Here is a 115,343-nt window from a genome sequence, read left to right on the forward strand (position 1 = left end):
ATTTATCACACTTAACATCACTAACTTTATCTTCTATTACAACCTTTGATATTTCTTTTTCGGCTTTTTCTATTGCTACCTTTAGAGGTGTGAAGAATTCTTCTACTATTTTAGTCCAACTTTCACTTCCTTCTTCAACATTATCAAGCTTTTTCTCCATATCAGCTGTAAAATCTGCATCCACTATTTGAGTAAAGTATTCACTAACTATATTGTTTACTATAAATCCTAGTTCTGTTGGAATTAAGTTTTTCTTTTCACGAATAACATATGACCTGCCAACTAATGTAGATATTGTTGGTACATACGTACTAGGTCTTCCTATTCCTTTTTCTTCTAGCAATTTAACAAAAGATGCTTCTGTATATCTTGGTTGAGGCTGTGTAAAATGTTGTTTTTCATCTATAGATACAACTTTTAATTCTTCCCCTTCTTCTAAAACAGGTAATGTAACAGACTTTTCATCATCTTCATTTAAATACTCGTATATTTTCATGAATCCATCAAAATTTATTGTTGATCCTGATGCTTTAAATTTATATTCTCCATTTAGTATATCTATAGAATTTGTATTAAGTACACATGATGACATTTGACTTGCTACAAATCTATTCCAAATTAATGAATATAGTTTATATTGTTCTGAAGTTAAATTTTCTTTTGCTACTTCTGGTGTAATTTCTACGTATGTAGGTCTAATAGCTTCATGCGCATCTTGAATATTTTTCTTTCCTTTATATATTCTAGGAGCACTTGGCAAATACTCTTTACCATAAGTATTTTCAATAAATGTTTTTGCATTTTCTTGAGCTTCTTGAGATATTCTCATAGAATCTGTTCTCATATAAGTAATTAAACCAACAGTTCCATATCCCTTAATTTCTATACCTTCATAAAGAGCCTGTGCAATTGACATAGTTCTCTTAGTCATAAAATTCAACTTTTTGCTAGCATCTTGTTGAAGTGTACTTGTTGTAAATGGTGGTAATGGATTTTTAACCTTATTACCTTTTTTTATAGCCTTTATAATAAACTTATCATTTTCAAGTTCTTGTTTTATTTTATTAGCTTCTTCTTCTGTGTTAACTTCAATTTTTTTACTCTTATAAGTTGAAAGTCTTATTGGGAATTTCTTTCTATCTTTTCTTAATACACAATCAACAGACCAATATTCTTTAGGTATGAATGCTTTTATTTCTTCTTCTCTATCACAAATTAATTTTAATGCTGCTGATTGAACTCTACCTGCACTAAGACCCCATTTTACATTTTTCCATAAAATTGGGCTTATCTCATATCCAACAAGTCTATCTAATATTCTTCTAGCCTGCTGAGCATCAACTAAATCTAAATCTATACTTCTAGCTTGTTTTATAGCACCCTTTACTGCAGTTTTAGTAATTTCATTAAAAACTATTCTGCATTTTTCATTTTCAGGTATCTTTAAAATATTAGCTAAATGCCATGATATAGCTTCTCCCTCACGGTCGGGGTCAGTTGCCAAATATATTTTATCAGATTTTTTAGCTGCTTTTTTTAACTTATCTAATAATTCACCCTTACCTCTGATTGTTATATACTTGGGTGTATAATTATTCTCTATATCAACACCTAATTTGCTTTTAGGTAAATCTCTTACATGACCCATAGAAGCTTCTACAATGTAATTTTTCCCTAAATATTTACCAATTGTTTTTGCTTTTGCTGGCGACTCAACGATTACAAGTTTTTGACCCATATTTATAACTTCATAAAAAATTTTATGAAGTACTCACCCCCTAAATTTGTTTTAAATTATTTTTATATAGTAATTACCAGGAAGGCAAATTATCTCATTCTTTATTTGCATTTCAAATAATAACGCATATAAAGCCCCTCTGTCAACACAACTATTCTTAAATATGTCATCTATATGAATTGGTGCATCTGTAATCATATCTAATATTTCTCTTTTTTCTGGTCTAATTTTCATCGTTTCAATATTTATGTGATTTGTATTAAAGAATTTATTTAAATCCTCTTTACTACTTAAAACATCACATCCATCTTTGATCAACATATTAGAACCTTTTGCTCCTTCATATAAAATAGAACCAGGCACAACCAATACATCTTTGTTTTGTTCTTGAGCTATTCTAGCAGTTATTAATGATCCACTTTTTTCACTTGCTTCTGCAACTATAACAACATCACTTAAACCACTTATTATTCTATTTCTTAATGGAAAATTATGCTTTAGAGGTTTAGTTCCTAATGGAAATTCTGAAATAATCAACCCATCTTCAATGGCTTTTGAAAATAGACCTTTATTTTCTGATGGATATACAACATCTATACCACATCCTAAAACTATAATAGTTTTTCCTCCATTTTCTAAAGCACATTTATGAGCTATGGAATCCACACCTCTTGCACCACCACTTATAAGCGTTATATTATTAGTAATAATCTCCTTTGTCAAGAGCTTTGTTACTGCTAATGCATAATTTGAACATTTTCTTGCTCCTACAATAGCTATAGATTTACCATTTATCAAATCAATATTTCCTTTATAAAATAAATAACATGGTGCTGGTGAAAGTTGCTTCAATCTCTCTTTGTATAAAGGATTAGAGTATGTTATATATCCTATACCTTCTTTATTTAATTTATTGTTTACAGATATAATTTCATAAACCAAATCATTCTTTTCAAAATTTCCAAGTTTTTTTTGTAATTTTTTATTTCTTTTTAATATATTTTCAAAATTGTTATATATATTTTCTTCTGTTTCATACTCATCTATCAAATTCATTTTTTCCTTATTGCTTATATCTAATAATATAAACCATAATTCATAGTTTAACATTTAGATTCTCCTTATATTTACTATATAATCTCTCCATCTATATTTCTTCTATAATTAAACGCTTCAATTATATGTTGCTCTAAAATTTCCTTACTGCAATCTATATCTGCTATTGTTTGTGCTAATTTAATAACTTTACTATATCCTCTCATTGATACACTAGATGTATTATAATAATGCTTTAAAATATCACTACATCCTTTACTCATCTTGCATATGTCAAATATATCTTTTCCTTTTATATCTGAATTATATTTATATCTTGTATTTTTAAATCTTTCTTCTTGAATCTCTCTAGCTTTAAGAACTTTTTCTTTCATAACTTTAGAATTGTATGAATCCTTTCTCTTTTCAATATCATCATATTTAAGTCTTGGAACAAAATTTAAGATATCCATTCTATCTAATAAAGCAGTAGAAAATTTTCTGAAATATTTTTTTGCATTATACCTAGAATATAAACCACCTTCTAATATGCTTTCATCTTTTTCTTCAATAGGATTAAATGCTCCAATAAGTAAAAAGTTGGCTGGCATTGTATAGTTCCCACTGATTCTGTCTATATTTATTTCTTTTTCTTCTAATGGCTCTCTTAATGATTCTAAAGCATCCTTTTTGAACTCTAATACCTCATCAAGAAAAAGCACTCCATTATGCGCTAAAGTTACTTCTCCAGCCTTTACTTCTTTTCCTCCTCCAATCAAAGCACTTTTAGTTGTAGTATGATGTGGAGATCTAAAAGGACGATTTATTAAAGTATTTTTTTCCATAAGACCAGATGCACTATATATTTTAGCTATTTCTAATAATTCCTTTTTAGATAGTGGTGGTAATATTGATGTTATAGCTTTAGCAAGCATTGTTTTACCACATCCTGGTTCTCCATATAATAAAATATTATGTTTCCCTGCCGCTGAAATCTCCAGGGCTCTCTTTGATGAGTATTGTCCTATTATTTCACCAAAATCCAAACTCTCTAAAATATCTTTTCTTTCAATATCACTTTTAGAAATTCTGCACGGTAATAAGTCTTTGTATGTGACATATGATATTACTTCTTTCAAATTTCTAAATGGATAATATTCGCCTTCATCGAAATAATAACTCTCTTCTAAATTTTCATAAGGAAATATAAATTTATTTTTTCTTTCTTTTATTCCTTCAATTATTATAGGTATACTTCCCTTTACTGCTTTTAATTCTCCTGATAACGATAATTCTCCAAAAATTATATAATCGTTTACTTTATTGCATTCTATTTGATTAGATGCCATAAGTATTCCTAATGCTATAGGCAAATCTAAAAGAGATCCTATCTTTCTTGTATCTGCTGGTGCTAGATTAATAGTTATTCTTCCTAGCGGAAAATCATATCCGCTATTTAAAATTGCTGATCTCACACGCTCTTTAGATTCTTTAACAGAAGTATCTGCAAGACCAACAATCGAAAATGATGGTAAGCCTTTTGATATATCAACTTCTACTTCTATTAATAACCCTTCTAAACCATTTTGTGTGGCACTTATTATTTTTATAGACATATTAAATCACCCATTAACATTATAGACATATAAACTTTTATTAATCCTTTTAATAAAAATGATTTATTTTTTTAATTCATGTCAATAATCTTTACTATATTTTGTATATTATTATTCTTAACATAATTTTTATATTACATTTAATAAAAATTTATATATTTAAGGAGCTTATATTAATGAAAAAATTTAATAAAGACATCGGAACTTATTGTGAAAAATTATCATGTAATTACCTAATAAAGAATAATTTTAAAATACTTGAATGTAACTTTAAAAATTTTCTAGGAGAAATAGATATTATATGCATAAAAAATTCTATATTAATAATAATAGAAGTTAAAGGTAGATATAATTATGAATTTGGAGTTCCAAGAGAATCCGTATCTATAAACAAACAAAAAAACATTATAAAAGTTACAAAATCCTATATAAATTATAAAAAACTTTACAATTTTAATGTACGTTTTGATGTTATAGAAGTATATCTTAATAAACTTGATTCATCTTATAAGATTAATCATATAAAAGATGCTTTTAGAACTTAAAAATACCTTGTAAAATAATTGCCCCATTATTTTACAAGGTATTTGTCATAATATATTATTTAAAAAACTATTTCTATGTATTTCACATTTTCCATATTTTTTTAATCCATTTATATGTTTTTGAGTTCCATAACCCATATTATTTTCAAAATCATAATGTGGATATTTAATTGAATATTCCTTCATCATATTATCTCTGTATACTTTTGCCAATATAGATGCAGCTGCAATACTTGCACTTTTAGTATCGCCCTTTATTACAAATTTATTAGCTATAGCTATATTCTTTACTAAGTATCCATCTGATAATACTAATTCTGGTCTTACGCTTAAATTATTGCACGAATCTAAAAAAACATTATTATTAGCAAATGCTATTCCTCTTTCATCTATTTCTTTGTTTGATGAAAGAGATATATGATATGCCAATGCTTTTTCTTTAATTATTTCTGATAATTCTTCTCTTTTTGTATAATTTAATTTTTTAGAATCATTTAAATATAATATTAAATCTTCATCAATAACATTTAGATCTAAAATCACTGCACACGCTACAATAGGTCCTGCTAATGGTCCTCTTCCAACTTCATCAACACCTGCTATATATTTGAACTTTCCAAAAGATTTATCAAAGTCATACATAGATTTTACTCTATACATTTCTTTTATATATGAATCCAAGTGTTTTTGCATGCTCTTTCCTAAAGATGATACATTTTTTCTTTTATCATCTAATAATTTATTAATTATCATCTTTAATTCTTCAGACTTATAGCTATCTGAAATTGATATTTCTGAAGTTTTTTCTTTTATAATTTTATATGATAATTTATCTATTTCTAAATCAAGTAAACTATTCATTTATTTTACCTGGACGTTCTAATGAAATTTTTCCTATTCTTCCAGCTCTAAATTCATCTAATAGTATAACAGCTATTCTATTGTAATTAATTTCTCCTCCTGAAACTAATGTACCTCTTTTTTTAGCTATTGCATTTAAAGTTTCTAATGGATCTTCAGAAACTTCATCTATTTTATATCTTTCCTTTAAATTATCTTTATAAAAGCTTTGTAATCTTTCAACAAGCTTATATGAAAGTTCTTCTATATCCATTATTTCATCTTTTATAGCACCTGTAAAAGCTAAATTTAATGCTGTTTCTTCATCTTCAAATCTAGGCCATAATACACCTGGTGTATCTAAAAGTTCTATGCCTATTGATGTTTTTATCCATTGCTTGCTTTTAGTAACTCCTGGTTTATCTCCTGTTTTAGCAATACTATTTCTAGCCATTTTATTTATAAATGTAGACTTACCAACATTAGGAATTCCAACAACCATAACTCTAGTTGTTATATTTACCATGCCCTTTGCTCTTAATCTATCATGTTTTTCTTTAAGTAAAGATAATAGCATTGGTTTTATTGCTTTTAATCCGTCTCCTTTTAAACAATTCACCTCTAATACTTTAACATCATCTTTAGTTAAATGTTTAATCCATTCTTTTGTTACTTTGCCTTCTGTTAAATCACTTTTATTTAAAAGTATTATTCTTGGCTTACCTTGTAATAAACTATCTATATCCGGATTAGCAGAACTTCTTGGTATTCTAGCATCTCTTATTTCAATAACCGCATCTACTAATTTTAAATTTTCTTTTATTTCTCTTTGAGTTTTTTTCATATGTCCTGGAAACCAGTTAATTGCCATTTCATTTCCTCCTTATGCTTATTTTTTTCTATATTAAAAGAAAAGAAGCTTAAGCTTCTAATTAATTTATTATAGAAAAAAAGAGGACTGAATCAGTCCACCTTTTAATCTAATTATCTAGTTAATAATTCTTTAACCTTTGCAGCCTTACCAACTCTATCTCTTAAGTAGTAAAGTTTAGCTCTTCTTACTTTACCTCTTCTTGAGATTTCAATCTTTTCGATTATTGGTGCATGCATTGGGAATGTTCTTTCAACACCGCATCCATAAGCAACTCTTCTTACAGTGAAAGTTTCTCTTAATCCACCGTTTTGTTTCTTAATTACAGTACCTTCAAACATTTGTACTCTTTCTCTTGTACCTTCTGTAACCTTAACATAAACTTTTACATTGTCACCAATTTTAAAGTTTGGTAGGTCAGTTCTTAATTGTTCAGCTTCAATAGCTCTTATTATTTCGTTCATTGTGCATTCCCTCCTTAAAGATAATTTGACGTTCTTAACAAAATATATATGCATGACAGAGGAACGCCCGTACTAGCACGTTTTTAATCATAACATATTTTTTTATTTGTTTCAATAAATTTTATTTGTTTTTTCTTCCCAAAAGTTTTTTATCTTCTTTTGTTAAAATAACATTTTTATATAAATCAGGTCTTCTCTTTTTAGTTAGGTCCAAAGATTGTAGTCTTCTCCATTTTCTTATGTTCTCATGATGGCCTGATAAAAGTATTTCTGGAACATGCTCCCCCTCAAACTCATATGGCCTAGTATATTGAGGATATTCTAATAAATCATCAGAAAAAGATTCATCCATAAAACTTTCTTCTTTTCCCAGTACCCCTGGTATCAATCGTAAAATAGCATCTATCACTGGAATTGCCGCCATTTCTCCTCCTGTAAGAATAAAATCACCTAATGATACTTCCATATCAATATGCTTATATACACGTTCATCTATTCCTTCATAATGCCCGCATAAAAATATCAAATTTTCTTCTTTTGAAAGATTCATTGCCATTTTTTGATTAAATGTTTTCCCTCTAGGTCCTAAGAAAACTACTTTACCATTATTACTTTCCTTAGCTTTTCTTATAGTATCTATAATTGGTTGAGGTGCCATGACCATTCCAGCGCCTCCACCATAAGGATAATCATCTACCTTTTTATGTTTATCTAACGTATAATCACGTATATTAAATAATTCTAATTCTACTATATTATTTTCCTGAGCTCTACCAATTATACTATGATTAAAAATTGAAAACATTTCCGGAAAAAGAGTAAGTATACTAATCTTCATCTTGCCACTGCCTAACTGGTTTTATTACTATTTTTTTATTATCTATATCAATATTTAAAACAATATCTTTTAAAACAGGAATTAATAATTCTTTAGGTTCCTTTATCCAATATACATCATTGCTTGGCGTACTAATAACATCAAATATTTTTCCAAGTTCCATATTATCAGTGTCATATACCATACAACCTACTAAATCAACAACATAATGAGTGTCTGCCTCTAATGCAGGAGCACTGCTTCTAAATATCTCAATATATTTTTGTTTATAAGTTTCAGCATCATTCATAGTGTCTATTCCTTCTATTTTTAAAATAACTCTATCTTTTTGGAATTTAACACTTTGTATATTTCTTTCTTTTCCATCAATTAAAACGTTTTTTAATTTTTTAAACTTATTAACATCCTCAGTTAATGGATATACTTTTACTTCACCTTTAATTCCATGAGTATTTATGATCTGCCCTACTTTAAATATCTCTTCCAAAAAATTCACATCCTTTACATAATATTTTATTTTAAATATTTAAAAAGAGTTAGGTGTAACCCTAACTCTTTTTTTTTAAATGATTTCTACTATAACTCGTTTATTTTGTTTAATGGCTACGGCTTTTACAACAGTTCTAATTGCTTTGGCTATTCTCCCTTGTTTGCCGATAACTCTACCCATATCTTCAGGAGCTACTTTTAGCTCTAAGATTATTGATTGTTCCCCAATTATCTCATTGATACTAACGGCTTCTGGATTATCAACTAGAGATTTAGCTATAAACTCAACTAATTCTTTCATAAACCTCTATAATTAATATGTACTAATTATAGAACTCACCTCCACAAAATTACTTGCTAAGACCTGCTTGAGTGAAAAGCTTCTTAACTACATCTGTTGGTTGTGCACCATCTTGTAACCATTTATTAGCTTTTTCTTCATTGATTTTAACTTCAGCTGGTTCAGTTATTGGATTGTAGTAACCAATTTCTTCGATGAATCTACCATCTCTTGGGCTTCTTGAATCAGCAACAACTATTCTATAGAAAGGTGCTTTTTTAGCTCCCATTCTTCTTAATCTAATTTTAACTGCCATTTTAATTTCACCTCCTTCAAAAGATATTATTTATTTAAAAAGGTAGTTTTCCAAACAAACCTTTTTTAGACTGCTTTTGAAGCGACTTCATTTGCTTCATATTTTTCTTCATCATATCATAACTTTTTACAAGTTTATTAACTTCTTGTATTGTTGTACCTGCTCCTCTTGCAATTCTTTTTTTTCTTGAGCTTGCAGTATTACCTGATGTAAGTAAATGAGGATTATTTCTTTCTTTTTCTGTCATAGAATGAATAACAGATTTTGTTTTGTTAATTGCATCTTCACCTTTAGATAAATCTACATTTTGAAATTCTTTAGAATTCATTCCTGGAATCATTTCTAAAATTTTATTTAGAGGTCCAAGTTTTTTCATTTGCTCTATAGCTGTTAAATAATCATTAAAATTAAATTCTTGATTTAACATTCTTTTACCTAAATCAGCTGCTTCTTTTTCATCAATAGCTGATTGAGCTTTTTCTATAAGAGACAATACATCTCCCATACCAAGAATTCTTGATGACATTCTATCAGGATGGAATACTTCAAAATCACTTAGTTTTTCGCCAGTACCTATATACTTTATTGGCTTTTCAGTGATGCTTCTTATTGAAAGAGCTGCTCCACCTCTTGTATCACCATCTAGTTTGGTAAGTATTACACCTGTTACATCTAAGTCCTTATTAAAACTTTCTGCAACATTTACTGCATCTTGACCTGTCATTGAGTCAACAACTAAAAGTATTTCAGATGGATTAACATTTTCTTTTATATCTTGAAGTTCTTGCATTAAAGCTTCATCAATATGAAGTCTTCCTGCTGTATCTATTATTATAATATTATTCCCATTATCTTTTCCATGAGCTATTCCAGCCTTTGCAATATCAACAGGATTAACTTTATCTCCCATTGAAAATACCGGAATTTCAATTTGCTTTCCAACAATCTCTAATTGTTTTATAGCTGCTGGTCTGTAAACATCACATGCAACTAATAATGGTTTCTTATTGTTTTTCCTAAGTTCAAGTGCAAGTTTACCACACATTGTAGTTTTACCGGCTCCTTGCAGACCTACTAACATAATTACTGTTGTTCCTGAGCTAGAGTAATTTATTTTACTCTCACTTCCACCCATAAGATTAGTAAGTTCTTCGTTAACTATTTTTATAACTTGTTGTCCTGGCGTTAAGCTTTCAAGAACTTCATTCCCAACACATTTTGAACTAACAGTTGAGATAAATCCTTTAACAACTTTATAGTTAACATCTGCTTCTAATAAGGCAAGCTTTACTTCTCTCATGGCTTCCTTTATATCTTTTTCAGTTAACTTTCCTTTACCTTTTAACTTTCTGAAAGTCTCCTGTAATTTTTCGCCTAAACCTTCAAAAGCCATGTTTAATTACCTCCCTATAAACTTTCTAGTTTTTCTTTAAACATTAAGTAATCTTTATCACTAACAGAATACTTCTCTTTTAGTTCTTCTAAAAAATTCATAATATATTTTTCTCTTCTCATACTCTTTTGAAGTAAGTTAAGCTTACTTTCATATGATAGAAGCTGTTTATCGCATCTTTTTATTAAATCATGAATTGCTTGACGACTTGTTTTGTTTAATTCTGCTATTTCAGCTAATGACAAATCATCATCATAATATAATGCCATAACGCTACGTTGTTTCTCTGTTAATAATGAACTGTATAAATCCATTAACATTGAAATTTCAACTCGGTCTTCCATAAGATCACCTTACCCACAAAAGAGATTTTAACAGGATTTTATATAGCTGTCAAGTATTTTTACTTAACAGTCATATTTTTTTTATTTTATTATTAAATTATTGCCTCTGCAAAACTTTCAGCATCAAATTCTTGAAGATCATCAATACCTTCTCCAACACCTATATATCTAACAGGTATATTTAAACTTTGTTTTATTGAAATTACAACTCCCCCCTTTGCAGTACCATCTAATTTAGTTAGGATTATTCCATCAATAGGACATACCTCCATAAATTGCTTTGCTTGTATTACTGCATTTTGACCTGTTGTAGCATCTAATACTAATAAAGTTTCTTTTTTAACTCCATCTAACTCTCTGTCAATAATTCTATTAATTTTTTCTAATTCATTCATTAAATTTTTCTTATTATGAAGTCTTCCTGCTGTATCACATATTAATAAGTCAGTATTTCTTGCCTTAGATGCTTCTATAGCATCAAATACAACCGCTGCGGGATCTGATCCTTCTTGATGTTTTATCAAATCAACCTCTGCTCTTCTACTCCACACTTCTAATTGATCTATTGCTGCTGCTCTAAATGTATCTGCAGCAATAAGTAATACTTTTTTGCCATCTCTCTTATTTTTTGCTGCAAGCTTACCAATAGATGTAGTTTTTCCAACTCCATTAACTCCAATTACAAGCATTACTTTCTTTTCATCATCATTATCTTCATAATTGCCTTCTAATAATATTTCTTTTATGACTTCTTTTAATGCAGGTTTCACTTCTTGAGGATCATTAATCTTTTCTTTACGAATTTTTTTTCTTAATCTCTCAATAATATCCATTGTAGTATCCATACCTATATCAGATGTTATTAATATTTCTTCTAATTCCTCATATAAATCTTCATCTATTGTTATAGCTATTTTTAAAGCTTCATTTATTTTATCAGTTAGTCCATCTCTTGTCTTAGTTAATCCATCTTTTAGTTTATTAAATAAATTTCCAAACAAATTTAATTCCTCCTAAAATTTTAAGTTTATATATTTCTATTATCTAATAACATCTGTAACATTTCCACCCTTATAATTATAAATTAATCACTTCTTAAGTATATAATAATGATTTAAATTTATAAATAATAAGTTTAAAGTTTTATATAAAAACATTCTTTTAAGCAAAAACACTATCTTTTATTAAGCGACCTTAGCTGGCAGTTAAATCTACTGATACAACTTTAGATACACCTTTTTCCTCCATAGTAACACCATAAATTACATCACTTACTTCCATGGTACCCTTTCTATGAGTTATAACTATGAATTGAGTGTTTTTAGAAAATTTAGTTAAGAATTCTGCATATCTATATACATTTGCATCATCTAATGCAGCTTCTATTTCATCTAATATACAAAATGGTGTTGGCTTCATCTTTAATATTGAGAATAGTAATGCTATAGCAGATAAAACTTTTTCTCCTCCTGATAGCAAGTTTATGTTTTGAAGCTTTTTACCTGGTGGTTCAACATTTATATCAATATTAGCAGTTAATTCATCACCATCACACAAAATCAATTCAGCACTACCACCCTTAAATAACTCTCTAAAAGTTTCATTAAAAGTTACATTTAACATTTTAAAATTTTCTTTAAATAGATCTTTTATTTTAATAGTCATTTCGTAAATTACAGAATTTAATTCTTCTTTAGCACATTCTAAATCTTTTTCTTGAGAAGACATAAAATCAAATTTTTCTTTAACTTCTTCATATTCTTGAATAGATGCTAAATTTACTGTCCCAAGTGCTGTTATTTGCATCTTTAATTTCTTAGTTAATTCTTTAATTTTTTCTTCATTTTCAATTTCTTCTGCTATATCTAAAGCTTCTACATATGTCAATTCTAATTCTTCATTTAATTTTTTATAATAATTATCTTTTTCAATCTCTTTTTTAGCTTTAATAACTTCTTGTTTATTTATATCTCGTTCCTTTAAATTTATCATCTCAAACATATTAGTTATTAAGTTATCTTGTTTTAAAGAACTTTCTTTTAATTTTTCTTTTTCTAATTCCTTATATTTTAACTGTTTTTCTAGCGCCTCTATTTTAACATTATTTTCATTAGTAGCAGTCAATTTACTTTTTATATCATTTTCTAAATTTATAAGATTTTCATTACTATTATTATTTTCAATTAAAAGCGCTTTTTCTTTCACTCTTAATTCATTTAATTCTTTTTCTAATCTAATAAATTGATTTTTTTCATTTTGAATAGTTTCATCTAATGTTGCCTTATTAATTTTTATTTCCGTAATCTTATTTGTATTCTCATCTATCTCGTTATTCTTTTCTTTAATAGATTTTTCTAATTTTAAATATCTATCTTTATTGAATGTATTTTTATCTTCGATAACTTTAATTTCAGACTTTTTGTTTTCAAGATCAGAATTTAATTTATCTATATCTTTTTCAACTCTTTGGAATTCGTTTTTAGTTATCTCTAGATTATCTTTAAATTTATTAGTATCATTTTTTAATCTCTCAGCTTCACCTTGTTTTTTAGTTATTTCAATATTTTTATAGTGAACCTCATCTCTTTTATTTAATATTTCCTCATCTAATTTTTTTACGTCTTCTCTTACTTTTAAAATTTCTTTTTCTACAATAACACAACTTTTTTTAGTTGTATCAATTTTTAATAATATCTCTTCAATTTCCCTTTTTCTTCCTAATACATTACTGTGTTTAGTATATATACTTCCTCCAGTAAGTGCACCTCCAGGGCTTATAACTTCTCCCTCTAATGTAACTATTTTATACCTGTAATTCCCATTTTTAGCTATCTGCAATGCTGAATTCATATCTTTTGCTATTATTGTTCTACCTAGTACATGATCCAATATATTTGTATATGTTGATTCATAAGAAACAATTTCACTAGCAATACCAAGATATCCTTCAATTTTAGTAATACTATTATCTAAAATCAGCTTTTTACCTTTTATTATATTTAAAGGTAAAAATGTTGCTCTACCTAAATGATGTTCTTTTAAATATTTTATTAATTTTTTAGCATTTTCTTCATTTTCAGTAATAATATTAGAAATTATTGAACCTAACGATATCTCTATTGCTATCTCGTATTTCTTATCAACTTTAAAAACTTCACCAAGAATTTTAGTATTTTTAACACTATTAATTAATCCTTTATTAATAGCTTCCATTAAATACTTAACAGATTTATTATAACCCTCATATTGTTTTTCTAAATTTTCTAATATGTTTTTATTAGCCTCTAACTTAGTTACCAAATTATTCAAATTAGTTAATTCTTTTTGCTTATTAGTTAATTTAGTCATCAATGAAGTCATAGAACTTTTATCTTTACTTATTTCTTCTTCTAATAAACCTATCTCTTTTTTATCATTAATTATCTTATTTAATAAGTTTTGATAAGTAACTCCATTTATAGCTACGTTATGCTTTATAAATTCATATGATTTTTCTAATTCAGATTTTTTCTCTTCTTTTAATAAAATTTCTTTATTTATTAAAGTTATAGAGTTCTTTGTTTCAGAATTACTTCTTAATAATTCAAATTCATCTTCTTTAAGTTTAGAAAGCTCTTTTTCCATATCATCTTGTTTTTTTGAAAGAGTTAATTTTATTTTTTCTAGACTAATAATAGCTTCATTTTTTTCCTTTTGATCTTTTAAATAATTTTCCAAATAACTATTTAAATTAGTTTTAGCTTCTTCTAATTCTTTAATCTTTAATATTACAATTTCTATTTCTTCATCGTTCTTTGAAATTTTTTCTTTCAAATTTTTAATTCTTTCCTTATTTAATTCTATATCCTTAGAATTTTCACTAATTAATTCTTTTAATTTATAATAAGCAGTTTTATCTTGTTCTGTTTCTTTTTCTAATAAATTAATGTTCTCTTCTAAAAATTTCAATTCTTCCTTAAGTAAATTTAATTCTCTTTTTTTTTCATTAATAAACGTAGTCTTATTTTCTAATTCATTATCAAATTCTTTTAACTCTTCTTCTTTTATTTTTATATACTTAACTAATAATGAAACTTCGTTCTTCCTTAAATCTTCAGAAATTAAATTAAATTTCAAAGCCTTTTCTCTATCTATTCTCAATGGTTCTATACGATCACTATATGTAGATATTATGTCTCGTATTCTAACCAAATTACTATCTGTATTAGCTAACTTTTTTTCTGCCTCTTCTTTTCTACTTTTAAATTTAACTATACCTGCTGCTTCTTCTAAGAGTGCTCTTCTCTCTTCTGGTCTTCCACTTAATATAGATTCTATCTTTCCTTGTCCTATTAATGAGTATCCTTCTTTACCTATGCCTGTATCCATGAAAAGATTTATCACATCTTTAAGCCTACATTTTTTGTTATTTATTAAATACTCAGATTCCCCAGATCTAAATATTCTCCTTGACACAGTGACCTCATTATACTCTGTTGACAATTTTTCATCACTATTATCTAAAGTTAAAGACACTTGAGCTAATCCTACAGGCTTTCTATATTGAGTTCCTGCAAAGATTACATCCTCCATTTTTCCGCCCCTAAGAGTTTTAACGCTTTGTTCGCCTAAAACCCATCTAACAGCATCAGAAATGTTACTTTTCCCACTACCATTTGGGCCTACTACTGCAGTTACTCCATCGTTGAATTTTAATTCTGTCTTATCTGCAAAGGACTTAAATCCTCTTATATCTAGGGATTTTAAAAACAAGTACACCACTCCTTATAAAAATACTGCTGGTAATAATCCTATAATAAAAATTAAAATAATAAAAATAGCCATAAAAATTTTTAGCTTTTCTCTAGTTTTCTTCTTCATAAACAACACTCCTTATTTGTAATAATTTTATCTTAAAGACACGTAAATATCAATGTAATAAAATTTTAAATAAATATCAATTAAAAGGCTTTTTTATTCTTATATATTATAAACTTTTTAAAATTAAGAAATTTCATCATTTCTCATAAAAGGCTCACAGAATAAAAAGCGAGAGTTTCCTCTCGCTAATATGCAATGTTAATATTTTCTTCTTTAGTTATTAATTTTAAATTTCCTCTTGAAACTTCAAAATCTTGCTTAACTATAATATTCTTGTTTTTTATGCTATTGAAATATTTTTTCTTATTAGCATATAGTTTACTTATATCTCTAGGATTTATTCTTAATTCAACTCTTTCTTTATCTTTCACATTAGAATTAATTAAGTTTGCTATTAAGCTGCTCTCAACTAGTTCTCTAAAAGCTGGATGGAACGGGCCACTTACTATATCTGCGCCTTCATTTATGCTTTCAGTTGGTTGTAGTCCTATTCTAATTACTTGAATATTATTTTTAGTATACAATTGATACATAGATTTACTTATATCAACTGCTTCGTCTAAAGTATATGGTATATATGAACCTAATTTATACATTTTTTCCATAGGTGTATCTTTTATTACTAATGCAGGATATATTCTACAAATATCTGGTTTCATTTTTATAGATAACTTTGTTGTTAAAATATCTTTTTCAAAAGTATCACCTGGTAACCCTGGCATTATTTGATGCCCTAAAACAAAACCATATTGTTTTATTAGAGATGATGCTTTTTCTACATCTGAAACATAATGACCTCTACCTGATTTTTTTAATATTTCATCATCTAAAGATTGTACCCCAAGTTCTATTATATCAACTTTGTATTCCTTTAAATAAGTAAGTATATAGTCATCAATTGCATCAGGTCTTGTAGAAAGTCTTATTTTATCAATTAAGCCTTTATCTTTATAACCTTTGGCTATTTCTAAAAAAGCTCTTTGCTTTTCTTCTTTTACTGCTGTAAAGGTGCCACCAAAGAATGAAACTTCTATAATAGCATCTTTATTTGTTATTGTTTCTAAATAGTCATCTATTGTTTTTATTACTATATCAGTAGTTACTATATCTTTAAGTCCTGTTATTCTGTCTTGATTACAAAATACACATTTATGTGGACATCCTTCCTGCGGTACAAATATAGGGATAATATAATAATTTTTACTCATACTTTTTTTCTAACCTCTTTAAAGCTTCTCTTGCTGCATTTTGTTCAGCTTCTTTTTTGCTATATCCTTCTCCTATCCCCATAACCTTTTCATTTATAATTACATTAGTGAAAAATTTTCTTCTATGAGGCGGACCTTCATACTTTACTAAATCATATTGAATTAAAATTTCTCCATCCTTTTGTAACAACTCTTGTAATTTAGTTTTAAAATCTAATACTATTTCATTATTTATTGCTTTATTTATTATTTCTTCAAAATGAAGTAATATAAAGTCATTTACAAAACCTATTCCCTTGTCTAAATATACTGCTGCAATTACTGCTTCAACAGCATCTGCTTGTATAGACATTCTTTCTCTTCCACCAGTAAGTTCTTCACCCTTACTCATTCTTATATATTCTCCAAGACTTAACTTCTTTGCTATTTCGTAAAGTGAATTTTCGCAAACTATTAAACTTCTAATTTTAGTTAATTCACCTTCTGATTTATCTTTAAATTTATTAAAAAGATACTCTGTAATACAAAGCTGTAATACAGAATCTCCTAAAAATTCTAATCTCTCATTATATTTAGCATCTTTGAATTGATTACCAAATGAACTATGTGTTAATGCAGTCTTAATTAATGAAGGATTATTAAAATAAACTCCTAAGCGGTTTTCTATATCATTAAATTTATATCTATTCATTTATATCCACTCCTTGAAGTTTATTCTTCAACTTGCTAAAAATAAAATTTAATAAAAACATAACAAATTCAAGAATAAACTAGTTATAAAGAAAATCCCGCTAACTTGCGGGATTATGTTATTCATCGTAATGAGCTTTTACGTAATTAACAACGTCGCCAACTGTCTTAAAGTTTTCAACATCTTCATCTGGTATTTCCATATCTAATTCATCTTCTAAGGCCATTATAAGTTCCACTATATCTAATGAATCCGCATTTAAATCTTCAATAAATGATGATTCCATAGTAATACTTCCTAAATCAATACTTAATTTATCTGCTACAATATTTTGAATTTTTTCAAACATTTATTTCACCTCCCAAACTCTACAGTTAGATAATAGTATATATTTTTTCCATAGTCAATATTAATTTAAATAACTTTATAAATAAGATTTAATTTTTATTTTCAAACTCTTTTTTTATCTCATCTAAAACATTATTTTCATAAAAAATCTTTGTTTGTCTAATTGCATTTTTAAAAGCCTTCCCATCAGAGCTACCATGTGCTTTTATACAAATACCGTTTACTCCTAAAAAAGGTGCTCCACCGTATTCCTTGTAGTCAAATTTCTTCATAATTTTCTTTAAGAAAGGTTTTAGCAATACTACACCTATTTTACTTTTTAAATCAGCTTTTAATACTTCATCTTTTATCATACCTAAAATATTAGTAGCTGATCCTTCGTACATTTTTAAAGCTGTATTTCCTGCAAAACCATCACTTACTATAATATTAGTATCTCCAGTTGGAATATATCTTGGTTCTATATTGCCTACAAAATTTATAGAATTTTCTTCTTTTAATAACTTATAAGTTGCTTTTGTAAGATCATTTCCTTTTTCTTCTTCTGATCCAATATTTAATAATCCTACACTTGGATTATCAACATTAAATACATTTTTATAATATATACTTCCCATTTTACCAAATTGAACTAAGTATTCAGGTTTACTATCTACATTAGCACCTGCATCAACAATCATAAAGTTTCCTCTTCTGCCAGGCATTATAGGACCTAATGATGGACGTTCTACGCCTTTAATCCTTCCTACAATCAATGTACACCCAGCTAAAAAGGCCCCAGTACTTCCTGCTGAAATTATACCATCACAAGTTCCATCTTTAACTAAATTTAAAGCTTTAACAATACTAGAATCCTTTTTTCTTCTCAATGCCATAACGGGATGTTCATTTGTTGATATTACTTCTTTTGCGTCTATTATTATAATTTTTTCCTTTGGGTAGTCGTATTTTGAAAGTTCTAATGATATTTTATCTTCTGGTCCTGTAATATAAAAAGTTATTTCATTATATTCTTTTAATGCTGATACTATACCTTCTAAAACTGCGCTAGGTGCATTATCTCCACCCATTCCATCAATCGCTATTTTCATAAACATAACCCCTCTTTTTCTATAAATGATAAAAAAATAGATTAATTAAAAATATTAATCCTAATAAATTTAATTAATCTTAAAGTATTTTTAATTAAATTACATTCATATATCAAAATATTTTACTTAATAATATTCTAATATAAAAATAAAAGAAAGTCTAAAGACTTTCTTTTATTTTTCTGAAGATACAACTTCTCTATTCTTGTAGAATCCACAGTTTTTACATACTCTATGAGCAAGCTTCATTTCATGACATTGAGGACACTCAACTATGCCAGGTAAGCTAGCTTTAAATGTTTGAGCTCTTCTTGAATCTCTTCTTGCGCTACAACACTTTCTTGCAGGATTTCCCATAACTACACCTCCTTATTGTCAAAAAAACCTTTTAGAACATCAAATCTAATATCTACATCTTGTTTATTACAAGAGCATGGCTGCTTATTAAGGTTTGAACCACATTCTTGACAAAGTCCTTTGCAATCATTCTTGCAAAGTCTTTGAATTGGTAAACTTGATATTATATTGCATTCAGCTATTTGACTGATGTCTAAAATGTCATCAAGCACAATAACAACCTCTTCTTCTTGAAGATCATTATTATTGGCAAACCTCTCTTCTATATCAATATCTATTGGATAGATAAAGGTATCTAAACATCTTGCACAATTCATTTCTAAAGTAACTTTTACTTTAGCTTTCATTATTACAATATCTTTATCAGATGTTATTACTCCTGATACTTCGCACTTACTTACCGGAGTGATTACATCTCCTTCAAATTCAAATTTAGGTATTTCAAATTTGTAGTCAATTTTTTTACTTCTTTCTTTTCTTGAAATAAGATCTGAAACTCGTACTTTCATAATCAGTAGAACTCATTTATTTACAATAAGTCCTTTCTCACTCCTTAAACATATTATATTTGTTAAGCAAACACAATTTATTATATAAAGTGTGTCGATAAAAGTCAAGAAATTTATTATTAAATTGCTTTTACACTAATGCTAAAGTTTCTTTTGCTATCATCAATTCCTCATTAGTAGGAATAACATAAATTTTTACTTTAGAACTTTCCTTTGAAATTAAAATACCTTCACCTATATCATGGCTGTTATTCTTTTCTTCGTCAAGTTCTATTCCTATAAATTCAAGACCCTTTAACGCTCTTATTCTAACTTCTGGAGCATGTTCTCCTATCCCTGCTGTAAATACTATTGTATCAATTCCACCCATTATAGCTGCATATGCGCCTATTTGTTTCTTTATTTGATAGCCAAAAATATCTGTTGCAAGAATTGCTCTTTTGTTATTATCTCCTATAGCACTTCTTATATCTCTAAAATCAGTTCCTACTCCTGAAACTCCTAATATACCTGATTTTTTATTTAATATATCATTTACTTCATCAGCTGAGTAACCTTTTTCTTTAATTAAATACGTAACTATTGCTGGATCTATATCTCCACATCTTGAACCCATTATTGTACCTGCAAGTGGAGTAAATCCCATTGTAGTATCAATTGATTTTCCACCATCTACTGCTGTAATACTAACTCCATTTCCTAAATGACAAGTTACTGTTTTTAATTCACTTGAATCTTTTTTCATAAATTCTGCAACTTTATTAGCTACATACTTGTGAGATGTTCCATGGAAACCATATTTTCTTATATGATCTTCAGTATAATATTCATATGGTAATGGATACATATATGCTTTTTCTGGCATAGTTTGATGGAATGCAGTATCAAATACACATACCATAGGAGTATTTGGCATAAGTTCTTCACAAGCCTTTATTCCTATTATATTTGGTGGATTATGAAGTGGTGCTAATTTAATACATTCTTCAATGTTTTTCATAACTTCATCATTTACCAATACTGATTTTGAATACTTTTCTCCACCATGAACTACTCTATGCCCAACTGCACTTATTTCATCCATTGATTTTATAACACCATGATTTTCATCAATTAAACTCTTTAATACTAATTCAATTGCATCTTGGTGATCTTTTAAAGGTTGTTCTACTATATACTTTTCTCTACCTTTAACTTTTTGAGTTAAGATTGACCCATTAATTCCAATTCTTTCTACAAGTCCTTCTGCTAAAGCGTCTTCTGTTGTCATATCAATTAGTTGATATTTTAAAGATGAACTTCCACAATTAATTACTAATACTTTCATTTTTTTCCTCTCCTCTTTCAGCTAATTAAACTTCTTGTGCTTGAACTGCTGTTAACGCTACAACATTAACTATATCATCAGCACTACACCCTCTTGATAAATCATTTATTGGTTTTGCAAATCCTTGACAAACAGGTCCAATTGCATCTGCATTGGCAAATCTTTGTACTAATTTATATCCTATGTTTCCTGCTTGTAAATCTGGGAAAACTAACACATTTGCTTTTCCTGCAACTTTGCTATTTGGAGCTTTTTGAGCAGCTACTTTTTCAATTATAGCAGCATCTAATTGTAATTCTCCATCTATCATTAGATCTGGTCTTAAGGCATTGGCTTTAGCAGTAGCATTTCTTACTTTATCTACAAGTTCATTATCAGCACTTCCCATTGTTGAAAATGATAGCATAGCTACTCTTGGTTCCATTTTACAAAGCTTCTTTGCTGTTTCTGCTGTTGCAATAGCTATAGCTGCTAATTCATCTTCATTTGGATTAGGATTAACTGCACAGTCTGCAAATATTAAAGTTCCATCAGTACCAAATTCTTTGCCTGGTACATTCATAATAAAGAAACTCGATACTATTGACACTCCTGGCATTGTCTTTATAATTTGTAATCCTGGTCTTAATAAATCTCCTGTAGTATGAATTGCTCCTGAAACCATTCCATCTGCATCATCTAATTTTACCATCATAGTTGCAAAATAAAGAGGGTCTCTTACTATCTTTTCTGCCTTGACCATAGTCATTCCTTTATTTTTTCTAAGTTCATAGAAATTTTTTGTATAATTTTCTAGTTTGTCCGAATCATTAGGATCTATTATTTCTACATTTTCTAGGTTTATATTTATTTCATCTGCTTTTTTTAACACTTCTTCTCTATTCCCAATTAAAATTGGATGTGCTAATCCATTATCTACTATTTTTCTGGCAGCAGTTATATTTCTTTCTTCATTTCCTTCTGGTAATACTATTTTCTTTTTATCAGATTTGGCTCTAAGCCACATTTTTTCCATAAGTTGCATAAGTGATTCTCCCTTCAATTGACTTCCTATATTTTATAATATACTCCTATACATATGATCTTTTCAACCAATTTTATCAATAAAATAGAAGTCTTTAGATTTGCAATAATCTGAATAATCTGATAACACTTTTTTATCTTTTACTCATATTTTTATATTAATATTATTAATTTGTATTTTTTAGTGTATTTTTTTTGCAATATTGATAATTGTTTAACAAACAATTCTTATGGATTCAATTGTGTTATAATAACATAACAAATTCATTTATAAGGAGTGTTTTTATTATTATGGTGACAGGAATAATTGCTGAATATAATCCATTTCACAAAGGACATCAATATCATTTAAGTCAAGCTAAAATAAATGCTAATGCCGATAGTATAGTTTGTGTTATGAGCGGAAATTTTATGCAACGTGGTATCCCAGCTATGGTAGACAAATGGACTCGTACTGAAATAGCTCTTAAAAATGGAGTTGATTTAGTAATAGAATTGCCTTTAGTATATTCTTTATCTTCTGCAGAACATTTTGCTTTTGGATCAGTTTCTTTGCTTAATTCTTTAAACATTGTAGATAATTTATATTTTGGAAGTGAAGAAGGTAGCACAAAAATTCTCGAAGATATAACAGATGTATTAGTAAAAGAGCCTGAAAATTACAAAATTGTGTTAAAAAATTATTTAAATTTAGGTCTTCCATTTCACCTAAGTAGAGCTAATGCATTAAGCGATTTTTTTAAATCAAATCATATTTTGGACTGTATTTCAAATTCAAATAATATTTTAGGTATAGAATATATTAAAGCTTTAAATTTACTAAATAGTAAAATAATACCTTTAACTTTAAAAAGAGAAGGTTCAAAATATAATGATGACTCCCTAAATACTACTTTTTCTTCAGCAACATCTATAAGAAATCATTTGAAAAATAAAAATTTAGAACATTTAAAAGACTTTTTACCCCAAGAAAGTTACAATATATTGAATAAATTATCCTTCGAAAATTATCCTTTTATATTCGAAGAAGATATATTTAAATATGTTAAATATAAACTTATAACTGACGGTAGTTTACTAAAAAATCTTCCTGATATATCAGAAGGATTAGATAATAAGATATTAAAAGAAGTGTTAAAATCAAATTCTTTAGATGAATTAATACTAAACTCTAAAAGTAAAAGATATACCTATACTAGATTAAATAGAATCTTAACTCAGTTTTTTATAGGTCTTGAAAAATATAATTTGTTAAAATTATCCAAAGAACCTTGTCCTTATTGTAGGATTCTAGGTTTCAATTCAAAAGGAAAAGAACTTTTAAAGAATATAAAAAAGAATAGTACTGTTAATTTAATAACTAAAATTCCAAAAAATAATATTAATGAATGTTTAGAAATAGATCTTCTTGGAACAAAAGCTTATTCTATTTTAAATCCTAAAATAAATCCTATGCAAGATTATTTAACTAGCCCAATCATATTATAAATACATTTAACATAATCATAAGAATATAAATAAATATAATATACAACTTTATTTCTATTCTAAGATTTACAAAGAGTATATTTTTACGCTCTTATAAATCTTTAAAATTGGAGTGATTTAATGAGTTATACTATTGTTTTCTTATGGTTATTAATAATATTACTAACTATCATTTTAATAAAATCATTAAATATAAAAAGTAATATTTTATTTTGTATAATATGTTCTATATTTATAGTATTATTTATATTAAATATAAAGCAGTGTACAATTGCAGCTATTGACGGATGTAAATTATGGTACAGCGCTGTTTTACCTGTAACATTTCCTTTTTTGGTTATTTGTAATTTATTAATATCTTATGATGGAATCTCACTGTATTCTAAGATATTAGGTCCATTAATTTGTAAGCCTCTAGGCTTATCTAAAAACTGCTCATTTCCTATAGTAGCTAGTTTTTTATGTGGATATCCTTTAGGAGCAAAATACTCCATTGATTTATGGTCTCTAGGAAGTATAGATGATAAAGAATGTCAAAGGCTTTTAAATATAGCTTCAAATGTAGGGCCTTTATTTTTAATTGGCTCTGTAGGAACAGCACTTTTAAATAATACTACATTAGGCTATATACTACTTATAGCTAATTATCTTTCTGTTATATTTATTGGTATAATTACAAAAAAAAATAGAACCTTAAGAAAACCGATTTCTAAAAGTTCTATAAATGAAAAAAAATTAAATTTTGGTCAAGCAATAAAAAATGCCGTTGGAAATGGTGTAAACACAATATTATCAATTTGTGGATTCATCGTTATATTTTCCGTAATAATATCTCTTATAAAAAATAGTGCTTATATAAATAATATATTTGATTTTTTAGAAAATTTATTTCATATACAAAGTGGTACCTTGTTCTCTATATTCTTAGGAAGTATAGAAATGACAAATGGTTGTAATTTAATTTCAAACTTAAATATTTCACTTTCATTAAAATTAGGAATTATAAGTTTTTTGTGTTCTTTTTCTGGCTTATCCGTAATAGCACAAATAAGTTCATTTATGAATGACTTTAACATTTCCTATTTTAAATATATATCTTTAAAGTTAGTTCAAGGAATATTCAGTTTTGTAATAACATATTCATTAGTAAAAATTATACCTACAAGCATTGTTACATCTAATTTCCCAACAGCTTGTACTATAAATTCCTTTATGTATTTATTACCAATGTTTTTACTTTTAATTTTAACAATAATACTTAAAATAATATATAAATTATTTTTTCATTCCTCTTAACTCTTTTATATTTTCTCTTATGGTTAGGCAGGCAGTACTTAAATTATCATCTATATCTTTAGCTACTATTTCAAAACTATTTTGAAGACCCTTAATTAAAGCTTCTTTTTTAGCTTCTAGCTCTCTATCAAGTTGTGATAAAATTTCATCTGAATAATCCCTAGAACCTAATCTTATAGCTTTAGCATCTCTTTGTGCTGAAGCTATAATTTCTTGTGCTCTTAACTTAGCTTCTTTCACTATATCATGACTCTCAACATTTTGTCTCATAATCATCATAGTTTCTTTTTTCACTGTATCGTATTCTTTTTTAGCTTCTCCAAGTATTCTTTCTCTTTCATTCATAACCCATTGAGCTTTTTTAAATTGATCGGGTAAATAATTTATAATTTGATCTACCACTTCAAGAACTTCTTTTTTATCAACTACAACCTTACCACTTATAGGAACTTTAGGTGAATTATCTACCAAATCTTGCAGATACTCTAACAATTCCATTATATTCACATCCATCTTTTCCATAATACCACTCCTTAAATTTTACTCCTTCTAATAACATCAGATATAATTTCTTTTGGTACAAGTCCTTCAATGCATCCTCCAAACTTAGCAACTTGCTTTACTGAAGATGAACTTAAGTATGAATATTGTGCAGAAGTCATCATAAATACTGTCTCAATATTAGGATCTAATTTATTATTCATAAGTGCCATTTTAAATTCATATTCAAAGTCTGATACCGCTCTAAGTCCTTTTAAAATAACATTAGCATTATTTGCTTTCAAAAAGTCTATTAATAACCCATTAAAACTCAGAACTTCAACATTTTTTATATGCTTTGTAACCTTTTTTATAAGCTCAACTCTTTCTTCAATTTCAAAAAGCCCTTTTTTATCAACATTAACCAAAACGCCTATGATTAGTTTATCAAAAACCTTTGATCCTCTTTCAATTATGTCCAAATGACCATTTGTTATAGGATCAAAGCTTCCTGGGTAAACAGCTACCTTCATAGTTAGTCCTCCTTATACGCATAAAAACACACTGTAGTGTTACCATATTTTCTACTTCTTGTTAAAATTATATCTTCATATCCATCATAAATCTCTTCTATAGTATCAATTTTAGTTACAATTATTCCATTTTCATTTAAAACATTATTTTCTTTTATAATTTTAATAGCTTCTGGAATCATTTCTTTACAATATGGTGGATCTATAAAAATCAAGTCAAAAACTTTTCCTTGATTTGATAACTTTCTTAATGCTTCATATGAATCCATGTTCAAGGCAAAACAAAAATCATCAAATTTTAAATTTTTTATATTTTCTTTTAATAACGGAAAGGTTTCAGAACTTTTATCTATCAAATAAACTTCTTTAGCACCTCTACTAGCTGCTTCTAGTCCAAGGCTTCCTGTTCCAGCAAAAACATCTATAACATTAGAATCTGGTATATATCCTTGTATCATGCTAAACATAGCCTCTTTAACTCTATCTAACGTTGGCCTTGTTTCCATACTTGCAGGAGGTATTAATTTACGTCCTCTTGCTTTTCCTGATATTATTCTCAAAATTCTTCCTCCTTAATGGCATATATTAAGTATATTAACATATTTGTATATAATAATTCAAATTAATTAAAACAAATGTATTTACTATTGTTTTCTAAACTTTTTTTCATTTCACTTATAAGCTTAATATTTTCTTTATAATTGTTATGCAGTATATCAATTGCTTCATGTTTAGCAGCCTTTAATATACTAATGTCATCATATAGATCTGCTAAAATAAACCCTGCATCTCCACTTTGTTTTCTACCAAACATCTCACCTGATCCTCTTAGTTTCAAATCCTCTTCCGAAATAAAAAATCCATCATTTGATTCTGTCATAATCATCATTCTTTTTTTAGTTACATTGCTCTTTGCTTTAGCAATCAAAATGCAATATGATGCATACTCTCCTCTTCCAACACGCCCTCTTAATTGATGTAGTTGTGCTAATCCAAACCTCTCAGCATTTTCTATAATCATAACTGATGCATTAGGTACATTAACCCCTACCTCTATAACTGTTGTAGATATTAATACTTTAAATTCATTATTTTTAAATCTACTTATTATATCTTGTTTTTCAATTGCCTTCATTTTACCATGAAGTATTTCAACTCCTATATTTTTAAATATACCATTTTTCAACTTAGCATATAAAGTTTCTACAGAATTTAATTCTTCTTTTTCATCTTCATCAATAAGTGGACAGACTATATATACTTGCCTTCCCTTATTTATTTCTTCCAAAGCCAATTCATATCCAATACCTCTATTATTTTCTTGATAAAATCTAGTATCTATTCTCTTTCTTCCTGGAGGTAATTCATCAATTATTGAAACATCTAAATCTGAATATAAATAAAGAGCCAAAGTTCTAGGTATAGGTGTTGCTGTCATCACTAGACAATCTGCTTTCTTACCTTTATTAATAAGCTTACTTCTTTGTTCAACGCCAAATCTATGCTGCTCATCAGTTATTATAAGTCCTAATTTATTAAAAATAACATCATCTTGAAATAATGTATGAGTACCTATAAGCAACATTGGATTTTCCTGTTTTATTTTTTCTTTTATTCTTCTTTTTTCTTTTAGCGAAGTACTTCCAGTTAATATCTCAATATCTATATCAAAATTTTTGAATAATTTTTTAGATTCTTCATAATGCTGATTAGCAAGTATTTCTGTTGGTGCCATAAAAGCACATTGATATCCATTCTTTATTACATTAAATATAGAAATTAATGCAACTATAGTCTTTCCACTCCCAACATCCCCTTGAACTAATCTATTCATAGGTTTTTGAGATTTTTGATCTCTTAAAATTTCTCTAACAACTTTTGTTTGAGCATTTGTTAAAAAATACGGTATGCTATCTTTTAATGTCTTAAGTTCATCATCCCATTCAAAACATATTCCATCTTTATTCTTATTAAGTTTATGTTTTACTAATAATAATTTTAATGAATAAGTAAACAATTCTTGAAATTTTAATCTAACAATAGCTTTTTCTAATAAATCTTTATTCTCTGGAAAATGAATTGACCTTATTGCATCATTTAAAGATATAAGATTATATTTATTTAACATATCTAAAGGAAGATTTTCTTTTATACTTATTGAAGAAATAACAAGATTAATTAACTTTTCTATAATCTTATTACTTATATCTCCTTTTAGAGGATATTTAGGTAAAATGCTATTATCTAATGCTTCTTCACATACAACTGTAGGATTAGTTACTTCAAGGGTCTTACCTATTCTTTTAAATTTGCCCATTAAATTATATGTTTTGTTAATATAAAAGGTATTTTTTATATATTTTTGATTAAACCATTTTCCATAAGCTTTACATCCTTTATAGTCAAATTCTATTGTTGTTAATATTCTTCCAGTTTTGGTTTTTATATCACTTTTTATTCTTATAACTTTACATCTTAAAATTTGTTTTTCTTCACCACTTATTTCTTCCAATAATATATTAGAGTTAACAAATTCATAATCTCTTGGAAAGTATAATAAAAGATCTAAAATATTAAATATACCACATTTATTTAATTTCTCTGTTAATTTAGGACCTACACCCTTCAATGAAGAAATATCACTATATATATCCATTAAATTTTTCCTCCAAAAAAAGCACCAATTAAGGTGCTTTTCAATTATATAATATTAGTAAATTTTATTATTCTACTGACATTAAGAAGTAGTACAAAGGTTGATTTCCTTTATATGCTTGAATATCTAAATCTTCAAATTCAGTCTCTAATTCTTCTACAAATTCATTAACTTTGTCTTCTTCGATTTCTTCTCCATAATAAATAGTTATTAGTTCGCTATCATCGTCTAACATATCTTTAAGAACTTGTTTAGCAACGGAAATTTTATCTTCCCCTACTTCTTTAATTTTTCCTTCTACTAATCCTAATATATTACCTTGTTTTATTTCTTTTCCATCAATTTCAGTATCTCTAACAGCATAAGTTATTGATCCTGTCTTTACTGAATTTATAACATCATTTAACTCTTCAACATTTTCTTCTGCTTCACATTCAGGATTAAACATAGTTATACAAGCTATTCCTTGTGGAATAGTTGTTGTAGGAATTACAATTATATGCTTATCTGATATTTCTGCTGCTTGATTGGCAGCCATAATTATATTTTTATTATTTGGCATAACAAAAATATGATCTGCATTTAATTTATCTATACAATCTAATATGTCTTGAGTAGATGGGTTCATTGTTTGACCACCTTCAATAACATAATCAACACCTGAATCTTTAAATATTTTTACGATTCCATCCCCCATAGCAACTGTTATAAATGCATATTTTTTATGATCTGCTTCATCAGTTGATACCTCATCCATTGGTATATTTTCATTTGATTGTAATTCTGTTAATAACTCTCTATGTTCTTCTCTCATATTATCAATTTTAATTTTTGATAATTCTCCTATTTTTACGGCATGAGATAGGACTAAACCTGGATCATTTGTATGAATATGAACTTTAATGACATCTTCATATCCAACAACAATCATAGAATCGCCAAGTGGTTCTATTGTATTTTGAAATTCCTTTGCTTTTTTTGCATCACCAAGAATAATAAATTCAGTACAGTATCCAAATTTAATATCAATATCTTCAGTAGATTGTGCTCCTACCTTAGCTTCTGGTGAGCTTATCTTTATTTCTTGAATTTTAGCTTGTATTCCTTCTTTTAATGCTTCAAGCATACCTTGAAGTATAATATAAAGTCCCATACCACCTGAATCAACTACTTTTGCTTTCTTTAACGCTGGTAATAGCTCAGGAGTTTTATCAAGCATTATTTTAGAAGCTTTATTAACTTCCTCTAATAATGTTATTACATCTTTTGTTTCACACTCTACTGCGCATTCTGACGCTGCTCTTATTACAGAAAGTATTGTACCCTCTGTCGGTCTCATAACAGCCTTATAAGCTGCATTAGAACCCTCAAAGAACGCTACTGAAAGTTCAGTTCCGTCAACTTCTTCTTTTCCTTCTAAGCCTTTAGAAAATCCTCTAAGTATTTGTGATAAAATTACTCCAGAATTTCCTCTGGCCCCCATTAAAGCACCTTTTGCTAATTTTTTAGATATTTCTCCTATTGAATTAGAATTTATATTTTCTATTTCTTTAACTGCAGCCTTAAATGTCATTGACATATTAGTTCCAGTGTCACCATCTGGAACAGGAAATACATTCAAAGAATTTACAAATTCACTTTGTTCCAATAATCTATTACTAGCATTTACAACCATGTTATAAAAATCATGGCCATTTATTTTTTTAAATTCCATCTAATTTTAACCTCCTAGACTCTTACCGCTTGAACATTTACAGTTATTGATGAAACTTTTAATCCTGTGTAATTTTCAACGCTATAACGAACTTTTTGAATTATGTTGTTAGCTATAACCGATATTTTAGTTCCATATTCAACCATAACAAATAATTCGATTTGTAATCTATCTGTTTCTATAAGTTTTAGTTTTACACCTTTACTTAAATTTTCTACACGCATAAGTTCCCAAAAACCATCAGTAGCATTTTTAGAAACCATGCCAACAACTCCATAACATTCCATTGTTGATAACCCAACAATCTTAGCTAAGACTTCTTCAGAATAATTTATATTACCATTTTCATTTGAAAATCCAACCATAGCTATTCCTCCTAAAATACATTCCTTATTGTATATTCTATATTAGAAAGATATTTTATTCAAGAAATATATGTATAATAATCTTAATAATATCTTTTCTTTTATAAAATTAGCTTGCATATATAATATATTCTGTGTTATAATTCAATCTGTCCTATTGAAGATAATTATCTTTAGAATATAAGGAGGTGTTTTCTAGTGGCAAGAAGATGCGAAATTTGTGATAAAGGCGTTGTAGCAGGTGTACAATTCAGCCATTCACATCGTCAATCAAAGAGAACTTGGGCTCCTAACATAAAGAAAATAAAGGCTTTAGTTAATGGAACACCAAAAACTGTTCGTGTATGTACAAGATGCCTTAGATCTGGTAAGGTTCAAAGAGCAATATAGTTCAAATAAAAAATGCAATTATGATATGAATTGCATTTTTTATTTTTTTACCTTTTATTTTAGAGTTGTATGTATCACTCTATTATTTTTTTCTAAAAAATTTTATTATACTAGAAAAAAACTTCGGTAACTTAATTGCTATTATTTTCATTAATAACCCTCCTGAAAATTAATATACAAAAATTTTAGATTACTATATTAGTATTCAAGAGTACTAGAAAACGTTCCTATTTTTTATATTTTATTTCAAAATTACTTTATTAATCAACAGAATGTAATATTAATACCTCACCTTTATCATATTCTATATTTATACATGTATCTAAAAATTCATTACATATTGCCCTTGGATCTAATAAATTTATATTCTTTCCATTTGGTATATTATATTTAGCCCCTGTAATTTTAAAATTTTTAACAACATCAGATAATGCGTGAAAAGAAATATTTTCACCTCTTTCACCATTTAAAACCATTTTATTTTTAGCTAAATATACTTTATTATTATTGTCTATTATTTCTAAATCTATTCCTTTTTTCTTATAGGATAAAAGTAAACCTATATTTCCTAACGTATGATCCATTCTAGTACCAGTAGCACCAAACAAATAGATTTTTTCCCCGCCTTTTTTTACAGCTTCCATTAAAGCCATCTCTGTATCTGTATAATCTTTTTCTGGCGGGAATTTTAATACCTCTTTTACTACCTTCTTTAATTCATTTAAGCTTTCTTTGCTCATTGAATCAAAATCTCCAATGAGCAAATTAGGAATAATATTATATTTAAGAAGATATTCTCCACCTTTATCAGCTGCAATTATAAAGTCAACTTTTTTAATATATTGATTTATTAAGCTTTCTGATGGTGGATTTCCCCCACTTACAATCATTACTTTCATTTTATACTTATCTCCTTAAAGCTTTTATGTTTTCTTCTATATTTCCTCCTTTAAATACTGCTGATCCAGCAACTATTACATTAGCACCTGCTTCTACAACATCACTAATATTGCTTGAATCAACTCCTCCATCTACTTGTATTAATAATGATGAATTTGAATCTTTACTCATTTCCTTCACTTCTCTAATTTTTTCTAATGAATACGGTATAAATTTTTGTCCTCCAAATCCAGGATTAACAGACATTATTAAAACCATATCTAATTGAGCTATTAAATCTTTTAAAACCATAGTTGGAGTACCTGGATTTAAAGCAATTGCCGCTTTTTTACCTTTTGATTTAATATATTGAATTGTTCTATCTATATGTCTATCTGCTTCATAGTGAACAGTTATTAAATCAGCTCCTGCTTCTATAAAGTCATCTATATATTTTGATGGATTTTCTATCATTAAATGAACATCAAAAACTTTGTCAGTTTTATTTCTTATTGATTTCATGATTGGAAATCCAAATGATATGTTAGGTACAAAAGATCCATCCATAACATCTATATGAATAAACTCTGCTCCTGCTTTATCTACTCTTTCTACGTCCTCTCCTAATTTTGAAAAATCTGCTGATAATATTGATGGTGCTATTTTTACCATTTATTTTTTTCCCCCTCTATTATTTCTTCTAATGTTTTTATATAAAATTGATATCTATACTTATTAATTTTACCATCTTCAACGTCCTCTTTTATAGCACATTTTGGTTCTTTATTGTGTAAACAGCCTCTATATTTGCAACTTTCATTATGCTCTTCAAATTCTGGAAAACAATATTTAAGATCTTCTTTATTCATAAGATCTTTTATTTCTAGGGTTGAAAATCCAGGAGTATCAACTATATATCCATTTGAAACTTCTATAAGTTCACTATGTCTTGTAGTATGTTTACCTCTTCCTATTTTCTCACTTACAATTCCAGTAAGCATATGTTCTTTATCTGTAAGCTTATTTATCAATGTAGATTTACCTGCTCCAGACGGGCCGCATAGTACTGTTATATTGCCATTAATTTTTTCTTTAAGTATATCTGTTCCTAATCCTTCTTTTGCATTTATGTACAAAACTTCATATCCTATATCGTTAATTCTTTTTTTAACATTTTCTCTTTCTTCTTCTGAAACTAAATCTACTTTATTTAAACAAACAATTGCCTCTATATGATTATACTCACATAACACTAAAAATTTATTTAATAAATCAAAATTTATATCAGGACTTTTAATTGCAAATACCACAAAAGCTAATGAAATATTAGCTACAGCTGGTCTAAGTAATTCAGAACTTCTTTTTTCTATAGATTCAATAACGCCCTTACCATTTTCAACCTGTATTACTACATTGTCTCCAACCATCGGTTTAACATCTTTGTGTCTAAACTTTCCTCGAGCTTTACATTCTATTAAATTTTCTTCCACTTTTACATAATAAAATCCAGCTATACCTTTTATTATTTTTCCTTTCATACATTCCTCCATAATTAAATTTCCTATCTAATATAATAAACAAAATCATATTAAAAATGCAACTTATTTTTTAAATAAATAAACTATAAAAAACCATCTTAAAAAGTAAATTGAATTACTTTTTAAGACAGTCTCTTAATTATTCTACCTTTGGCGCTTTTGCACTTGGATGTTTTGCAGTTGCATCAACATTGCCTCCACCCTCATCAACAGGTGGTTTGGTAGGTGTTTCTGTGTCTCCAGGATTTGTAGGTACTTGATTGTTATTGTTATTGTTATTTTCATTATTGTTATTATTTCCATTATTGTTGTTATTGTTATCCCCTGGATTTGGAGTAGGTGCTACAGGCGCTACATACTTACCTACTGTTATAGTAACTGAAGTCCATTGTTCTACCTTACTTCCCTCTATAGATTGTGATAATACTTTTCCATTCTTAGATTCATCATTTGTTTCTTTTTCTACAATAGAAATCTTTAATTTTGCATTATCTAATCTATTCTTTGCATCATCTAATGTTAATCCAATAACATTAGGTACAGTTGAAAGTCTAACTTGTGCACCTTTACTTACTACTACACTTATTTTTGTTGTAGTATCTATTTCTGTATTTTTTGAAGGAGTTTGACTTATTATTTGTCCCTTTGGTACATCATCACTATACTCCTCAGTAACATTATCTATTTTTAAGTTAAGTGATTGTAATATTTTATTTGCAGTATCAGTATCTTCTTCACGTAAATCAGGCATTTTTACTTTTGATTGACCAGAACTTAAAATTACCCTAATTTTACTTTTTGCCTTTACAGAACTTCCAGCCTTAGGATCACTTTTAATAATAGTACCTTCTGGTTCATCACTCTTTTCTGAACCAGCATCAACTAAAGTTAATTCCATTCCTTCAAGCTTAGATTTAGCTTCATCCAAAGTCATTCCAATTATATTAGGTAATTCTACCTCTTTGTTTGATCCTGAAGAAAACAATGTAAATATTCCTACACATAATAATATTAAGAATATTCCGCCTCCAACGCCTAATAAAATCTTTTTAGTTTTCTTACCATTAAATTTCTTTTCTTTAAAATCATCATCGTCATCATAATCATCATAGTCATCATCATAATCATAATCGGCATCATCATTTGTTGATACAGCTTTAATTGGTGATTGTTTTGCTATTTCTTCTGTAACTGCTGACATTATTATAGTATGTTGATCATCACAAACTTGATCTATAATAGCATTAGGATTTTCTTTTATCTTTTCAAGGTCTTTTATAACTTCTTGTGCAGTTTGATATCTTTTATTAGGCTCTTTTTCCATACATTTTAAGATAAGCTTATTTAAACTATCAGGAATTCTAGTGTTTATATTCTTAGGTGGTACAACTTGTTCCTGTAAATGCTTTAATGCAATAGTTACTGCTGTATCTGCTTCAAAAGGTAATGTTCCTGTAACCATTTCGTATAAAACTACTCCTAGTGAGTATAAATCTGTTCTATAGTCAATAAATCCACCTTTTGCTTGTTCTGGAGAAAGATAGTGAGCCGACCCCATTATAGTACTAGTATTAGTAATAGTTGAAGAGGATGTAGATTTAGCAATTCCAAAATCAGTAACTTTAATTACTCCATTATCTGCTACTAAAATATTTTGTGGCTTTACGTCTCTATGAATTATTTTATTTCTATGAGCACAGTCTAAAGCTTTCGCTACTTGAATTGCTGAAACTATTGCTGACTCATAATTCATTTTACCTGTCTTTTGAATAATTTCTTTTAAGGTTTTTCCATCAACTAATTCCATAACAATATAGTTTATATCATCTTGTGTACCCACATCTAATATATTTACTATATTGCTATCATTTAATTTAGCAATAGCTGTTGCTTCTCCCTTAAACTTTTCAACTATTTCTTCATTATCGCAAAATTCTTTTTTAAGAATTTTAACTGCTACAAATCTATTTAATTTATTACATCTTGCTTTAAAAACTTCAGACATGCCACCTTCGCCTATTTTTTCAAGCAATTCATATCTATTTCCTAGTATCACACCATTCATACTACATCTCTCCTCCAAACAACAATACAGTTATGTTATCTCTTCCACCTTTTTCTTTGGCTAAACTCACTAATTCGTTAGCTGCACTTATATAATCATTTTCCACCTTAATTATATTTAATATTTCATAATTTGTTAATTCATTTGTTAACCCATCTGAACATAATAAATATTTATCATATTTAGAATTTTCTAATGTAAAAACATCAACTTTTACATTTTCACTAGTTCCTAATGCTCTTGTTATTATATTTTTCTTAGGATGATTCAATGCATCTTTTTCCGTTATGCTTCCACAATCAATTAGCTCTTGTACTAATGAATGATCTTTGGTTATTTTAACAATTTCATTGTTCTTTATAGCTAAACATGAACTATCACCAACATTTGCAATGTGAATAAAATTTTTAGTTATTAAACAAGCTGTTACAGTAGTTCCCATTCCATTTAAGCTTTCATTACTTTTAGAATATTTAAAAACTACCTTGTTAGAGACTTTAATAGCATCTTCTATTAAAGTATCCTTTTCTGCGGAATTAAAATTTTTTTCTACATATTTTACAATATGTTCAGCAGCCATTTTGCTTGCTACTTCTCCAGCATTATGTCCACCCATCCCATCTGCAACAACATATAGTTTAAACTCATCTTTTTCTAAATAAATTGCAAAATCTTCATTTAAAACTCTTCTTAATCCTACATCACTAACTAATCCAACCATTTTATTCCCCCCTTGTTTCTTGGGTCTTTATATAACTTCTCCTAAGTTGTCCACAAGCTGCATTAATATCGCTTCCCATTTCACGTCTAACAGTTACTTCTATTCCTAAATTACTTAATATGTTTGCAAAATCTTGTATTGTTTCTTTAGATGATTTCTTAAATGTACGTTCTTTTATTTCATTTACAGGTATTAAGTTAACATGACAAAGCATTCCCTTTAACAATTTACCTAAAGCTCTTGCATCTTCTTTAGAATCATTAATATCCTTAACTAGCGAATACTCAAAAGTTATTCTTCTTTTAGTCTTATTTATAAAATACTTACACGCATTTAAAATTTCATCAATACTATATTTATTAGCTATTGGCATAATCTCTTTTCTTTTTTCATCACTAAATGCATGTAATGAAATAGCAAGAGTTATGCTAAGTTCTTTATCTGCAAGTTCATATATCTTAGGTACAATACCACAAGTAGATAATGTTATATGTCTTTGGCCTATATTTAGTCCATACTCTGCAGAAACTACGTCTAAAAATTTTATTACATTCTCATAATTATCTAATGGTTCACCACTCCCCATTAAGACAACATTTGAAATTCTCTCACCTATATGATTTTGAACCACTAATATTTGAGATAATATTTCACCTGTAGTTAAATTTCTAATTCTACCATCTATTGTTGAAGCACAAAATTTACATCCCATCCTACAACCCACTTGAGTAGATATACATATAGAATTTCCATGCTTATATCTCATTAAAACACTCTCTATTAAATTTCCATCAGAAAACTTAAATAAAAACTTTTCTGTACCATCAAGTTCTGATTTATATATTTGCTCAATTTCTGGCAGTACTATTTCAAAATTTTCTTCAAGCTTTTTTATTAAAGATTTAGGCATATTTCTCATATCATTAAAATTTCTAACATTTTTGTATATCCAAGACATAATTTGCTTAGCTCTAAAAGAACTTTCATTGTTTTCTTTCATCCATAATGTTAGTTCTTCTAAAGTATAATCTAATATGTTTTTCATTTATTCACCTACTATTATTGCTTTTCTAGTTTTGCAACAAAGAATCCATCCATTTTTGCATTTGGAAGTATTGTTAATGTACCATTTTTATTGTAAATTAAGTTATCTTCTTTTCCTATGAATATAGTTTTTAATTTACAATCTTTATGAGTATTTAAGAACCATTCTATGTTTTCTTCATTTTCTTCTTTATTAAGAGTGCAAGTTGAATATATCATAATTCCACCATTTTTTAAGTATTCCCATGCATTATTCATTATTTCTCTTTGAACAGGAATTATTTCTCTTAAATTTTCTCTTGTTTTATTCCATTTTATTTCAGGTTTCTTTCTTATTATACCTAAGCCTGAACATGGAACATCTATAAGTACTCTATCAGCATATGAAATTAATTCTGCATTTAGTTTTGTTGCATCACCTAATTCAATTTTCACATTATTTAAATCAAGTCTTTCACAATTTTCTTTTATTAAACCAAGCTTAGATTCATGTACATCAAATGCTCTAACTTCGCCTGTGTTTTGTAATAATTCAGCTATATGAGTTGTTTTTCCTCCTGGAGCACTACATAAGTCTAACACTTTCATATCATTTTCTAATTCAAGTAAAGGTGCAACTAACATAGCACTTTCATCTTGAACAGTAATTTCACCATCTTTGAATAATGGATTTTCTTGTATTGAACTTCCACCTTTTATTAATATAGCTTCTGGACACATAAATCCTTCTTCAACACAATATTCCATCTCTTCTAATTTTTCAAATACTTCATCATACTCGCACTTAGTATCATTAACTCTAACAGTTGTTTGTGGAATTTGATTTAAACCAACCATTATTTTTTTAGCAAGATCTTCCCCATATTGTTTAATTAGAAGTCTTATCATCCATGGTTCAAAAGAAAATTTATATGCATACTCATTTATTTTATTTCCATTAATAGTTATATCATCTGGATCTTTTGAGAAGTTTCTAAGGATACCATTTACAAGTTTGCCTGCTTCTGGTGATACTTTTTTTGCTTCATCAACAGCTTCATTACACGCTGCATATGTTGGTACCTTATCTAAGAATGTCATTTGATATATAGCTACTCTTAAAATATTTAGTACTTCATGATCCATAAGTTTTATATCTCTTACAAAATTAGCTATTATAAGATCTAATGTCTTCTTTCTTCTTAAAACACCATAAACTATTTCTGTTAATAATGCTCTATCTCTTTCTTCTAAGTTTGCTTCGTTTAGTTCATTTGAAAGAATAATATTTGAATATGCTCCTTCATCAATAACTCTTTTTAATATTTTTACTGCTAAATTTCTACAATTCATACGCTACCTCTTTTTTCCTAATCTCTATCGCTTATCGCAATAAGTCTAATTAATTGTGATATTGCCATTAATGCTGCTGCTACATAAGTCATTGCTGCTGCATCTAAAACCTTTGCTGCGCCTTTTACTTCATCACCATATAAAATATTTCTTGATTTTAATATATTTAACGCTCTACTTGAAGCATTAAATTCAACTGGTAATGTTATTAATTGGAATATTACCGCCGCAGAAAATAGTATTATTCCTAAGGTTACTAAACTTTTTAATCCCATCAGTATTCCTGCAAAAAACAATATCCATGAAAAATTGGAACTAATATTTACAGCAGGAACTATTGAATTTCTTATTATTAAAGGTTTATAAGCTTCTTTATGCTGGATTGCATGACCTACTTCATGGGCTGCAATACCTGCTGCTGATATTGTCTGACCTCTATATACTTCTGGAGATAATCTTAAAACTCTATTTGATGGGTCATAATGATCTCCTAGTTTTGTATTTACTAGTTCAATTCTTATATCATAAAGTCCTGCTTCATCTAACATCATTCTTGCAATTTGCTCTCCAGTGTATCCATTCATAGCACTTACTTTACTATATTTACTATAAGCTGAATTAACTTTTGTTTGTGCCCAAAAAGCTATTATTATTGCAGGAACTAATATAATCATCGTTGGATCAAAATAAAACATAAGCTTTCCTCCTATTCTCTAAATTATACCTTTTTATATGTTATTCACCTAATATTATATCCTTATCTATACTATGACCATTTATATACTGCTCTATAGTAAGTGGTTTTCCATTAGGGAATTGTACCTTTTTAATTATTAATACATTTTTGCCACATGCAACCTTAACACCATCTTTGTTAACTTCTATTATTGTGCCTGGCTTATTAGAAACTTCTTTATATAAAACTTTTGTTTTATATAATTTCATTCTTTCGCCTTTATATTCAGTGTAAGCAATAGGCCAAGGATTTAAACCTCTAACAAGATTATGAATATCATAAGCATCCTCATTCCAATTTATATGTGCTAATTCTTTATCAAGCATTTTAGCATAGAAAGTTTCTCCTTCTTGCTTTACAGGCTTTATACTTCCATTACATAATCCTTCTATTGTTTTTAGTAAAAGTTCTCCACCACTTATCATTAAAATATCATGTAATTCTCCAGTTGTCATATCTTCATGGATTTCAACTTCTTCTTTTAATAACATGTCACCTGTATCTAAACCTACATCCATCAACATAGTAGTATTTCCCGATTTTTTTTCACCTTTTATTATAACCCAATTTAATGGTGCTGCCCCTCTATACATAGGCAATAATGAAGCATGTAAATTTATACAACCATATTTAGGTATATCTAATACTTCTTTAGTTAATATTTGACCAAATGCAACTACTATAATAAAATCAGGATTTATTTCTTTTAATTTTTCAATTATTTCTTTATCATCCTTTAATTTTATTGGTTGATACACAGGTATATCATGCTTTAAAGCTTCTTCTTTAACTTGAGAATATGCAAGCTTTTTTCCTCTTCCTTTTGGTTTATCTGGTTGAGTAAGAACTGCCTTAACTTCATGTTCTTCTACTAATTTTTTTAAAGATGGAACTGCAAATTCTGGTGTTCCCATAAATACTATTTTCATTTATTAAGGCCTCCTATTTTTTAGTAGTTCTGTCGATAAATAGAGTTCCATTTAAGTGATCATATTCATGTAAAATAGCTCTTGCTAAAAGTTCTTCAGCTTCTATTTCAAACTCTTCTCCCTTTTCATTTAAAGCTCTAGCTTTAACATAATTAGGTCTCATAACAGGTTCTGTTTTACCTGGTAAACTTAAACAACCTTCTTCATCAACTTGTTTTCCATCAGTATCTAATATTTCAGGATTTATAAATACTAAAGGTCCTTCTCCAATATCTACAATAAATAATCTCTTTAATATTCCAACTTGTGGTGCTGCAAGACCTACTCCATCTGCATCATACATTGTTTCAAGCATATCTTTAATTAGTGTTACTAATCTTTCATCTATTTTTTCAACTTCTCTACATTTTTTTCTTAAAACAGAATCTCCATATTTTCTTATATTTCTTAATGCCATCTAAAATTCCCCCTATGTCATATTATTAGGATTTATATCAATACTAATCCTTATTTCATTATATACACTCTTATTTAATAGATAAAGTGTATCTTTTACTTTTTTACTAAATTCATCACTAAAATTACCTTTTATTATTATCTGCCATCTATATTTATCCTTTAACTTGGTAATTATACAAGGCACTGGACCTAACAATATAAGCCCCGTTCCTATTATTAACTTTTCCAATTCCTTCTGTAAATTATACATAAATATTTTCAATTTTTCCTGAAATTTAGAAGTTCCATTAATTATTAATATCTTTGTGAAAGGTGGATTATCCATAAGACTTCTAAATCTAATTTCTTCCTCAAAGAAAGACTTATAGTCACCATTTTTAGCATGTATTAAACTATAGTGATTAGGAGTATATGTTTGAACTATTACTAATCCATCCTTTTCTCCTCTTCCTGCTCTTCCTGCTACTTGAGTTATAATTTGAAAAGTTCTTTCTCCACATCTATAATCTGGAATATTTATAGAAATATCAGCTGCTAATACTCCAACCAGTGTTACATTTGGAAAATCCAATCCTTTGGCAATCATTTGAGTACCAATTAAAATATCTCCCTCTCCATTTTTAAATGAATTATATATAGATTCATGTGAATTTTTATGTCTAGTAGTATCAACATCCATTCTCAATACTCTAGCTTTGGGAAAATATTTTTTCACTTCTGTTTCTACTCTCTCAGTACCTGCACCAAAATACTTCACATATTTACTTTTACATTTTGGACATATTTTTTGTTCTCTTTCTGCTCTTCCGCAATAATGACATATCAAATATCCATTTTTATGATAAGTCATTGAAACATCACATTCTGGACATTTAAAAACATATCCACAACTTCTGCAAGAAATAAAAGTTGACATTCCCCTCCTATTTAAAAACAAAATAGTTTGATTTTTATTTTTAAGATTTTTATCAATTTCATTATAGAGAGCCTTACTAAATAAAGATAAATTATTTGATTTTAATTCTTCTCGCATATCTATTATATCAAACTTTGGCATATCTTTTTTATTCACTCTTTTATTCATCTCTATCAGCTTATATTTACCTTCCAAAGCTTTATAATAACTTTGAATACTTGGAGTAGCAGAACCTAATATAAGCTTACATCCTTGCATTTCAGTAATGAATTCTGCAACTTCAATAGTGTTATACTTAGGATTTTGTTCTGATTTATAAGTTGTTTCATGCTCTTCATCTATTATAATTAACCCCAAATTTTGCATTGGTAAAAAAAGAGCACTTCTAGCTCCTATAACTAGTTTAGATTTACCTTCTTTTATTCTAAACCATTCATCAAATCTTTCTCCCTCAGAAAGTCTACTATGAAAAAGAGAAATATTGCTTCCGAATCTTCCTTTAAATCTTTCAATCATTTGAGGCGTTAATGCAATTTCTGGCACCAATATTATACATCCTTTGTCTTGCTTTAACATATCTGCTACTAAATGCATATAAACTTCCGTTTTTCCTGAACCAGTTACTCCTTTTATGAGGCATTTTTTTTCATTTCCATTTACAATGGTATCAAAAGCTTTTTGTTGTTCTAATGTTAATGTTTTAGAAGAATATTCAGAATAACTTTTAATATTATATCTAAAAACTACTTGCTCTTCACATTTCAAAATTCCTGCTTCTATTAATTTATTTAAAGAATAACTTGAAAATCCATTGTCTTTTGTTATTTCACTTTTGGTAAATGAGCCCTCATTTTGTGATATAAATTCATACAACTTTATATAATTATCTTTTTTAAATTTTTCATCTTCCAATTGTTTGTCTGTGTATATCACACGTCTTTTTTTATTCTTTAAACCTTTCATAATTCCAACAGGTATTAAAAGTCTTATTCCATCTATATATTTACAAAGATATTTATTTCTCAAAAAATTAATAAGATCAATATCTGCTTTTGTTAAAATAGGATAGTCTTCACAAACATCTACAATATATTTAATCCTGTATTTAAATTCCAACTCTTCAGTTAAAATTTTAAATACAAAGCCATCAACATTTCTATTTCCTTTTCCAAAAGGAACTTTTACTCTATATCCAATACCAACTTTATCAATGAATTCATCTGATATTTTATATGTAAATGGTCTATCTACTTCATTTGCATCACTATTTATAATTATTTCAGCATAAATGCTCATATAAATTCACCCTTTTTAAGATACCTTATTAACATATACTTGTATAATAAGAAGAAAGCGCATTTAGCGCTTTCCAATAATATCAAATAATTTGCTAGCAATCTCATTTTTGCTTGTTTTATCTATTGGGATCTCTTCATCTTTATTAGATAAAATAATTACTCTATTATCTTCAGAAGCAAAACCAGTATCTTCACTTGTTATATCATTTGCAACTATATAATCCAAATTTTTACTTATAAGCTTTTTTTTAGCATTTTCTTTTAAATTTTGACTTTCAGCAGCAAACCCAACTAAAATTTGATTTTTCTTTTTGCGTCCTAGTTCCATAAGAATATCATTATCTCTAGTGAAAGCTAATTCTAAATCTCCATCACCTTTTTTTATCTTCTGACTACTATATTCTTTTGCTTTATAATCAGCTACAGCAGCTGATTTTACAACTACATCAGAATTATCAAAATACTTGTTTATTTCTTCTTTCATTTCACTATTAGTAGAAACTCTAATAAAATTAATATTTGTTGGTATTTCTAATGAAGTTGGACCAGAAATCAATGTAACATTAGCACCTCTATCTCTGGCTTCTTTAGCTATCGCATATCCCATTTTCCCAGTTGATCTATTAGTTATATATCTAACTGGATCTATTGGTGATATTGTAGGACCTGCTGTAACTAAAACATTTTTATTAGCTAAATCTTTTTTAGTAAATTGTGATATCACTCTATCTACAATTACTTTTGGATCTTCAAGTTTTCCTTTTCCTATGTCTCCACAAGCAAGTCTACCACATGCTGGTTCTATAAATTCATATCCTAAACTCTTAAGTTTTTCTATATTTCCTTGAACTATTGGATTTTCATACATATTAGTATTCATGGCTGGTGCAAAAATTACTTTTGCTTTAGTTGCCATGATAGTTGTTGATAACATATCATCAGCTATTCCATTTGCAACTTTGCCAATTATATTAGCTGTTGCTGGTGCTACTAAAAAAACATCTGCTTTCTCAGCTAAACTTATATGCTGAATTTCCCATGCTTTTGGTTCAGAAAACATATCATATATAACCATATTTTGACTAAGTGATTGAAATGAAAGTGGAGTAACAAATTCAGTAGCTGATTTTGTCATTATTACTCTAACTTCAACATCTTGCTTTCTAAGTAAGCTTACTACTTCTAAAGCTTTATAAACAGCTATTCCTCCGCTTACGCCTAATACCACACACTTTTTCATAATACTCAAATCCCTTTATATTATTCTTGATATTTTACAACATCTTCATTTACTTCATTAATTGCAATTGTTAGTGGTTTGTGAGAATCTACTTTAACTAATGGTTCTGCACCTTCAATTATTTCTCTAGCTCTTTTTGATGTTAAAATTACTAAAGAATATCTGTCCCCCACCTTTGTTAATAAGTCTACTATTGATGGATTAATCATAGAGTTGTTCATGTATTAAGTCCTCCTTTGAATCTAATATACTATGTTTTAACCTATCTACCCTACATTTTTCAGCTAATATTACTGCTTCTAACTTTTCTACTGCAACGTTAACTTCATCATTAACTACTGCATAATTATATTTAGAAACAAAATTTATTTCTTTATAGGCAGATTTAAATCTCTTCATAAGAGATTCCGGGGTTTCACTTCCCCTTTTAATAATTCTTTGTTTTAATTCTTCCATAGAAGGTGGTAATATAAATATAAATACACCTTCTTCTGTATTTTCTTTTACTTTTAATGCACCTTGTATATCTATTTCTAAAATTACATCTCTACCACTATCTAACATTTTATCAACATTTGATTTAGGTGTTCCATAGTAATTTCCATATACTTCTGCATGTTCTAAAAAGTCATTCTTTTCTATTCTTGTTATAAAATCCTCTTTAGATAAAAAATGATAATTAATACCATCTACTTCACCATTTCTTGGTGATCTAGTTGTTGCTGAAACTGATAATAATAAATTATCGTTTTTTTCAAGTAACTCTTTGCATATCGTACCTTTTCCTGCACCTGATGGTCCCGATATAACAATTAACAGACCTCTTTTTTTATCATTCATTATTCATCGACCTCTTCAACAACTTCATCTTTAGTAGATAGTCTATGAGCAACTGTTTCAGGTTGTACTGCTGATAATATAACATGATCACTATCTGTTATTATTACAGCTCTTGTTCTTCTTCCGTATGTCGCATCTATTAACATACCTCTATCTCTTGCTTCTTGAATTATCCTTTTTATTGGTGCTGATTCAGGACTTACGATAGCAACTAATCTATTAGCAGAAACTATATTACCAAAACCTATGTTTATTAATTTTATTCCCATATTTTTCCTCCTATTATTCTATATTCTGTACTTGCTCTCTTATCTTCTCTATAGTATTTTTTATATCTATAACTTTATTTGTCATACAAATATCTACTGATTTAGATCCAATAGTATTGGCTTCTCTATTCATTTCTTGAATTATAAAATCTAATTTTCTTCCTATTGGTTCTTCTAATCCTAACGTTTGTCTAACTTGATTTAAGTGACTTTTAAGTCTTACAATTTCTTCATCAACAGCCGCTTTATCAGATAAAATTGCAATCTCTTGAGCAATTCTTGATTCATCTAAATCTATATCAGTTAATAATTCAGATAATCTCTCTTCAAGTTTTTGTTTATAATTTTTAGGAATTTCATCTGCTAATTTTTCTATTTCTATTACAAATTTTTCTATTGTATCTATTTTCATTAAAATATCATTTTTTAACTTTTCCCCTTCTCTTATTCTCATATCATTCATTAAATCAATAGAATTTTCTATCAAAGGCAATAGTTCTTTTAATATTTCTTCTAAATTTTCTTCTTTTTCAACTAAAGTTAGTACATCAGGCAATCTTGATATCTTAGTAGTTGTTATATCATCTACTAAATCTAATTCTTCCTGTATTAACTTCAAGCAATCATAGTATTTTTTAGCCAACTTAATATCAACTGTAGGCTCTATATTTTCTTTTGAATAGCTTTTATAGTTTATAAAAACGTCCACTTTACCCCTATTTAGTTTACTATTAATTAGTCCTCTAATCTTTTCTTCTAGAGATAGCATAGTTTTAGGCATTCTAATATTAATATCTAAGTATCTATGATTTACGCTCTTCATTTCAACTGAAAAAACCATGCCACTATTTTTATCACTTTGAGCACGCCCAAAACTTGTCATGCTTTTAACCATTTTAGCACACCTCCTTCATTTATAAGAAGTAATTCTTTAATTATAATAATTAATTTGCTATGTTAAGTCAACTCTTTGTTCATATTTTATTCATAATTATTTTTTTATTTATTTATAAATAAATAAAGCATGTATCTAATGTTCAATAGTAAACATTAGATACATACTTTTAATTATCCCTTTAAAACTTTAATCCATAGCTGAAAGTTCGCTTTATTTTAAAATAAGGCTCTGTTTAAAATGTGTGTTGATATATGCAATAGGTGAAGTGGCATTGTAATTGGACTTTGAGAATCCTTAAGTGAGAATCTAAATTTTATATTTAGCTTTTCGAACTTACTCAGCGAAGTCGAGTTTCATTTTGATAATCACATTTACTGCTTGTCCTAATTTTATATTGGGAACAAGCTAAAATTGGACTATACTCATTTTAGTATTCCTAAGTTCAATTACTCCGCCCACTTTGCTTATGCATATATCAACACCCTGCTAAAACAGAATCTAAAATAAAAATTTTATATTATAATACTGTTAATTTCACTAAGAAGATAAGCGCTAACATTACCATAACCCAAGAAACTTTTTTCTTATCTTCTTTTTTAGAGAAAAGGTTATATAATAAATTTATAAATACATATGATAATATACCAAATGTTAGCCCATCTCCAATACTATAAGTAAGAGGCATCAAAGCGATTGTCACAAATGCTGGAAGCCCTTCTGTAATTTCATTAAAATCTATGTTTTTAGCTGCTCCAAGCATTAAATATCCCACATATATTAAAGCCGGTGCTGTAGCACATGATGGTATTGCAATAAAAATTGGTGAAAAGAACATTGCAATTAAGAATAAAACCCCTGTTGTAATAGCAGTCCATCCTGTTCTTCCTCCTGCTGCAACCCCTGTTGAGCTTTCTACATAAGTTGTTACTGTTGAAGTTCCAAGGCATGCTCCTACGGTTGTCCCAATAGCATCTGCAAGTAGTGCTTTTCCTGCATTAGGAACTTTCCCTTCCTCATCAAGCATTCCTGCTCTTGAGCTAACTCCTACTAATGTTCCTACTGTATCAAAGAAATCTACAAACAAGAATGTGCATACTACTGTTATAAATAATCCAATATTATCTGGATGAAATGCATATCCTAGATCTACCTTACCTGCAATAGGAGCAATACTTTCAAATTTAAAAATCCCATTTGGTAAATATATACCCAAGTCAGCTGCCACTGATGGATTTTTTAAAGCATATCCCCAAGCCAATAAAGTACTTACTAAAATCCCAACTAAAATTGAACCTTTTATTTTCTTTTTATCTAATACTGCGATAATTATTAATCCAACACAAGTGATTGTAACTGTAGGAATTGTGAAATCACCTAGCCCTAATAAAGTTGCATCATTGTTTACAACTACTCCACTGCCTACAAATCCAATAAATGCAATAAACAATCCAATTCCAGCCGTAACTGCATATTTCATATTCTCTGGAATTGCATTTACAACAGCTTCACGAATTTTAAATAATGACATTAAAATAAATATAATACCTTCTACAAATACTGCTGTTAATGCTACCTCCCATGATATCCCTTTTCCTAATACAACTGAAAATGCAAAATATGCATTTAATCCCATTCCAGATGCTAAGGCAAAAGGTAGATTTGCAAACACTCCCATGAATATTGTTGCAAAAGCTGCTGATAAACAAGTTGCTGTTACAAGCGCTCCACTTGGCATACCTGTTGCACTTAACATGTTAGGATTTACAGCAATTATGTAAGCCATTGTTAAGAAAGTAGTTACCCCAGCTACTATTTCTTTTTTAAAATCAACCTTTTCATTAGAAAATATTTCAAATATTCTTTCAGACTTTTTTTCTTGTTGCATTTTTATTCCTCCTAAATTATTCAACTAAAAAAAATCCCTATGGTTTCATTTGATAACTCATAGCGACTTAATTATTAATAAGAAATTAATATAGTCTTACTCATAGTCAAATTATTTACGGCAATCTGGTAGATACTTGTGAACCATATTATCACAATTATATGAGTTATCCCTTTTACAAATATTATTATACTTATCAATCCGAACATTGTCAATCTAAAAAGGTTTAATCACTTGTTTTTTTCTTATTTTTCCGAACATTTTATTTTATTTCATTTTATTTATTCAGTTTTTTTGTATTTCGTATGTATCTTTTTCAAATATTTCTCTTATTTTAGTTAAATTATCATTATGATTTACAGCTACTAATAATTTTATTCTAGCCTTCTGTCCAGATAATACATCTCCAAATATAACTCCATACTCTCTAAGATTTTTTCCACCACCTAAATATCCATAAGATTCAAATACTCGACCTTCAAAGCACCTTGATACTATTACAACTGGAATTTCGTTTTTAATAGCTCTCTTAATTCCATCTACCATTAAAGGAGGTACATTTCCCCTTCCTAATGCCTCAATTACTACTCCTTTATATTCATTAGAAATAACAAAATCTATAAATTTTGAATCCATACCAGAAACGCACTTAATTAAAGCTACATCTTTTTCCATACTCTTTATTTTAACGTGTATAGATTTAGAATTTTCCCTATAAAAAATAACTCTATTATTATCAACTATTCCAATGGGCCCAAAATTAGGTGTACTAAAAGCATTTAATGCCATTGAATTTCTTTTGGTTACTTCTGTTGCACTATGTAATTCACTATTAAAACATACTAAAACGCCCCTATTTTTAGCACTATCAGAAATTGCTGTGCATATTGATGTAGCTAAATTAAAAGGTCCATCATATCCCAGTTCATCACTGCTTCTCATTGCTCCAGTAACGACTACTGGTTTATCAGTATTTAAAGTTAAATCTAAAAAGTATGCCGTCTCTTCTAAAGTATCAGTTCCATGAGTTATTACAACACCGCTTATATCAGCTCTGTCTAATAATTTTTGAACCAAATTTGACAATTCAAGCATTAATTCAGAAGTCATATGTGGCGATGGTAAATTAGAAAATGTATGACTTTCAATTTCAGCAACCCCCTGAATCCCTGTTACCATTTGCATTATTTCTTCTCCACTTAAACTAGGAACTGCTGCTTTTATTTTTTCATCTACTTTCATAGATATAGTTCCACCATTAAATATTATTGCTATTTTTTTCATCTATTCTTCCTCCATATAAACATAGTTACATTCTAATATATATTTCTATTTTTTATTTTTATCATAAAAATACTCTTGGAAACCCAAGAGTATTTAAATTATTTTGTTAATGTCTAAATATTCTACACTCCATTTAAAGCTTACTTAGTTAATTAAAATATATCCTGAGATTTTTCATCATTGCAACTTATTAGCCTTCCACTATTTAACCTTGAAACTATTCTAGATTCTGTTATAGGATACATAGTTGCTACATATATATATTGACCTTCTTCATCATACTCTAATGCTAAAAGAATATTACTATCAATCTTTTTTACTAATTCTAATGCCCCATCATTACTTCTTAAAGGATCTATTCCTATATAATCTGGGCACCTAATTATCTCTTCCATAATTTTTATTATATGATTTTTAACTCTTTTAGTAAATTGTTTTCCATGTTTTTTTATTATATGATTTATTACTCTGGAAGATATATAAACAGATGATGGAAAGTCATATTCTATAAGTTCTTCAATTAAAGATATATTTAAATTGCCAACTTTCTTATAGATTCTATACATTTTTTTCATGATATCCCTCATTTTATATTCTTTATTTTATTATATAATATTAGGATAGCCTCTTCTATGAATTTTAAAATATTAATATAAAATTTATTAATATGTAGAACAAAATCGCTAAGGCGACTTTGGAGCCGTCGATTTTTTTAGCCATGCGCTCTTTCCAAACGCAGTGCAGGAATAATGGTGCGGCATATAATTATTTTTTATTCTTTAGGGGTACTCATAATACCTTTAAAACACATTATTTTAAAAGTTATCCACAAATTTTTTAATAATATAAATTCCTAAAGAATTAAAAAGGAGTTCAAAGACTCTTTCTCTTTAAACTCCTTTTAAATTATTAATCCCTTAAAGTTAAAGAATTATACAAATCAAACCGCCATTACCTTCATTAATAATTTTTTGAAGTGTCTTTTGAATTTTAACTTGTACATCTTCTGGCATCTTATATAATTTGTTTTGAAGTCCTTCTTTAACTAGTACTTCTAAAGATTTTCCAAACATGTTGCTTTGCCATAGTTGTGCTGGGTCTGTTTCAAATTGTTCTAGTAACCCCTTTACAAGTTCTTCTGATTCCTTTTCAGATCCCATTATTGGGCTAATCTCTGTCTTTATGTCACACTTTATAAAATGTAAGCTTGGAGCACTTGCTTTTAATTTAACACCAAATTTACTTCCTTGTTTTACAATCTCTGGTTCCTCGAATTTCATTTCTGATAGTTGTGGTGCTACCAATCCATAACCAGCTTCCCTAACATCCTCCAAGGCATCTTTAACCTTATCATACTCTAATTTTGCATAAGTTAAATCTTTTATTATACTTAAAAGATCACTTTCTGAATTTACTTCTAAATCACATATTTCACTAAGTATTTTATAAAATATACCATCTTTAGGTTTCATAAGTATATTTGCTGTTCCATTGCCTAAATCAACTTCTTTAATAGATGTTGTGCCCATAAATTCTTTTTCTTCAAAACTATTTAATATATGTTTAACATCTCTAACTTTTGAAATTTCATTACTCATAGTTAAAATGACATCGAAGAAGTTCTTTTTCAACCAATGATTACAGTCTAATTTTTCTAACCATTCTGGCATATCTATATTAACTTCTTTTACTGGGAATTCTCTAAGTACATACTCAAATAAGTCTTCTATATCTTCTTCATCCATATTGTATATATCCATTACTTTTACTGCTACATTATATTTTGCTTCTAATTCATTTTTTAATGCTTTTGTTTCTTGAGAATTGGGTTTATTAGTATTAAGTACAACCACAAATGGTTTATTTATTGATTGAAGCTCATATATAACTCTTTCTTCTGCCTCCATATAATCTTCTCTTGGTATTCCTGTAATACTTCCATCTGTTGTAATTACAAGTCCTATGGTTGAATGATCACTGATAACCTTTCTAGTGCCTATTTCTGCTGCATCTTCAAAAGGAATTTCATACTCATACCATGGTGTATGTACCATCTTACTTTCTTCACCTTCTAAATATCCCAATGCACTTTTTACAATATATCCTACACAATCTACCATTCTAACTTTAAATTTTGTTTCATCTCCTAAATTTATCTCTACCGCCTCATTTGGTACGAATTTAGGTTCTGTTGTGTGAATACTTTTACCTGAACCACTTTGTGGTAACTCATCTTTCGCTCTTTCTTTCTTATAAGTATTATCAATCTTTGGTATTACCATAAGGTCCATAAACCTTTTTATAAAAGTTGATTTACCAGTTCTTACCGGTCCAACTACTCCTACATATATGTCCCCTTGGGTTCTTTCAGCTATATCTTTGTATATGTTAAAGCTGTCCACATTATTCCCTCCTTATTCTTTTTACCAATATATATATATTCTTAAAAAACTAAAAATATACAGATTAAATAAAATTTTAAATAGAAAAGTCCTAAAAAGACTTTATTAACACAGTTATATGGTTAAAAAATTCTTTTTAGGACTAATATTAAAATATTTCACTTTTCTTTTCGCGAAGCATAAGTTCTTCAATCCCTAATTTAGGATCCTTTTTCTCAAATAAAACTTTATACAAAATGTCAGTTATAGGCATAGATACTCCTATTTTTTCTTTCAATTCATAAAAGGCTTTACAAGCTTTTACACCCTCAACTACCATTCCTATTTCTTCAATTGCTTTATCTGCATTCATACCACTTCCAATTAATAAACCTGCTTTTCTGTTCCTAGAATGATTAGAAGTACATGTTACTATCAAATCTCCCATTCCAGTCAAACCATAAAAAGTTTCTTCTCTTCCACCAAGAGCTAAACCTATTCTAGAAATTTCTTTCATTCCTCTGGTCATTAATGCAGCTTTAGTGTTATCTCCATAACCTAAACCATCTAAAATTCCAGCAGCTAGTGCAATTATGTTTTTAACAGCACCTCCAACTTCTACTCCTATCAAATCTTCATTTGTATATACCCTAAAGAAAGAGGTCATAAATAAATTTTGAACTTCACTAGCAGAATTCATATTTTCTGAAGAAACTACAAGTGTTGTTGGCAGTTTCAATACTACTTCTTCAGCATGACTAGGTCCCGATAAAACAACAATTGGATTATTTAACTCTTCCTTAATAACGGCAGATAATCTTTTATCAGTATGTTCTTCGATTCCTTTGGCAATTGAAATTATAATAGTTTCTTGTTTTATTTTATTTTTTAACTGTTTGCAAATACTGCGTATTGTATGAGATGGTATTGCTAAAACAATATATTCAGCATTTTCAGTTGCTTTTTCTAAATTATCAAATGCTTTAATATTACTAGGAATTTCTAAATTTTTTATATATTTATCATTTCTTCTATTAATATTTATGTCATCAACAACTTTTTTATCTCTATTGTATATACTTACAGTATTCCCCTTCTCCGCAAGCAGTATAGCTAAAGCTGTTCCAAAACTTCCTCCACCTATAAAACTTACTTTATTCATTACTATTCCTTCCTTTGTCTATACTCGATTTGTATACCAGTACCTTTAAAATCAAAACTATTTCTTAATTGATTTTCTAAATATCTTTCATAAGAAAAATGTGAAGCACTAGCATCGTTAACGAAAAATACAAACTTAGGTGGTTTAGTAGCAACTTGAGTTGCATAATATATCTTCATTCTCTTAAGGCTAACTATTGGTGGTTCTTTCATTAGTATCGCCTTACTTATTACATCATTTAATATTCCTGTAGATACTCTCTTGTTATAATTGTTATAACATTTTTTAGCTAATTCTAAAATTTTATGAGTTCTTTGTCCTGTTAATGCTGAAATAAATAGATATTCAGCATATGGCATAAATTTCAAACTACCTTGTAAGTCTTTTTTAAACTTCTCCATAGTTTTGTCATCTTTCTCAACAAGATCCCATTTATTTACAAGAACTATAATAGCTTTATTTAACTCATGAGCATAACCTATTATTTTTTCATCTTGTTCTGTTACACCATCTTGAGCATCTATCATAAGTATACATACATCTGCTTTTTCTATTGATGCATATGTTCTTATAACACTATATCTTTCTATTTCTTCTTTAACTTTGCTTTTTCTTCTAAGTCCAGCTGTATCGATTAAAATGAATTTTCCTTGTTCTGTTTCTAAATAACTATCTATAGCATCTCTAGTTGTTCCTGCTATATCAGAAACAATAAGTCTTTCTTCTCCTAACAACTTATTTATCAATGATGATTTTCCTACATTAGGCTTTCCAATCATAGCTATTCTGATATATTCATCCTCTTCAGCATCAGCATCAAATCTATCAAAATGTTCTACTACTCTATCAAGCATATCACCAAGACCTAATGCTTGTGATGCTGATATTGTTATAGGATCACCAATTCCTAAGTTATAAAATTCCCAACTGTTTTCTTCATATTTTAAAGAATCAATTTTATTTACTACTAATACTACTGGCTTTTTACTTTTTCTTAACATATTAGCTACTTCTTGATCCGCAGCAGTTAAACCTTCTTTACCATCAACTATAAATACTATTACATCAGCAGTTTCTATAGCAATATTCGCTTGTCTTCTCATTTGTTTCATTATTATATCGTCATTTGTAGGTTCTATACCACCAGTATCTATCATAGTAAAGTTATAATTTAACCATTCAGCCTCAGCATAAACTCTATCTCTTGTCACTCCCGGTGTATCTTGTACTATGGAAATTCTCTTCCCTGCTAATTTATTAAATAATGTTGACTTACCAACATTTGGTCTTCCTACTATTGCAACTATCGGTTTTCCCATTAAAATTCCTCCTTATATTCGTTTAATATACTAATTAAATTTTCTCCTGTGTAATCTGTTACTATAACTTTTACATCTAATGCCTCTTCAATATCTCTAATTTTCAAATCATCTAGCATAATTTGTTCACTAGAGTCAGCTAATTCATATCCTTTTCTAAACATACAATCAGCCATTAATAAATATTTCGTATTTATTTTTCCTTTTAATTGATTTATTATATCAGTTCCAGTTAAAAGTCCTGTTATAGTTATTGTTTCTCCAAAATAATTGTTTATTACTTTGTATACATCTAATTTTATATTAGGATTTTTTTTCAAAATCTTATCTCTAGCTTTTATAATTTCTTCATAAGCTAAAGCACCTGTTGCGATTGAAAAACTCCCCTTAGAATTTTTATCTAGATCATTTAATGTTTCATCTATAACATCATTAAAGTATCTTACAACCCCTACGCCATCTTCTAGTTGTTCATATCCTCTATAGAAGTCATTACCTGGAACTTCCTTGCCTGAAACTATATAAAATTCATCTGATAGCCTTACAAAAGGTTCATTTACTTCTTTCATAAATTTATCTTGAAGTTCTTTAACCATTTCGATTTCTTTTGCAGATTGCTCCTTAGTAAATGTCTTTACATGTTGAAGTTTTTCTCTAAATTTAGTTATTCCTATTGGAACAACAGCCACACTAGCTACAAATGGATGAAGCTTATATAAATCTTCTATAGTTCTCTTTAATTCATCTCCACTATTTATGCCTGGTATACATACTATTTGAGCATTTATTGTAATTCCTGAATCTGTTAATCTTTTTAATCTCTCTAATATATTTCCTGCAAATCTATTATTCAACATTTTAACCCTAAGTTCTGGGTTTGTTGTATGTACTGATACATTAATTGGACTTATGTGATATTTTATTATTCTATCAATATCTTCTTCCTTCATATTAGTTAATGTAACAAAGTTTCCTTGAAGAAAAGATAATCTAGAATCATCATCTTTAAAATATAAAGTATCTCTCATTCCAGGTGGTAATTGATCTATAAAACAAAAAATGCATTTATTACTACATCTTTTTGCTTTATCCATTATGCCACCGCCAAATTCAAGACCTATATCTTCTCCGTATTCTTTTTCTATTTCTATTTCCCAAATTTCGCCATTTGTTTTTTCTATTTCTAAAACTATTTCTTCATCTGCTGATAAAAATTTATAATCCATAATATCGCCTATTGGAGTTTGATTAATAGATATTAGACTATCATTTATTTCTATTCCAACTTCTTCAGCAATACTGTATTCTTCTACTTTTGTTATAATATTTTTCATTTTTTCACTCCTAATTATAACATCCCATCTTCATTATAGTACGTTTAATTATATAATAACTAACTAGTTATTGCAAACACTATATTTAAAACCATTTTTTATTCATTTTTCCCTAAAATAAACTTTAAGTTTAAACCTTTTTTTTATAAGTAAAGGCTAGGAATAATTTACTTCCTAGCCTCTACTTTATTCTTTTATTCATTTAAATCCACATAAGTTCCGTTCTTTGAAAAAATTGTCCATTCACATATATTAGTAACATGATCTGCAATTCTTTCTAAATACTTTATTACAAATAATAGTTGTGTTCCTTGATTAATTAAATTCTCATTCTTTTTAATTTCATTTATGCAAACACCAAATAATCTTTTATATAAATCATCTATTGCATCATCCATTTTACATATTTTATATGCAAATTTAACATCATCCCTTATATATGAATCTATTGCTAATCCAATCATTTCTCTAACTCTTATTTCCATATCCCACAATTCACTAATATTTTCTTTAAATACTACTCTATCTAATCTTTTAGTTATTTTGCATATATCCACTGCATGATCTGCCATTCTTTCTAGATCTGTTACTATTTTTGATGCTGTAAACACTCTTCTTAAATCTGTTGCAAGTGGTTGCTCCATTGCAATAAATTTTATACAATCTTCTTCTATTATTTTTTGCAACTCATCTACTTTATCATCGTATTTTATAACCTTATCTGCCATATCTGAATCATGATTTTTCAATGAAACCATACTATCATGTATTTGTTTTTCTACTAAACTTGTCATTTTTAATAATTGTCTATTAATTTCTTTAACTCTAGCATCTTGAGATTCTCTTGTCATTAATCCTCACCCTTTCATTTAACCAAATCTACCAGTTATATAGTCTTCTGTTCTTTTATCTCTAGGATTATAGAATATATCCTCAGTTTTTCCAAATTCTATAACTTCTCCACTTAAAAAGAAAGCTGTTTTATCTGCTATTCTTCCTGCTTGTTGCATATTATGAGTTACTATAACTACTGTATAATCTTTTTTTAGTTGCTCTATTAATTCTTCTGTTTTATTCGTTGAAATTGGATCTAAAGCCGATGTTGGTTCATCCATTAAAATAACTTCTGGAGATACTGCTAAAGTTCTTGCAATGCATAATCTTTGTTGTTGCCCTCCAGAAAGTCCCATTGCACTTTTTTTTAATCTATCCTTTGTTTCATCCCAAAGCGCTGCACCTTTTAAACTATTTTCAACAATTTCATCTAATATTTTTTTATCTTTAGTTCCATGAATTCTTGGGCCATATGCTATATTATCATAAATAGACATAGGAAATGGATTAGGTCTTTGAAATACCATCCCAACTCTTTTCCTTAAATATATCTCATCATAATCTTTATATATATCTTTATCTTCAAATAAAACCTCTCCAGTTATTCTAACTATTTCAATCAAATCATTCATTCTATTTAAAGTTCTTAAAAAAGTTGATTTACCACATCCCGATGGTCCTATTAATGCTGTAACTTCATTTTTATTTATATTCATATTTATATCTTTTAACGCTTGATTTTCAGCATAATATAAATTTAAATTCTTAGTTTTTATAATACTCATTCCTTATACTCCCCTACTTTCCACCATAAGATTTCATTAATCTATTTCCTATTAACCTTGCTAAAATATTAAATAAAAGAACTGCTATAATTAATACTGCTGCTGTCCCATTAGCAATTTGAGCTGCATCTACTACTATTCCTTCAGAATTTAATTTCCAAATATGAACAGCCAAAGTTTCTGCTGGTCTAAAAAGAGAAAATGCCGATTTATTTCCAACCAAACTTATTTGATTAAAATTTAAAGCTCCTGAACTTAATCCTGCTGTATACAGGAAAGCTGCTGCCTCTCCAAAAATTCTACCTGCTGATAATATTATTCCAGTTAAAATCTCGCTCATGGCTGTTGGCACTGTAAGTTTAGATATTGTTTGCCACTTACTTGCACCAAGTCCTAATGAAGCTTCCTTTACCTTCTTGCTAGCTGCTTTTATTGCATTTTCTGAAATTCTAGTCATAGATGGTATATTTAATATACTGACTGATATAGCTCCAGCGAGTATTGAATATCCCCAACCTGCCATATTAACAAACACTAATAGTCCAAACATACCTATAACTATAGATGGTAATGAAGAAATTGTTTCAAGAGACATTCTTATTATGTTTAAAAACTTTCCTTCTTTTGCATACTCAGCTAAGTATATTCCTGCACCTATTCCTATTGGTACTGTTATTATTAATGAAACAATAAGCATATAAAATGAATTAAATAATTGTGGTCCTATTCCTCCACCAGCTCCTGTTAATTTAGGTTTTCCAAATAAGAAAGAAGGTTTTATCATATTTCCACCTTTATATAATATATAAGCAATAAATGCACCTAACAAACCTACTATAAATATGCTTATTATATAAAACACTACAGTGGCCATTTTATCAACTTTTTTAGCATCCATTATACTGCACTCCTTTTTTCTATCTTTCTAACTATTACTATAAAAATAAATGAAATAACAAGTAATATTAATGCTAATGTCCATAATGCGTCATTCCACATTGTTCCACCTACTGTATTAGCCATATCCATTGTTATAATACTAGTTAATGTAGACATCGAAGAAAGAAGTCCTTCTGGCAATTTAACAGTATTACCAATTACCATTTGTACTGCAAGTGCTTCTCCAAACGCTCTTGCTATACCCAATACCACACCTGTCAAAATTCCTGATTTCGCTCCTGGTACTATTACTCTGCTTATTGTCTGCCATCTTGTCGCTCCTAATCCATAAGAAGCTTCTATATGATCATTAGGTATATTTTTTATTGCATCTATAGCTAAAGTAGCAATTGTAGGTAATATCATTAATGATAAAACTAATATTCCTGATAAAAGTGAGAATCCCATTCCTCCAACATTGTTTTTTATAAATGGTACCAATACTGATATTCCAACCCACCCATAAACAACTGATGGTATTCCAACTAATATTTCTAATGATGGTTTTATTACATTATTACCAAACTTACTAGAAATAATGTTAGTAAAAATAGCTAGTGCAACTGCAATAGGAGCACTTAAAATTACAGCTCCTATTGATACACATGTAGAACCTAAGATGAATGCTAAAGCTCCAAAGGAAGGCTGCTCTTGATTTGGCTTCCAATCATTTTTAAATAAAAATTCAGTTATGCTATATCCATTTTGGGTAAATGATTTAATTCCTTTTGAAGCTATAAATAATAATATCAAGCCTGTAATTACTATTATTAGTATTCCACATAGAGTTGCAAAGCCCTGACCCAAATATTCATTTTTAAGCCTTTCCTTAAAACTTCTCTTTTTCATCTTTTAATCATCCTTTAAATTATTATTTTTCTTTTATTTCAGCTCCTGAAATAAATCCTAAACTTTCTATGCTTTCCTTATTATCTTCACTTGTTATAAAATTTATAAATTCTTGACTTAATCCTTCTGCTTCACCTTTTGTATACATATGACCCCATGACCAAAAAGAATAACTTCCGTCTTTTATATTTTCATTATGTGCAGATACTCCATCAATACTCGTAACTTGTAATATTTCTTTAGCATCAGCTGTATTCATATAAGAAAGAGCTAAATAACTTATTGCTCCATCATTTTGTTTCATCGCAGTAAGAACTGCACCATTTGAATCTTGAACTGCCCCTAAAGAATCATTTTCTAATGACTTATTTCCATCTAATATTTTATTTTCAAATGTACCTCTTGTTCCAGATCCTGATTTTCTATGAATTAAGAATATTTCTTTATCTGGGCCTCCAACGTCCTTCCAATTTGTTATTTTTCCTGAAAATATTCCTTTTAATTGTTCTTTACTTAAATTTGTAACTCCTAATGATTTATTTACAACAATTCCAAAACCTTGACCTATAACTTTATGATCTACTAATTCTTTAGATTGCGCTTCATCTAATTTTTCTTCTGCAAATATATCTGAATTTCCAATATCAACTGTCCCTTCTAATACTTGAGTAAGACCTGTTCCTGAACCACCTGCTTGCGCACTTACTGCAGCATTAGGATTTATTTCATTAAATTTTTCAATTGATTGCTCCATTAATGGTAATAATGCCGATGATCCGCTTACCGTTATTGATCCACTTATTCCATTTCCTGCCTCACTTGCACTATCTTCAGATCCACATCCGACCATGCTTCCTCCAATCATAGTTATTAATAATGCGCTGACTATAAGTTTTAAAGTATTTTTTTTCATATAAAATTCCTCCATCAACTTTTTTTACATTAATTAATTCTTTTATACTTATAATATAACCAGTAAGTTAAGCTATTATTAGATTAAAGTTAACTTTTATTAGGACTACGTTAAATGAATTTAACATTGGAAAATATCAATACCTTACTACAGCATATCCTAAAATTTAAATTAATTTTATAAAATCTATGCAAAATAAAATAAGCTGAAAATTTTACTTTTCAGCTTATTTTAATAATTGGCTATGTTTTAAATATGTGTTTATCTATGCAATATGTAAAGTGACGTATATCAACACAACACTAAAACATACTCTAATAATTTATATATATTTTATCCTCACTTTAAATGTGCTACCTTCACCTAATGTACTTTTAACATTTATATCTCCATTAAATGTTTTAACTATATGTTTTACAATAGCTAGTCCTAATCCTGTTCCACCCTTTTTTCGTGATTTATCCACTCTATAAAATCTTTCAAATATTCTTGGCAAGTCTTCTTTAGGTATACCTATTCCATTATCACTAACTTCTAAATAATAATATCCTCGTTTACTATAACTTATCACTTTAACATTTGAGCCATTCTCTGAATATTTTATAGCATTTTCAACTAAATTTAATGTTAGCTGATAAAATTTGTCCTTATCTCCTAATATAAGTTCTTGATTATCATCATAAAATTCCAAATTTATTTCTTTATTATTAGCAAGTTTTCTTATCATATTTACAACATCTTCTATTATAGTTTTAGGTAAAAATTCATCATTTTGAATTGATATATTACTCTCAATACTAGAAAGTACTAAAATATCATTTATTAATCTTGATAATCTTTCTGATTCCTTGTCTATTATATTTAAAAATTTTTCTCTAGTTTCATCATCTTCTACATATCTTAATGTTTCTGCAAAACCTTTAATAGATGTTAATGGTGTTTTTAACTCATGAGACACATTTGCAACAAATTGAGTTCTCATAAGTTCAAGTTTTTTTATATCAGTTATATCCTGTATCGTTATAACTTTACCTATCATCTCTATTCCGTTTATTATATTTGATTTTTTTATCTTTAAATCACGTTCTATTGGATGAAGTATTTTTATTTCTTTATCTATTTCATAATCCTCTTCTAAAAAAGTATTTATATCATAATCTGAAATATACTCAATTATGGATTCACCTAAAATATTTTTCTTTATACCAAATATTCTTTCTGCATAAGGATTAATAGATATTACAATATTATTATTATCTACTGCAATAACACCACTTTCCATACTTCTTAAAATAGATTCTATTCTAGTTTGTTTGTCAACTATCTCATGCATTTTCATTTGAAGCTGATCTGCCATATTATTAAAACTTTCTCCTAAATTTCCAAGTTCATCTTTACTATTTATTTTAGCTCTTATTTTATAATCTCCATTAGCCATCTTGTGAGTCACTGATTCTAAATCTTTAATTGGCTCAATAATCATCTTTATCAATTTTAAACATAATGATATAGAAAAAAACATTACAACAGTTATTATCCCTATACAATATTTTATATTTTTATTTTGGAACGTTTTTACCATATTAACAGGAACTGAACTTACCACCATTAAATTATTATTTAATTTTGTAGCATAATATATTAAATTAATATTACCATCTTCACTATACTTAGTTGATGATCCTTCTCCACTTTCTATAGCTTGTTGAAATTCTTTATTATTCTTATAATTATTTTCTAATTCATTTTCCATATCATATAATACAATTCCATTTGTATCAAGTAATGTAAATCTAACTGGTGCATTGTTTATTTTTATTTCTCTAAAATCTTGTTTATTGATATTATTTAATGAATCTAAGTTATCTAATTGACCAATAAGTAAGTTAAAATTTCTAAGTTCATTTTTCGTATCTCTAATTTGTTGAAAATTACTTAACAACACAAAAAAAGAAGTTACTATTATAAGAGCAAAAAAAACTGTCATCATTGATGATATTAATATTTTCTTTTTCATTATTTATCAATTGGGTTAAACCTGTAACCTACTCCTCTAATGGTTTCTATAAATTTAGGATTTTTATCGTCTTCTTCTATCTTCTTTCTTAGATATCTTATATGTACATCTACTGTTCTAGTTTCCCCTATGTACTCATATCCCCATATTTTATCTAATAACGTTTCTCTTTGAAGAATTTTCCCTCTATTTTTTATTAATATTTTTAAGAGGTCAAATTCCTTTAAAGTCAATTCAATTTTTTGATTATTAATAAACACCTCATGTCTATCAAAATCTATTTTAAGGCCTTGAGACTCATATGAATTATTTTCAATGTCTGCCCCTGGATAAGTTCTTCTAAGAACAGCTTTAACTCGTGCTAATAATTCTCTTACAGAAAAAGGTTTAGTTATATAATCATCTGCACCTAATTCTAAACCTAAGATTTTATCAATTTCCTCTCCTTTTGCTGTCAATATTATTATTGATGTATTTTGAGTTTCTTTATCTTTTTTTACTTCTTTACAAACATCAAAACCATCTAATCCTGGTAACATTAAATCCAATAATATTAATTTAGGTTTTTCTATCTTTGCTATTTCAAGGGCATCTATACCATTATTGCAACAAAAGACCTTGTACCCTGCATTAATTAAATTAAACTTTAGTAATTCTATTATGTGTTCCTCATCATCCACTATCAATATTTTTTCATCAGACATAACTATTCTCCTTACTCTAAAATTATAAAAGTAAACATTCTACCATAATCCCCATTTGATTTTCTATATGAATGTAATTTAATTTTTTCACTACAATATGTACATAATTCTAAAGTATTTATATTCTCTTCTTTAACTCCTGAATTTCTTAAATCATTTAATATACATTCTTCTAAATTTAAATTATTTTTATTGAATAAATCCAACTCTTTAATTTCTTTCTTTTTTTTTAAAAACTTTTCTTTTAATTCCGCTGATACTTCATAACAACAACTTCTTATATGAGGTCCTATATAAGCTTTAATATTTTTAGGATTACACTTAAACTCATTCTTCATTTTTTCTATTGTTTTTAAAGTAATAGAATTAAATGTTCCTCTCCATCCACTATGAATTGCTGCTGATACCTTTTTAATCTCATCCACCAATATAACAGGAACACAATCCGCAGTAAAAACTCCAATAATAACATTTTTATTATCTGTTATTATTGCATCCCCTTCTTCATTTTTAATATCATTATTATTATAAATTAATATATTATCACTATGTACTTGTTTTAAATATACCACTTCGCTAACATTAAATTTATATTTCAGTGATTCTAATTGATTAATTCCTTCATCAGTATTCCTATTAAAACTCCTATTAAGTTCTGCATTTGAAAATACTATTTTGGCAGTATTGTCTAATTTTATTGTCATAAAATCTTCTATATTTTCTATTTCTTTTAAGTCTAATTTTTTCAGAATTATCCCCCCAAATTTATACATTAATTTTATCATTTATAAGTTTTATATTAATTGTATTAACTAACTTTTAACGTCTCTATAACATATATATAACATACTATTATATATATTAATATATAAAAAGGATTTGAAAGTTAAATCTAACATATTCAAAATCCTTTTTAAATAACTATTTTAATTTTAATTAACTACGAGATTCTTAATTTCTTCTAAGAAAGTATTTATATCCTTAAATTGTCTATAGACCGATGCAAATCTAACATATGATATTTCATCAACTTGTTTAAGTTTATCCATAACCATTTCACCTATATCTTTAGATGCAACTTCAGTAACCATTCTATTAGAAATTGATTTTTCTATTTCATAAGCTATATCTTCTATTTGTTTTCTTGAAACAGGTCTTTTTTGACAAGCAATAATAAGACCATTAATAATTTTTTCTTTATTAAAGTTTTCCCTAGTTAAATCTTTTTTAACAACTAAAACAGGAAAATCCTCTATTTTCTCATACGTAGTATATCTCTTATTACAATTTAAGCACTCTCTTCGTCTTCTAATTGTAGTATTATCATCTGTTGCTCTGGAATCAACAACTTTGCTTTCTTCAAAATTACAAAATGGACATTTCACTTTAATCACCTCTTTTACTTTAGTAAAAAGTATTTATAAATTTATTATATATAGTTTTTGTTCTGATTACTACCCATTATTAGAATCATACTCTGGAATATTATTTGATTTAACTAATATAACATCAACTCCAACTTTTACTATATCATTCCACTTAATTTCTATTTCATCATCTTTTAAAAACCACGATTTCATAGTTGTACTTGGTAAAATTAATGAAGTTATTTTATTTTCATCACAATCAACTTTAAAATCTTTTATAAAACCAAGTTTACGCCCTGTAGATATATCTATTATTTCCATAGATCTCATGGCATTAAGTGAATACATTTCTGCTTCCATAGTTATCCCCCTACCTATAAAAAATACTTTTATACATTAACACTGATTTGTAATACTCTTTCTTGTATAACACTAAATACAACATTTGCCTGCTAATGAATTCTAATTTATAAGTTTCAAATGAGTATTTAAATACATAAATTTTGTATTTAATTTGCTTTAAATACAAAGCAAACAGCAAATGAAACTAAAAAATTTATTTATTCTATATATTTATATGTATGATAACTTTACTTAATTACTTATATAATAAAAACTGATATTTGTTAAATATCAGTTTTTATTATACCATATGGATTAATTTTAAACATGTTTTCTCATATGCTTTAAAGCTGTTTTTTCCAGCCTAGACACTTGTGCTTGAGAAATGCCAATTTCATCTGCAACTTCCATTTGCGTTCTTCCCCTAAAAAATCTTAAATTTAAAATCAATTTTTCTCTATCTGTTAGCTTTTTCATAGCTTCCTTTATGGATATATTTTCAAGCCAACTTTCATCTGTATTTTTCGAATCACTTATTTGATCCATAACAAATATTGCATCTCCACCATCATGATAGATTGGTTCAAATAAAGATACCGGATCTTGTATTGCATCTAACGCAAATACAACTTCTTCTCTTGGTAGTTCTAGTTCTTTTGCAATTTGAGATATTGTTGGCTCTTTATTATTGTCCTTTATAAATTTATCTCTTACTATTAATGCCTTATATGCAATATCTCTTAATGATCTACTAACTCTTATAGAATTATTGTCTCTTAAATATCTTCTAATTTCTCCTATTATCATAGGTACTGCATAGGTTGAAAACTTAACATTTTGTGATAAATCAAAATTATCTATTGATTTCATCAAACCAATACATCCTACTTGAAATAAATCATCAACGTTTTCTCCTCTATTATTAAATCTTTGAATAACACTAAGTACTAATCTTAGGTTGCCTTTTATAAAGGTTTCTCTAGCACTTAAATCTCCTTTTTTTAATGCTAAAAGAAGTTGTTTCTTTTCTTTTTCTTTAAGCATTGGAAGTTTAGAAGTATTTACTCCACATATTTCCACCTTATTAATAATCATAAGTACCAACCCTTTCGGAAGTAATAATCTGCTGCATTAAAGATTATCTCCGATAGATAATACTTTTATACTAAAGACAAGCTAAATCATTTTGCTTATTTCTTTTTTTAGTCTTCTAATTATTTTTTTTTCTAATCTTGAAATGTAAGATTGAGATATTCCAAGCATATCCGCAACTTCCTTTTGAGTTTTTTCTCGTGTCCCATTTAGCCCAAATCTAAGTCTTACAATTTCTTTTTCTCTATCATTTAAAATTTTAAGTGCCATTAACAATAATTGCTTGTCAACTTCATCTTCAATTAAATTGTATACCTCATCATTTTCAGTACCTAAAATATCTGATAACAATAATTCATTTCCATCCCAATCTATATTTAAAGGTTCGTAAAATGAAATTTCTGCTTTTATTTTACTATTTCTCCTTAAATACATTAGAATTTCATTTTCTATACATCTAGATGCATATGTTGCTAATTTAATCTTTTTTTCTGGATTAAAAGTATTTACTGCTTTTATTAATCCAATAGTTCCTACTGAAATTAAATCTTCTACATGAACACCTGTATTTTCAAACTTTCTTGCTATATAAACAACTAGTCTTAAATTTCTTTCTATTAAGATACTTCTTATACTTTCGTCTCCATGCATAAGATTATTCACTAAGGTTTCTTCTTCATCTTTTGATAATGGTGGTGGAAGTGCATCGCTACCACCTACATAATATAGCTTTCTTCTAAATAATTTAAATCTAGATAATAACTTATTTAAAAATAAAATCATTCTTCTCATAATACACCCCTTTTATATTACTCCTCTTGATAACAATGCATTAAAATCATTTTCTTTACTTAACTTCTCATTACAAGGACATATGATAGCGTCCACTTCATTATAAAATTTTTCACCTTTTATTTTTATAGATTCTACCTTTATTCCTTTTAAATTACCTCCATACCCAATTGCACTATAAGGTATGTAATAGACATCCTTACAATTAAAATCAATTGTACTTATAAGATCCTTTTCTATTAAAATACATGGAAGATTGCTAACAGGCTCTCTTAGTTCATTACCAGTATCTAAGAAACCTTTTATATCATACATATTGTCAGATACCTTAAACTGTATACTAAACTTAAAATTATTCACCATTAATTTGTTTTTAATATATTCTATTAATCTATTACAAAACATATATATTATCATTCCACCTAATAGCAAATACTTCATTGAGTACTTGCTTATTTCAAAACTTTCTCCTAACAAATATTCATTTTGATTTAGTGAAAATAAAAAACATAATCCACTTAATGTAAATGTTAATAATAAAAATACACACATTGCTTTAATTGTATTAATAAAACCTTTTTTACCATAGCTTATCCTAATCATTATATATAAGATTATTATTCTACAAGGAAATGAAGTTAACACATTCAATTCAGGAAATAATAGTACAATCGTATACAATGCTCCTATAAATCCTGAACATATTAATAGAATATCTTTAACTTTATACTTTAGTATTTTCATTGTTAGTATCATAAGAAATAAATTAATTATAAAATTTTCTAAAATTAAAATATCTATATATACCTCCATACGAATCCCCCTATTGAGTTTTATTATAGACTTATATTAATTAAAAATTTGTCACAATAGCATACGATATTGCCATTTTTAGAACATAACTTTTTACATATATTTACATTTAGTTTTTAATAATCAATAATACTTTTATATTTAATCAATTACTATCTTTAATTGTATAACATAGATAAATTACTTTATAAAAAGTAATAACATGTATTAAAACAATAAAATTTGTATAAAGAAAAAAGCATGCAAGATTAATTAATCTCGCATGCTTTTCTTATATATAAATTCATAAAATACTAAGTATTAATGCTTTTTAGTTCTTCTTAAGAAAACAGGTATATCTAATAGATCATCATCATCAAAATTACTTTCTTGTTTAGGTTGTTCCACTGTCGCTGCAACTTCTGGTGTAGGAGCCTTAGGCTGTGGTACCTCTTCTCTTTGAGTTTGAGTAACCTTATTTATCACTTCTGAAGGAGCAATATTATTGTTAGGAACTTCAAATCCTGTAGCTATAACAGTAATTCTAATCTCCTCATTAAGTGTTTCATCAATTACTGCACCAACGATTATATTAGCATCAGGATCTACTGCTTCACGCACAACATCAGCTGCATCGTAAACTTCTAATGCACCTAAATCAACTCCACCTGTGAAGTTTATTATAACATCTGTTGCACCTTCAATTGATGTTTCTAATAATGGAGATGAAATTGCTTGATGAACTGCATCTTGAGTTCTATTATCTCCACTTCCAAAACCGACCCCCATATGAGCTAATCCTTTATTAAGCATAACTGCCTTTATATCTGCAAAGTCCGCATTAATTACACCAGTAATAGTAATTAGGTCAGAAATTGCCTGTACACCTTGTCTTAACACATCATCAGCTAATTTAAATGAATCTAATAATGTAGTCTTCTTATCTGCCATTCTAAGTAGTCTTTCATTTGGAATAATAACCAATGTATCTACTTTTTGTTTTAATGTTTCTATACCCATTTCTGCATGTCTCATTCTTCTCTTACCTTCAAATGGGAAAGGCTTTGTAACTACACCTACAGTTAATATTTCCATAGACTTAGCTATTTCTGCAACTATCGGAGCAGCACCAGTTCCAGTTCCGCCACCCATTCCTGCAGTTATAAATACCATATTAGCACCTTTTATTGCAGCTGAAATTTCTTCTTTACTTTCTTCTGCTGCTTTTTTCCCTATTTCAGGGTTAGCTCCAGCACCTAAGCCTTTTGTTAACTTTTCTCCAATTTGAATTTTTTGATCTGCATGTGAAAGCATTAATGCTTGTTTATCTGTATTAATTGCTATAAATTCTACATTTTTTAACCCTTCAACTATCATTCGATTTACAGCATTACTACCGCCACCTCCGCAGCCTATTACTTTTATATTAGTTAATTCTTGAATATCCCCATCAAAATCTAACAAAATAACTCCTCCTTTAGAAAATTCCCTCTAAAAAATCTCTGACTTTCTTTAAAACACTCTTACTTGCTTTGTTTTCTATTTTTTCTTCTTCATTTTTACTTATAACAATATCATTAACCTTCTGTGAATTTTTATACTCATATGAAATTAAATCTAAATTATCATAAACTTCCTTGACCACAGCTAAAGATGTTATATTCTCAGGATTTTTTATCCCTAAATCATCTTTTGTTATAACTGTAGCTGAAATTTTCAAAATATCATTAACGAAATTGCTTATATTCTCAAAATAATTTAATCCACTACCATATAGAATTATACTACAAATTCTATCATAATGACCAGTGTTTTTTAACTCTCTATTAATATAATTTAGTATTTCTTCAATTCTAGCATTAATAACTTCATAAAATAATGATTTTGATATCTTTAATGTTCCAACTTCTATTTCGTCCGCTATTTTATTATCTTTATACAAAGTTTCATAATTACTAGAATAAATTATTTTTATATTCTCAGCTTCCGAAAATGAAAGCTCTCCACAAATTGCCAAATCTTTAGAAATATTACTTCCGCCTAAAGGTATACTACCAATGTATTTAGGAATTCCATTACTAAATATAGCCATATCTATATTGCCTGCACCTATATCTACTAAAACTTTATCTCCTACATCATCCTCAGTTAAAAATATCTGTTTACCACACAATATATTTAACTTTATATTAGATAGATTGTAATTAGTGCCTTTAAAAATCTCATAATATTTAGTAATTTCATCTTTTAATCCTATTATTAAAGTTAAATTTATATCTAATTTATTACCTCGCCAATTTAATATATCTCTATGTAAAACTTTTCCATCCAAGATATAAAAATTAATCAACGTATCAATTAGAATTTCATTGTCACTAATAGAAGTAGCGTTTCTAGCCTTTTTTAATGCTTCATTTATATCTTCTTTTTTAGCGATCCCCTCTATTAATGAAATAGAAACAGTGACTTCAGTTATTCTAATATTTCTTGTTGATATCCCTGCTGAAATATTTTTTATCTTCCTACCACTTTTATCTTCTAAATCTTTTAAAAGAGTTTTTAAAACTTCTCGACACTTGTCAACATCTTTAATTATTCCTTTTTCAATTCCTTTAGATTTACAATACTTAACACCAAGTATTTGCATATCCTCTTCATCTTTTTTTGCTGCAAGAGAAGCTGATAGCTTCTTACTTCCAAAGTCTATTGATGCAATTATTTCTTCTTGCATTATTTTATTTCTTACCTCCTTGCAGAAAAGTATACTGTTTCCTATTTATATTCAACATAACAATTAAAATTCCTTTTTATTACTTTGTTAATTTTAATTATTGTTTGATTTCCATTTTATATACTCTTCTTTAACTATTATATTTTCATTAACCAATCTTTTCAAATCCATATCAATAGTTTGCATTCCATACTTAGACCCCATTTGAATAAAACTATTGATCTGCTCATAATTTCCCTCTCTTATTAAATTCTTTATACTAGTAGTGCATGTCATAATTTCTAGTGCTGCAGTTCTTCCAACACCTGTAGCATTAGGTAATAAAATTTGTGATACAACTCCTCTCAACAACGAAGAAAGTTGTACTTTAATTTCATTTTGTTCTTTATTATCAAAAGAGTTAATTATTCTATAAATACTATTAGCAGCTCCCATTGTATGAAGTGTTGAAAATACCAAATGACCTGTTTGAGCTGCTCTTAATGCCACTTCTATTGTTTCAGTATCTCTCATTTCTCCAATTAATATAACATCTGGATCTTGCCTTAATGCAGCTCTTAGTCCCATAACATAGCTCTTAGTATCTTGACCAACTTCTCTTTGATTTATTATTGATTTATTATTATCATAGATATACTCAATAGGATCTTCTAATGTAATTATATGTTTCTCTTTTGTGTTATTAATTTCATTTATCATGGCCGCGAGTGTTGTACTTTTACCTGATCCTGTAGGACCTGTTACTAATACTAATCCATCATTCAGTTTTGTAAAATCTTTTAGTATTTGTGCATTTGTTATATCACTAATTTTAGGTATACGTTGTTTTATCACTCTTAAACAAATAGAATAATTCCCTTTACACTTATATGCATTACCTCTAAAATTCCCCATACCTTCAGGTTGATACTTAAAATCAATATCCCCTTCTTCTAAAAATTCTTCAAATCTTTCTGGTGCTAGTTCTCTAATGTATTGAGCTACTGTTTCATGATTAATTACTAAGTTACTAGCACTTTTTAAATTACCATCTATTCTAATCATTGGAGGTAACCCAGAAGAAATATGAATATCAGAAACATTATTTAAATCAATGCTTTTTATCATTTTGTCGATATTTGACATACTCATCCCCCATTAAATATTAAAATATATTTTTAAAAAATAAAACCTTTTTTAATTTATTCTAAAAATAATCTTCCTATAATAAGATTATCATATTTTTCAATATAATTAATAGTTTTTTATATTAAAATAAGGTGCGCTTTTTAGCTACACCTTATTTTGACTTTAAATTTTACCAAATAATTCTTTTTTTAGTTTTTTTAAAGCTTTTTTTTCTATTCTAGATACATAAGAACGAGAAATTCCTAACATCCCTGCTATCTCCCTTTGAGTTTTTCTGTTTCCATCTATCAATCCATATCTCATTATAAGTATTGTACTTTCTCTTTTAGTTAAAGAATCTTTAATTTTTTTATATAGGTCTTTGATCTGTAGGTTATTCTCTACTTTTTCTAAAACCGAATCACTATCACTACTTAATATATCGATAAGACAAATTTCATTTCCTTCCTTATCTACTCCAATAGGATCTTGCAGATATACTTCACTTTTTTGTTTTTTATTATTTCTAAACAACATTAAGATTTCATTTTCTATGCACCTAGAGGCATAAGTAGCAAGTCTAGTACCCTTACTAGAATCAAACGAATCAATCGCTTTAATTAATCCAACAGTTCCAATAGAGATTAATTCATCTACATCTTTATTAGGAAAAGAATATTTCTTTACTATATGTGCTACCAATCTTAAGTTTCTTTCAACTAAAACACCCTTGGCTGTCTTATCTCCATCTTTAAGTCTTTTTAAGTATTCTTCCTCTTCACTTTCATTAAGCGGGTTGGGAAATGTATTTCCGCTACTTATATATCCTGTTAAAAATAGAGAATTACATATCAATTCTATGAAACCATTTAATACAAACACCTTTTTCCTCCATAACAGTGCTTGATACTATAATATGTTTAGAAATTAAAAAAGTTGCTTATTCATTTCTATTTTATTATATTTATTTATTATTTAATGTTTTAACTATATCTTTAAATATGGGAGCAGCCGTGTCTCCTCCACCAAGTTCCACATTAGTTGCTAAATTTTGTAGTTCTATATTCGGTATAAATACTACCATAGTATATGTTTTGTTATTAAATTTAAAATACCCTGAAAACCATCCATGTGTATTTCCATCACTAGCTGTAGCTGAACCTGTTTTTCCGCCTATATCTAAATCTGCTATATATGCTTTTATTCCTGTACCTCTTACTACAACCTCTTTCATTCCATCTTTAACAAGTCTTGATGTTATTTCACTATAAATTTTTTTCTCATCACTTTTAAATTCTTTTACTACATTATCATTTTTATCTAAAATACTTTCTACAATATACGGCTTTACATATATTCCATTGTTCACTACAGTATTTACAGCCCCTAACATTTGAACTGGCGAAACATTCATACATTGACCTATTGATATATTGTTCATTCCTGCATCTTCTTTAGGTTTTATTCCACAAGTTTCATTTTTATTTTCTCCTTCTAAGTTTAAAACTCTATTATACAAACCTTGTTCTTTAGAATATTCCATCAACTTATCATATCCTACTAAAGAACCAATTTTAGCAAATATATCATTACAAGATCTTACTAATGAATTTTTGACTGTTAATCTTCCATGACCTTCCCTACATATATTTCCACTACAATTGAATGTATCATTTACATTTACCAAACCCATTTCTAATGCAGAGGCCAATGTAATTATTTTATATATTGATCCTGGTTCATACCCAATTTCTTGGATACCCAAGTTTATATTAGCTTCACTTTCATCTTTTTGTACTAAAGCTCTTATCTTTCCAGTATCACTTTCTATGATACTTACTCCAACATTTTTTAAATACTTATATTCTTCTTTTTCAAGTATACTTCTTATTTTATCTTCCATATCTTTATCAATAGTTAATTTCAAATTATTATTATCATCATTTATATTAACTACTTCTTTAGCATATACAGACTTATTATCTAAATAAAAATTTTTTTTAGGCAAATCATTATTTTTTAGGTATCCTTGAAGATTTTCTTGCAAAGATCCTTCAACTTGATTTTCATCTAATATATTAGCTAAAAAGCTACTAACACTCCATGCTTTTTTTGTATCTACTTCATCAAAGATATATGTGTAAATTCCTTTTATATTTTGAAGTTTATTTATTTTATTATAAGTTTCTTCTGAAATATTATAATAAATCTTTCCTTGTGATTTCATTATTTCTGCATAATTAAAATCAGGATTTTCAGATTTCATTATAAAATTTAAAGCCATTAAATCCTCTAGTGTCTCCTCATAATTATTCAAACTAAAAGGCTTAATATCAACAACTAAAACATATTTTTTATTATACTTCATCAAATCTTTTCCATTAGTATCTAAAATCATGTATTTTATATTACTTATATTTTCCATTTGATGATTTTGATAAGATACCTGTACTTTTTCTGATGGATGTACCTGTAACATATACAATCTCATACTCAACACTATTATTAGTGTAATAAAAAAAGCCAGAATCTTTAGCAATCTCTTCTTTATGCTATATTTATCAGTAAAAATAAAAAACACCTCTCTTCAGCTTAAATTTTAGCCTTAGATAAGGTGTTTTATTCAAAAATAAAATATTTTATTTATTTTATAATGAAAGTACTTTATTAGATTTTACTAACATATCATTTTTTTGTAATGGTTTTTCAACTTTCACTTTAAATATCATATGTGCTCTATTGGCAACATCAGTTTTAACATTTTTTTCTGCATCAAACATATCTAAAAGTTTAACTTTAAAATATGGTGTATGCGGTCTTAATATCTCTACTTCATCATTTTCAAATACTCTATTTTTTTGTAGTATTGTAGCTATTTTAGTTTCAGGATCATATTCTTTAACCATACCTACAATATCATAGTCTCTTACATAAGATGATTCTTCATAATTTTGTTCACCCATTCTACCTAAGAAGAAACCAGTATGATATTTTCTATGGCTTATTTTATTTAATGTATCCATCCACTCTTCTTTAAATTTATAATTTTCTGGATCTTCCCAATAAGCATCTAGTGCCTCTCTATATGCTTTTACAACAGAAGCTACATAAAATTCACTTTTCATTCTACCTTCTATTTTAAATGAGTATATTCCACTTTGTACAAGTTCTGGTATATAATTAATCATACATAAATCTTTAGAGTTCATTATATATGTACCATTTTCATCTTCAACTACTGGATAATATTCACCTGGTCTTGTTTCTTCCATAAGATGATATTTATATCTACATGCATTTGAACATACTCCTTTATTAGAATCTCTTCCAAGCATATAATTAGATATTAAACATCTTCCTGAATACGCTATACACATTGAACCATGCACAAATGCTTCTATATCACAATCCTCTGGAATATTAGATGTTATTGTTTTTATTTCATTAAAAGTTAATTCCCTTGCTAATACAACTCTCTTTACTCCTAAATCATGCCAAAACTTAGTTGCTACCCAGTTAACAGTATTTGCTTGAGTACTTAAATGTAGTTCAAGATCTGGAGCAGCTTCTTTTGCTATAGCAATTAATGATGGATCTGCTACAATAATTGCATCCACACCTAAATCATATAAGCTTTTAATATATTCTCCTGCACCCTTTAAATCCTGATTTCTTGCGAAAACATTTAAAGTAACATATACTTTTTTACCTCTTTCGTGACAATACTTTATTCCTTCTGCCATTTCTTCATTAGTAAAATTATTTGAAAACGCCCTTAAATTTAGTTTTCCTCCACCTAAATATACAGCATCTGCTCCAAAATCTATTGCAATTTTTAATTTTTCTAAATTTCCAGCTGGTGCTAAAATTTCTGGTTTTCTCATTTTAAATTACCTCCTTTTTGTCACTGCAATACCATCTCCCATAGGTATTACTGTTGTTATTAGCTTTTCATCACTAGTAACCATGTCTAAATATGTTCTCATTCTTTTAACTATAGTTATCTTTCTTCTTTTAACAAGCTCATTAGAAGCTACCATACCTCTAAATAAAACATTATCAGCTATAATAATCCCATCTTGTTTTAACAATCTTAAACAATGTGGAAGAAAATGATTATAGTGACCTTTACCTGCATCCATAAATATTAAATCAAAAGGTTCTTCTAATTTTTCTAAAACTTCAAGACAATCGCCTTGTTCTATTTTTATCTTATCTTCTAAATTAAATTTTTTCAAATTTAATTTAGCAAATTCTATCATTTTTTCATCTCTCTCAATTGTTATAATTTCTGGATTAGTTTTTGCAGCTTCATACATTAATATAGATGAAAAACCTATAGCTGTACCAAGTTCTAAAATTCTAAGTGGTTTTTTCATATTTACCATAAACTCTAAAAATACCCCTGTTTCTTTTTGAACTATAGGAACAGCATTTTCTTTTGCAAAATCTTCTATTTCTTTTAATATTCCTTTTCTATCAGGAATTAAACCTCTTATATAATCTTCCATATAATCATATGTAATTTTACTCATTTAAATCCTCCATACTAAACTAATATCCCAATTCTTCTTTTTTCTTTAAAAAATCATCATAACTATCAGTAAAATAATGATATCCATCTTCTTTTAATATATAAAACAAATAATTTGTTTCTTTAGGAAATAATGTAGCTCTTATAGATGCCTTACCTGGATTTGCTATTGGTCCTATTGGTAAGCCAACATATTTATATGTATTATATAAGGAGTTAACTTCCAAATGCTTATTTAATACTACATCTACATGATAACCAAGTCCATATATTACTGTGGCATCTAATTGCAATTTCATATTGTCTTTTAATCTATTATAAACAACAGAAGAAATTAAATCTCTATCATAATCATATCTAGCTTCTTTTTCTATCATTGACGCAATAGTTATTAATTTTTCAATTTCATTGTCTTTTATGTCAATTCCATCTTCATTTTCAATTTCTACTAATACTTCTAAAAATCTATTAAACATTAAGTCAACTACTGATTCTGCATTAGAACCATTTTTAATAAAATATGTATCTGGATATAAGAACCCCTCTAAATTGTATCTCTTATTAGAATCTTCTTTTATAAAACTTGGTAATTTATAACTCTTTATTGCATTTATAAAATCTTCTTTCGAACAAATTCCTTCTTCTTCAATTTTAGAAGATATTTGATCTATTGTATATCCTTCTGGAATTACTAATTTCTTAACATTTTTATTGTCTTCTTGATTGTTTAATGTATTTATTAATTGTGACAAATTAACATTAGAGTTAACTTCATATATCCCCTCTTGAAGATTCATGTCTTTTTTATTAAACATTAAATTAAGTTTTATAAAATACTTATTAGATAATTTATTTTCTCTATTTAACCTATCCAATATTGAATAAATTCCTTCGCCATGTCTAACTTCTATAGAAATTACATCTTCATTTCCCTTTAGAGGTTTTGATATACTCTTTTTATATGAAAATAATAATATAGCACATAAAACTATTAAAAAAAGACTTAAAGTTAATATGATGTTCTTTTTAAAGGATTTAAGCTTCTTCATAAAGTTCCTCCGTAATATATAATAAAGTAAATAGTCATAAGACCATTTACTTTATTATAATATCTTTTTATATTATTTTAAACATAAGAACTTATATTATTTTTTACTTCTGCTTACTAATTTCTTTCTTTCAGAACTACCTAATACAGTTTTTCTCATTCTTATATTCTTTGGTGTAACTTCTACTAATTCATCATCATTTATGAATTCTAAACATTGTTCAAGCTTCATTTCTAATGGTGGAATTAATTTTACTGCTTCATCAGCACCTGAAGATCTTGTATTAGTAAGTTTTTTACCTTTACAGATATTAATATCTATATCCTCTGCTCTAGATGATACACCTACAACCATTCCTTCATATACTGGAAGACCTGATGTTATAAATAATTGTCCTCTTTCTTGAGCATTAAATAATCCATAAGCAATAGATTCTCCATCTCCAAATGAAACTATAGATCCTCTACTTCTAGTTGGAATTTCACCTTTATATCTATCATAGCTATGGAATACATGGTTCATTATACCATTTCCCTTAGTATCAGTCATAAATTCATTTCTGAATCCAATTAATCCTCTTGCTGGAACTATAAATTCTAATCTTGTATATCCGTTAACAGCTGATGTCATATTAACCATTTCAGCTTTTCTTGGTCCTAATTTTTCCATAACTGGTCCCATGAATTCTTCTGGAACATCAATTGTTAAATATTCCATCGGTTCTTCTTTATGACCATTTTCTTCTTTAAATATAACACTTGCTTTTGAAACTTGGAATTCATAACCTTCTCTTCTCATTGTTTCAATAAGTACTGAAAGATGAAGTTCTCCTCTACCTGAAACTTCAAAGCAATCTGGTGTAAGTTCTGTTACTCTTAAACTTACGTTCGTTTCTAATTCTTTAAATAATCTATCTCTTAAATGTCTTGATGTAACGAATTCTCCTTCTTTTCCTGCAAAAGGTGAATTGTTTACCATAAAGTTCATGCTAAGAGTTGGCTCATCTATATTTACAAATGGTAAAGCTTCTGGATTTTGAGAATCTGCAATAGTTTCTCCTATGTTTGCATCAGTAACACCACTTACTGCAACTATATCTCCAAGTGCTGCTTCATCTGCTTCTATTCTTTTTAATCCATCATAAGTAAATACACTTGTTATCTTATAATTTGCTGTACTTCCATCAATTTTTACTAAGGCAACTGTTTGGTTTTTCTTCACTTTTCCTCTGTGAATCTTACCTATAGCAATTTTACCAACATATTCGTTTGTATCTAATGTAGTAACTAACATTTGTAATGGTTCGTCTATGTAACCTTCTGGTGCTTGAACATGTTCTATTATCTTTTCAAATAAAGGAATCATGTCATTGTTAGTATCCTCAACATTATTTCTAGCAAAACCTTCTCTAGCTGATGCATATATGATTGGGAAGTCTAATTGTTCATCATTTGCTCCTAATTCTAAGAATAAATCAAAAACTTCATCTATAACTTCTTCTGGTCTTGCATCTGGTTTATCTATTTTATTTATTACAACTATTGGTTTTAATCCTAATTCTAAAGCTTTCTTTAAAACGAACTTAGTTTGAGGCATAGGACCTTCATATGAATCTACTACTAATAAAACCGAATCAACCATTTTCAATACACGTTCAACTTCTCCACCGAAATCCGCATGTCCTGGAGTATCTACTATATTTATCTTAATATCCTTATATTGTACTGCTGTATTTTTTGAAAGAATAGTGATTCCTCTTTCTTTTTCTAAATCATTTGAATCCATTACTCTTTCTTGTACTTTTTCATTACTTCTAAAAACATGGCTTTGCTTTAATAGGGCATCTACTAAAGTTGTCTTACCATGGTCAACGTGAGCAATAATTGCTATATTTCTTATATCTTCTCTCTTTATTAGTTCCATGTAAATTCCTCCAAAAATAATTATTTAATGTATGGACAGTTTAATTTTTACTCTATGTAAACCTATAACTTTTTTTCTCCAAAAGAAAATTGGATACAAAAAAGTATCCAATCTTCTATAACCACTGTTTTTTATTTTAAACTGTTATTCTACAAAAGTCAACTCAATTATACACGATACTCTTTACCAATAATTTTAAATTTCCATAATTATTGGTAAAATCATTGGTTTTCTTTTTGTTTTTTCATAAAGAAGTTCTCTTAATTCATCTCTCATTCTAGATTTCAATGTAGCCCAATCAGTAATATTCTTTTCTTCACAATCTTTTAAAACTTTTCTAACAAGTTCTTTTGCTTGATCCATAAGACCTTCTGATTCTCTTACATATACAAATCCTCTTGAAATTATATCTGGACCTGCAATTACATTAGCAGTATGTCTTTCCATTGTAACTACAACAGTCAATATACCATCTTGTGATAGATGTTTTCTATCTCTTAATACTATATTTCCAACATCTCCTACCCCTAATCCATCTACAAATACTTGCCCAGCTGAAACAGTACAGCTTTTCTTAATGCTCTTTCTTGTAACTTCTATTACATCACCATTTTCAGGTATTAAAAGATTTTTTTCTGAAAGTCCAAGACTTATAGCCAATTCTCCATGTTGCTTTAAGTGTCTATATTCTCCATGTACTGGAATAAAGAATCTTGGTTTTACTAGTCTTTGCATTAATTTTAATTCTTCTTGGCAAGCATGACCAGAAACATGTACTTTTTCTAAAGACTCATATATTACTTCAGCACCTTTTTTAAATAACTGATTAATAACTTTAGAAACTAGTTTTTCATTACCTGGAATTGGCGTTGCTGAAATAATTACAGTATCACCTTCAATTATATTTATCTTTTTATGTTCAGATGCTGCCATTCTAGCTAATGCTGACATTGGCTCTCCTTGGCTTCCTGTTGTTATTATAACAATTTTTTCATTTGGATATTTTGATATTTGATCTACAGATACAAATACATCTTTTTCTATAGTTAAATATCCTAATTCTATTGCAACTTGAACTATATTTTCCATACTTCTTCCAGATACCGCAACTTTTTTGCCATAAATTTGTGCTGCTGTTATGATTTGTTGAATTCTATGAACATTTGATGCAAATGTAGCAACTATAATTCTGCCTTTCGCATTATCAAAAAGCCTAATAAAACTCTCACCCACTGTTTTTTCTGACATTGTATAACCTGGTCTTTCAACATTTGTTGAATCTGCTAACATTGCTAAAACGCCTTTTTTACCTAATTCTGCAAATCTTGCAAAATCCATTATTTCTCCATCAATTGGAGTATAATCGATTTTAAAATCCCCCGTATGAAGTACCGCTCCAAGTGGTGTATGAACTGCAATTGCTACTGAATCTGCAATTGAGTGATTGGTTTTTATAAATTCTACTGAAACATTATTTAACTTTATCGTATCTCTTGGCTTTATTGTAACTAATTCTGTAGTTGAAAGTAAACCGTGCTCTTTCAATTTTGTTTCAACGATTCCAAGAGTAAGTTTAGTACCATAAATAGGAACATTAAGTTGTTTTAAAACGTAAGGTAATGCACCTATGTGGTCCTCATGCCCGTGTGTTAAAAATATTCCTCTAACTCTATCTTTGTTTTTAATAAGGTATGAAACATCCGGAATAACAATATCAATCCCAAACATATCGTCATCTGGGAATTTAAGTCCACAGTCAATTACTACGATATCTTCTTTATATTCAATGGCTGTGATGTTCTTACCGATTTCATTTATACCACCTAAAGGAATAATTTTAACCTTAGCTCTTTCGTTTTTCATGTTTCCCCTCCTTCTTCTTTTAATATTTTATAATTAAAGACTTCTTAATTTATAAGAAATTCTTTTATTCATTTTTATTTTTTTCTTGACACTCTTCACATAATCCATAAAATTTAACACTATGATCAGATATTTTAAATTTGTATTGTGTCTCTATTTGTGTTTCCAAATCCTCTAATAAATCATCTTCAACTTCTAAGACTTTATTACATATATTACATACAAGATGATGATGTCTATGAGTTTCATTAGAGTGAACTAACTCGTATCTACTACAACCGTCATTCAATTCTAATCTGCATATTATACCTAATTCCTCTAAAAGAATAATAGTTCTATATACAGTTGCTAATCCTATTTCAGGACAACTTTTTTTAACTTCATCATATATTTCTTCTGCTGTTAAATGCTTTCCTTCTGTCTCAATAATGGCATTAACAATAGATCTTCTTTGCGCAGTTAATTTATACCCTTTTCTTTTTAAGTCTTCTTTCAAGGCATTCATATCTATTGAAGTTGATTGCTCCATAATAACACCTCACTTTATAAAATATAAGTTAATTTATAAAATTTTACTCTTGTTCTGACATAACAAGATTATATGCTTCTTCAACTAAATCAAATTCTTTTTCATCTTCTATTGAAACAAGAGTTTCATTGCCATCTTCATCAGATATAACTTTTAATACAAATGCTTCATCACATTCATCATTTTCTGCCGGAGTCACTACAACATATTCCCCATTTATTTCGTCTATTTGGAAATAAGTTATCACCTTAAATTTAATTTGTTCTCCTTGTTCATCTAATAATTCTATATATTCTACGTCTTTTTGCATTTTAAATGCTCCTTCCATAACTCTTATATTTTCTGTTCACATAACTAATATAAACAATACTCTTAATTCTATAAGTTCAAGATTTATTACTCTTTTAAAGTATATTAATTATATGCTTAAAGATATCCATTCTCAATTTTCATATTTTAATCATAACTCTATATGAAACCAAGAACTTTGTCTATATTAATCTGTTATAAATTTCAATATTATTTAGATATTCTATCTAAATATCCTTGAAGTATGTATGTTGATGCCACCTTATCAACTATCTTTTTTCTCTTACTTCTTGAAAGATCTGCTTCAAGCATAGCTTTATGAGCTGCAACTGTTGTTAAACGTTCATCCCAAAATTCTACTTTTATATTTAAAGCTTCTTCTACTAGTTTGCCCATTTCCATAGCTATTTCTCCTGATGGTCCTATTGTTCCATTCATGTTTTTAGGAAGTCCTATAACTATAGTTTCTACTTTATATTCATCACAAATTTTTCTTAATTCTTCCATGTCTTTTTCTTTATTTGCTCTTCTTATTGTAGTTATACCTTGTGCTGTAAAGCCTAGTGGATCAGATATAGCTACTCCTATAGTTTTTTTTCCTAAGTCTAAACCTAATATTCTCAAATTAAAGCACCTCTTAAAAAATAAGAGCGCCCGCTAATACGGGCACTCTTTACTTTATCTCTAAATAAGATTTTATAACTTCTTCAAGTATTTCATCTCTTTCAAGCTTTCTTACTAAAGCTCTTGCTCCGTTGTAATTCGTAATGTAAGTAGGGTCTCCTGAAATTAAATATCCAACTAGTTGATTTATAGGATTATAACCCTTTTGTTGTAGTGAATCATAAACCTCTGTTAATATTGCTTTTGTTAAAGCTTCCTTAGTCTTGTTTAAATCAAATTGCATTGTATGTTCAATATTTTTACTCATAAGATTGCTGCTCTTGCAGCTCACCCCCTTACAATATATCAAAAAGAAACTATTTCCATATATAGCATCACCATAATTATTATAAATTATTCATTTATTCACATATTAATGAAATATGATTCTTAATGACAAATTTATATTATATACAGTATTCTTATATATTATTATAACCTATATTTATTAAAAAGTATACTACTTTACTAAAGTTTCAACTATTTTATAAACAGAATCAAGTGCTTCACTTATTTTTTCTGGTAATTTACCTCCAGCTTGGGCCATATCTGGTCTTCCACCACCGCCTCCGCCAAGGATCGTTGCTGCTTCTTTAATTACTTTACCACAATGAGCTCCTTTTGATACTGCTTCTTTATCAGCCATAGCACATATTACAACTTTTCCATCTATTGAACTTGTAAGTAAAGTTAATGAATTATTAACTTTATCTCTAACTTTTTCACAAAGTCCTCTTAATGCCTCTCCATCAACATCTTTTAATCCATAAGTAACTATATTTATACCTTTAACATCTTTAGCTGAGTTAATTATATCATTAATTTCCATTGAAGCAAATTTAGATTTTAAGTTAGTAATTTCTTTTTCTTTTTCTTTCATTTCTTTAGATTGTTGATCTAATTTACTTGTAATTTCTTTTTCTGAACATTTTAATTTTCCTGAAATTTGTTTTAATAATTCAGCTTTTTCATTTACTAATTTATATGCTTCCATTCCAGTTACAGCTTCTATTCTTCTTGTTCCAGCTGCTATTCCATTTTCAGATATTATTTTAAATAATCCAATTTTACCTGTATTATCTATATGAGTTCCCCCACATAATTCTTTAGAATATTCTCCAGCACATACTACTCTTACTTTTTCAGCATATTTATCATCAAATATACCTACAGCTCCTGAATTTTTAGCTTCTTGTAAGTCCATTTCTGTAGTATTAACAGGTGTAACACTCATTATAGCTTCATTTACTAATTGTTCCACCTTTAATAATTCTTCTTCTTTTACACCTTCAAAATGAGAGAAGTCAAATCTTAATCTATCAGCACTAACATATGAACCTGCTTGATGAACATGAGAACCTAATACTTTAACTAATGCTGCATCTAAAAGATGTGTAGCTGTATGATTTCTCTTTATATTTTCTCTTCTAGCATTATCAACTTCTAATGTTACTTTATCTCCAACTTTAAGTTCTCCGCTTATAGCTTCAACAAAATGAATTATCTTGCCACCGATATTTTTCTTAGTATCTAAAACTTTGCCCTTAAAGTTTTCATTGTGTATTATACCTGTATCTCCTATTTGGCCACCCATTTCAGCATAGAAAGGAGTAACATCTGTAACTACAACAGCATTATTACCTTCTGTTATTGAATCTGTAAAATCTTCTCCATTAACTAAAGTTTTAACTTCAGCAATTAAGCTATCATTTTCATATCCATCAAAAGTAGTTTCAATTTCACCTGAGATTATATCTAATGTTTTTACATCTGTTCCCATATAATTAGAAGTTTTTCTTGCACTTCTAGCTCTTTCTCTTTGTTCCTTCATTTCTTCATGGAAACCGTCCTCATCAAGAGATAAGCCTTCATCTTCTAATATTTCTTTTGTAAGTTCCATTGGGAATCCAAAGGTGTCATATAATTTAAATCCATCGGCACCTTTTAAAACTTTTTCATTGTTTTCTTTTAATTCGCTTATAAGATTATTTAGTATTTCCATACCAGAATCTAAAGTTTCTCTAAACTTATCTTCTTCTATTTTTATAACCTTTTTAATATACTCTTTTTTCGCTTCTAAATCTGGATACGCACTACTACAATCTCTAATAACTACATCACATAAGTTACAAAGGAATGCATCTTTAATACCAAGAGTTTTTCCATGTCTTGCAGCTCTTCTAAGTAATCTTCTTAAAACATATCCTCTTCCTTCATTTGATGGCATAATGTCATCTGAAATCATGAAAGTTATTGATCTAATATGATCAGTTATAATTCTTAAAGACACATCAATTTTATTGTCTTCTCCATATTTAACACTTGCAAGATTTCCAACTTCTTTTAATATATTTTCTAATGTATCAATTTCAAATATGCTATTTTTGTTTTGCATTACAACTGCAAGTCTTTCAAGACCCATTCCAGTATCTATATTAGTACTAGCTAATTTTTCATAATTACCTTTCCCATCACCATCAAATTGAGTGAATACAAGATTCCAAACTTCTATAATCTTATCTGCATCACTAAGTTCTACAAACTCTTCTGAATTCGTTGGTACTTCATCAGTTCTGCTAAAATGAATTTCTGTACAAGGACCGCAAGGACCTGCGCCATGTTCCCAAAAATTATCTTCTTTACCTAATCTAAATATATGAGATTTGTCTACATCAGTAAGAGTAGTCCAATATTCATATGCTTCATCATCATCTAAATATATAGTTACATACAATTTTTCTTTAGGTAATTTTAAAATACCAGTTAAAAATTCCCAAGCCCATGGAATAATTTCTTTCTTAAAGTAATCTCCAAATGAAAAATTTCCAAGCATTTCAAAGAATGTACCATGTCTGCTTGTTATTCCTACATTATCAATATCACCTGTTCTAACACATTTTTGACAAGTAGTAATTCTCTTCTTAGGTGGTTCTTGTAAACCAGTAAAATACGGCTTTAATGGAGCCATACCAGCATTTATTAACAATAAGCTTTTATCATTTTGTGGAACTAAAGAAAAACTTTCTAATTTTAAATGATCCTTACTTTCAAAAAATTTTAAATATGCATCTCTTAAATCATTTGTCTTTGTAAATTTCATAACTTTTCCTCCATAAATATGTATTTGTCTTTTTGATTTTATTAGATTTTCAAACTTAAAACATATGTATAATTTCATATACAAAAAAAGCTCTCTCCCTTATAACAAAGGGACGAAAGCTATTATTTCCGCGGTACCACCCTAATTATGCATTAATAAATATTAATACATCACTTAGTAATTTATAGCTCCTAGGCAGCTTCGAAATATATAGTAAGAAGTTTGCACCATCCACTTCCTCTCTTAATATCCATATAAAATCTACTAATCCTAATCATCGCTTAATATTTTATTATTTCATCAAAAATTATATTTCATATATATAATTATGTCAATATATAACTAAACTTCATTACTTAATGTGATAAAAATCAAAACAAATAATAATTTATATCATCATATAGAACTTTTATTATTACTCCTATTGGCACAGCTAAAAGCATTCCTACAAAACCACCAAACTTATCTCCTATTAATAATAATATAATAATTATTACAGGATGCATATCAGTACTATCAGCAGTTATCTTAGGCGATAATATGTTTCCTTCTATTTGTTGAATAATAAATACACCAATAGTTACCCATAAAGCTTTAATAGGTGAATCTAGTAACGCTACTAATACAGCAGGCACCCCTCCAAAAATAGGACCAAAATAAGGTATTATATTTAATATTGCATTTAATATTGAAATCCATATAGGAAATTTAACTTTAAATACCATAAGTAATATAAATGTTAAAAAACCAATTATAAGAGACAGAAAAACTTGCCCTGTAATATACCTTCCTAAAACTTTATCTATATCATTTAAAATTTTTTTAGTTACTTCTCTTTTTTCTGTTGGTAATATAAATAATAATTTATTATATATTTTATCTCCATCACATAAAAAATAATATACTACCACAGGTATAACAGCGCAAGAAACTATATTTTCCACAATTAATACAATGTTATTAAATAAAGATTTAGATAAATTTAAAAATAAAGCATTTCCCTTTTCAATTAATTCATTATAAATAGATTTTAATATTGGAAAATTATCCACTCTAAATTTAACATATATATCTTCTAAAAAATTTGCAATATTATCAAATATAACTCCTATATTAGATATTTCCTTAAAAAGTTCAGGAATTATAAGCGTTATACAAGAAATAAACATTCCCAGTATAATTAGTATTATTAATCCAGATGCAACCTTCTTTTTAATTTTAAATTTATTTTGAAATAAATCTCTAATAGGTACTATAATATATGCTAATATAAAAGAAATCATAATCATATTTACGATACTCTTTATAGAATTGTTAAATACGTAGCTTAATATAAAAATTATTAATAGTAATGTAAGTAATAGAACTACTAACTTACTTTTATACTTTTTTATCAAATTCATATTTAGTCATATTGTGAGGAATGGATTTAAAGGAAATATTCTCTTTTCCTGTATATAGTATATAATCATCACCTAGTATACACTCATTTAGTAACAGTACTTCTTTACCCTTTAAAATCTTATCAATAAATCCAGAAGTTATTATCATAGCTTTAATAGTATAATTGTTCCTATCTATTAACAAGTCTTCAACTGCGCCTTTCAATTTACTATGTGTATCCATAACATCTAAGTCTTTTATATCTTTAAATTTTAATCCATTTCCACTTTTCAATTCTTTAGCTACTATATCATCACCAATATCTATAACATCATTAATAGATATATAATTTTTTTTAGAAAAAAAAGTTGTATTGGAAATTTCAAAGCCCTCTAATTTTTTTTCATAAAAATTTATATAAATATCTTTTACACTCCCTATTTTTTTACCATCCAAATTATATATTTTCTTTAAATAAAAATCTTTAGTTCTAATCATATTTCACTTTTACTACTCCTTAAATATATTAGATTGTATTTTAGCAGAATATTGATATATGTATAAGCAAAATAGACGAGTAATTAAACTTTACCTATTGTATATATCAACACACATTTAATCCAGAGCCATATATTAAAATTTCATCTTCATAATCCCTATTATATCCATAAGCAATAATTTAATTCTTACTATGATTTAAATATGTATATCATTACATATTTAAATCATAGTAAGTAAAAAAGCAATGATACTATGAAAATTTCTAGTATCATTGCTTAAAGAATCTTATTTTTTAAATAATAGCCTCTATTACTCCACCACCAATAACTATATTTCCGTTATAGAAAACAACTGATTGGCCCTTTGTTATAGCTCTTTGTTTTTCATTAAATACAACTTTAACTCTACCATCTTTCAATGGTACTATAGTAGCTTTAGCCTGTTTTGCAGAATATCTTATCTTAGCTTCAACTTCTATTTCTTTTTCTAATTTATCAAAAGTAATAAAATTCAAATCTCCCGCTATTAATTCTGTTTTAAAAATATCTTCTTCTGCTCCTATTACTACTTCATTTGTTCTAGGATTTATATCAGTAACAAACACAGGTCTACCAACTGAAAGACCTAGACCTTTTCTTTGACCAATTGTATAATATACAATACCTTTATGTTTTCCAAGTATGTTTCCACTTTTATCAACAAAGTTTCCACTCTTTACAGCACCAGGTTTAGCATTTAATATATATTTACCATGATCATTATCTGAAATAAAACATATTTCTTCACTGTCTTTTTTATTATGAACAGCTAATCCTATTTCTTTTGCTATTTCTCTTATTCTGTCTTTAGTATACTCACCACAAGGCATAAGTGTATGTGCTAACTGATCTTGAGTAAAGTTATATAAAGCATATGTTTGATCTTTTCTGTCATCATCAGATCTTATCAACATATATCTATCATCTTTTTTCTCAATTTTAGCATAATGACCTGTTGCTATATAGTCTACCCCTATTCCTTGTGCTTTTCTTAAAAGTTCATCAAACTTTAAATGCTTATTACATTCAATGCATGGATTAGGAGTTCTTCCATCTATGTACTCTTGAATAAATGGTTCAATAACCTTTTTTTTGAAAGAATCTCTAAAGTTTAAAACATAAAAAGGTATATCTAACTTATCACATACTCTTCTTGCATCTTCAACAGCTGAAAGTGAACAACAACCGCCTTCTCTTTCTTCAGCTTCTTTATCTTCTTGCCAAATTTGCATTGTAGCACCAATTACTTCATAGCCTTGTTCTTTTAATAAATATGCAGCGACGGAGCTATCAACTCCGCCACTCATACCTACTAAGACTTTTTTCTTAGTTAAACTCATCTATTCTTCTCCATGAACCATGTTATGTAATTCATCATGATCATGTTCTTTCATTGGTTTTACGTCTAATCCATGAGAAGCTCTATAATCATTTATAGCTTTATGAATAGCTTCTTCTGCTAATACTGAGCAATGCATCTTTACTGGTGGAAGACCATCTAATGCTTCCGCTACTGCTTTATTACTTAATTCCCATGCTTCATCTAAAGTCTTACCTTTTATCATTTCAGTTGCCATTGATGATGATGCTATTGCTGATCCACATCCAAAAGTTTTGAATTTTACATCCTTTATGATATCACCCTCAACTTTTAAATATATTTTCATTATATCTCCACACTTAGCATTTCCAACTTCACCTACGCCATTTGCGTCTTCAATTTCTCCAACGTTTCTTGGATTTCTAAAGTGATCCATTACTTTATCTGTATATATCATATTAATTTTCTCCCTTCTTTAAAAAGTCTTCCCATAATGGTGACATATTTCTTAATCTTTGAATGATAGGTGGTAATGTTTCTATAACATAGTCTATATCTTCTATGTTAGATCCATCCCCTAGTGTTAATCTTAACGATCCATGTGCTTCTTCATGTGGTAATCCAATTGCTAATAATACATGTGATGGATCTAATGATCCTGATGTACAAGCACTTCCACTTGACGCACATATTCCTTCAAAATCTAAAGATAGAAGAATTGATTCACCTTCTATAAATCTAAATCTTACATTTACATTACCAGGTAATCTCTTTTCTCCTCTTGGACCATTTAGATGTGAATATGGTATTTCAAGTAGTCCATCTATTAATCTATCTCTTAATTCACTCATTGTCTTAATATGTTCTTCTAAATTTGCTGTAGCCAATTCAATAGCTTTACCAAGACCTACTATAGATGCTATATTCTCTGTTCCAGCTCTTCTTGTTCTTTCTTGACCACCACCATGAATCAAGTTTTCAATCCTTATTCCTTTTTTAATATATAAAACACCGATACCTTTAGGTCCATAAATTTTATGGCCTGCTAATGATAACATATCTATATTCATTTCTTTTACATCAATGGGAGCATTTCCAATTGCTTGAACAGCATCAGTATGGAAATAAACATTTCTTTCTTTACATATATCCCCAATTTGTTTAATTGGTTGAATTGTTCCAATTTCATTGTTTGCAAACATTATTGAAACTAATATAGTTTTATCTGTTATAGCATTTTTTAAATCTTCTAAATTAATAAAACCTTCTTTATCAACATCTAAGTAAGTAACATCAAACCCATTCTTTTCCAAATACTGACATGTATGAAGAACAGCATGATGTTCTACCTTTGTTGTTATTATATGATTACCTTTATTTTTATGAGCAGAAGCAATACCTTTTATTGCCCAGTTATCAGCTTCTGATCCACCACCTGTGAAATACACTTCATTAGCTTCACAATTTAATGCTTTTGCAACCTTTGCTCTTGCTTCATCTATAGCCATTTTAGTTGTTCTTGATATTCCATAAAAAGAAGATGGATTACCAAAATTTTTCGTAAAATATGGTAACATTTCTTCTAGCACTTCAGGCTTTACATAAGTTGTAGCCGCATAATCCATATATACGTTTCTCATTGTTTATTCACTCCTATCGACAATTTCAATTAAAGTTCTCTTTGTTTCATAATCATCTATTATATCTTTTAAAGTAATTGAATTCATAACATCATCTATACTATCTTTTATCTTTTGCCACAATAACTTTGTTGCACAACTATCAACGTTAGAACACTCTACCCCATCAATACAATCAGCTATTTCAACAGGTCCTTCTAGAACATGCATAATATCACCTACTGTTATTTCTGAAGGTGGCTTACATAAAACATATCCGCCTTGAGCACCTCTTACACTTCTAATTATATTAGCTTTTCTAAGTGGACTAAATAGTTGTTCTAAATAATACTCTGAAAGATTTTGTCTTTTAGATATAGTCTTTATTGATGTCGGGGGACCTCCATAGTTAAAAGCCAAATCAACCATAGCTCTAACTCCATATCTTCCTTTTGTAGAAAGTTTCATATATTCACCCTCTCTAATCACTTATCAATAATTCATTTATATCTTATCAAAATACTCGGCTTTTGTCAATTCATTAGAATTATTTTTTATAGATGACCAATATTTCCGTGCATTTTCTTCATATTTGTTATTTTGTTCAATATAATATCGTTTTTTCTTTAATTCTACTGGTAAATACTCTTGTTTTATATAATGATTTGGATAATCATGAGGATACTTATATCCTCCAACACCAAGACTTTCTGCACCAGCATAATGACCATCTTTTAAATGTTTAGGAACATCTCCAAAATTTATACTTTCCAAATCACTCATTGCAGAATTTATTGCTAGATAAGAACTATTAGATTTAGGTAACGTTGCTAAGTATATTACTAGTTCAGCTAAAACTATTCTAGCTTCTGGGAATCCTACTTTCATAGCTAAATCTAATCCTGAATTAACAACAGTAAGTGCATTGGGGTGTGCAAGACCTATGTCTTCAGCTACTATGACAGAAATTCGTCTTATAATAGCTGCTATATTTCCTCCTTTTATAAGTCTTGCTAAATAATGAATTGCTGCATCGGGATCACTACCCCGTATGCTTTTTTGAAGTGCACTTAATAAATTGTAAAATTCATCTCCACTATTATCAGCTCTCATATTAGATTGTCCAAGCTTTTCAATATAGTCTACAGAAATTTCCTTGTGTAAAGTCATTTGTGAATTTACAGCTAATTCTAATATATTATAAGCTTTTCTATAGTCTCCTTGAGATATTTCAGCTATATACTTTAAAGCTTCATTTGAATATTCCACTTCTATACCTTCATTTATTAGTTTATCTAAAGATTTCTCTAATCCTACTATTATATCTGGTATTTTTAATGGTTCAAAAGCAAAAATATTGCACCTACTTATTATTGCTTTATGTATTACAAAATAAGGATTTTCAGTTGTGCTTGCTATTAATGTTATTCTTCCATCTTCTATAAATTCCAATAATGATTGTTGCTGCTTTTTATTAAAATGTTGTAATTCATCTATATAAAGAACTACACCTGCATAGTTTAACAAATTATCTAACTCACTGGTTATATTTTGTATATCTTTTACTGATGCTGTTGTTGCGTTTAATTTATAAAACTTCTTATCCACATATTTAGCCATTATATTTGCTAAAGTAGTCTTACCTGTTCCTGGTGGTCCATAAAATATGCAGTTACATATTTTTTTACTTTTTATCAAATTATATAATGGAGTATTTTCACCTAATATATGTCTCTGTCCAACAAAATCTTCAATTTTACTCGGTCGCATCAAATCAGCTAAAGGACTCATAAATTCACCTCTTTGATATAATCAAAAATTCTTTTTATATATTTATATCTAAATCTTTAATTACAATTATATTCATCAAATAATATTATATCAAAAAAGAAAAATAAAAAAGCATTAAATAAACAAAATAATTAAAATTAAATGTTTATTTAATGCTTTTTATTCAATATTTATTTTCATACATTTTCTACTATACTAGATGCAATCTCAATTTCATCCCCAATTTTCATTTGCCCACCTTCTATTACTTTTGCAAACACTCCATTAGTAGGCATAATGCATTCACCCATTTTTTTATAAATTTCACAATGAGCATGACACTCTTTTCCTATTTGAGTTATTTCTAATTTAATGTTTCCACAAGTTAATAGGCTCCCTATTGGTAAATCTTTTAAATTAAATCCTTGTACTATAACATTTTCACCAAATGCACCATCATTTACTTCTGCACCTTTAGCTTTAAAATCTTCTATTTTTTCATATGATAATAAACTCACTTGTCTATGCCAATTTCCCGCATGAGCATCATTTTCTATTCCAAAATCCTTAACAAGATTTGCCTTTTCTATTCTTTTTTTCTGTGTACCTCTTTTTTCACTAATACAAATTGCCATTATTTTACCCATAATTATCCTCCTATTTGTACCATTTTTCTTTCTTCTAAATTATCTTCTCTTTTAAATTCTAAAAAGTTATGATGTTTAGGTTTATTATAAATAGCTTTTTTAATCATTAAAATAAATTCTTCTTCATCTATTCCGTTTCTTAAAGCTTTCTTTAAATCCAAGGTATAATTATATTGTAAACATAATTTTAATATCCCGTCTGATGTCATTCTAATTCTATTACATTTTTTACAAAATCTATGACTTAATGCACTAATAAATCCGATCTTTCCTTTAAAATTATTTAATGTGTAATATTTAGCCGGACCATTTCCACTCTTTCCAAAATGGTTCTTCATAGTTCCATACTTTTTTTCTATGATATTCTTAATTTTCTCTTGAAAAACAACTTCATTCATATCACCTAATCCAATTGGCATCATTTCTATAAATCTAACATCAATTCTTTCATCTTTTGCAAATCTAGCAATAGATAAAATTTCATCTTCATTAAAATCTTTCATAATCAAACAATTTATTTTAACTGAAGGAATATTACTATTAACGGCTTTTTCTATTGATTTTAAAACATTACTTATACCATCTTTTCTAGTAATATCTTCATATTTTTTTCTATCCAAAGTATCTAAACTAATATTAATTCCATCTAATCCTGCTGATTCTAAATCATCTAAATAATCATGTAACAGTATCCCATTACTTGTAAGAGTAACATTTTCAATTCCTTTTATAGTCTTTATATCTCTTATAAGATCAACTATATCTTTTCTTACAAGAGGTTCTCCCCCTGTAATTTTTATATTATGAATCCCTAACTTAACCATACTTTTACATATAGTAATTATTTCATCAAAAGTTAATATTTCATCATGCTGTAAATATTCCACCCCATCTTTTGGCATACAATATTTGCAACGCAAATTACATCTATCTGTAACAGAAATCCTAAGATAATCAATTGTTCTATTATACTGATCTTTCATTATGTTTCTCCTCTCTATTAGAGTCTTTGGAATAAAATCTAAAAATCAATATTTATACAGTTATTCATTAATGAAATCTCCACTTTTTCCACCTATTTTTCTTCTTAAATGAATATTACCTATTTCCATAGCCTTATCTATAGCCTTACACATATCATATATAGTTAAAAGAGTGGTTGATACAGCTGTTAACGCTTCCATTTCAACACCAGTATTTCCTGTTACTTTTACTTTAGACGTAACTTCAACTTCTAAAGTTTTAGGTAAAAGCTCAAAATCAATAGTGCAATTTGTTATCATTAAAGGATGACATAAAGGTATTAACTCTGAGGTTTTTTTTGCAGCCATAATTCCAGCTACTCTTGCCACACCCAAAACATCACCTTTTTTTGCTGTTCCTTGTTCAATAGCTAAAAATGTGTCTCTATTTACTCTTATTTTTCCTGATGCAATGGCAATACGTTCAGTTGCATTTTTATTACCCACATCTACCATAATTGCATTGCCTTCATTATCAAAATGATTAAATTTATTTTCCATAACCAATATCCCCCTATATCTTTCCAAATCCACAATTAGGGTATGTGCACTTTTCACACGAAAGACATAGTCCACCGTGACCCAATGATGCTAAATCATCCTTAGATATTTTTTCATCAGCCATAATCCTCGGTAAAACTAAATCAAAAATAGTTTGTTTTGCATACATAACACAACCTGGTAATCCCAAAATAGGAATATTGTCATTATAATAAGACATTAAAAACATTGCTCCTGGTAAAACTGGTGCACCATAAGATATTATTTTAGCTCCTGTTGATTTAATTGCACTTGGTGTTAAATCATCTGGGTCTACACTCATTCCACCAGTACAAATAACCATATCTGCACCCTTATCAATATACTCTCTAATTGCATTAGTTATATTATCTGTATCATCGTTTACAATAGTTTGTCCTATTATTTTAACATCAAACTTTGATAATTTTTCTTTTATTACAGGAGAAAATGTATCTTTAATTCTTCCATAATAAACTTCATTTCCAGTGGTTACGATTCCCACCTTTTTCTTTACAAATTTCTTAAGTTCTATAATAGGTATGCTCTCTCCTAGTTTCTTTGCACTTTCTAATTTCTTTCCATCAATAATTAAAGGAATTACTCTCATTCCTGCTAATTTATCGCCTTCTTTTACTATAGTGTTATTATGTCTAGTTGCAATTATAATTTCATCAAGCATATTTATTTTTTTTAGCTTGTCAATATCTATTTTTAATAACCCTTCACAGCTAGCAATCAATTCTATTTTTCCTTCTTTAACTTTACTGTTAGTCATATTATCATTTTTACATATTTCAAGTAATACTTCTGCAGCTTCATTCTCGTGAAAAAAACCTTCTTTCTTTTCCCATACATATAAGTGATCTTTTCCTAAAGATAATAATACTGGTATATCTTCTTTTGTAACTATATGACCTTTTCTAAACGCAGTTCCTTTTTTTACATCTTTTATGATTTGAGTAATATCATGACAAAGAACATGTCCTACTGAGTTTTTTGTATCAATAAGTTTCATCAGGCTTTCGCTCCTTTTATTGTAGTATTTTATCAAATTTTCATATTTATCTTTCGCATAAGCATCTAATATACAGCTATAGTCATATTTCCTATTTATATTATACATTATATACTATTTTTACCTGTAAATACAAATTCATTTATATCTACATTATTTTATTTCTATATATAAAATCACTTAACTTTATCTAATAATTTTATAAGCAAATTTTATACCACTTTTTTATATAAAAACTTAATTTATTTATCTTTAATCTACTTGAATTCTTGAAAATCTTATCATTTTTAAATACATTATATTCATTGTTTATTTAGAGCAAAATCTCCTAGGCGACTTTAGCCCAGCGATTTTTTTAGCCATATACCCTTTCTAAACGTAGTGCAAGAATAATTGCCCGTCAAAAGAATAAAAATAATTGTTTATTAAAATGATAATATATTATCATTTTGATAAATCTCTATTCTACAAGATTATTAATTGGATATGTATAAAAAACGGCACTAATTATCAAATTGATAATTAGTGCCGTTTCTTATAATTTATAACTTAATAAATCAAATTATATTTCTACTTATTAAACAAATAAACTTTCTATCACTTAATTAATTTAATTCAGCATCGATCATACTTAATATTAATCTATCCATTCCACTTTCAATAATATATCCACCATCAACTCGCATTGTATCTCCTGTTATAAAACTTGCTCTTGGACTACAATAAAATGCTGTAGCATAAGCAATATCTTCTGGCTCTCCTATTCTAGCAACTGGTGTTTCACTCACGATCTTATCCTTAGCTACTTGCAATAATTGAGAGCTCATAGAAGTATTAATAGATCCTGGTTGAATTGAGTTAACTGTTATTCCATAGCGTCCAAATTCTTTAGCTAAACTTTGTGCCATAGCAACTAGTCCTTCTTTAGCTAAACAATAATGTGCATTTCCTGTAACTCCATGATAAGCTCCAAGTGATGACATTATTACAATTCTTCCATATTTTCTTTCTTTCATTTTTTCTCCACACGCTTTTACACAATAGATAGCTCCATAAACATGTGTATTTATAATAGCTTCTATATCTTCCATTGGCATTTTAGTAAGGTAATTTAACGGTGTTGAGTTTCCTGCGTTACAAACTAATATGTCTATTTGACCATGTTTCTCATAAATACTTTTGATAGCATCATCTACAGACTTTTTATTAGATACATCTACTTTATATGATTCAGCATATCCACCTTTTGCTACAATAGCGTCCTTTGTTTCTTCGTTTTTTTCTTCATTTCTAGCTAAAATCATAACTTTAGCGCCTCTTCCAGCTAGTTCTTCGCTAATAGCTCTACCTATGCCTGTGTTTCCCCCTGTAACAATAGCAACTTGATTAATTAATTCTTTGTTCATACTTTCCATCTTCCTTTTCTATGACTTATATTATTATAAAAATTTATAGTTATTATTAATTTAACTTAACTATTATCATCTACATTGATTAATATACCAAAAAAGTAATGTTTATACAAATTTCAATGTTTTCTTTTATTTTAGAACAAAAAAATTATAAACATGATATTAACTACTATGTGCTTATGTTTTAAAATTTGGCTCTGTTTTAAATGTGTGTTGATATATACAATAGGTAAAGTGGCATTGTAATTGGATTTTGAGAATTCTCAATGAGTATTGGGCTATACTCATTTTAGCATTCCTAAGTTCAATTACTCCGCTCACTTTGCTTATGCATATATCAACACTCCGCTAAAACAAAGCCTAAAATTTAAATTATTTTTCACAACACACTTTTTTAATCTCTATAATAAAAAAGATAGATATTAAAATAATTCTTGTTATCTTAATATCTATCATCATCTTTTTATACTGGTATAGCTCTATGCCCTATTCCTATAACAACTTCATCTAAATGAAGTAAACCAATACTTAAGAATATGCATACAGAAATATGTTCCCCGCCTCTAGCTATTCCAATTTTTCCACCTACATTTTGTGCATTAGCTCTATTAGAAACTTGAATTATAGCATCTCTAGTAGCTCCTATTACTGCACCTTCATGTAAATGTTCTTCTCTTATAAGGCCATTTCTTTTGGATGCAACCAGTGCACTTTCTAATATCTTTGATATTGATGAATTAATATTTCCACCTATATTTACTGCTGTAACTTTTATACCTTCTTTGTTATATATCTTTTTTAAATCTTCTTCCTCAAATCTATCACATATAGCCATTTTAGTTGCTATTTTAGCAACCTTTGTGCTATTACTCTCCATAAGATTATTCTCCTTTAATATTAATTTTTATTGTTATATTAACAATAACGTTAAGTATTCTATTAACTTCTTAACTATATTTATTTCATTTTCAGTAAATAAATCCTCATCATCTTCTGAAATGATTTCAATATATTCATATAATACTAGTGTAATAGATACTAGTACAATCTGATCCTTTTTTATAAATCTTTTTTCACATAAATCATCATATACTTCACTAATATTATCAATAAATTCATTATTATTTTCAATTATTAATGAAGATAAACCCAATAATAAATAATGCTCTTCTTTTATTTCCATTTTAGTATTATTTAAATGTGATTTTATTTCTATAACATTATTTATATAACTAGTATAATCCATTTCATCTAAATTTATCATTGCAAGTGTAATAAAAAAAGCTTCTTTTTTATCAAATTTTTTTCTGAGTAATTTAAAATATATCTTTAGATACTTTCTAACTAATTGATTATATTCCCTAGAAAACATTGATAAATTTATAAAGCATATATTCATTAATTTAAATTCATCTATACCCTGTACTTTGCTCTTTATTTCAGTTTTTGCCTTTAACATATTATTTAATATATTATCATATTCTTTTTTATGAAATCTTAAAGTAATAATAAACGATAAAAGTTCTAAGTACTTGTCCTTTTTAAAACCTTTATTTACTAAATTATCATATATTATAATTGTGTCTTTAACTATCTTTTCATATTGAAAATTTGAACATAAAAAAGCAGACATTGCTTTTTTAACGTTTCCATTAAATACATTATTTAGTTCACTTTTACTTATGTATTTTCTAATACTTTTTAATTCACTTTTATCTACTTCATTTTTATTTATTATATAAAGTAAACTTTCTAATATTTTAACTTTATTATTATCAAATATTAATGTTCTGCTTATATCTTTATAATAGTCTTTAAATATATCTACCTTACTTTTCAGATCAACATCCATAATCATCATCCTCTTAAAAAAAATTAACTTTAATATTATATTATTTCTAAATAGTATATATTGTCAATGACTCATATTTAACTTTCTTAGCTTAAAAAATATATTAAAATATCTATAATCAAAAAAGCTCAAAAGATTGCAATCTTTTGAGCTTATATTAAAAATCACTATATATTATAAATTACTCTAAAGTTCCTATTTTTCTAAATTTATCATAACGTTCATTTATCATTTGATTTGTTTCAATGTTTTTCATTTCATTTATTGCATTCATAAGTTCTTTTTTTATGAGCGTTACTTGTTTTGGTGGATTTTTATGTGCTCCACCTCTTGGCTCTTTTATTACCTTATCTATAATACCAAACTCATTTAAATCTTGTGCTGTTATTTTCATAACATTTGCAGCTTCTTTTACTCTCTTGCTATCTTTCCATAATATAGATGCAAATCCTTCTGGTGAAAGTATTGAATAAACTGCATTTTCTAACATAAGTATTTTATCTGCCACTGTTAATGCTAATGCTCCTCCACTTCCCCCTTCTCCAATAACTATAGAAATTATGGGGGTTTTCAATCTACTAAGTTCGAACAAATTATTTGCAATAGCACTACCTTGCCCTCTTTCTTCTGCCCCGACTCCACAAAAGGCTCCTGGAGTATCTATAAAACAAATAACAGGTCTATTAAATTTTTCTGCTTGTTTCATAAGTCTTAATGCTTTTCTATAGCCTTCTGGATTGGGCATTCCAAAATTTCTTTCTATATTTTCATTTGTATTAGCTCCCTTTGTTATTGCTATTACCGTAACGCTAATATCTTCAAATGATGCTATTCCACCAATTACAGCTTTGTCATCACCAAATAATCTATCTCCATGAAACTCTATAAAATCTTTAAAAATATTATCTATATAATATTTTCCTGTAGGTCTATCTTTATGCCTAGCTATTTCAACTTTTTCCCAAGGGCTTGATACTACTATTGATTTTATAAACTCTTTATTCATACTTATTCACTCCATGTAAAATAAGAATCTTATATAAATAAGCTCTCATATTTTTTCTTTCTACAATACTATCTATGAATCCTTTTTCAAGAAGAAATTCTGATTTTTGAAATGACTCTGGAAGAGTTTCATTTATTGTGTTTTCTATAACTCTTCTACCTGCAAATCCAATTAAAGCATTTGGCTCACTTAATATAATATCGCCTTCCATAGCAAAACTTGCTGTTACTCCTCCAGTAGTTGGATCAGTTAATATTGTTATATATAATAGCCCCTTTTCATCATGCCTTGCAAGAGCAGCACTTATTTTTGCCATTTGCATAAGCGAAAAAATACCTTCTTGCATTCTTGCTCCACCTGAAGCTGTAAAAATCAAAATAGGAAGATTATTTTCTGTAGCATATTCTACTATTCTAGTAATTTTTTCTCCGACAACAGTCCCCATGCTTCCCATCATAAAGAAACTATCCATTATTGCACAAGCTACTTCCAAATCATTTATTCTACCTACTCCAGTAACTACTGCTTCTTTACTTCCAGTATTGCTTTGAGATTGATTTATTTTCTCTTCATAATCTTCAAAGTCAATAGGATTATTTGTTTTTAATGATTTCCACATTTCTTTAAAAGTATCTTTATCAAATAATTGTTTTATTCTTTCCTTAGGTGATATTCTAAAGTGTTGATTACACTTATTACATACATATTTGTTATTTTCTAAATCTTCATAGTAAATCATACTATTACAATTACTGCATTTAGTCCACATTCCAGATGGAATATTAGGCTTTTCTTCTACTACTTTACTTTTATATGCTGATGGATTAACCGTTGCATATTTACTTTTTTTAAATAAATCCTTAAGCATTATTCTTCACCATCTTTTCTGATAAAAATGACGTATCATAATTTCCATCTAAAAACTCTTGCATTTCAAGTATAGAAAATTGAAAATCAATATTAGTTTTTACTCCACCTACTGCAAATTCACCTAAAGCTCTTTTCATTTTTACAATAGCTTCTTCTCTAGTTTTTCCAAAAGTTATAAGCTTTGCAATCATAGAATCATAAAAATAAGGTATATTGTATCCACAATATATAGCAGAATCTACTCTAACCCCCATCCCACCTGGAACGCATAACTCTGATACTTCTCCAGGACATGGTCTAAAATCATTCTCTGGATCTTCTGCATTAATTCTACATTCAATAGCATGACCAGATATCTTTATATCTTCTTGCTTTAATAATAACTTTTCTCCTGAAGCTATCTTTAATTGTTCTTTAACTAAATCAACACCTGTAATCATTTCTGTAATTGGATGCTCTACTTGTATTCTTGTGTTCATTTCCATAAAGTAAAAGTTATTATCTTTATCAAATAAAAATTCTATAGTTCCTGCATTTTTATAATTAACAGCCTTCGCTGCTTTCTTAGCTATTTCTCCCATAGTATTTCTTATTTCTTCATTTAATATATTAGATGGAGCCTCTTCTAAAACCTTTTGATTCTTTCTTTGAAGAGAGCATTCTCTTTCTCCTAAATGAACAACATTTCCATACTCATCAGCCAAAATTTGAAATTCAATATGTCTAGGTCTTTCAATGAATTTTTCTATATACAATCTGTCATCACCAAAGCAAGCTTTAGATTCAGATTTAGCAGTTTTATATCCCTTTAAGAATTCTTCATCACTTCTGGCAATTCTTATTCCTTTTCCACCACCACCAGCAGCTGCCTTTATCATTATAGGATAACCTATTTTTTTAGCAATACCTAAAGCATGTGTTTCATTCTCTATTTCCCCTTCATATCCAGGTACAACAGGAACATTTGCTTTTTTCATTATTTCTCTAGCTCTTGCTTTGTCACCCATAAGTTCAATTGATTCATAATCTGGACCTATGAATTTTATATTACATTCTTTACACATCTTTGCGAACTTAGCATTTTCAGATAAAAATCCAAATCCAGGATGTATTGCATCAGCCCCACTAAGTACACATGCACTTAAAATATTAGCAATATTTAAATAACTATCTTTAGCTATTGCTGGACCTATACAAATCGCTTCATCAGCCAATTGAGTATGAAGTGCTTCTTTATCAATTTCTGAGTAAACAGCAACTGTAAGTATTCCCATTTCTCTACAAGCTCTAATTATTCTAACTGCAATTTCTCCTCTATTTGCAATAAGTACCTTTTTAAACATATCCTTCACCTATCCTATAGCAAAAAGTATTTCAGCTTCACAAACTGTTTTACCATCAACTGAAGCTATTCCTTTACCTATTCCTATTGGTCCCTTAAGTTTTACTATTTCACAATATAAATCTAATCTATCTCCTGGTACAACCTTTGCCTTAAATCTAACCTTATTAGTTCCAGCAAATAATGGAGTTTTTCCTTTAAACTTTTCCATTGATAAAATAGCCACAGCTCCTGCTTGTGCCAAAGCTTCTATTTGTAAAACCCCTGGCATAATTGGTTCTTGTGGATAATGGCCTTGGAAAAATTGTTCATTTGCAGAAACATTCTTATATCCCTTAACAAATAATTTTTCTTCTATATCCATTTCAGTTACTCTATCTATAAGTAAAAATGGGTATCTATGAGGTAAAATTTCTTTTATTTCTTCTATCTTTAACATAAACATTAATCCTCCTTAATTTCAAAGAGTTTTTGTCCAAACTCAACCATATCTCCATCTTTTGCAAAACACTTTACTATTTTTCCATCATAATTACTTTCAATTTCATTCATTAACTTCATTGCTTCAATTATGCAAATTACTTTTCCCTTTTTTACATAATCTCCTTCTTTAGCAAATGACTCGCTATCAGGAGATGGTGATGAATAAAATGTTCCAACCATTGGTGATGTAATTATTACTGTGTCTTCTTCTACAGTTTCTTCTGACATATTACTTGATTTATTCTCTGGGAAATTATTCTTTTCTTGTATAGGTTCCTCTTTTGTATGAAGGTTGCTTTCCTTTTTTGTAGTCTCTTCTTCTTTTTCTACATTTCTATTTAAGCTTCTAGTTAAAGACTTATCCATTTTTATATAGCTATCATTTGATTTTAATTCAAAGTAAGCTAAATCCGAAGAATTTATAATATTTATAAGTTCTTTAATATTTTGAAAATCCATAAAATTACCTCCTACTTTTCTTCCCATCTCTTAAATAATAAAGTTGCATTGTGTCCACCAAATCCTAAAGAATTTGTTAAAGCATACTTAAGTTCTTTTTTTCGTCCCTTATTTGGTACATAATCTAAATCTAATTCTTCATCTTTAGTTTCATAACCTATTGTAGGAGGTATAAAACCTTCTTCTAGTGCTTTTAAACACACTATAGACTCAATAGCTCCTGCTGCACCTAATAAATGTCCTGTCATTGATTTTGTAGAAGATATTGGAATGTTATATGCATCTTCTCCAAAAACTTTTTTAATTGCTGCTGTTTCAAATTTATCATTTAATTGAGTTGAAGTTCCATGAGCATTTATATATGAAACTTCAGTTTTATCTATTTTAGCTTCATTAATTGCTTGACTCATAGCTTCTGCAGCTCCAAAACCTTCTGGATGTGGAGATGTAATGTGGTATGCATCACAAGTTGAACCATATCCTACAATTTCACCTAATATATTTGCTCCTCTTTCTAACGCTGAATCTAAAGATTCAAGTAATAATATTCCTGCACCTTCCCCCATTACAAAGCCACTTCTATTCTTATCAAAAGGAGTTGAAGCTTTAACAGGATCATTTGAAGAATTAAGTGCTTTCATACTATGGAATCCTTCAACACCAATTCTTGTTATTGGAGCTTCTGCACCACCTGCTAACATAAAATCAGCGTATCCATGTTTTATATATCTAAATGCATCTCCAATGTTATTTGTACCAGTTGCACATGCTGTCACTACTGATGTACAAGAACCTTCAAGTCCATATTGAATAGATATGTTTCCAGCAGCTAAATTGATAATTGCCATTGGAACAAAGAATGGTGACATTCTCTTTGATTTACCTGTAACTAATTTAGTACATTCAGTTTCTATAGTTGCAAATCCACCTATTCCTGAACCTACCATAACACCAAATCTTTTTTTATCTACTTTTTCTAAATCTATTTTAGAACTTTTCATAGCTTCCTCTGCTGCTATTAATGCCATTTGAGAAAATCTATCTAGTCTTTTACATTCTTTTTTACCTAAAACTTCTTCTGGATTAAAATCCTTAAGTTCTCCGGCAATCTTAACATTAATTAATTCATTATCTATTAACTTAATAAAATCTATTCCTAATTTACCATCTTTATTGTTTTTCCAAAATGTATCTACATCATTTCCTATTGGAGTTAATGCTCCCATTCCTGTAACAACAACTCTTCTTTCCATAACTCTATACTCCTCCATTACATTACCATTCCACCATCAATATTTATAACTTGACCTGTAACATAGTTTGAGTTTTCACTTGCAAGAAACGCTACAACACCAGCTACATCTTCTGGAGTTCCAAATCTTTTTAATGGTATGTTCTTTTTTGCTTCTTCTTTAACTTTTTCACCTAAAACACTAGTCATATCAGTTTCAATAAATCCTGGTGCAACTGCATTTACATTTATACCCCTTGCGCCAAGTTCTTTAGCTAAAGATTTTGTCATGCCTATAACTCCTGCTTTAGAAGCTGCATAGTTTACTTGCCCTGCATTACCTGCAACACCAACTACTGATGAAATGTTTATTATCTTTCCATGTTTTTGTCTGACCATGACAGGAGTGATTGATTTTAAGCAATTAAAAACTCCTTTTAAATTTACATCTATAACATCATCAAAGTCTTTTTCTTTCATTCTAAGAATAAGGGTATCCTTTGTTATTCCAGCGTTATTTACAATAATATCTATAATTCCGAATTTACTTTTTGCTTCACTTATAATATTTTCTACATCTTCTAACTTACTTATATCACCTTTAACAGTTAAAACTTCTACGCCCATTTTTTCTATTTCAGAAGCTACTATTTTTGCTTCTTCTTCGCTACTTCTATAATTCAATACTATGTTTGCACCAAGAGAGGCTAATTTAAAAGCAATTGCTTTACCTATCCCTCTTGCAGCTCCTGTAATAATTGCACATTTTCCTTTTAGCATTAATAAAAATCCTCCTTAAGCTAAATTTCTTCTAATGTTAATAATAATTTATTTAATGATTCCATATCTTCTATATTTAATACTTTAACGCTTCTATTAATTTTCTTTACAAATCCACTAAGAACCTTACCTGGTCCAACTTCAATAAATGTATTAACTCCATTTTTTATCATATCTTCAATAGTCTTATCAAAAAGTACAGATGATCTTATATGTCTTTTTAATAACTCTTTAAAATCATCTTCTTCATCATAAGGTAACCCTTTCACATTAGAATATACAACTTTATTTAATGAATTTATATTTGTATCCTTTAATGTGTTATAAAATTCTTCACTTGCATTCTTTAATAATGAACTATGGAAAGGTCCACTTACCTTTAAAGGTATTCCTAATCCTCCAAGTTCCTTTGCAATTTTCACTGCTTCATCAATAGCTTTATTTTCCCCAGCTATAACTACTTGTTTTGGACAATTGTAATTTGCTGCTTCTGCAATGCCAAACTCACTTGCTCTTTCTAATAGATTTTCTAATTTTTCATTATCAAGCTTTAAAATAGCTGCCATCTTTCCAAGACCTTTTGGAAGAGAATTTCCCATGATTCTACCTCTCTCTTTTACTAGAAGTAATCCTTCTTCCAAAGAAAGCGCTCCTGAAAAAATTAGTGAAGCATATTCACCAAGACTTAATCCTGCAGTATACTTTGCTTCAATATTATTTACTTCCAAAGCTTTTAATGCTACTAAAGAAGCCACTACTATTGTAGGTTGAGCATTTTCTGTTTGCATTAAAACTTCTTCAGGACCATTAAATAGCATATCTTTTATTGGCATATCTAATATTTTTTCTGCTTTATCAACTATTTCTTTACATTCTGGTATTTTATCATAGAATTCCTTTGCCATACCCACATATTGGGCACCTTGACCTGGAAAAAGGAATGCAATATTTTCACTATTCATGATTTCCTCCAAACAACACAAACCTTTGCTTTGCTTCTTCAAACATCTCTTCAATAATTTCCTTTGATGTTTGTTCTTTATTAATTAAGCCTGCAATTTGTCCAGACATTATAGATCCATTATCCACATCACCATCTACTGCTGCTTTCTTTAAAGTACCTGCTCCTAATTCTTCTAATTTTTCTGGACTTATACCTTCTTTTTCTAACTTAGCATACATTCTTGATAGTTTGTTTTTAAGCACTCTTACTGGATGACCTGTAGATCTACCTGTAACTTCTGTATCTATGTCTTTAGCTTTTAATATCTTATCTTTATAATTTTGATTTACTGTACATTCTCTTGCAACTAAAAATCTAGTTCCAACTTGAACTCCTTCTGCTCCTAACATAAAAGAAGCTGCAATTCCTCTTCCATCACCTATTCCACCTGCTGCTATAACTGGTATGCTTACTGCATCTACAACTTGTGGAATTAATGCCATTGTAGTAAGTTGACCTACATGACCACCTGATTCTGTACCTTCTGCTATAATTGCATCTGCTCCTGCTTTTTCCATTCTCTTAGCAAGGGCTACTGATGCAACAACTGGTATTACCTTTATATTATTTGCTTTCCATCTTTCCATGTACTTACCTGGACTTCCTGCTCCAGTAGTAACAATAGCTATATTTTCCTCACATACTAGTTCCGCTATTTCTTCTGCATTTTCAGACATTAACATTATATTTACACCAAAAGGTTTATCTGTTAATTTTTTAGCTTCTCTGATTTGTTTTCTTACCCATTCTGTTGGTGCTGCTCCTGTTATTATTCCAATTCCACCTGCTTCACTTACCGCTGCTGCTAAAGATGCATCTGCGATCCAAGCCATACCTCCTTGAAATATTGGATACTTTATACCAAGTAGATCACATACTCTATTATTTGCCACAAATAATTCCTCCTAATAGTGTTCTTACAAAAATACTTATATTATATAATTAAATCGGGAATACTTATTTGCATACCCGACTTAACTTGGATGTTAGTATTTTAAATTTTAATTATTCGTCTTATTCTTTACATATTCAACTGCATCTTTTAAGCTCTTTAACTTTTCAACTTCCTCTATTTGAATATCGAATTTTTCTTCTAATTCAATTACAACTTGGAATAAGTCTAAAGAATCTGCTCCTAAATCTTCAAATGTAGTTTCTAAAGTTATTCCATCCTTTTCTACACCTAATTGTTCACATATTATATCTCTAATTTCTTCAAATAACATAATTTTTTCCTCCTTGATGTCTCTTTTTTTATTTATCTTTAAATTAATAGTTAACTATATTTTAAGTATCTGTTTATATATTAATATCTCAACACTTTACTAAAACATAGCCTAATAATTTAATTTTTACCATTCTAGTAATGTAGCTCCATAGCTTAATCCACCACCAAAAGCTACTAAAAGTATCTTATCTCCTTCTTCTAGAAGATTTTTTTCATATAACTCATTTAAAGCTAATGGCACTGAAGCTGAGGATGTATTTCCTGTTTTATCTAAATTTATATAAAACTTATTTATATCTATCTTTAATTTTTTAGCAACATAATCTAATATTCTTATATTAGCTTGATGAGGTACTATGTACTTTATATCATTTAAGCAAACATCTGTACCTTCTAATACACCATCAATTCCTTTAATAATAGCTGAAGTTGCAAATTTAAAAACTTCCCTACCATTCATCTCAACATATTGGTTGCTAATAAAATTTTCTTTAGTAAAAGGAGTGTTAAAATCAAGCGCACCTATAGTCAATGAATCTCCTTTTTTCCCATCTGTTTTCAAATAGGAATTAATTATTCCATTCTTTTCATCTCTTACAAGTACTGCTGCTCCACCACCATCACCAAATAATATACATGTTCCTCTATCATTCCAATTAATAACTTTAGAAAGTGTTTCTGCACCTATAACAAGTGCATTCTTGTAATTTAATGATTTCATTAATGAATTTGCAGTTTCTAATGCAAATACAAAACCTGAGCAGGCAACATTTATATCAAATGCCGCAGCCTTATTAGCATTTAATTCTTTTTGAACTAAACACGCCACAGATGGCATAAACATATCTGGAGTAATAGTTGCTACTATTATTAAATCTAAATCTTCAGAATCAATCTTTGCTCTCTCAAGGGCAACTTTAGCGGCTTTCACAGCAATTTCCGAAGTATTTTCACCTTCTGAAATTCTACGTTCTTTTATACCTGTTCTTTCAACTATCCACTCATCATTAGTATCAACAAATTCACTAATTTTATCATTTGTAACAACGAGTGATGGTAGATATCCCCCTACTCCCCCTATTTTAATATTCATACTTTTCTCCTTAATTATTTCAATTTATATTTTTCTCTTAAAAACTCATTTATCTTATTTAATGCTGAAATTAGCATTGCTTCTTCTTGTTGTGTTAAGCTTTCTATTGAGTTACTAACCATATCATTATGAAATTTTTCATGTAATCTATAAGCTAGTTTTCCTTTTTTAGTTAAAGCAATTAAAACAACTCTTCTATCTTCTTCTATTCTGCTTCTTTCTACATAACCTTTTTTAATAAGTTTATTGATTGCAGTTGTTAATGTTCCAACTGTTATTTTTAAATCTTGAGCTACTTCAGACATAGTTCTTTTTTTATACATTCCAATTGCTTCAATAGTATGAATTTCAGTAATTGAAAGATCTGAAATTACTCCTTCTTTTATTGTTTGTTCTTCTATTTGTAAAATATCATTAAATAATTCTACTAATATCTGATTGACTATCTTTTTTGATTGATTCATCTATTTATTTTCCTCCAGATAAAACATTAAATATTTGACTTAGTAATTTAATTTCTGCAATCAAACATTTTGATAATCAAAATATACTACATTCAAAATAAATTGTCAATTATTTTGAAAATATATTTTCGTTATTTACCATTATTTTCTTCATATCCCCAAACTTTTAATTATTGAATACATATGCTATAATTGTTATGATATTTTAAAGTATTACTTATTTTTTTAAATAGGGAGGAAAGAATAATGGTAAAAAAATTGATTTTAGCTACAGTTCTAATGTTAAGTATAGCTTTAGTAGGTTGTTCTTCAAATTCAGCCACTAATACAAAACCAGAAGACAATACTGTAGTAGAGAATCCAAAGACAGATAATGAGAATGATATCAAAAAGGACAATCCTACTGATACTTCTAAAGATGATAAAAATGATAAGAATAATAAAAAAGAAACTGAGGCATTCTCTATATATACTGAAGATGCAGATAATATGGAAATAAAAGAAATTTCAACTATTGAGCTAAACAAAGATTTAAGTTTAGAAGATAAATTAAAGAAGTTATCAAAGGCTCTTTCTGAAAAAACATTTGATAACTTACCAATAGAAGTAAAATCTATTGATACTGTAGATGGCAAAAAAATTGCTACTATAAACTTAGATGAAAGTGCAGCTAATAAAGGTGTAACTAGCAATGCTGATTTAAAGAAACCTAATTGGGCAGCTAATAAATTACAAGGTTCTACCGGTGGAGAAATATCTGAAAATAGTTTATTAGAAACTTTTCTTCAAGTAAAATATAAAGGTGAGTGGATTGATGGAGTAAAATTCTTATACAAGAACGAACCAATCGAATTTGAACATACACCTAATTTATCACAAATTAATTATAGAAAATAATCATTAAAATAACAATAAAGCTATTACTTAATTGGACAACCCAGTTAAGTAATAGCTTTTTATTGTGAAAATAAAAGACTCTGTTTAATAACATAGATAAATACTTATTATTTAGTATAGCTTTCTAATATTTCAGCAAAATATAATACATGCTTTGATTCACCTTCGCCATAGAATTTATCTTTGATTTCAGGATCAATATTATCTAAATCCATTTCTTGTTTAAACAATATTTTGCACTCATAATATTTATTACATCCATGAACTATAGGACTACTTACACTTTTGCTAGGTATAAATTTTATATTAGCTTCTTTTTCTTTGTCTATCTCTCTACCTGATTTTGTTCCGCATATAGTAAGTGCTGATTTCATACTTCCTTCAAATGGTATACTAACTGTATAGTTATCACCAGAATCTAAAAATTCTTTAGTATATCTTGTTTCTCTAACTAGTGCCATAAATATAGGTCGTCTCCAAATATAACCTACACTTCCCCAGCTAATTGTCATAGTATTAGCTTTATTTTCGTCTCCACATGTTAAAAATGCTCCTGTTTTGTAAAGATTATTCATTGAAATCTCTAAACCTTCTGTAAAAGTTTCCTTCATAAGCCTTCGCCCCCACTTTCTTTAATATTTATTTTAGCAAAGTATTCATATATGTATAAGCAAAGCTGACGAGAGTAATTGAACTTAAGAAAACTAAAAATTACAATGCCACTTTACCTATTACATATATGAACACATATTTAAAACACATCATTTTTGCATCACTATATAAAATAATACCATATTATTCTATTAAATGTTGTTTATAAATTCTTTGTATTCCTTTAAATCTCTTATAGGATCAAGTTCTTTATCTTTTTTCATATAATCTAAGAATAAATCATTTAGCTCTATACACTTTTCTACATCTTTTAAAGCCTTTAATAATTCCTTTGTATTAACATAGAAGCAAGCTCTATTGTAATATAAGAATCCTTCTTCTGGATTTATTTCTATTCCTTTATTTATTACATTTATTGCAGTTGTAAAATCATTATCTTCCCTATATATAACAGCTAAATTTAAAAAACTATATGTATATGTAGGATTTGCTTTTATAGACTTTTTATAATAATCTATAGCTTCTTGTTTCTTATGTAATTTATTTGATATTACAGCTTTGTTAAACAATATTCTATAATGTTTAGGATTTATTTCTAGAGCCCTATTTATATATTTTAACGCTTCTTCATTTCTATCTAATTCTTCAAAAATGCAAGCTAAGTTCGCATATCCCCATAAATCATTGTTATTTAATTCAATAGTTTTTTTATAATTTAAAATTGCCTTTTTTTTATCACCTAATTCATCATATATATTGGCTAAAAAGAAATATGCTTTATCATAACTTGAATCTTTTTGTATTGATATTTTGTAATACTCTTTTGCTTTTGACAAATCGCCTAATTCATCATATATAGTTCCTAAACCATAATAAGCTCTAGGTTCATCTTCATCTAAATTAATTATTTCTAAATATTTTTCTTCTGCTTCTTTTCTCAAACCAATTTCATCATATAATAATGCCATATCAAGTAAAAATTCTATATCCGTTTTACCTACATTTAATGCATATGCTTTTTTATAAAATTTTAAAGCTTTTAATAAGTTTCTCTCACTTTTTAAATTTCTAGCCATATTTAAATAATTATCGTACAAATAATTTTTATTTTCCATGTTTATACTTCATCCTTGCTGATTCTTTATAATAACTAATTTAGTATATCACTAAAAAATTCAAAAATAAAATGCTTTCATAACAACATATTTCATTAATTATAAAAGTATTTATTAACATATATAATTGTTTCTACCTATATATATAAATTATTCCTCATTATATTTATAATTTTTGTTCATAAAAATTATGATTAAAATTAATGACAATAGCGTAATTATTAGCCTAGCCCAATTATCTTGTATATTAATAAAGTCGTAGCTTACCAATGCTTCTAATATAATAGAAGGTATTTTCCCTAAAAAAGTTGCTATTGTAAAAGGAATAATATTCATATTACTCACTGAAGCACCTAATGTTACAAATCCAGAAGGCACAAAAGGTAATAATCTTATTAAAAATACTAGATAAGTGCTTTCTTTGCCTTGACTCTTTACTAATTTTTTTAAGTATCTATTATTAACTGAAAATTTTTCTATCTTTTTCTTAAAACCTTTTCTATATAACCAAAATGATATGGCTGCACCTATAGTCTCCCCTATTAATGATAGGAACTTGAACCTTCTCTTCAAATCCATCCATTTCTATACCATCAAAGCGATATAGTTTAACCAATAGCTTCCAAAGAGTTTCTATTTCTTCTTTAGTAAAATCTTTAAAAATATCAGCCATGAAATCAATAGTGCCATCTTTCCCACATTTAATAATGGCATCCATTCCTAAATCAGTCACACATACATTTACAGATCTCTTATCTTTTTTACTAGGTATTATAGATACAAAATCCTTTTTTTCAAGACTTTTAACTAATTGGGTTTTGTTTTGATGTTCCATGTAGAAATATCTCTTTAGAACACGTAATTTCATTATTCTCGATCCATTTAAATATTTTTTCAAAATATTCTAGTGCAACTTTTTCTAATTTGTCTGGTAATCCTTCTGAATCAAAAAATGGAACTATAAGAACATTAAATCCAGTAGATGCAAGCGGTGCTACTAACAGAGCTAATGCTCTTACATCTCCACTTGATCCGCCTACCATTAAAACTGTTTTATTATTAGGTTTTTCTTTATAAAATAACTGCCCATTAAACTCTTCTTCACATATATTCTTTATGATAACATCTTCTGTTTTAAACAATCGCTTTAAATTAATTTCCTTTTTTTCATCAGAAGATTCAAATACCATATTCATAATCATTGGTTCATCAATAGATATATTTTCTGCAATGTTTTTGCCTTCAGTTCTAGACTTTTTCAATGAATAAATTAATCCCATGCTATCATTAGCTTCATAAGTACCTTTTACTGGCTTAGCTAAATCTAAATCCACTTCACCTTTTTCATCAGAAATAAATACTCCGTAAGATGAATATTCTTCTCCCTTGCACCATGGTAATTCCATTTTCCCGTTCTATGAAAAATACCTTAATATATTTTACTTTATTATTAATTCATAACTTAATAATATCAATATAAAACTTTATAATATTAAATAAATTAATATTAATATTAATTTATTTAATTCTAATATTGATTTATTTAATTTAAAGTGATATATTATAAACACAAGAAAGGAAGTGATAATTTGGCATATAAAGTTATTAGTAAATGCCCTGTTTGTTCTTCTAAACTTTTCATTTCAAAACTAAAGTGCTCTAAATGCAGTACTGTAATAGAAAATGATTTTGAAATGTCAAAGTTTGAATATCTCTCAGGAGAACAATTAAAATTTATAGAAGTGTTTTTAAAAAATAGAGGAAATATAAAAGATGTTGAAAAGGAACTTGGCATATCCTATCCAACAGTAAGAGCAAAATTAGATGAAGTTATAACTTCTCTTGGATATAAGGTAGCAAAGGAACCTTCCGTAGATAAGAAGAAAATAGTAGATATGCTAGACAAAGGAGAGATAACTTCAGACCAAGCCATTAAAATGTTAAATGAATAAGGCATATGAAAGAAAATAAAAAGTAGGCTTGACAGATGGACTTATTATTTAATTGATTATGCCTAATATGTTAATTAAAGGAGCGTTTAAAATGAATGAAGAAATGTCAAAAATATTAAAAATGGTACAAGAAGGTAAAATAACTTCTGAAAAAGCAGAACAACTTATAGAAGCACTTAACACTAAGAGCACATCCATTGAAACATTAGGAAATACTTCAAACGATACAGACATCATAAACAAAATGCTTAAAATAAAGGTTACTTCTCATGAGGGAGATGATGTAAATGTAAATCTTCCAATTAAGTTTATAAAAACTATGCTTAAAACTATAGGTAAAATACCAATAGCTGATAACATTAAGGGAATGGAAAATTTAGATTTGAATCTTATTTCCGATGCAATAGACAATAACCTTTCAGGAAAAATAGTAGATGTGAAAAGTGCAAATGGTGATTTAGTAGAAGTTAGTATAGAATAGAGAGGAAATTTTATGAAAATATATATTAAGTCAGGTAAAAGGGGATTTACAGTGCCTGTGCCTAATGCACTTTTAAAATTTGGAATTTCAATTGTAGATACCCCATTTATTCAAAAACATATACCTGAAAAAGATAAAAAATATGTAAATATAATTGATTGGAAAGAACTTTCAAGTTGTATTGACATTTTAAGAGAATACAAAGGTTTAAAAATTGTTGATGTACACTCGAAAGATGGAAGTCACGTTACTATAACTTTATAAATAATAGTAAAAGATCAATTTTAATATAAGGAGATAAAATGAAACTTAAAAAAAATTTATTATTTTATATGTTAGGAAGATTTATATCCTACATTGGAACTGGAATACAACAGATAGCAATACCACTTTATATATTGGATATAACTCATTCTGCAATTATGATGGGAATATTTTCTGCTCTTAATCTATTACCTAATGTAATCACATTACCCTTTGCAGGCATTTTAGGTGATAGAAAGAATAGAAAAAACATTATGGTAATAACCGATATTGGCAGAGGAATTTTAATGCTCACTTTAGGATTTTTAGCCTTATGGAATAATTTAAATATTTATACACTATTTTTAATACAGATATTTATTTCTATTATGGATAGTATTTTTTCAGCATCATCTACAGCAATTCTTCCAGAACTCATAAAAGAAGAAGAACTTATGAAAGCCATGTCCATGCGAGGCGGCAGTGATGCAATTTCAATGATTATAGGCCCTTGTCTTGGAGGTATAATATATGGAATTTTAGGAATAAAAACAGTATTTTATTTAAATGGTATATCCTTTATAATATCAGCACTTTGTTCATTTCTTATAATTTATAAAAATATAAATAGACAAAGAGAAAGAATAACTTTAAAATTATTTTTTACAGAAAATGCTAGTGTAATTGGCTTTATAAAGAAAAATAAAGCTTTAAATCAACTTTTCCTATTTTGCTTGCTAAGTAATTTTCTTGTTGCACCTTTTTTTGATATAGTATTTCCCTATGTATTAAAAAAATGTGTAGGTTTTAATTCACAGCAGTATGGCTATTTAATTTCATGTTTTACCGTTGGTATACTACTTGGAAATATATCAATAGGTGCTTATTTAAAGAAATTTAGTACAAAAATGGTAATAAAACTTGCAATTTTACTTCAAGCAGCTATGCTTTTTGTACTTACATTTTCCTTATACCCAAATGCTGTAAATTATCTTGGTGGTCATAACTTGAAACTATTTATAAGTTTAGCAGCAGTAATACTATTATGTGGATTGTTCAATTCAGGAATAAACACACCTATGAATGTAAATCTTCAAAAAATGGTTCCAAATGAAATGAGAGCAAGGTTCTTTGCTTTATTGGGTGTGTTCTGTCAAGGAGCTGTTCCCTTTGGATCATTAATCTATGGATTTATACTTGGCAAATTTGCTTACCAATATGTACTTCTCATTGTAACAATAATATTTTTTGCTGTCTGCTTCATTTTCATTATGAAAGCCGTTGCAGAAGTTTATGAGCCACGTATATTAAAACCCCAAGCATAGTTTTAGGCACATTCAAAAAATACAGGATATTGGCTCCTACATTGGACTATTATCCTGTATATATAATATTATATTTTTTACAAAAATACAGATAGACTACACTGAGCCTATCTATATTATCATCTTAGATTTTTTCAATTTTACAAGTATGTTCTTTATTCTTTGAATCATAGCATATTGCCACTGCTAATACTTTTTTGCCATCATTCTCGCGTCTTATCTTCTCTACATATTCTTTTTCTCTAATTTGATTTAGTGCTACTTCTGGTAATTCATCCTTTTTGAGTTCAACTATAAAGGCCGTGTCATTCTTTCTTCTAGGATGGAAAGTAAAGTCTGCATAACCCTTTCCTGTTTTTTCTTCTCTTTCTACTCTATAGGTATCTCTAGCAGAAAGATATGCTAAAGTTAAAACACATGAAAGACTGTTCTCATCATTATATTGAAGTATTGGTATTTCTGAGTTATGGATATCATGAAGTATAGCTTCCACAGTTTTTATATCTCCATTAACTGTTGCCTTTAACATTCTTTTTGAATTAGCTATTATCTCTGAAACATATCCAAAAGATTTATCTCTTAAAGCCTTTTCAAACTCCTTCATAAGTTCCTTATTAGGTATTTTTAAATACCCATCATAATATGATAAAAATCCAAGTACTATCATAGCCGAGTATATTTCTTCTTTAGTCCTTGGTACTCCTTGACCTGCCCTAAATTCCTCGTCTATTATAATATCAACTTCCTCACCCGATACCATTTCTATTACATCATCTCTGATTTCTAATG

Annotated in this window: 121 protein-coding genes, 1 riboswitch and 1 other annotated feature (2 of these 123 only partly in view); of the genes, 9 read left to right on the forward strand and 112 right to left on the reverse strand. The window is 28.0% G+C overall.

The window, feature by feature from the left end; translation table 11 throughout:
- The 3 genes in view from topA to NG901_RS06190 are tightly spaced (at most 51 nt apart) and all read right to left on the reverse strand, a layout consistent with a single transcriptional unit that may run on beyond the window.
- Window positions 1-1,738: the 5' portion of a type I DNA topoisomerase gene (topA, locus tag NG901_RS06180; protein ID WP_252212867.1), read on the reverse strand. It extends 350 nt beyond the left edge of the window; the window shows 1,738 of its 2,088 coding nt (coding positions 1-1,738); the start codon lies at window positions 1,736-1,738; the stop codon falls past the left edge of the window.
- Between the two features lie 51 nt (window positions 1,739-1,789).
- Window positions 1,790-2,848, reverse strand: coding sequence for a DNA-processing protein DprA (dprA, locus tag NG901_RS06185; RefSeq protein ID WP_252212868.1), 1,059 nt, complete (start codon window positions 2,846-2,848; stop codon window positions 1,790-1,792).
- Between the two features lie 20 nt (window positions 2,849-2,868).
- Window positions 2,869-4,389, reverse strand: coding sequence for a YifB family Mg chelatase-like AAA ATPase (locus NG901_RS06190; protein ID WP_252212869.1), 1,521 nt, complete (start codon window positions 4,387-4,389; stop codon window positions 2,869-2,871).
- 176 nt (window positions 4,390-4,565) lie between these two features.
- Between NG901_RS06190 and NG901_RS06195 the strand changes: the two genes are divergently transcribed.
- Window positions 4,566-4,934 carry a YraN family protein gene (locus tag NG901_RS06195; RefSeq protein ID WP_252212870.1) on the forward strand — a complete coding sequence of 123 codons (369 nt, stop codon included), beginning with the start codon at window positions 4,566-4,568 and terminating at the stop codon, window positions 4,932-4,934.
- 45 nt (window positions 4,935-4,979) lie between these two features.
- Here the strand turns inward: NG901_RS06195 and rnhB are convergent, their stop codons facing one another.
- The 20 genes from rnhB to pta all read right to left on the reverse strand — a co-directional run bounded on the left by rnhB (window position 4,980) and on the right by pta (window position 22,184).
- Window positions 4,980-5,795: a ribonuclease HII gene (gene rnhB, locus NG901_RS06200; RefSeq protein ID WP_252212871.1), complete on the reverse strand. Its 816-nt coding sequence runs from the start codon at window positions 5,793-5,795 to the stop codon at window positions 4,980-4,982.
- Window positions 5,788-6,645: a ribosome biogenesis GTPase YlqF gene (ylqF, locus tag NG901_RS06205; protein WP_012424674.1), complete on the reverse strand. Its 858-nt coding sequence runs from the start codon at window positions 6,643-6,645 to the stop codon at window positions 5,788-5,790. The genes rnhB and ylqF overlap by 8 nt, the downstream gene beginning before the upstream one ends.
- A gap of 113 nt (window positions 6,646-6,758) precedes the next feature.
- Window positions 6,759-7,109 carry a 50S ribosomal protein L19 gene (gene rplS, locus NG901_RS06210; RefSeq protein WP_003371296.1) on the reverse strand — a complete coding sequence of 117 codons (351 nt, stop codon included), beginning with the start codon at window positions 7,107-7,109 and terminating at the stop codon, window positions 6,759-6,761.
- A gap of 121 nt (window positions 7,110-7,230) precedes the next feature.
- Window positions 7,231-7,947, reverse strand: a complete 717-nt coding sequence (gene trmD / locus NG901_RS06215; RefSeq protein WP_252212872.1) for a tRNA (guanosine(37)-N1)-methyltransferase TrmD — start codon at window positions 7,945-7,947, stop codon at window positions 7,231-7,233.
- Window positions 7,937-8,434, reverse strand: a complete 498-nt coding sequence (rimM, locus tag NG901_RS06220) for a ribosome maturation factor RimM (protein WP_252212873.1) — start codon at window positions 8,432-8,434, stop codon at window positions 7,937-7,939. Before rimM ends, trmD begins: the two co-directional genes overlap by 11 nt.
- 75 nt (window positions 8,435-8,509) lie before the next feature.
- Window positions 8,510-8,737 carry a KH domain-containing protein gene (locus NG901_RS06225; RefSeq protein ID WP_003371032.1) on the reverse strand — a complete coding sequence of 76 codons (228 nt, stop codon included), beginning with the start codon at window positions 8,735-8,737 and terminating at the stop codon, window positions 8,510-8,512.
- Window positions 8,738-8,786: 49 nt separating this feature from the next.
- A complete protein-coding gene (gene rpsP / locus NG901_RS06230) occupies window positions 8,787-9,032 on the reverse strand; it encodes a 30S ribosomal protein S16 (RefSeq protein WP_252212874.1) in 246 nt (81 codons plus the stop codon).
- A gap of 34 nt (window positions 9,033-9,066) precedes the next feature.
- Window positions 9,067-10,425 (reverse strand): signal recognition particle protein, encoded by a 1,359-nt coding sequence (gene ffh / locus NG901_RS06235; protein ID WP_252212875.1) that lies wholly within the window; start codon window positions 10,423-10,425, stop codon window positions 9,067-9,069.
- 14 nt (window positions 10,426-10,439) lie between these two features.
- On the reverse strand, window positions 10,440-10,769 hold the full coding sequence (locus NG901_RS06240) for a putative DNA-binding protein (protein WP_252212876.1): 330 nt from the start codon (window positions 10,767-10,769) through the stop codon (window positions 10,440-10,442).
- A 92-nt stretch (window positions 10,770-10,861) separates the two neighbouring features.
- On the reverse strand, window positions 10,862-11,770 hold the full coding sequence (gene ftsY, locus NG901_RS06245) for a signal recognition particle-docking protein FtsY (RefSeq protein WP_252212877.1): 909 nt from the start codon (window positions 11,768-11,770) through the stop codon (window positions 10,862-10,864).
- 193 nt (window positions 11,771-11,963) lie between these two features.
- Window positions 11,964-15,521, reverse strand: a complete 3,558-nt coding sequence (gene smc / locus NG901_RS06250) for a chromosome segregation protein SMC (RefSeq protein WP_252212878.1) — start codon at window positions 15,519-15,521, stop codon at window positions 11,964-11,966.
- Between the two features lie 12 nt (window positions 15,522-15,533).
- Window positions 15,534-15,629: a hypothetical protein gene (locus tag NG901_RS06255; protein ID WP_017826126.1), complete on the reverse strand. Its 96-nt coding sequence runs from the start codon at window positions 15,627-15,629 to the stop codon at window positions 15,534-15,536.
- A gap of 185 nt (window positions 15,630-15,814) precedes the next feature.
- Window positions 15,815-16,837, reverse strand: coding sequence for an elongator complex protein 3 (locus NG901_RS06260; protein ID WP_252212879.1), 1,023 nt, complete (start codon window positions 16,835-16,837; stop codon window positions 15,815-15,817).
- Window positions 16,830-17,528: a ribonuclease III gene (rnc, locus tag NG901_RS06265; RefSeq protein ID WP_252212880.1), complete on the reverse strand. Its 699-nt coding sequence runs from the start codon at window positions 17,526-17,528 to the stop codon at window positions 16,830-16,832. Before rnc ends, NG901_RS06260 begins: the two co-directional genes overlap by 8 nt.
- A gap of 118 nt (window positions 17,529-17,646) precedes the next feature.
- Window positions 17,647-17,877, reverse strand: coding sequence for an acyl carrier protein (gene acpP / locus NG901_RS06270; protein WP_252212881.1), 231 nt, complete (start codon window positions 17,875-17,877; stop codon window positions 17,647-17,649).
- A gap of 88 nt (window positions 17,878-17,965) precedes the next feature.
- On the reverse strand, window positions 17,966-18,967 hold the full coding sequence (gene plsX, locus NG901_RS06275; protein ID WP_252212882.1) for a phosphate acyltransferase PlsX: 1,002 nt from the start codon (window positions 18,965-18,967) through the stop codon (window positions 17,966-17,968).
- Window positions 18,968-19,141: 174 nt separating this feature from the next.
- Entirely contained in the window at window positions 19,142-19,324 is a 183-nt protein-coding gene (gene rpmF, locus NG901_RS06280) for a 50S ribosomal protein L32 (protein WP_003372794.1), read from the reverse strand.
- 2 nt (window positions 19,325-19,326) lie between these two features.
- Window positions 19,327-19,833 (reverse strand): YceD family protein, encoded by a 507-nt coding sequence (locus tag NG901_RS06285; protein WP_252212883.1) that lies wholly within the window; start codon window positions 19,831-19,833, stop codon window positions 19,327-19,329.
- Window positions 19,834-19,963: 130 nt separating this feature from the next.
- Complete coding sequence (locus NG901_RS06290; protein WP_252212884.1) at window positions 19,964-21,160, reverse strand: acetate kinase; 1,197 nt, start codon at window positions 21,158-21,160, stop codon at window positions 19,964-19,966.
- 25 nt (window positions 21,161-21,185) lie between these two features.
- Window positions 21,186-22,184: a phosphate acetyltransferase gene (pta, locus tag NG901_RS06295; protein WP_252212885.1), complete on the reverse strand. Its 999-nt coding sequence runs from the start codon at window positions 22,182-22,184 to the stop codon at window positions 21,186-21,188.
- A 290-nt stretch (window positions 22,185-22,474) separates the two neighbouring features.
- Between pta and NG901_RS06300 the strand changes: the two genes are divergently transcribed.
- Complete coding sequence (locus NG901_RS06300; protein WP_252212886.1) at window positions 22,475-23,671, forward strand: nucleotidyltransferase; 1,197 nt, start codon at window positions 22,475-22,477, stop codon at window positions 23,669-23,671.
- 120 nt (window positions 23,672-23,791) lie between these two features.
- Complete coding sequence (gene spoVV, locus NG901_RS06305) at window positions 23,792-24,967, forward strand: dipicolinic acid transporter SpoVV (RefSeq protein ID WP_252212887.1); 1,176 nt, start codon at window positions 23,792-23,794, stop codon at window positions 24,965-24,967.
- Here spoVV and NG901_RS06310 read toward each other — a convergent pair.
- The 6 genes from NG901_RS06310 to NG901_RS06335 all read right to left on the reverse strand — a co-directional run bounded on the left by NG901_RS06310 (window position 24,947) and on the right by NG901_RS06335 (window position 30,715).
- The gene (locus NG901_RS06310; protein WP_252212888.1) at window positions 24,947-25,489 is read right to left on the reverse strand and encodes an ATPase; all 543 of its coding nucleotides are present in this window, start codon (window positions 25,487-25,489) and stop codon (window positions 24,947-24,949) included. The two genes, spoVV and NG901_RS06310, sit on opposite strands and share 21 nt — an antisense overlap.
- 11 nt (window positions 25,490-25,500) lie before the next feature.
- On the reverse strand, window positions 25,501-25,980 hold the full coding sequence (coaD, locus tag NG901_RS06315) for a pantetheine-phosphate adenylyltransferase (protein WP_252212889.1): 480 nt from the start codon (window positions 25,978-25,980) through the stop codon (window positions 25,501-25,503).
- A 2-nt stretch (window positions 25,981-25,982) separates the two neighbouring features.
- Complete coding sequence (rsmD, locus tag NG901_RS06320) at window positions 25,983-26,540, reverse strand: 16S rRNA (guanine(966)-N(2))-methyltransferase RsmD (protein ID WP_252212890.1); 558 nt, start codon at window positions 26,538-26,540, stop codon at window positions 25,983-25,985.
- 62 nt (window positions 26,541-26,602) lie between these two features.
- The gene (gene recG / locus NG901_RS06325; RefSeq protein ID WP_252212891.1) at window positions 26,603-28,636 is read right to left on the reverse strand and encodes an ATP-dependent DNA helicase RecG; all 2,034 of its coding nucleotides are present in this window, start codon (window positions 28,634-28,636) and stop codon (window positions 26,603-26,605) included.
- A gap of 67 nt (window positions 28,637-28,703) precedes the next feature.
- Entirely contained in the window at window positions 28,704-30,350 is a 1,647-nt protein-coding gene (locus NG901_RS06330) for a DAK2 domain-containing protein (protein ID WP_252212892.1), read from the reverse strand.
- A 14-nt stretch (window positions 30,351-30,364) separates the two neighbouring features.
- A complete protein-coding gene (locus NG901_RS06335; RefSeq protein ID WP_012424803.1) occupies window positions 30,365-30,715 on the reverse strand; it encodes an Asp23/Gls24 family envelope stress response protein in 351 nt (116 codons plus the stop codon).
- A gap of 198 nt (window positions 30,716-30,913) precedes the next feature.
- On the opposite strand from NG901_RS06335, the gene rpmB reads away from it, so the two are divergent.
- Window positions 30,914-31,105: a 50S ribosomal protein L28 gene (rpmB, locus tag NG901_RS06340; RefSeq protein ID WP_003373388.1), complete on the forward strand. Its 192-nt coding sequence runs from the start codon at window positions 30,914-30,916 to the stop codon at window positions 31,103-31,105.
- Window positions 31,106-31,365: 260 nt separating this feature from the next.
- Here rpmB and NG901_RS06345 read toward each other — a convergent pair whose 3' ends face one another.
- The 77 genes from NG901_RS06345 to NG901_RS06725 all read right to left on the reverse strand — a co-directional run bounded on the left by NG901_RS06345 (window position 31,366) and on the right by NG901_RS06725 (window position 107,929).
- Window positions 31,366-32,004 (reverse strand): thiamine diphosphokinase, encoded by a 639-nt coding sequence (locus NG901_RS06345; protein WP_252212893.1) that lies wholly within the window; start codon window positions 32,002-32,004, stop codon window positions 31,366-31,368.
- A 7-nt stretch (window positions 32,005-32,011) separates the two neighbouring features.
- Complete coding sequence (gene rpe, locus NG901_RS06350) at window positions 32,012-32,656, reverse strand: ribulose-phosphate 3-epimerase (RefSeq protein WP_252212894.1); 645 nt, start codon at window positions 32,654-32,656, stop codon at window positions 32,012-32,014.
- Window positions 32,650-33,522, reverse strand: coding sequence for a ribosome small subunit-dependent GTPase A (rsgA, locus tag NG901_RS06355; protein ID WP_252212895.1), 873 nt, complete (start codon window positions 33,520-33,522; stop codon window positions 32,650-32,652). Before rsgA ends, rpe begins: the two co-directional genes overlap by 7 nt.
- A 139-nt stretch (window positions 33,523-33,661) precedes the next feature.
- Window positions 33,662-35,587: a Stk1 family PASTA domain-containing Ser/Thr kinase gene (gene pknB / locus NG901_RS06360; RefSeq protein ID WP_252212896.1), complete on the reverse strand. Its 1,926-nt coding sequence runs from the start codon at window positions 35,585-35,587 to the stop codon at window positions 33,662-33,664.
- 1 nt (window position 35,588) lies between these two features.
- Window positions 35,589-36,308, reverse strand: a complete 720-nt coding sequence (locus tag NG901_RS06365; RefSeq protein ID WP_252212897.1) for a Stp1/IreP family PP2C-type Ser/Thr phosphatase — start codon at window positions 36,306-36,308, stop codon at window positions 35,589-35,591.
- Between the two features lies 1 nt (window position 36,309).
- Window positions 36,310-37,353, reverse strand: a complete 1,044-nt coding sequence (gene rlmN, locus NG901_RS06370) for a dual-specificity RNA methyltransferase RlmN (protein WP_252212898.1) — start codon at window positions 37,351-37,353, stop codon at window positions 36,310-36,312.
- 14 nt (window positions 37,354-37,367) lie between these two features.
- Window positions 37,368-38,684, reverse strand: coding sequence for a 16S rRNA (cytosine(967)-C(5))-methyltransferase RsmB (gene rsmB, locus NG901_RS06375; RefSeq protein ID WP_252212899.1), 1,317 nt, complete (start codon window positions 38,682-38,684; stop codon window positions 37,368-37,370).
- Window positions 38,685-38,701: 17 nt separating this feature from the next.
- A complete protein-coding gene (locus NG901_RS06380) occupies window positions 38,702-39,379 on the reverse strand; it encodes a zinc metallopeptidase (RefSeq protein WP_252212900.1) in 678 nt (225 codons plus the stop codon).
- Window positions 39,380-39,419: 40 nt separating this feature from the next.
- Window positions 39,420-40,349: a methionyl-tRNA formyltransferase gene (gene fmt / locus NG901_RS06385; protein ID WP_252212901.1), complete on the reverse strand. Its 930-nt coding sequence runs from the start codon at window positions 40,347-40,349 to the stop codon at window positions 39,420-39,422.
- A gap of 13 nt (window positions 40,350-40,362) precedes the next feature.
- Window positions 40,363-40,806, reverse strand: coding sequence for a peptide deformylase (def, locus tag NG901_RS06390; protein ID WP_017352899.1), 444 nt, complete (start codon window positions 40,804-40,806; stop codon window positions 40,363-40,365).
- Window positions 40,807-40,818: 12 nt separating this feature from the next.
- A complete protein-coding gene (priA, locus tag NG901_RS06395; RefSeq protein ID WP_252212902.1) occupies window positions 40,819-43,020 on the reverse strand; it encodes a primosomal protein N' in 2,202 nt (733 codons plus the stop codon).
- 63 nt (window positions 43,021-43,083) lie between these two features.
- Complete coding sequence (coaBC, locus tag NG901_RS06400) at window positions 43,084-44,262, reverse strand: bifunctional phosphopantothenoylcysteine decarboxylase/phosphopantothenate--cysteine ligase CoaBC (protein ID WP_252212903.1); 1,179 nt, start codon at window positions 44,260-44,262, stop codon at window positions 43,084-43,086.
- A gap of 20 nt (window positions 44,263-44,282) precedes the next feature.
- Window positions 44,283-44,483: a DNA-directed RNA polymerase subunit omega gene (gene rpoZ / locus NG901_RS06405; RefSeq protein WP_252212904.1), complete on the reverse strand. Its 201-nt coding sequence runs from the start codon at window positions 44,481-44,483 to the stop codon at window positions 44,283-44,285.
- Entirely contained in the window at window positions 44,464-45,102 is a 639-nt protein-coding gene (gmk, locus tag NG901_RS06410; protein WP_252212905.1) for a guanylate kinase, read from the reverse strand. Before gmk ends, rpoZ begins: the two co-directional genes overlap by 20 nt.
- Window positions 45,102-45,371 (reverse strand): extracellular matrix/biofilm regulator RemA, encoded by a 270-nt coding sequence (remA, locus tag NG901_RS06415; protein ID WP_252212906.1) that lies wholly within the window; start codon window positions 45,369-45,371, stop codon window positions 45,102-45,104. Before remA ends, gmk begins: the two co-directional genes overlap by 1 nt.
- A gap of 13 nt (window positions 45,372-45,384) precedes the next feature.
- Window positions 45,385-46,266 carry a YicC/YloC family endoribonuclease gene (locus tag NG901_RS06420; RefSeq protein ID WP_252212907.1) on the reverse strand — a complete coding sequence of 294 codons (882 nt, stop codon included), beginning with the start codon at window positions 46,264-46,266 and terminating at the stop codon, window positions 45,385-45,387.
- 520 nt (window positions 46,267-46,786) lie between these two features.
- Window positions 46,787-48,154: an NCS2 family permease gene (locus tag NG901_RS06425; RefSeq protein ID WP_252212908.1), complete on the reverse strand. Its 1,368-nt coding sequence runs from the start codon at window positions 48,152-48,154 to the stop codon at window positions 46,787-46,789.
- Between the two features lie 83 nt (window positions 48,155-48,237).
- Window positions 48,238-48,339: riboswitch (purine riboswitch) on the reverse strand.
- Between the two features lie 100 nt (window positions 48,340-48,439).
- Window positions 48,440-49,438 carry an asparaginase gene (locus NG901_RS06430; protein WP_252212909.1) on the reverse strand — a complete coding sequence of 333 codons (999 nt, stop codon included), beginning with the start codon at window positions 49,436-49,438 and terminating at the stop codon, window positions 48,440-48,442.
- 152 nt (window positions 49,439-49,590) lie between these two features.
- Window positions 49,591-50,013, reverse strand: coding sequence for a PBECR3 domain-containing polyvalent protein (locus NG901_RS06435; RefSeq protein ID WP_252212910.1), 423 nt, complete (start codon window positions 50,011-50,013; stop codon window positions 49,591-49,593).
- Between the two features lie 348 nt (window positions 50,014-50,361).
- Window positions 50,362-51,840 carry a stage IV sporulation protein A gene (gene spoIVA, locus NG901_RS06440; RefSeq protein WP_252212911.1) on the reverse strand — a complete coding sequence of 493 codons (1,479 nt, stop codon included), beginning with the start codon at window positions 51,838-51,840 and terminating at the stop codon, window positions 50,362-50,364.
- Between the two features lie 148 nt (window positions 51,841-51,988).
- Entirely contained in the window at window positions 51,989-52,981 is a 993-nt protein-coding gene (locus tag NG901_RS06445) for an NAD(P)H-dependent glycerol-3-phosphate dehydrogenase (RefSeq protein WP_252212912.1), read from the reverse strand.
- 2 nt (window positions 52,982-52,983) lie between these two features.
- On the reverse strand, window positions 52,984-54,300 hold the full coding sequence (gene der, locus NG901_RS06450) for a ribosome biogenesis GTPase Der (RefSeq protein WP_252212913.1): 1,317 nt from the start codon (window positions 54,298-54,300) through the stop codon (window positions 52,984-52,986).
- Window positions 54,300-55,634, reverse strand: a complete 1,335-nt coding sequence (locus NG901_RS06455; protein WP_252212915.1) for a DUF512 domain-containing protein — start codon at window positions 55,632-55,634, stop codon at window positions 54,300-54,302. Before NG901_RS06455 ends, der begins: the two co-directional genes overlap by 1 nt.
- A 194-nt stretch (window positions 55,635-55,828) precedes the next feature.
- On the reverse strand, window positions 55,829-56,485 hold the full coding sequence (gene phoU, locus NG901_RS06460) for a phosphate signaling complex protein PhoU (RefSeq protein ID WP_252212917.1): 657 nt from the start codon (window positions 56,483-56,485) through the stop codon (window positions 55,829-55,831).
- Window positions 56,486-56,503: 18 nt separating this feature from the next.
- Entirely contained in the window at window positions 56,504-57,253 is a 750-nt protein-coding gene (gene pstB / locus NG901_RS06465; protein WP_252212918.1) for a phosphate ABC transporter ATP-binding protein PstB, read from the reverse strand.
- A gap of 13 nt (window positions 57,254-57,266) precedes the next feature.
- Window positions 57,267-58,151 carry a phosphate ABC transporter permease PstA gene (gene pstA / locus NG901_RS06470; protein ID WP_252212920.1) on the reverse strand — a complete coding sequence of 295 codons (885 nt, stop codon included), beginning with the start codon at window positions 58,149-58,151 and terminating at the stop codon, window positions 57,267-57,269.
- Entirely contained in the window at window positions 58,151-59,041 is an 891-nt protein-coding gene (gene pstC / locus NG901_RS06475; RefSeq protein WP_252212921.1) for a phosphate ABC transporter permease subunit PstC, read from the reverse strand. The genes pstA and pstC overlap by 1 nt, the downstream gene beginning before the upstream one ends.
- Window positions 59,042-59,063: 22 nt before the next feature.
- Window positions 59,064-59,954: a phosphate ABC transporter substrate-binding protein gene (locus NG901_RS06480; protein ID WP_252212923.1), complete on the reverse strand. Its 891-nt coding sequence runs from the start codon at window positions 59,952-59,954 to the stop codon at window positions 59,064-59,066.
- Window positions 59,955-60,276: 322 nt separating this feature from the next.
- Window positions 60,277-61,971 (reverse strand): HAMP domain-containing sensor histidine kinase, encoded by a 1,695-nt coding sequence (locus tag NG901_RS06485; protein WP_252212924.1) that lies wholly within the window; start codon window positions 61,969-61,971, stop codon window positions 60,277-60,279.
- Window positions 61,971-62,675, reverse strand: a complete 705-nt coding sequence (locus NG901_RS06490) for a winged helix-turn-helix domain-containing protein (RefSeq protein WP_252212925.1) — start codon at window positions 62,673-62,675, stop codon at window positions 61,971-61,973. The genes NG901_RS06485 and NG901_RS06490 overlap by 1 nt, the downstream gene beginning before the upstream one ends.
- 11 nt (window positions 62,676-62,686) lie before the next feature.
- Window positions 62,687-63,379, reverse strand: a complete 693-nt coding sequence (pgeF, locus tag NG901_RS06495) for a peptidoglycan editing factor PgeF (RefSeq protein ID WP_252213067.1) — start codon at window positions 63,377-63,379, stop codon at window positions 62,687-62,689.
- A 228-nt stretch (window positions 63,380-63,607) separates the two neighbouring features.
- Window positions 63,608-64,060, reverse strand: coding sequence for a transcriptional regulator NrdR (nrdR, locus tag NG901_RS06500; RefSeq protein WP_252212927.1), 453 nt, complete (start codon window positions 64,058-64,060; stop codon window positions 63,608-63,610).
- Between the two features lie 69 nt (window positions 64,061-64,129).
- Entirely contained in the window at window positions 64,130-64,402 is a 273-nt protein-coding gene (locus NG901_RS06505; protein WP_012424744.1) for a YlmC/YmxH family sporulation protein, read from the reverse strand.
- A gap of 303 nt (window positions 64,403-64,705) precedes the next feature.
- On the reverse strand, window positions 64,706-65,479 hold the full coding sequence (sigG, locus tag NG901_RS06510; RefSeq protein WP_012425713.1) for an RNA polymerase sporulation sigma factor SigG: 774 nt from the start codon (window positions 65,477-65,479) through the stop codon (window positions 64,706-64,708).
- Between the two features lie 81 nt (window positions 65,480-65,560).
- On the reverse strand, window positions 65,561-66,268 hold the full coding sequence (sigE, locus tag NG901_RS06515; RefSeq protein WP_252212928.1) for an RNA polymerase sporulation sigma factor SigE: 708 nt from the start codon (window positions 66,266-66,268) through the stop codon (window positions 65,561-65,563).
- 12 nt (window positions 66,269-66,280) lie between these two features.
- Entirely contained in the window at window positions 66,281-67,081 is an 801-nt protein-coding gene (locus tag NG901_RS06520) for a sigma-E processing peptidase SpoIIGA (protein ID WP_252212930.1), read from the reverse strand.
- 300 nt (window positions 67,082-67,381) lie between these two features.
- A complete protein-coding gene (gene ftsZ / locus NG901_RS06525; protein ID WP_252212932.1) occupies window positions 67,382-68,524 on the reverse strand; it encodes a cell division protein FtsZ in 1,143 nt (380 codons plus the stop codon).
- 13 nt (window positions 68,525-68,537) lie between these two features.
- A complete protein-coding gene (locus tag NG901_RS06530; RefSeq protein ID WP_252212934.1) occupies window positions 68,538-69,791 on the reverse strand; it encodes a cell division FtsA domain-containing protein in 1,254 nt (417 codons plus the stop codon).
- A gap of 93 nt (window positions 69,792-69,884) precedes the next feature.
- Window positions 69,885-70,916, reverse strand: coding sequence for a type IV pilus twitching motility protein PilT (locus tag NG901_RS06535; protein WP_252212936.1), 1,032 nt, complete (start codon window positions 70,914-70,916; stop codon window positions 69,885-69,887).
- Between the two features lie 165 nt (window positions 70,917-71,081).
- Window positions 71,082-71,780 carry an RNA polymerase sporulation sigma factor SigK gene (gene sigK / locus NG901_RS06540; RefSeq protein WP_252212938.1) on the reverse strand — a complete coding sequence of 233 codons (699 nt, stop codon included), beginning with the start codon at window positions 71,778-71,780 and terminating at the stop codon, window positions 71,082-71,084.
- Window positions 71,781-71,862: 82 nt separating this feature from the next.
- Window positions 71,863-73,377 (reverse strand): penicillin-binding transpeptidase domain-containing protein, encoded by a 1,515-nt coding sequence (locus NG901_RS06545; protein WP_252213069.1) that lies wholly within the window; start codon window positions 73,375-73,377, stop codon window positions 71,863-71,865.
- Between the two features lie 169 nt (window positions 73,378-73,546).
- Window positions 73,547-74,782 (reverse strand): peptidase U32 family protein, encoded by a 1,236-nt coding sequence (locus tag NG901_RS06550; RefSeq protein WP_252212940.1) that lies wholly within the window; start codon window positions 74,780-74,782, stop codon window positions 73,547-73,549.
- Between the two features lie 6 nt (window positions 74,783-74,788).
- Window positions 74,789-75,433: an O-methyltransferase gene (locus NG901_RS06555; RefSeq protein ID WP_252212942.1), complete on the reverse strand. Its 645-nt coding sequence runs from the start codon at window positions 75,431-75,433 to the stop codon at window positions 74,789-74,791.
- A gap of 19 nt (window positions 75,434-75,452) precedes the next feature.
- On the reverse strand, window positions 75,453-76,481 hold the full coding sequence (gene mltG, locus NG901_RS06560) for an endolytic transglycosylase MltG (protein ID WP_252212944.1): 1,029 nt from the start codon (window positions 76,479-76,481) through the stop codon (window positions 75,453-75,455).
- A gap of 96 nt (window positions 76,482-76,577) precedes the next feature.
- Window positions 76,578-78,404 (reverse strand): translational GTPase TypA, encoded by a 1,827-nt coding sequence (gene typA / locus NG901_RS06565; protein WP_252212946.1) that lies wholly within the window; start codon window positions 78,402-78,404, stop codon window positions 76,578-76,580.
- A gap of 195 nt (window positions 78,405-78,599) precedes the next feature.
- A complete protein-coding gene (locus tag NG901_RS06570) occupies window positions 78,600-80,267 on the reverse strand; it encodes a ribonuclease J (RefSeq protein ID WP_252212948.1) in 1,668 nt (555 codons plus the stop codon).
- Window positions 80,268-80,331: 64 nt separating this feature from the next.
- Window positions 80,332-80,796 carry a Fur family transcriptional regulator gene (locus NG901_RS06575; RefSeq protein WP_252212950.1) on the reverse strand — a complete coding sequence of 155 codons (465 nt, stop codon included), beginning with the start codon at window positions 80,794-80,796 and terminating at the stop codon, window positions 80,332-80,334.
- 43 nt (window positions 80,797-80,839) lie between these two features.
- Window positions 80,840-81,106, reverse strand: coding sequence for a DUF1292 domain-containing protein (locus NG901_RS06580; protein WP_252212952.1), 267 nt, complete (start codon window positions 81,104-81,106; stop codon window positions 80,840-80,842).
- Between the two features lie 209 nt (window positions 81,107-81,315).
- Window positions 81,316-81,729 (reverse strand): Holliday junction resolvase RuvX, encoded by a 414-nt coding sequence (ruvX, locus tag NG901_RS06585; RefSeq protein ID WP_003373859.1) that lies wholly within the window; start codon window positions 81,727-81,729, stop codon window positions 81,316-81,318.
- A gap of 49 nt (window positions 81,730-81,778) precedes the next feature.
- Window positions 81,779-82,036: an IreB family regulatory phosphoprotein gene (locus NG901_RS06590; protein ID WP_003372947.1), complete on the reverse strand. Its 258-nt coding sequence runs from the start codon at window positions 82,034-82,036 to the stop codon at window positions 81,779-81,781.
- A gap of 192 nt (window positions 82,037-82,228) precedes the next feature.
- Window positions 82,229-84,868, reverse strand: coding sequence for an alanine--tRNA ligase (gene alaS / locus NG901_RS06595; protein WP_252212953.1), 2,640 nt, complete (start codon window positions 84,866-84,868; stop codon window positions 82,229-82,231).
- 105 nt (window positions 84,869-84,973) lie between these two features.
- Window positions 84,974-85,155: a binding site (T-box leader), on the reverse strand.
- Window positions 85,156-85,239: 84 nt separating this feature from the next.
- Window positions 85,240-86,271, reverse strand: a complete 1,032-nt coding sequence (locus NG901_RS06600) for an AI-2E family transporter (protein ID WP_252212955.1) — start codon at window positions 86,269-86,271, stop codon at window positions 85,240-85,242.
- A complete protein-coding gene (locus tag NG901_RS06605; protein ID WP_252212957.1) occupies window positions 86,249-86,749 on the reverse strand; it encodes a PRC-barrel domain-containing protein in 501 nt (166 codons plus the stop codon). The genes NG901_RS06600 and NG901_RS06605 overlap by 23 nt, the downstream gene beginning before the upstream one ends.
- Window positions 86,750-87,044: 295 nt before the next feature.
- On the reverse strand, window positions 87,045-88,130 hold the full coding sequence (gene mnmA / locus NG901_RS06610; protein WP_252212959.1) for a tRNA 2-thiouridine(34) synthase MnmA: 1,086 nt from the start codon (window positions 88,128-88,130) through the stop codon (window positions 87,045-87,047).
- Entirely contained in the window at window positions 88,131-88,568 is a 438-nt protein-coding gene (nifU, locus tag NG901_RS06615) for a Fe-S cluster assembly scaffold protein NifU (protein ID WP_252212961.1), read from the reverse strand. It abuts the gene before it with no gap.
- 1 nt (window position 88,569) lies between these two features.
- A complete protein-coding gene (nifS, locus tag NG901_RS06620; RefSeq protein WP_252212963.1) occupies window positions 88,570-89,751 on the reverse strand; it encodes a cysteine desulfurase NifS in 1,182 nt (393 codons plus the stop codon).
- Window positions 89,752-89,754: 3 nt separating this feature from the next.
- The gene (locus tag NG901_RS06625) at window positions 89,755-90,198 is read right to left on the reverse strand and encodes an RrF2 family transcriptional regulator (protein WP_252212965.1); all 444 of its coding nucleotides are present in this window, start codon (window positions 90,196-90,198) and stop codon (window positions 89,755-89,757) included.
- Between the two features lie 36 nt (window positions 90,199-90,234).
- Entirely contained in the window at window positions 90,235-91,521 is a 1,287-nt protein-coding gene (locus tag NG901_RS06630) for a replication-associated recombination protein A (RefSeq protein ID WP_252212966.1), read from the reverse strand.
- Between the two features lie 176 nt (window positions 91,522-91,697).
- Complete coding sequence (locus tag NG901_RS06635) at window positions 91,698-92,147, reverse strand: MOSC domain-containing protein (protein WP_252212968.1); 450 nt, start codon at window positions 92,145-92,147, stop codon at window positions 91,698-91,700.
- A 2-nt stretch (window positions 92,148-92,149) separates the two neighbouring features.
- On the reverse strand, window positions 92,150-93,130 hold the full coding sequence (gene moaA / locus NG901_RS06640) for a GTP 3',8-cyclase MoaA (protein WP_252212970.1): 981 nt from the start codon (window positions 93,128-93,130) through the stop codon (window positions 92,150-92,152).
- Window positions 93,131-93,190: 60 nt separating this feature from the next.
- Entirely contained in the window at window positions 93,191-93,670 is a 480-nt protein-coding gene (gene moaC, locus NG901_RS06645; protein ID WP_035791073.1) for a cyclic pyranopterin monophosphate synthase MoaC, read from the reverse strand.
- 13 nt (window positions 93,671-93,683) lie between these two features.
- Entirely contained in the window at window positions 93,684-94,706 is a 1,023-nt protein-coding gene (locus NG901_RS06650) for a molybdopterin-binding protein (RefSeq protein WP_252212972.1), read from the reverse strand.
- A 605-nt stretch (window positions 94,707-95,311) separates the two neighbouring features.
- Entirely contained in the window at window positions 95,312-96,112 is an 801-nt protein-coding gene (locus NG901_RS06655; protein WP_252212973.1) for an SDR family NAD(P)-dependent oxidoreductase, read from the reverse strand.
- 469 nt (window positions 96,113-96,581) lie between these two features.
- Window positions 96,582-96,995 carry a HutP family protein gene (locus tag NG901_RS06660; protein ID WP_252212974.1) on the reverse strand — a complete coding sequence of 138 codons (414 nt, stop codon included), beginning with the start codon at window positions 96,993-96,995 and terminating at the stop codon, window positions 96,582-96,584.
- A 33-nt stretch (window positions 96,996-97,028) separates the two neighbouring features.
- Window positions 97,029-97,970 (reverse strand): DUF4003 family protein, encoded by a 942-nt coding sequence (locus NG901_RS06665; protein WP_252212975.1) that lies wholly within the window; start codon window positions 97,968-97,970, stop codon window positions 97,029-97,031.
- 181 nt (window positions 97,971-98,151) lie between these two features.
- Entirely contained in the window at window positions 98,152-98,976 is an 825-nt protein-coding gene (locus NG901_RS06670) for an acetyl-CoA carboxylase carboxyltransferase subunit alpha (protein ID WP_252212976.1), read from the reverse strand.
- Window positions 98,969-99,844: an acetyl-CoA carboxylase, carboxyltransferase subunit beta gene (gene accD / locus NG901_RS06675; protein WP_252212977.1), complete on the reverse strand. Its 876-nt coding sequence runs from the start codon at window positions 99,842-99,844 to the stop codon at window positions 98,969-98,971. Before accD ends, NG901_RS06670 begins: the two co-directional genes overlap by 8 nt.
- Complete coding sequence (locus tag NG901_RS06680; protein WP_252212979.1) at window positions 99,837-101,189, reverse strand: acetyl-CoA carboxylase biotin carboxylase subunit; 1,353 nt, start codon at window positions 101,187-101,189, stop codon at window positions 99,837-99,839. The genes accD and NG901_RS06680 overlap by 8 nt, the downstream gene beginning before the upstream one ends.
- 9 nt (window positions 101,190-101,198) lie before the next feature.
- On the reverse strand, window positions 101,199-101,627 hold the full coding sequence (fabZ, locus tag NG901_RS06685; protein ID WP_003370298.1) for a 3-hydroxyacyl-ACP dehydratase FabZ: 429 nt from the start codon (window positions 101,625-101,627) through the stop codon (window positions 101,199-101,201).
- A 5-nt stretch (window positions 101,628-101,632) separates the two neighbouring features.
- A complete protein-coding gene (gene accB, locus NG901_RS06690; protein WP_252212981.1) occupies window positions 101,633-102,130 on the reverse strand; it encodes an acetyl-CoA carboxylase biotin carboxyl carrier protein in 498 nt (165 codons plus the stop codon).
- Between the two features lie 11 nt (window positions 102,131-102,141).
- Window positions 102,142-103,383, reverse strand: a complete 1,242-nt coding sequence (fabF, locus tag NG901_RS06695) for a beta-ketoacyl-ACP synthase II (RefSeq protein WP_252212982.1) — start codon at window positions 103,381-103,383, stop codon at window positions 102,142-102,144.
- Window positions 103,384-103,400: 17 nt separating this feature from the next.
- Window positions 103,401-104,141, reverse strand: a complete 741-nt coding sequence (fabG, locus tag NG901_RS06700) for a 3-oxoacyl-[acyl-carrier-protein] reductase (protein WP_252212983.1) — start codon at window positions 104,139-104,141, stop codon at window positions 103,401-103,403.
- A 20-nt stretch (window positions 104,142-104,161) separates the two neighbouring features.
- Window positions 104,162-105,103 carry an ACP S-malonyltransferase gene (gene fabD / locus NG901_RS06705; protein WP_252212984.1) on the reverse strand — a complete coding sequence of 314 codons (942 nt, stop codon included), beginning with the start codon at window positions 105,101-105,103 and terminating at the stop codon, window positions 104,162-104,164.
- On the reverse strand, window positions 105,096-106,037 hold the full coding sequence (gene fabK, locus NG901_RS06710; protein ID WP_252212986.1) for an enoyl-[acyl-carrier-protein] reductase FabK: 942 nt from the start codon (window positions 106,035-106,037) through the stop codon (window positions 105,096-105,098). Before fabK ends, fabD begins: the two co-directional genes overlap by 8 nt.
- A gap of 108 nt (window positions 106,038-106,145) precedes the next feature.
- A complete protein-coding gene (locus NG901_RS06715; protein ID WP_252212987.1) occupies window positions 106,146-106,370 on the reverse strand; it encodes an acyl carrier protein in 225 nt (74 codons plus the stop codon).
- Between the two features lie 126 nt (window positions 106,371-106,496).
- Window positions 106,497-107,465, reverse strand: a complete 969-nt coding sequence (locus tag NG901_RS06720; protein WP_252212988.1) for a beta-ketoacyl-ACP synthase III — start codon at window positions 107,463-107,465, stop codon at window positions 106,497-106,499.
- A 14-nt stretch (window positions 107,466-107,479) separates the two neighbouring features.
- A complete protein-coding gene (locus tag NG901_RS06725) occupies window positions 107,480-107,929 on the reverse strand; it encodes a MarR family winged helix-turn-helix transcriptional regulator (RefSeq protein ID WP_252212989.1) in 450 nt (149 codons plus the stop codon).
- Window positions 107,930-108,175: 246 nt separating this feature from the next.
- Between NG901_RS06725 and NG901_RS06730 the strand changes: the two genes are divergently transcribed.
- A complete protein-coding gene (locus NG901_RS06730; protein ID WP_252212991.1) occupies window positions 108,176-108,826 on the forward strand; it encodes a hypothetical protein in 651 nt (216 codons plus the stop codon).
- A 107-nt stretch (window positions 108,827-108,933) separates the two neighbouring features.
- Here NG901_RS06730 and NG901_RS06735 read toward each other — a convergent pair whose 3' ends face one another.
- The 5 genes from NG901_RS06735 to NG901_RS06755 all read right to left on the reverse strand — a co-directional run bounded on the left by NG901_RS06735 (window position 108,934) and on the right by NG901_RS06755 (window position 111,959).
- A complete protein-coding gene (locus NG901_RS06735) occupies window positions 108,934-109,437 on the reverse strand; it encodes a flavin reductase (protein WP_252212993.1) in 504 nt (167 codons plus the stop codon).
- Window positions 109,438-109,629: 192 nt separating this feature from the next.
- Window positions 109,630-110,553, reverse strand: coding sequence for a tetratricopeptide repeat protein (locus NG901_RS06740; protein WP_252212995.1), 924 nt, complete (start codon window positions 110,551-110,553; stop codon window positions 109,630-109,632).
- Window positions 110,554-110,703: 150 nt separating this feature from the next.
- Window positions 110,704-111,126: a TVP38/TMEM64 family protein gene (locus NG901_RS06745; protein WP_252212997.1), complete on the reverse strand. Its 423-nt coding sequence runs from the start codon at window positions 111,124-111,126 to the stop codon at window positions 110,704-110,706.
- Window positions 111,053-111,388, reverse strand: coding sequence for a MarR family winged helix-turn-helix transcriptional regulator (locus NG901_RS06750; RefSeq protein WP_252212999.1), 336 nt, complete (start codon window positions 111,386-111,388; stop codon window positions 111,053-111,055). The genes NG901_RS06745 and NG901_RS06750 overlap by 74 nt, the downstream gene beginning before the upstream one ends.
- A complete protein-coding gene (locus NG901_RS06755) occupies window positions 111,357-111,959 on the reverse strand; it encodes an acyl-CoA thioesterase/BAAT N-terminal domain-containing protein (RefSeq protein ID WP_252213001.1) in 603 nt (200 codons plus the stop codon). The genes NG901_RS06750 and NG901_RS06755 overlap by 32 nt, the downstream gene beginning before the upstream one ends.
- Window positions 111,960-112,142: 183 nt before the next feature.
- Here NG901_RS06755 and NG901_RS06760 point away from each other — a divergent pair, with 183 nt between their 5' ends.
- The 4 genes from NG901_RS06760 (at window position 112,143) to NG901_RS06775 (ending at window position 114,554) form a co-directional block, all read left to right on the forward strand.
- On the forward strand, window positions 112,143-112,505 hold the full coding sequence (locus tag NG901_RS06760; protein WP_090093900.1) for a DUF2089 domain-containing protein: 363 nt from the start codon (window positions 112,143-112,145) through the stop codon (window positions 112,503-112,505).
- Between the two features lie 91 nt (window positions 112,506-112,596).
- Window positions 112,597-112,986, forward strand: a complete 390-nt coding sequence (locus tag NG901_RS06765) for an SHOCT-like domain-containing protein (RefSeq protein ID WP_252213003.1) — start codon at window positions 112,597-112,599, stop codon at window positions 112,984-112,986.
- A gap of 12 nt (window positions 112,987-112,998) precedes the next feature.
- Entirely contained in the window at window positions 112,999-113,250 is a 252-nt protein-coding gene (locus NG901_RS06770; RefSeq protein WP_252213005.1) for a hypothetical protein, read from the forward strand.
- A gap of 38 nt (window positions 113,251-113,288) precedes the next feature.
- Complete coding sequence (locus NG901_RS06775) at window positions 113,289-114,554, forward strand: MFS transporter (RefSeq protein ID WP_252213007.1); 1,266 nt, start codon at window positions 113,289-113,291, stop codon at window positions 114,552-114,554.
- 124 nt (window positions 114,555-114,678) lie between these two features.
- Here NG901_RS06775 and NG901_RS06780 read toward each other — a convergent pair whose 3' ends face one another.
- Window positions 114,679-115,343, reverse strand: partial view of an AAA family ATPase gene (locus NG901_RS06780; protein ID WP_252213071.1) — the 3' end only. 895 nt of this gene lie beyond the right edge of the window; 665 of the gene's 1,560 nt are visible here — the last part of the coding sequence; its start codon lies beyond the right edge, outside the window; it ends in the stop codon at window positions 114,679-114,681.

It is taken from the genome of Clostridium sp. CMCC3677 (genome assembly GCF_023845585.1).
Classification (GTDB): domain Bacteria; phylum Bacillota; class Clostridia; order Clostridiales; family Clostridiaceae; genus Clostridium; species Clostridium aquiflavi.

Excerpts from the sequence above, each read along its gene's own strand:
- dprA (WP_252212868.1), bottom strand. The coding sequence starts at position 2,848 with ATGTTAAACTATGAATTATGGTTTATATTATTAGATATAAGCAATAAG.
- NG901_RS06190 (WP_252212869.1), bottom strand. The coding sequence starts at position 4,389 with ATGTCTATAAAAATAATAAGTGCCACACAAAATGGTTTAGAAGGGTTA.
- NG901_RS06195 (WP_252212870.1), top strand. The coding sequence starts at position 4,566 with ATGAAAAAATTTAATAAAGACATCGGAACTTATTGTGAAAAATTATCA.
- rnhB (WP_252212871.1), bottom strand. The coding sequence starts at position 5,795 with ATGAATAGTTTACTTGATTTAGAAATAGATAAATTATCATATAAAATT.
- ylqF (WP_012424674.1), bottom strand. The coding sequence starts at position 6,645 with ATGGCAATTAACTGGTTTCCAGGACATATGAAAAAAACTCAAAGAGAA.
- rplS (WP_003371296.1), bottom strand. The coding sequence starts at position 7,109 with ATGAACGAAATAATAAGAGCTATTGAAGCTGAACAATTAAGAACTGAC.
- trmD (WP_252212872.1), bottom strand. The coding sequence starts at position 7,947 with ATGAAGATTAGTATACTTACTCTTTTTCCGGAAATGTTTTCAATTTTT.
- NG901_RS06225 (WP_003371032.1), bottom strand. The coding sequence starts at position 8,737 with ATGAAAGAATTAGTTGAGTTTATAGCTAAATCTCTAGTTGATAATCCA.
- rpsP (WP_252212874.1), bottom strand. The coding sequence starts at position 9,032 with ATGGCAGTTAAAATTAGATTAAGAAGAATGGGAGCTAAAAAAGCACCT.
- ffh (WP_252212875.1), bottom strand. The coding sequence starts at position 10,425 with ATGGCTTTTGAAGGTTTAGGCGAAAAATTACAGGAGACTTTCAGAAAG.
- NG901_RS06240 (WP_252212876.1), bottom strand. The coding sequence starts at position 10,769 with ATGGAAGACCGAGTTGAAATTTCAATGTTAATGGATTTATACAGTTCA.
- NG901_RS06255 (WP_017826126.1), bottom strand. The coding sequence starts at position 15,629 with ATGAAGAAGAAAACTAGAGAAAAGCTAAAAATTTTTATGGCTATTTTT.
- NG901_RS06260 (WP_252212879.1), bottom strand. The coding sequence starts at position 16,837 with ATGAGTAAAAATTATTATATTATCCCTATATTTGTACCGCAGGAAGGA.
- rnc (WP_252212880.1), bottom strand. The coding sequence starts at position 17,528 with ATGAATAGATATAAATTTAATGATATAGAAAACCGCTTAGGAGTTTAT.
- acpP (WP_252212881.1), bottom strand. The coding sequence starts at position 17,877 with ATGTTTGAAAAAATTCAAAATATTGTAGCAGATAAATTAAGTATTGAT.
- plsX (WP_252212882.1), bottom strand. The coding sequence starts at position 18,967 with ATGAAAATAGCGATTGATGGAATGGGTGGAGATAATGCACCTAGCGCA.
- rpmF (WP_003372794.1), bottom strand. The coding sequence starts at position 19,324 with ATGGGAAATCCTGCAAGAAAGTGTTGTAGCGCAAGAAGAGATTCAAGA.
- NG901_RS06285 (WP_252212883.1), bottom strand. The coding sequence starts at position 19,833 with ATGAAAGTACGAGTTTCAGATCTTATTTCAAGAAAAGAAAGAAGTAAA.
- NG901_RS06290 (WP_252212884.1), bottom strand. The coding sequence starts at position 21,160 with ATGAAAGTATTAGTAATTAATTGTGGAAGTTCATCTTTAAAATATCAA.
- pta (WP_252212885.1), bottom strand. The coding sequence starts at position 22,184 with ATGCAACTTATGGAAAAAATGTGGCTTAGAGCCAAATCTGATAAAAAG.
- NG901_RS06300 (WP_252212886.1), top strand. The coding sequence starts at position 22,475 with ATGGTGACAGGAATAATTGCTGAATATAATCCATTTCACAAAGGACAT.
- spoVV (WP_252212887.1), top strand. The coding sequence starts at position 23,792 with ATGAGTTATACTATTGTTTTCTTATGGTTATTAATAATATTACTAACT.
- NG901_RS06310 (WP_252212888.1), bottom strand. The coding sequence starts at position 25,489 with ATGGAAAAGATGGATGTGAATATAATGGAATTGTTAGAGTATCTGCAA.
- coaD (WP_252212889.1), bottom strand. The coding sequence starts at position 25,980 with ATGAAGGTAGCTGTTTACCCAGGAAGCTTTGATCCTATAACAAATGGT.
- recG (WP_252212891.1), bottom strand. The coding sequence starts at position 28,636 with ATGGATATATATAGTGATATTTCTTCATTGAAGGGTGTAGGTCCTAAA.
- NG901_RS06330 (WP_252212892.1), bottom strand. The coding sequence starts at position 30,350 with ATGGAATTTAAAAAAATAAATGGCCATGATTTTTATAACATGGTTGTA.
- NG901_RS06335 (WP_012424803.1), bottom strand. The coding sequence starts at position 30,715 with ATGGTTGGATTTTCAAATGAAAATGGTAATATAAATTATTCTGAAGAA.
- NG901_RS06345 (WP_252212893.1), bottom strand. The coding sequence starts at position 32,004 with ATGAAAGTAATGATTGTAAGTGGGGGAAATCCACCATCAGAAAGCTTA.
- rpe (WP_252212894.1), bottom strand. The coding sequence starts at position 32,656 with ATGGTAAAAATAGCACCATCAATATTATCAGCAGATTTTTCAAAATTA.
- rsgA (WP_252212895.1), bottom strand. The coding sequence starts at position 33,522 with ATGAAAGGAAAAATAATAAAAGGTATAGCTGGATTTTATTATGTAAAA.
- pknB (WP_252212896.1), bottom strand. The coding sequence starts at position 35,587 with ATGAATGGTGTGATACTAGGAAATAGATATGAATTGCTTGAAAAAATA.
- NG901_RS06365 (WP_252212897.1), bottom strand. The coding sequence starts at position 36,308 with ATGGTTGGATTAGTTAGTGATGTAGGATTAAGAAGAGTTTTAAATGAA.
- rlmN (WP_252212898.1), bottom strand. The coding sequence starts at position 37,353 with ATGAAAAACATATTAGATTATACTTTAGAAGAACTAACATTATGGATG.
- rsmB (WP_252212899.1), bottom strand. The coding sequence starts at position 38,684 with ATGAATTGTAGAAATTTAGCAGTAAAAATATTAAAAAGAGTTATTGAT.
- NG901_RS06380 (WP_252212900.1), bottom strand. The coding sequence starts at position 39,379 with ATGTTTTATTTTGATCCAACGATGATTATATTAGTTCCTGCAATAATA.
- fmt (WP_252212901.1), bottom strand. The coding sequence starts at position 40,349 with ATGAAAATAGTATTTATGGGAACACCAGAATTTGCAGTTCCATCTTTA.
- def (WP_017352899.1), bottom strand. The coding sequence starts at position 40,806 with ATGGCATTAAGAAATATAAGAAAATATGGAGATTCTGTTTTAAGAAAA.
- priA (WP_252212902.1), bottom strand. The coding sequence starts at position 43,020 with ATGAGCATTTATGCTGAAATAATTATAAATAGTGATGCAAATGAAGTA.
- coaBC (WP_252212903.1), bottom strand. The coding sequence starts at position 44,262 with ATGAAAAAGTGTGTGGTATTAGGCGTAAGCGGAGGAATAGCTGTTTAT.
- rpoZ (WP_252212904.1), bottom strand. The coding sequence starts at position 44,483 with ATGAACAACTCTATGATTAATCCATCAATAGTAGACTTATTAACAAAG.
- gmk (WP_252212905.1), bottom strand. The coding sequence starts at position 45,102 with ATGAATGATAAAAAAAGAGGTCTGTTAATTGTTATATCGGGACCATCA.
- remA (WP_252212906.1), bottom strand. The coding sequence starts at position 45,371 with ATGGGAATAAAATTAATAAACATAGGTTTTGGTAATATAGTTTCTGCT.
- NG901_RS06420 (WP_252212907.1), bottom strand. The coding sequence starts at position 46,266 with ATGGTTAAAAGCATGACAAGTTTTGGGCGTGCTCAAAGTGATAAAAAT.
- NG901_RS06425 (WP_252212908.1), bottom strand. The coding sequence starts at position 48,154 with ATGCAACAAGAAAAAAAGTCTGAAAGAATATTTGAAATATTTTCTAAT.
- NG901_RS06430 (WP_252212909.1), bottom strand. The coding sequence starts at position 49,438 with ATGAAAAAAATAGCAATAATATTTAATGGTGGAACTATATCTATGAAA.
- NG901_RS06435 (WP_252212910.1), bottom strand. The coding sequence starts at position 50,013 with ATGAAAAAAATGTATAGAATCTATAAGAAAGTTGGCAATTTAAATATA.
- NG901_RS06445 (WP_252212912.1), bottom strand. The coding sequence starts at position 52,981 with ATGAATAAAGTAAGTTTTATAGGTGGAGGAAGTTTTGGAACAGCTTTA.
- der (WP_252212913.1), bottom strand. The coding sequence starts at position 54,300 with ATGGGAAAACCGATAGTTGCAATAGTAGGAAGACCAAATGTTGGTAAG.
- NG901_RS06455 (WP_252212915.1), bottom strand. The coding sequence starts at position 55,634 with ATGAAAAATATTATAACAAAAGTAGAAGAATACAGTATTGCTGAAGAA.
- phoU (WP_252212917.1), bottom strand. The coding sequence starts at position 56,485 with ATGACAAGAGAATCTCAAGATGCTAGAGTTAAAGAAATTAATAGACAA.
- pstB (WP_252212918.1), bottom strand. The coding sequence starts at position 57,253 with ATGAGTATTATAAAAACTAAGAATTTAAATTTATATTATGCTGAAAAT.
- pstA (WP_252212920.1), bottom strand. The coding sequence starts at position 58,151 with ATGGATGCTAAAAAAGTTGATAAAATGGCCACTGTAGTGTTTTATATA.
- pstC (WP_252212921.1), bottom strand. The coding sequence starts at position 59,041 with ATGAAAAAGAGAAGTTTTAAGGAAAGGCTTAAAAATGAATATTTGGGT.
- NG901_RS06480 (WP_252212923.1), bottom strand. The coding sequence starts at position 59,954 with ATGAAAAAAAATACTTTAAAACTTATAGTCAGCGCATTATTAATAACT.
- NG901_RS06485 (WP_252212924.1), bottom strand. The coding sequence starts at position 61,971 with ATGAAAAAGAAAATATTAATATCATCAATGATGACAGTTTTTTTTGCT.
- NG901_RS06490 (WP_252212925.1), bottom strand. The coding sequence starts at position 62,675 with ATGTCTGATGAAAAAATATTGATAGTGGATGATGAGGAACACATAATA.
- pgeF (WP_252213067.1), bottom strand. The coding sequence starts at position 63,379 with ATGACAATAAAATTAGACAATACTGCCAAAATAGTATTTTCAAATGCA.
- NG901_RS06505 (WP_012424744.1), bottom strand. The coding sequence starts at position 64,402 with ATGGAAGCAGAAATGTATTCACTTAATGCCATGAGATCTATGGAAATA.
- sigG (WP_012425713.1), bottom strand. The coding sequence starts at position 65,479 with ATGATTATTAATAAGGTGGAAATATGTGGAGTAAATACTTCTAAACTT.
- sigE (WP_252212928.1), bottom strand. The coding sequence starts at position 66,268 with ATGAGAAGAATGATTTTATTTTTAAATAAGTTATTATCTAGATTTAAA.
- NG901_RS06520 (WP_252212930.1), bottom strand. The coding sequence starts at position 67,081 with ATGGAGGTATATATAGATATTTTAATTTTAGAAAATTTTATAATTAAT.
- NG901_RS06530 (WP_252212934.1), bottom strand. The coding sequence starts at position 69,791 with ATGCAAGAAGAAATAATTGCATCAATAGACTTTGGAAGTAAGAAGCTA.
- NG901_RS06535 (WP_252212936.1), bottom strand. The coding sequence starts at position 70,916 with ATGTCAAATATCGACAAAATGATAAAAAGCATTGATTTAAATAATGTT.
- NG901_RS06545 (WP_252213069.1), bottom strand. The coding sequence starts at position 73,377 with ATGTTACAGGTACATCCATCAGAAAAAGTACAGGTATCTTATCAAAAT.
- NG901_RS06550 (WP_252212940.1), bottom strand. The coding sequence starts at position 74,782 with ATGAGAAAACCAGAAATTTTAGCACCAGCTGGAAATTTAGAAAAATTA.
- NG901_RS06555 (WP_252212942.1), bottom strand. The coding sequence starts at position 75,433 with ATGAGTAAAATTACATATGATTATATGGAAGATTATATAAGAGGTTTA.
- mltG (WP_252212944.1), bottom strand. The coding sequence starts at position 76,481 with ATGAAGAAGCTTAAATCCTTTAAAAAGAACATCATATTAACTTTAAGT.
- typA (WP_252212946.1), bottom strand. The coding sequence starts at position 78,404 with ATGGAACTAATAAAGAGAGAAGATATAAGAAATATAGCAATTATTGCT.
- NG901_RS06570 (WP_252212948.1), bottom strand. The coding sequence starts at position 80,267 with ATGAAAAACGAAAGAGCTAAGGTTAAAATTATTCCTTTAGGTGGTATA.
- NG901_RS06575 (WP_252212950.1), bottom strand. The coding sequence starts at position 80,796 with ATGGAGCAATCAACTTCAATAGATATGAATGCCTTGAAAGAAGACTTA.
- NG901_RS06580 (WP_252212952.1), bottom strand. The coding sequence starts at position 81,106 with ATGCAAAAAGACGTAGAATATATAGAATTATTAGATGAACAAGGAGAA.
- NG901_RS06590 (WP_003372947.1), bottom strand. The coding sequence starts at position 82,036 with ATGAGTAAAAATATTGAACATACAATGCAATTTGATTTAAACAAGACT.
- alaS (WP_252212953.1), bottom strand. The coding sequence starts at position 84,868 with ATGAAATTTACAAAGACAAATGATTTAAGAGATGCATATTTAAAATTT.
- NG901_RS06600 (WP_252212955.1), bottom strand. The coding sequence starts at position 86,271 with ATGAATTTGATAAAAAAGTATAAAAGTAAGTTAGTAGTTCTATTACTT.
- NG901_RS06605 (WP_252212957.1), bottom strand. The coding sequence starts at position 86,749 with ATGATTAGAACTAAAGATTTTTATTTAAAGAAAATATATAATTTGGAT.
- mnmA (WP_252212959.1), bottom strand. The coding sequence starts at position 88,130 with ATGAGTTTAACTAAGAAAAAAGTCTTAGTAGGTATGAGTGGCGGAGTT.
- nifU (WP_252212961.1), bottom strand. The coding sequence starts at position 88,568 with ATGATATATACAGATAAAGTAATGGATCACTTTAGAAATCCAAGAAAC.
- nifS (WP_252212963.1), bottom strand. The coding sequence starts at position 89,751 with ATGAGAAACGTATATATGGATTATGCGGCTACAACTTATGTAAAGCCT.
- NG901_RS06625 (WP_252212965.1), bottom strand. The coding sequence starts at position 90,198 with ATGAAACTTTCTACAAAAGGAAGATATGGAGTTAGAGCTATGGTTGAT.
- NG901_RS06630 (WP_252212966.1), bottom strand. The coding sequence starts at position 91,521 with ATGAGTCCTTTAGCTGATTTGATGCGACCGAGTAAAATTGAAGATTTT.
- NG901_RS06635 (WP_252212968.1), bottom strand. The coding sequence starts at position 92,147 with ATGGGTAAAATAATGGCAATTTGTATTAGTGAAAAAAGAGGTACACAG.
- moaA (WP_252212970.1), bottom strand. The coding sequence starts at position 93,130 with ATGAAAGATCAGTATAATAGAACAATTGATTATCTTAGGATTTCTGTT.
- moaC (WP_035791073.1), bottom strand. The coding sequence starts at position 93,670 with ATGGAAAATAAATTTAATCATTTTGATAATGAAGGCAATGCAATTATG.
- NG901_RS06650 (WP_252212972.1), bottom strand. The coding sequence starts at position 94,706 with ATGAAACTTATTGATACAAAAAACTCAGTAGGACATGTTCTTTGTCAT.
- NG901_RS06655 (WP_252212973.1), bottom strand. The coding sequence starts at position 96,112 with ATGAACAAAGAATTAATTAATCAAGTTGCTATTGTTACAGGGGGAAAC.
- NG901_RS06660 (WP_252212974.1), bottom strand. The coding sequence starts at position 96,995 with ATGGAGAGTAATAGCACAAAGGTTGCTAAAATAGCAACTAAAATGGCT.
- NG901_RS06665 (WP_252212975.1), bottom strand. The coding sequence starts at position 97,970 with ATGGATGTTGATCTGAAAAGTAAGGTAGATATATTTAAAGACTATTAT.
- NG901_RS06670 (WP_252212976.1), bottom strand. The coding sequence starts at position 98,976 with ATGAATAAAGAGTTTATAAAATCAATAGTAGTATCAAGCCCTTGGGAA.
- accD (WP_252212977.1), bottom strand. The coding sequence starts at position 99,844 with ATGCTTAAGGATTTATTTAAAAAAAGTAAATATGCAACGGTTAATCCA.
- NG901_RS06680 (WP_252212979.1), bottom strand. The coding sequence starts at position 101,189 with ATGTTTAAAAAGGTACTTATTGCAAATAGAGGAGAAATTGCAGTTAGA.
- fabZ (WP_003370298.1), bottom strand. The coding sequence starts at position 101,627 with ATGTTAAAGATAGAAGAAATAAAAGAAATTTTACCTCATAGATACCCA.
- accB (WP_252212981.1), bottom strand. The coding sequence starts at position 102,130 with ATGGATTTTCAAAATATTAAAGAACTTATAAATATTATAAATTCTTCG.
- fabF (WP_252212982.1), bottom strand. The coding sequence starts at position 103,383 with ATGGAAAGAAGAGTTGTTGTTACAGGAATGGGAGCATTAACTCCAATA.
- fabG (WP_252212983.1), bottom strand. The coding sequence starts at position 104,141 with ATGCTAAAAGGAAAATGTGCAATTATTACAGGAGCTGCAAGAGGGATA.
- fabD (WP_252212984.1), bottom strand. The coding sequence starts at position 105,103 with ATGAATAGTGAAAATATTGCATTCCTTTTTCCAGGTCAAGGTGCCCAA.
- NG901_RS06715 (WP_252212987.1), bottom strand. The coding sequence starts at position 106,370 with ATGTTATTTGAAGAAATTAGAGATATAATATGTGAACAATTAGGTGTA.
- NG901_RS06720 (WP_252212988.1), bottom strand. The coding sequence starts at position 107,465 with ATGAATATTAAAATAGGGGGAGTAGGGGGATATCTACCATCACTCGTT.
- NG901_RS06725 (WP_252212989.1), bottom strand. The coding sequence starts at position 107,929 with ATGAATCAATCAAAAAAGATAGTCAATCAGATATTAGTAGAATTATTT.
- NG901_RS06730 (WP_252212991.1), top strand. The coding sequence starts at position 108,176 with ATGGTAAAAAAATTGATTTTAGCTACAGTTCTAATGTTAAGTATAGCT.
- NG901_RS06735 (WP_252212993.1), bottom strand. The coding sequence starts at position 109,437 with ATGAAGGAAACTTTTACAGAAGGTTTAGAGATTTCAATGAATAATCTT.
- NG901_RS06740 (WP_252212995.1), bottom strand. The coding sequence starts at position 110,553 with ATGGAAAATAAAAATTATTTGTACGATAATTATTTAAATATGGCTAGA.
- NG901_RS06750 (WP_252212999.1), bottom strand. The coding sequence starts at position 111,388 with ATGGAACATCAAAACAAAACCCAATTAGTTAAAAGTCTTGAAAAAAAG.
- NG901_RS06755 (WP_252213001.1), bottom strand. The coding sequence starts at position 111,959 with ATGGAATTACCATGGTGCAAGGGAGAAGAATATTCATCTTACGGAGTA.
- NG901_RS06765 (WP_252213003.1), top strand. The coding sequence starts at position 112,597 with ATGAATGAAGAAATGTCAAAAATATTAAAAATGGTACAAGAAGGTAAA.
- NG901_RS06770 (WP_252213005.1), top strand. The coding sequence starts at position 112,999 with ATGAAAATATATATTAAGTCAGGTAAAAGGGGATTTACAGTGCCTGTG.
- NG901_RS06775 (WP_252213007.1), top strand. The coding sequence starts at position 113,289 with ATGAAACTTAAAAAAAATTTATTATTTTATATGTTAGGAAGATTTATA.